Annotated in this window: 119 protein-coding genes, 2 tRNA genes, 1 pseudogene and 1 riboswitch (2 of these 123 only partly in view); of the genes and pseudogenes, 51 read left to right on the top strand and 71 right to left on the bottom strand. The window is 60.2% G+C overall.

The window, feature by feature from the left end:
• The 9 genes from PR017_RS07005 to PR017_RS07045 all read right to left on the bottom strand — a co-directional run.
• Positions 1 to 115, bottom strand: partial view of an ISNCY family transposase gene (locus PR017_RS07005; protein ID WP_111218748.1) — the 5' portion only. It extends 1,307 nt beyond the left edge of the window; the window shows 115 of its 1,422 coding nt (coding positions 1–115); it begins with the start codon at positions 113 to 115; its stop codon lies off the left edge, out of view.
• Positions 116 to 334: 219 nt separating this feature from the next.
• Positions 335 to 1,162, bottom strand: coding sequence for an MBL fold metallo-hydrolase (locus PR017_RS07010; RefSeq protein WP_111221972.1), 828 nt, complete (start codon positions 1,160 to 1,162; stop codon positions 335 to 337).
• Between the two features lie 4 nt (positions 1,163 to 1,166).
• Positions 1,167 to 1,946 (bottom strand): TatD family hydrolase, encoded by a 780-nt coding sequence (locus tag PR017_RS07015; RefSeq protein WP_111221971.1) that lies wholly within the window; start codon positions 1,944 to 1,946, stop codon positions 1,167 to 1,169.
• A 6-nt stretch (positions 1,947 to 1,952) separates the two neighbouring features.
• Positions 1,953 to 3,506 (bottom strand): methionine--tRNA ligase, encoded by a 1,554-nt coding sequence (gene metG / locus PR017_RS07020; protein WP_111222005.1) that lies wholly within the window; start codon positions 3,504 to 3,506, stop codon positions 1,953 to 1,955.
• 118 nt (positions 3,507 to 3,624) lie between these two features.
• Positions 3,625 to 4,644, bottom strand: coding sequence for a DNA polymerase III subunit delta' (locus PR017_RS07025; protein ID WP_111221970.1), 1,020 nt, complete (start codon positions 4,642 to 4,644; stop codon positions 3,625 to 3,627).
• On the bottom strand, positions 4,641 to 5,327 hold the full coding sequence (tmk, locus tag PR017_RS07030; protein WP_111222004.1) for a dTMP kinase: 687 nt from the start codon (positions 5,325 to 5,327) through the stop codon (positions 4,641 to 4,643). The genes PR017_RS07025 and tmk overlap by 4 nt, the downstream gene beginning before the upstream one ends.
• A gap of 149 nt (positions 5,328 to 5,476) precedes the next feature.
• Positions 5,477 to 6,658 (bottom strand): D-alanyl-D-alanine carboxypeptidase family protein, encoded by a 1,182-nt coding sequence (locus PR017_RS07035; protein WP_111221969.1) that lies wholly within the window; start codon positions 6,656 to 6,658, stop codon positions 5,477 to 5,479.
• A gap of 68 nt (positions 6,659 to 6,726) precedes the next feature.
• A complete protein-coding gene (locus tag PR017_RS07040; RefSeq protein WP_111221968.1) occupies positions 6,727 to 7,845 on the bottom strand; it encodes a septal ring lytic transglycosylase RlpA family protein in 1,119 nt (372 codons plus the stop codon).
• A gap of 339 nt (positions 7,846 to 8,184) precedes the next feature.
• Positions 8,185 to 8,505, bottom strand: coding sequence for a hypothetical protein (locus PR017_RS07045; RefSeq protein WP_154677479.1), 321 nt, complete (start codon positions 8,503 to 8,505; stop codon positions 8,185 to 8,187).
• 217 nt (positions 8,506 to 8,722) lie between these two features.
• On the opposite strand from PR017_RS07045, the gene PR017_RS07050 reads away from it, so the two are divergent.
• A tRNA-Ser gene (locus PR017_RS07050) sits at positions 8,723 to 8,812 on the top strand.
• 120 nt (positions 8,813 to 8,932) lie between these two features.
• Here PR017_RS07050 and PR017_RS28300 read toward each other — a convergent pair.
• Positions 8,933 to 9,319, bottom strand: coding sequence for a helix-turn-helix domain-containing protein (locus PR017_RS28300; protein ID WP_341798949.1), 387 nt, complete (start codon positions 9,317 to 9,319; stop codon positions 8,933 to 8,935).
• Positions 9,316 to 9,540 (bottom strand): hypothetical protein, encoded by a 225-nt coding sequence (locus PR017_RS07060; protein ID WP_111221966.1) that lies wholly within the window; start codon positions 9,538 to 9,540, stop codon positions 9,316 to 9,318. The genes PR017_RS28300 and PR017_RS07060 overlap by 4 nt, the downstream gene beginning before the upstream one ends.
• Before the next feature lie 102 nt (positions 9,541 to 9,642).
• Here PR017_RS07060 and PR017_RS07065 point away from each other — a divergent pair, with 102 nt between their 5' ends.
• A complete protein-coding gene (locus PR017_RS07065; RefSeq protein WP_279619516.1) occupies positions 9,643 to 9,801 on the top strand; it encodes a hypothetical protein in 159 nt (52 codons plus the stop codon).
• Between the two features lie 82 nt (positions 9,802 to 9,883).
• On the top strand, positions 9,884 to 10,705 hold the full coding sequence (locus PR017_RS07070; RefSeq protein ID WP_111221965.1) for a hypothetical protein: 822 nt from the start codon (positions 9,884 to 9,886) through the stop codon (positions 10,703 to 10,705).
• 6 nt (positions 10,706 to 10,711) lie between these two features.
• Here PR017_RS07070 and PR017_RS07075 read toward each other — a convergent pair whose 3' ends face one another.
• The 15 genes and pseudogenes from PR017_RS07075 to PR017_RS07145 all read right to left on the bottom strand — a co-directional run.
• A complete protein-coding gene (locus tag PR017_RS07075; protein WP_111221964.1) occupies positions 10,712 to 11,068 on the bottom strand; it encodes a hypothetical protein in 357 nt (118 codons plus the stop codon).
• Positions 11,058 to 13,142 (bottom strand): phage tail tape measure protein, encoded by a 2,085-nt coding sequence (locus tag PR017_RS07080; RefSeq protein ID WP_111221963.1) that lies wholly within the window; start codon positions 13,140 to 13,142, stop codon positions 11,058 to 11,060. Before PR017_RS07080 ends, PR017_RS07075 begins: the two co-directional genes overlap by 11 nt.
• Positions 13,143 to 14,240: 1,098 nt before the next feature.
• A complete protein-coding gene (locus PR017_RS07085; protein ID WP_133255651.1) occupies positions 14,241 to 14,912 on the bottom strand; it encodes a hypothetical protein in 672 nt (223 codons plus the stop codon).
• Between the two features lie 478 nt (positions 14,913 to 15,390).
• Positions 15,391 to 15,714 (bottom strand): hypothetical protein, encoded by a 324-nt coding sequence (locus tag PR017_RS07090; RefSeq protein ID WP_111221960.1) that lies wholly within the window; start codon positions 15,712 to 15,714, stop codon positions 15,391 to 15,393.
• A gap of 90 nt (positions 15,715 to 15,804) precedes the next feature.
• Positions 15,805 to 16,089 (bottom strand): hypothetical protein, encoded by a 285-nt coding sequence (locus PR017_RS07095; protein ID WP_111221959.1) that lies wholly within the window; start codon positions 16,087 to 16,089, stop codon positions 15,805 to 15,807.
• A 249-nt stretch (positions 16,090 to 16,338) separates the two neighbouring features.
• The gene (locus PR017_RS07100; RefSeq protein WP_111221957.1) at positions 16,339 to 16,635 is read right to left on the bottom strand and encodes a hypothetical protein; all 297 of its coding nucleotides are present in this window, start codon (positions 16,633 to 16,635) and stop codon (positions 16,339 to 16,341) included.
• 1 nt (position 16,636) lies between these two features.
• Positions 16,637 to 17,203, bottom strand: coding sequence for a hypothetical protein (locus PR017_RS07105; protein ID WP_111221956.1), 567 nt, complete (start codon positions 17,201 to 17,203; stop codon positions 16,637 to 16,639).
• Positions 17,204 to 17,205: 2 nt separating this feature from the next.
• On the bottom strand, positions 17,206 to 17,673 hold the full coding sequence (locus PR017_RS07110; RefSeq protein ID WP_133255650.1) for a hypothetical protein: 468 nt from the start codon (positions 17,671 to 17,673) through the stop codon (positions 17,206 to 17,208).
• Between the two features lie 79 nt (positions 17,674 to 17,752).
• A complete protein-coding gene (locus PR017_RS07115; protein WP_111221954.1) occupies positions 17,753 to 18,118 on the bottom strand; it encodes a hypothetical protein in 366 nt (121 codons plus the stop codon).
• Positions 18,119 to 18,344: 226 nt separating this feature from the next.
• Positions 18,345 to 19,910, bottom strand: coding sequence for a DNA primase family protein (locus PR017_RS07120; protein ID WP_111221953.1), 1,566 nt, complete (start codon positions 19,908 to 19,910; stop codon positions 18,345 to 18,347).
• Positions 19,907 to 20,434: a hypothetical protein gene (locus PR017_RS07125; protein WP_111221952.1), complete on the bottom strand. Its 528-nt coding sequence runs from the start codon at positions 20,432 to 20,434 to the stop codon at positions 19,907 to 19,909. Before PR017_RS07125 ends, PR017_RS07120 begins: the two co-directional genes overlap by 4 nt.
• Positions 20,435 to 20,533: 99 nt before the next feature.
• Positions 20,534 to 20,800 carry a helix-turn-helix transcriptional regulator gene (locus tag PR017_RS07130; protein WP_111221951.1) on the bottom strand — a complete coding sequence of 89 codons (267 nt, stop codon included), beginning with the start codon at positions 20,798 to 20,800 and terminating at the stop codon, positions 20,534 to 20,536.
• A gap of 131 nt (positions 20,801 to 20,931) precedes the next feature.
• On the bottom strand, positions 20,932 to 22,218 hold the full coding sequence (locus tag PR017_RS07135) for a tyrosine-type recombinase/integrase (protein WP_111221950.1): 1,287 nt from the start codon (positions 22,216 to 22,218) through the stop codon (positions 20,932 to 20,934).
• A 423-nt stretch (positions 22,219 to 22,641) separates the two neighbouring features.
• Positions 22,642 to 23,082: a tetratricopeptide repeat protein gene (locus tag PR017_RS07140; protein WP_111221949.1), complete on the bottom strand. Its 441-nt coding sequence runs from the start codon at positions 23,080 to 23,082 to the stop codon at positions 22,642 to 22,644.
• 135 nt (positions 23,083 to 23,217) lie between these two features.
• Positions 23,218 to 23,508: pseudogene (locus PR017_RS07145) on the bottom strand (adenylyl-sulfate kinase); the annotation flags it as partial.
• A 436-nt stretch (positions 23,509 to 23,944) separates the two neighbouring features.
• On the opposite strand from PR017_RS07145, the gene PR017_RS07150 reads away from it, so the two are divergent.
• The 4 genes from PR017_RS07150 (at position 23,945) to PR017_RS07165 (ending at position 27,515) form a co-directional block, all read left to right on the top strand.
• On the top strand, positions 23,945 to 24,505 hold the full coding sequence (locus tag PR017_RS07150; protein WP_374108282.1) for a transglutaminase-like cysteine peptidase: 561 nt from the start codon (positions 23,945 to 23,947) through the stop codon (positions 24,503 to 24,505).
• A gap of 248 nt (positions 24,506 to 24,753) precedes the next feature.
• Positions 24,754 to 25,515 (top strand): hypothetical protein, encoded by a 762-nt coding sequence (locus PR017_RS07155; RefSeq protein ID WP_111221946.1) that lies wholly within the window; start codon positions 24,754 to 24,756, stop codon positions 25,513 to 25,515.
• Between the two features lie 126 nt (positions 25,516 to 25,641).
• Positions 25,642 to 27,141 carry a D-alanyl-D-alanine carboxypeptidase gene (locus tag PR017_RS07160; protein WP_111221945.1) on the top strand — a complete coding sequence of 500 codons (1,500 nt, stop codon included), beginning with the start codon at positions 25,642 to 25,644 and terminating at the stop codon, positions 27,139 to 27,141.
• A gap of 107 nt (positions 27,142 to 27,248) precedes the next feature.
• On the top strand, positions 27,249 to 27,515 hold the full coding sequence (locus PR017_RS07165; RefSeq protein WP_111221944.1) for a hypothetical protein: 267 nt from the start codon (positions 27,249 to 27,251) through the stop codon (positions 27,513 to 27,515).
• A 4-nt stretch (positions 27,516 to 27,519) separates the two neighbouring features.
• On the opposite strand, the gene PR017_RS07170 is transcribed toward PR017_RS07165, so the two are convergent.
• Both PR017_RS07170 and PR017_RS07175 read right to left on the bottom strand, forming a co-directional pair.
• Complete coding sequence (locus tag PR017_RS07170; RefSeq protein ID WP_111221943.1) at positions 27,520 to 27,957, bottom strand: DUF1489 family protein; 438 nt, start codon at positions 27,955 to 27,957, stop codon at positions 27,520 to 27,522.
• 61 nt (positions 27,958 to 28,018) lie between these two features.
• A complete protein-coding gene (locus tag PR017_RS07175) occupies positions 28,019 to 29,425 on the bottom strand; it encodes an L-serine ammonia-lyase (protein WP_111221942.1) in 1,407 nt (468 codons plus the stop codon).
• Between the two features lie 211 nt (positions 29,426 to 29,636).
• Between PR017_RS07175 and PR017_RS07180 the strand changes: the two genes are divergently transcribed.
• From PR017_RS07180 to PR017_RS07190, 3 genes are all read left to right on the top strand, one after another.
• Positions 29,637 to 30,329 carry a DUF599 domain-containing protein gene (locus tag PR017_RS07180; RefSeq protein WP_111221941.1) on the top strand — a complete coding sequence of 231 codons (693 nt, stop codon included), beginning with the start codon at positions 29,637 to 29,639 and terminating at the stop codon, positions 30,327 to 30,329.
• Between the two features lie 77 nt (positions 30,330 to 30,406).
• Positions 30,407 to 31,396 (top strand): heparan-alpha-glucosaminide N-acetyltransferase, encoded by a 990-nt coding sequence (locus PR017_RS07185; protein WP_111221940.1) that lies wholly within the window; start codon positions 30,407 to 30,409, stop codon positions 31,394 to 31,396.
• 12 nt (positions 31,397 to 31,408) lie between these two features.
• Positions 31,409 to 31,882 (top strand): methyltransferase family protein, encoded by a 474-nt coding sequence (locus tag PR017_RS07190; RefSeq protein ID WP_111221939.1) that lies wholly within the window; start codon positions 31,409 to 31,411, stop codon positions 31,880 to 31,882.
• A gap of 18 nt (positions 31,883 to 31,900) precedes the next feature.
• On the opposite strand, the gene PR017_RS07195 is transcribed toward PR017_RS07190, so the two are convergent.
• Both PR017_RS07195 and mgtE read right to left on the bottom strand, forming a co-directional pair.
• On the bottom strand, positions 31,901 to 32,293 hold the full coding sequence (locus tag PR017_RS07195) for a MerR family transcriptional regulator (RefSeq protein ID WP_111221938.1): 393 nt from the start codon (positions 32,291 to 32,293) through the stop codon (positions 31,901 to 31,903).
• 93 nt (positions 32,294 to 32,386) lie between these two features.
• Positions 32,387 to 33,805, bottom strand: coding sequence for a magnesium transporter (gene mgtE, locus PR017_RS07200; protein WP_111221937.1), 1,419 nt, complete (start codon positions 33,803 to 33,805; stop codon positions 32,387 to 32,389).
• Between the two features lie 163 nt (positions 33,806 to 33,968).
• Here mgtE and PR017_RS07205 point away from each other — a divergent pair, with 163 nt between their 5' ends.
• Both PR017_RS07205 and PR017_RS07210 read left to right on the top strand, forming a co-directional pair.
• Positions 33,969 to 34,475 carry a peptide deformylase gene (locus PR017_RS07205; RefSeq protein ID WP_111221936.1) on the top strand — a complete coding sequence of 169 codons (507 nt, stop codon included), beginning with the start codon at positions 33,969 to 33,971 and terminating at the stop codon, positions 34,473 to 34,475.
• A gap of 54 nt (positions 34,476 to 34,529) precedes the next feature.
• Complete coding sequence (locus PR017_RS07210) at positions 34,530 to 35,021, top strand: BON domain-containing protein (RefSeq protein ID WP_111221935.1); 492 nt, start codon at positions 34,530 to 34,532, stop codon at positions 35,019 to 35,021.
• Between the two features lie 69 nt (positions 35,022 to 35,090).
• Here PR017_RS07210 and PR017_RS07215 read toward each other — a convergent pair whose 3' ends face one another.
• Together PR017_RS07215 and lipB are read right to left on the bottom strand one after the other, a co-directional pair.
• Positions 35,091 to 35,624: a hypothetical protein gene (locus PR017_RS07215; RefSeq protein WP_111221934.1), complete on the bottom strand. Its 534-nt coding sequence runs from the start codon at positions 35,622 to 35,624 to the stop codon at positions 35,091 to 35,093.
• A gap of 376 nt (positions 35,625 to 36,000) precedes the next feature.
• Entirely contained in the window at positions 36,001 to 36,720 is a 720-nt protein-coding gene (gene lipB / locus PR017_RS07220) for a lipoyl(octanoyl) transferase LipB (RefSeq protein WP_111221933.1), read from the bottom strand.
• Between the two features lie 201 nt (positions 36,721 to 36,921).
• On the opposite strand from lipB, the gene PR017_RS07225 reads away from it, so the two are divergent.
• From PR017_RS07225 to fghA, 8 genes are all read left to right on the top strand, one after another.
• A tRNA-Leu gene (locus tag PR017_RS07225) sits at positions 36,922 to 37,006 on the top strand.
• A 182-nt stretch (positions 37,007 to 37,188) separates the two neighbouring features.
• Positions 37,189 to 38,124, top strand: a complete 936-nt coding sequence (locus PR017_RS07230; RefSeq protein ID WP_111221932.1) for a DMT family transporter — start codon at positions 37,189 to 37,191, stop codon at positions 38,122 to 38,124.
• A gap of 84 nt (positions 38,125 to 38,208) precedes the next feature.
• Positions 38,209 to 38,919: a hypothetical protein gene (locus PR017_RS07235; protein ID WP_111221931.1), complete on the top strand. Its 711-nt coding sequence runs from the start codon at positions 38,209 to 38,211 to the stop codon at positions 38,917 to 38,919.
• Between the two features lie 109 nt (positions 38,920 to 39,028).
• Entirely contained in the window at positions 39,029 to 41,038 is a 2,010-nt protein-coding gene (locus PR017_RS07240; protein WP_111221930.1) for an acetyl-CoA carboxylase biotin carboxylase subunit, read from the top strand.
• Between the two features lie 101 nt (positions 41,039 to 41,139).
• Positions 41,140 to 42,405, top strand: coding sequence for a zinc metalloprotease (locus tag PR017_RS07245; protein WP_111221929.1), 1,266 nt, complete (start codon positions 41,140 to 41,142; stop codon positions 42,403 to 42,405).
• A gap of 149 nt (positions 42,406 to 42,554) precedes the next feature.
• Entirely contained in the window at positions 42,555 to 43,682 is a 1,128-nt protein-coding gene (locus PR017_RS07250) for an S-(hydroxymethyl)glutathione dehydrogenase/class III alcohol dehydrogenase (protein WP_111221928.1), read from the top strand.
• Positions 43,683 to 43,736: 54 nt separating this feature from the next.
• Positions 43,737 to 44,204: a YaiI/YqxD family protein gene (locus PR017_RS07255; RefSeq protein ID WP_111221927.1), complete on the top strand. Its 468-nt coding sequence runs from the start codon at positions 43,737 to 43,739 to the stop codon at positions 44,202 to 44,204.
• The gene (fghA, locus tag PR017_RS07260) at positions 44,201 to 45,034 is read left to right on the top strand and encodes an S-formylglutathione hydrolase (protein ID WP_111221926.1); all 834 of its coding nucleotides are present in this window, start codon (positions 44,201 to 44,203) and stop codon (positions 45,032 to 45,034) included. The genes PR017_RS07255 and fghA overlap by 4 nt, the downstream gene beginning before the upstream one ends.
• Positions 45,035 to 45,109: 75 nt before the next feature.
• On the opposite strand, the gene PR017_RS07265 is transcribed toward fghA, so the two are convergent.
• From PR017_RS07265 to crcB, 7 genes are all read right to left on the bottom strand, one after another.
• Positions 45,110 to 45,499, bottom strand: a complete 390-nt coding sequence (locus PR017_RS07265) for a DoxX family protein (protein WP_111221925.1) — start codon at positions 45,497 to 45,499, stop codon at positions 45,110 to 45,112.
• A gap of 112 nt (positions 45,500 to 45,611) precedes the next feature.
• Complete coding sequence (locus PR017_RS07270; protein WP_111221924.1) at positions 45,612 to 47,144, bottom strand: acyl-CoA carboxylase subunit beta; 1,533 nt, start codon at positions 47,142 to 47,144, stop codon at positions 45,612 to 45,614.
• 65 nt (positions 47,145 to 47,209) lie between these two features.
• Positions 47,210 to 47,695, bottom strand: a complete 486-nt coding sequence (locus PR017_RS07275; protein ID WP_111221923.1) for a hypothetical protein — start codon at positions 47,693 to 47,695, stop codon at positions 47,210 to 47,212.
• Between the two features lie 53 nt (positions 47,696 to 47,748).
• A complete protein-coding gene (locus PR017_RS07280) occupies positions 47,749 to 48,537 on the bottom strand; it encodes an ATP12 family chaperone protein (protein WP_111221922.1) in 789 nt (262 codons plus the stop codon).
• Between the two features lie 9 nt (positions 48,538 to 48,546).
• The gene (locus PR017_RS07285) at positions 48,547 to 49,203 is read right to left on the bottom strand and encodes an HAD-IA family hydrolase (RefSeq protein WP_111221921.1); all 657 of its coding nucleotides are present in this window, start codon (positions 49,201 to 49,203) and stop codon (positions 48,547 to 48,549) included.
• Positions 49,200 to 50,195 (bottom strand): RluA family pseudouridine synthase, encoded by a 996-nt coding sequence (locus PR017_RS07290; RefSeq protein WP_111221920.1) that lies wholly within the window; start codon positions 50,193 to 50,195, stop codon positions 49,200 to 49,202. Before PR017_RS07290 ends, PR017_RS07285 begins: the two co-directional genes overlap by 4 nt.
• 135 nt (positions 50,196 to 50,330) lie before the next feature.
• A complete protein-coding gene (gene crcB / locus PR017_RS07295; protein WP_111221919.1) occupies positions 50,331 to 50,708 on the bottom strand; it encodes a fluoride efflux transporter CrcB in 378 nt (125 codons plus the stop codon).
• A 155-nt stretch (positions 50,709 to 50,863) separates the two neighbouring features.
• Between crcB and PR017_RS07300 the strand changes: the two genes are divergently transcribed.
• Positions 50,864 to 51,136 carry a hypothetical protein gene (locus PR017_RS07300; RefSeq protein ID WP_111221918.1) on the top strand — a complete coding sequence of 91 codons (273 nt, stop codon included), beginning with the start codon at positions 50,864 to 50,866 and terminating at the stop codon, positions 51,134 to 51,136.
• Between the two features lie 13 nt (positions 51,137 to 51,149).
• Here PR017_RS07300 and PR017_RS07305 read toward each other — a convergent pair whose 3' ends face one another.
• Positions 51,150 to 51,680 carry a copper chaperone PCu(A)C gene (locus tag PR017_RS07305; protein WP_111221917.1) on the bottom strand — a complete coding sequence of 177 codons (531 nt, stop codon included), beginning with the start codon at positions 51,678 to 51,680 and terminating at the stop codon, positions 51,150 to 51,152.
• Between the two features lie 180 nt (positions 51,681 to 51,860).
• Positions 51,861 to 51,947, top strand: a riboswitch (glycine riboswitch).
• Positions 51,948 to 52,101: 154 nt separating this feature from the next.
• Here PR017_RS07305 and gcvT point away from each other — a divergent pair.
• From gcvT to gcvP, 3 genes are read left to right on the top strand one after another with little or no spacing between them, the layout of a single operon-like run.
• Positions 52,102 to 53,238, top strand: coding sequence for a glycine cleavage system aminomethyltransferase GcvT (gene gcvT / locus PR017_RS07310; protein ID WP_111221916.1), 1,137 nt, complete (start codon positions 52,102 to 52,104; stop codon positions 53,236 to 53,238).
• 27 nt (positions 53,239 to 53,265) lie between these two features.
• Positions 53,266 to 53,628, top strand: coding sequence for a glycine cleavage system protein GcvH (gene gcvH, locus PR017_RS07315; RefSeq protein ID WP_111221915.1), 363 nt, complete (start codon positions 53,266 to 53,268; stop codon positions 53,626 to 53,628).
• Positions 53,628 to 56,492, top strand: coding sequence for an aminomethyl-transferring glycine dehydrogenase (gene gcvP / locus PR017_RS07320; protein ID WP_111221914.1), 2,865 nt, complete (start codon positions 53,628 to 53,630; stop codon positions 56,490 to 56,492). Before gcvH ends, gcvP begins: the two co-directional genes overlap by 1 nt.
• A 35-nt stretch (positions 56,493 to 56,527) precedes the next feature.
• Here gcvP and PR017_RS07325 read toward each other — a convergent pair whose 3' ends face one another.
• Both PR017_RS07325 and sufA read right to left on the bottom strand, forming a co-directional pair.
• A complete protein-coding gene (locus tag PR017_RS07325; protein WP_111221913.1) occupies positions 56,528 to 57,151 on the bottom strand; it encodes a LysE family translocator in 624 nt (207 codons plus the stop codon).
• Between the two features lie 95 nt (positions 57,152 to 57,246).
• The gene (sufA, locus tag PR017_RS07330; protein ID WP_111221912.1) at positions 57,247 to 57,639 is read right to left on the bottom strand and encodes a Fe-S cluster assembly scaffold SufA; all 393 of its coding nucleotides are present in this window, start codon (positions 57,637 to 57,639) and stop codon (positions 57,247 to 57,249) included.
• Positions 57,640 to 57,829: 190 nt separating this feature from the next.
• On the opposite strand from sufA, the gene PR017_RS07335 reads away from it, so the two are divergent.
• On the top strand, positions 57,830 to 58,135 hold the full coding sequence (locus PR017_RS07335) for a type II toxin-antitoxin system RelE/ParE family toxin (protein WP_111221911.1): 306 nt from the start codon (positions 57,830 to 57,832) through the stop codon (positions 58,133 to 58,135).
• Entirely contained in the window at positions 58,132 to 58,434 is a 303-nt protein-coding gene (locus PR017_RS07340; RefSeq protein WP_111221910.1) for an addiction module antidote protein, read from the top strand. The genes PR017_RS07335 and PR017_RS07340 overlap by 4 nt, the downstream gene beginning before the upstream one ends.
• On the opposite strand, the gene PR017_RS07345 is transcribed toward PR017_RS07340, so the two are convergent.
• The 6 genes from PR017_RS07345 to PR017_RS07370 all read right to left on the bottom strand — a co-directional run bounded on the left by PR017_RS07345 (position 58,435) and on the right by PR017_RS07370 (position 65,302).
• Positions 58,435 to 58,815: an SUF system Fe-S cluster assembly protein gene (locus tag PR017_RS07345; protein WP_111221909.1), complete on the bottom strand. Its 381-nt coding sequence runs from the start codon at positions 58,813 to 58,815 to the stop codon at positions 58,435 to 58,437. It abuts the gene before it with no gap.
• Positions 58,816 to 58,929: 114 nt separating this feature from the next.
• Positions 58,930 to 60,171, bottom strand: coding sequence for a cysteine desulfurase (locus PR017_RS07350; RefSeq protein ID WP_111222002.1), 1,242 nt, complete (start codon positions 60,169 to 60,171; stop codon positions 58,930 to 58,932).
• Positions 60,172 to 60,183: 12 nt separating this feature from the next.
• Positions 60,184 to 61,458: a Fe-S cluster assembly protein SufD gene (gene sufD, locus PR017_RS07355; RefSeq protein ID WP_111221908.1), complete on the bottom strand. Its 1,275-nt coding sequence runs from the start codon at positions 61,456 to 61,458 to the stop codon at positions 60,184 to 60,186.
• Between the two features lie 22 nt (positions 61,459 to 61,480).
• On the bottom strand, positions 61,481 to 62,236 hold the full coding sequence (sufC, locus tag PR017_RS07360) for a Fe-S cluster assembly ATPase SufC (protein ID WP_111221907.1): 756 nt from the start codon (positions 62,234 to 62,236) through the stop codon (positions 61,481 to 61,483).
• 281 nt (positions 62,237 to 62,517) lie between these two features.
• Positions 62,518 to 63,987 carry a Fe-S cluster assembly protein SufB gene (sufB, locus tag PR017_RS07365; protein WP_111221905.1) on the bottom strand — a complete coding sequence of 490 codons (1,470 nt, stop codon included), beginning with the start codon at positions 63,985 to 63,987 and terminating at the stop codon, positions 62,518 to 62,520.
• A 148-nt stretch (positions 63,988 to 64,135) separates the two neighbouring features.
• Positions 64,136 to 65,302, bottom strand: a complete 1,167-nt coding sequence (locus PR017_RS07370; protein WP_111221904.1) for a cysteine desulfurase family protein — start codon at positions 65,300 to 65,302, stop codon at positions 64,136 to 64,138.
• A gap of 220 nt (positions 65,303 to 65,522) precedes the next feature.
• Here PR017_RS07370 and PR017_RS07375 point away from each other — a divergent pair, with 220 nt between their 5' ends.
• Positions 65,523 to 66,200, top strand: coding sequence for an alpha/beta hydrolase (locus PR017_RS07375; RefSeq protein ID WP_111221903.1), 678 nt, complete (start codon positions 65,523 to 65,525; stop codon positions 66,198 to 66,200).
• Between the two features lie 86 nt (positions 66,201 to 66,286).
• Here the strand turns inward: PR017_RS07375 and PR017_RS07380 are convergent, their stop codons facing one another.
• Positions 66,287 to 66,964 (bottom strand): hypothetical protein, encoded by a 678-nt coding sequence (locus PR017_RS07380; RefSeq protein WP_111221902.1) that lies wholly within the window; start codon positions 66,962 to 66,964, stop codon positions 66,287 to 66,289.
• A gap of 171 nt (positions 66,965 to 67,135) precedes the next feature.
• A complete protein-coding gene (locus PR017_RS07385) occupies positions 67,136 to 68,260 on the bottom strand; it encodes an anhydro-N-acetylmuramic acid kinase (protein WP_111221901.1) in 1,125 nt (374 codons plus the stop codon).
• Positions 68,261 to 68,391: 131 nt separating this feature from the next.
• On the opposite strand from PR017_RS07385, the gene tyrS reads away from it, so the two are divergent.
• Positions 68,392 to 69,648 carry a tyrosine--tRNA ligase gene (gene tyrS / locus PR017_RS07390; protein ID WP_111221900.1) on the top strand — a complete coding sequence of 419 codons (1,257 nt, stop codon included), beginning with the start codon at positions 68,392 to 68,394 and terminating at the stop codon, positions 69,646 to 69,648.
• A gap of 52 nt (positions 69,649 to 69,700) precedes the next feature.
• Here the strand turns inward: tyrS and PR017_RS07395 are convergent, their stop codons facing one another.
• Positions 69,701 to 73,132, bottom strand: a complete 3,432-nt coding sequence (locus PR017_RS07395) for an AsmA-like C-terminal region-containing protein (protein WP_164498258.1) — start codon at positions 73,130 to 73,132, stop codon at positions 69,701 to 69,703.
• A 104-nt stretch (positions 73,133 to 73,236) separates the two neighbouring features.
• Here PR017_RS07395 and PR017_RS07400 point away from each other — a divergent pair, with 104 nt between their 5' ends.
• The 5 genes from PR017_RS07400 (at position 73,237) to PR017_RS07420 (ending at position 78,117) form a co-directional block, all read left to right on the top strand.
• Positions 73,237 to 73,704 carry a peroxiredoxin gene (locus PR017_RS07400; RefSeq protein ID WP_111221898.1) on the top strand — a complete coding sequence of 156 codons (468 nt, stop codon included), beginning with the start codon at positions 73,237 to 73,239 and terminating at the stop codon, positions 73,702 to 73,704.
• Positions 73,694 to 74,554 carry a ferritin-like domain-containing protein gene (locus PR017_RS07405; protein WP_425070019.1) on the top strand — a complete coding sequence of 287 codons (861 nt, stop codon included), beginning with the start codon at positions 73,694 to 73,696 and terminating at the stop codon, positions 74,552 to 74,554. Before PR017_RS07400 ends, PR017_RS07405 begins: the two co-directional genes overlap by 11 nt.
• A gap of 105 nt (positions 74,555 to 74,659) precedes the next feature.
• Positions 74,660 to 75,934 carry a M23 family metallopeptidase gene (locus PR017_RS07410; RefSeq protein WP_164498257.1) on the top strand — a complete coding sequence of 425 codons (1,275 nt, stop codon included), beginning with the start codon at positions 74,660 to 74,662 and terminating at the stop codon, positions 75,932 to 75,934.
• Positions 75,935 to 76,168: 234 nt separating this feature from the next.
• Positions 76,169 to 77,695, top strand: a complete 1,527-nt coding sequence (locus PR017_RS07415) for a DEAD/DEAH box helicase (protein ID WP_111221999.1) — start codon at positions 76,169 to 76,171, stop codon at positions 77,693 to 77,695.
• Positions 77,695 to 78,117 (top strand): NUDIX domain-containing protein, encoded by a 423-nt coding sequence (locus PR017_RS07420; RefSeq protein ID WP_111221897.1) that lies wholly within the window; start codon positions 77,695 to 77,697, stop codon positions 78,115 to 78,117. Before PR017_RS07415 ends, PR017_RS07420 begins: the two co-directional genes overlap by 1 nt.
• A gap of 9 nt (positions 78,118 to 78,126) precedes the next feature.
• On the opposite strand, the gene PR017_RS07425 is transcribed toward PR017_RS07420, so the two are convergent.
• The 5 genes from PR017_RS07425 to PR017_RS07445 all read right to left on the bottom strand — a co-directional run bounded on the left by PR017_RS07425 (position 78,127) and on the right by PR017_RS07445 (position 80,646).
• Positions 78,127 to 78,447 carry a TfoX/Sxy family protein gene (locus PR017_RS07425; protein ID WP_111221896.1) on the bottom strand — a complete coding sequence of 107 codons (321 nt, stop codon included), beginning with the start codon at positions 78,445 to 78,447 and terminating at the stop codon, positions 78,127 to 78,129.
• Between the two features lie 4 nt (positions 78,448 to 78,451).
• A complete protein-coding gene (locus PR017_RS07430) occupies positions 78,452 to 79,069 on the bottom strand; it encodes a nucleotidyltransferase family protein (protein WP_111221895.1) in 618 nt (205 codons plus the stop codon).
• Positions 79,069 to 79,764 (bottom strand): XdhC family protein, encoded by a 696-nt coding sequence (locus PR017_RS07435; protein WP_111221894.1) that lies wholly within the window; start codon positions 79,762 to 79,764, stop codon positions 79,069 to 79,071. Before PR017_RS07435 ends, PR017_RS07430 begins: the two co-directional genes overlap by 1 nt.
• Complete coding sequence (locus PR017_RS07440) at positions 79,764 to 80,090, bottom strand: XdhC family protein (RefSeq protein WP_164498256.1); 327 nt, start codon at positions 80,088 to 80,090, stop codon at positions 79,764 to 79,766. The genes PR017_RS07435 and PR017_RS07440 overlap by 1 nt, the downstream gene beginning before the upstream one ends.
• Before the next feature lie 100 nt (positions 80,091 to 80,190).
• Positions 80,191 to 80,646, bottom strand: a complete 456-nt coding sequence (locus PR017_RS07445; RefSeq protein ID WP_240539110.1) for a flavin reductase — start codon at positions 80,644 to 80,646, stop codon at positions 80,191 to 80,193.
• A 198-nt stretch (positions 80,647 to 80,844) separates the two neighbouring features.
• Here PR017_RS07445 and PR017_RS07450 point away from each other — a divergent pair, with 198 nt between their 5' ends.
• The 11 genes from PR017_RS07450 (at position 80,845) to PR017_RS07500 (ending at position 90,617) form a co-directional block, all read left to right on the top strand.
• Positions 80,845 to 81,927: a branched-chain amino acid ABC transporter substrate-binding protein gene (locus PR017_RS07450; protein WP_111221892.1), complete on the top strand. Its 1,083-nt coding sequence runs from the start codon at positions 80,845 to 80,847 to the stop codon at positions 81,925 to 81,927.
• Positions 81,928 to 82,028: 101 nt separating this feature from the next.
• Entirely contained in the window at positions 82,029 to 82,715 is a 687-nt protein-coding gene (rpe, locus tag PR017_RS07455; protein ID WP_111221891.1) for a ribulose-phosphate 3-epimerase, read from the top strand.
• Between the two features lie 7 nt (positions 82,716 to 82,722).
• The gene (locus tag PR017_RS07460; RefSeq protein ID WP_111221997.1) at positions 82,723 to 83,208 is read left to right on the top strand and encodes a hypothetical protein; all 486 of its coding nucleotides are present in this window, start codon (positions 82,723 to 82,725) and stop codon (positions 83,206 to 83,208) included.
• An 89-nt stretch (positions 83,209 to 83,297) separates the two neighbouring features.
• Complete coding sequence (purB, locus tag PR017_RS07465) at positions 83,298 to 84,599, top strand: adenylosuccinate lyase (protein WP_111221890.1); 1,302 nt, start codon at positions 83,298 to 83,300, stop codon at positions 84,597 to 84,599.
• A gap of 74 nt (positions 84,600 to 84,673) precedes the next feature.
• Positions 84,674 to 85,228 (top strand): RBBP9/YdeN family alpha/beta hydrolase, encoded by a 555-nt coding sequence (locus PR017_RS07470; protein ID WP_111221889.1) that lies wholly within the window; start codon positions 84,674 to 84,676, stop codon positions 85,226 to 85,228.
• Between the two features lie 110 nt (positions 85,229 to 85,338).
• Positions 85,339 to 87,888, top strand: a complete 2,550-nt coding sequence (locus PR017_RS07475) for a sensor domain-containing protein (RefSeq protein WP_240539106.1) — start codon at positions 85,339 to 85,341, stop codon at positions 87,886 to 87,888.
• A 236-nt stretch (positions 87,889 to 88,124) separates the two neighbouring features.
• Entirely contained in the window at positions 88,125 to 88,889 is a 765-nt protein-coding gene (gene purC / locus PR017_RS07480) for a phosphoribosylaminoimidazolesuccinocarboxamide synthase (RefSeq protein ID WP_111221888.1), read from the top strand.
• A gap of 17 nt (positions 88,890 to 88,906) precedes the next feature.
• Positions 88,907 to 89,149 carry a phosphoribosylformylglycinamidine synthase subunit PurS gene (gene purS / locus PR017_RS07485; RefSeq protein WP_111221887.1) on the top strand — a complete coding sequence of 81 codons (243 nt, stop codon included), beginning with the start codon at positions 88,907 to 88,909 and terminating at the stop codon, positions 89,147 to 89,149.
• Between the two features lie 18 nt (positions 89,150 to 89,167).
• Positions 89,168 to 89,422, top strand: coding sequence for a hypothetical protein (locus PR017_RS07490; protein WP_111221995.1), 255 nt, complete (start codon positions 89,168 to 89,170; stop codon positions 89,420 to 89,422).
• Positions 89,419 to 90,090 carry a phosphoribosylformylglycinamidine synthase subunit PurQ gene (gene purQ / locus PR017_RS07495; protein ID WP_111221886.1) on the top strand — a complete coding sequence of 224 codons (672 nt, stop codon included), beginning with the start codon at positions 89,419 to 89,421 and terminating at the stop codon, positions 90,088 to 90,090. Before PR017_RS07490 ends, purQ begins: the two co-directional genes overlap by 4 nt.
• A 119-nt stretch (positions 90,091 to 90,209) precedes the next feature.
• Complete coding sequence (locus tag PR017_RS07500) at positions 90,210 to 90,617, top strand: hypothetical protein (RefSeq protein WP_111221885.1); 408 nt, start codon at positions 90,210 to 90,212, stop codon at positions 90,615 to 90,617.
• A gap of 16 nt (positions 90,618 to 90,633) precedes the next feature.
• Here the strand turns inward: PR017_RS07500 and PR017_RS07505 are convergent, their stop codons facing one another.
• Positions 90,634 to 90,870, bottom strand: a complete 237-nt coding sequence (locus PR017_RS07505) for a DUF1127 domain-containing protein (protein WP_111221884.1) — start codon at positions 90,868 to 90,870, stop codon at positions 90,634 to 90,636.
• A gap of 101 nt (positions 90,871 to 90,971) precedes the next feature.
• Here PR017_RS07505 and PR017_RS07510 point away from each other — a divergent pair, with 101 nt between their 5' ends.
• Positions 90,972 to 92,390, top strand: coding sequence for an aminotransferase-like domain-containing protein (locus PR017_RS07510; protein WP_111221994.1), 1,419 nt, complete (start codon positions 90,972 to 90,974; stop codon positions 92,388 to 92,390).
• Here PR017_RS07510 and PR017_RS07515 read toward each other — a convergent pair.
• Complete coding sequence (locus PR017_RS07515) at positions 92,387 to 92,614, bottom strand: hypothetical protein (RefSeq protein WP_162604200.1); 228 nt, start codon at positions 92,612 to 92,614, stop codon at positions 92,387 to 92,389. The two genes, PR017_RS07510 and PR017_RS07515, sit on opposite strands and share 4 nt — an antisense overlap.
• On the opposite strand from PR017_RS07515, the gene PR017_RS07520 reads away from it, so the two are divergent.
• The 3 genes from PR017_RS07520 to PR017_RS07530 all read left to right on the top strand — a co-directional run bounded on the left by PR017_RS07520 (position 92,523) and on the right by PR017_RS07530 (position 95,719).
• Positions 92,523 to 93,116, top strand: coding sequence for an acyloxyacyl hydrolase (locus PR017_RS07520; protein WP_111221993.1), 594 nt, complete (start codon positions 92,523 to 92,525; stop codon positions 93,114 to 93,116). The genes PR017_RS07515 and PR017_RS07520 overlap by 92 nt on opposite strands.
• 122 nt (positions 93,117 to 93,238) lie before the next feature.
• On the top strand, positions 93,239 to 95,470 hold the full coding sequence (gene purL, locus PR017_RS07525) for a phosphoribosylformylglycinamidine synthase subunit PurL (protein ID WP_111221883.1): 2,232 nt from the start codon (positions 93,239 to 93,241) through the stop codon (positions 95,468 to 95,470).
• Positions 95,471 to 95,485: 15 nt separating this feature from the next.
• The gene (locus tag PR017_RS07530; RefSeq protein WP_111221882.1) at positions 95,486 to 95,719 is read left to right on the top strand and encodes a BolA/IbaG family iron-sulfur metabolism protein; all 234 of its coding nucleotides are present in this window, start codon (positions 95,486 to 95,488) and stop codon (positions 95,717 to 95,719) included.
• Between the two features lie 15 nt (positions 95,720 to 95,734).
• Here the strand turns inward: PR017_RS07530 and PR017_RS07535 are convergent, their stop codons facing one another.
• Positions 95,735 to 96,886 (bottom strand): hypothetical protein, encoded by a 1,152-nt coding sequence (locus PR017_RS07535; protein WP_111221881.1) that lies wholly within the window; start codon positions 96,884 to 96,886, stop codon positions 95,735 to 95,737.
• Positions 96,887 to 97,172: 286 nt separating this feature from the next.
• On the opposite strand from PR017_RS07535, the gene grxD reads away from it, so the two are divergent.
• From grxD to PR017_RS07550, 3 genes are all read left to right on the top strand, one after another.
• Complete coding sequence (gene grxD / locus PR017_RS07540; protein ID WP_111221880.1) at positions 97,173 to 97,505, top strand: Grx4 family monothiol glutaredoxin; 333 nt, start codon at positions 97,173 to 97,175, stop codon at positions 97,503 to 97,505.
• 138 nt (positions 97,506 to 97,643) lie between these two features.
• Positions 97,644 to 98,873: a multidrug effflux MFS transporter gene (locus PR017_RS07545; protein ID WP_111221992.1), complete on the top strand. Its 1,230-nt coding sequence runs from the start codon at positions 97,644 to 97,646 to the stop codon at positions 98,871 to 98,873.
• An 11-nt stretch (positions 98,874 to 98,884) separates the two neighbouring features.
• Positions 98,885 to 100,168, top strand: coding sequence for a multidrug effflux MFS transporter (locus PR017_RS07550; RefSeq protein WP_111221879.1), 1,284 nt, complete (start codon positions 98,885 to 98,887; stop codon positions 100,166 to 100,168).
• A 10-nt stretch (positions 100,169 to 100,178) separates the two neighbouring features.
• Here the strand turns inward: PR017_RS07550 and PR017_RS07555 are convergent, their stop codons facing one another.
• The 12 genes from PR017_RS07555 to PR017_RS07610 all read right to left on the bottom strand — a co-directional run.
• Entirely contained in the window at positions 100,179 to 101,003 is an 825-nt protein-coding gene (locus PR017_RS07555) for an inositol monophosphatase family protein (RefSeq protein WP_111221878.1), read from the bottom strand.
• A 21-nt stretch (positions 101,004 to 101,024) separates the two neighbouring features.
• Positions 101,025 to 101,852, bottom strand: a complete 828-nt coding sequence (locus PR017_RS07560; protein ID WP_111221877.1) for an inositol monophosphatase family protein — start codon at positions 101,850 to 101,852, stop codon at positions 101,025 to 101,027.
• Positions 101,853 to 101,899: 47 nt separating this feature from the next.
• A complete protein-coding gene (ttcA, locus tag PR017_RS07565; protein WP_425070037.1) occupies positions 101,900 to 102,760 on the bottom strand; it encodes a tRNA 2-thiocytidine(32) synthetase TtcA in 861 nt (286 codons plus the stop codon).
• Positions 102,761 to 102,844: 84 nt separating this feature from the next.
• Positions 102,845 to 103,774 (bottom strand): glutaminase, encoded by a 930-nt coding sequence (locus PR017_RS07570; protein WP_111221991.1) that lies wholly within the window; start codon positions 103,772 to 103,774, stop codon positions 102,845 to 102,847.
• Positions 103,775 to 103,841: 67 nt separating this feature from the next.
• Positions 103,842 to 104,459, bottom strand: a complete 618-nt coding sequence (gene rpsD, locus PR017_RS07575; RefSeq protein WP_111221875.1) for a 30S ribosomal protein S4 — start codon at positions 104,457 to 104,459, stop codon at positions 103,842 to 103,844.
• Between the two features lie 269 nt (positions 104,460 to 104,728).
• Positions 104,729 to 106,243: a helicase HerA domain-containing protein gene (locus tag PR017_RS07580; RefSeq protein ID WP_111221874.1), complete on the bottom strand. Its 1,515-nt coding sequence runs from the start codon at positions 106,241 to 106,243 to the stop codon at positions 104,729 to 104,731.
• Between the two features lie 180 nt (positions 106,244 to 106,423).
• Positions 106,424 to 106,711 (bottom strand): HigA family addiction module antitoxin, encoded by a 288-nt coding sequence (locus PR017_RS07585; protein WP_111221873.1) that lies wholly within the window; start codon positions 106,709 to 106,711, stop codon positions 106,424 to 106,426.
• A gap of 12 nt (positions 106,712 to 106,723) precedes the next feature.
• Positions 106,724 to 106,912, bottom strand: coding sequence for a type II toxin-antitoxin system RelE/ParE family toxin (locus tag PR017_RS07590; RefSeq protein ID WP_240539105.1), 189 nt, complete (start codon positions 106,910 to 106,912; stop codon positions 106,724 to 106,726).
• 129 nt (positions 106,913 to 107,041) lie between these two features.
• Entirely contained in the window at positions 107,042 to 107,842 is an 801-nt protein-coding gene (murI, locus tag PR017_RS07595; protein ID WP_111221872.1) for a glutamate racemase, read from the bottom strand.
• Positions 107,823 to 108,650 (bottom strand): RNA methyltransferase, encoded by an 828-nt coding sequence (locus tag PR017_RS07600; protein WP_111221871.1) that lies wholly within the window; start codon positions 108,648 to 108,650, stop codon positions 107,823 to 107,825. The genes murI and PR017_RS07600 overlap by 20 nt, the downstream gene beginning before the upstream one ends.
• 76 nt (positions 108,651 to 108,726) lie before the next feature.
• Positions 108,727 to 110,739 carry an FUSC family protein gene (locus PR017_RS07605; protein ID WP_111221870.1) on the bottom strand — a complete coding sequence of 671 codons (2,013 nt, stop codon included), beginning with the start codon at positions 110,737 to 110,739 and terminating at the stop codon, positions 108,727 to 108,729.
• A 45-nt stretch (positions 110,740 to 110,784) separates the two neighbouring features.
• Positions 110,785 to 111,163 carry the 3' portion of a hypothetical protein gene (locus PR017_RS07610; protein ID WP_111221869.1) on the bottom strand. The gene runs 164 nt beyond the window's last position, so 379 of the gene's 543 nt are visible here — the last part of the coding sequence; the start codon falls outside the window, past its right edge; it ends in the stop codon at positions 110,785 to 110,787.

A 111,163-nucleotide genomic window follows, 5' to 3' on the forward strand; every position in this document is an offset into this window, starting at 1 on the left:
GACAGAGATCAAGCAGTTCGGCCGCCTGAACGACACTCAAGCGATGATCCCGGATCTTCTGGATGACTTCGAGGCGATGCAATTCTTTCTGTGACATGGTGATCAAACAGGACATGACGACTCCGTTCGCTCCTGGTCTCCACCAGGCTGGACGTCGTCATCCTTGCTCCCAACGTTGATGTTGACCAGTGCATCGAAAGGCGAGACTGTCGCATCTCTAACTGGCCCAACTGTCGCATTACTAAATAGCCGCTACAAACAAAAGTTGGATAAGATAGATTATGGAACTAACTTGGATGCCAGGCACTACCCGAACTACCGCACCCTCGCAGCTCTACGGCTGTTCCGGCGTGTCGATCTGGAACTCGAAGCTCATCTGGTCGTAGGCCGGTTCTACGTTCGCCGGCGTTTCTCTGAGAACTGTGGCGTAGTCTAGCGGTGTGTGCATGTGGGTCAGGATGGCGCGCTGCGGTTTCAGGCGGCTGATCCAGTCGAGCGATTGCTCCAGCGACAGATGGCTTGGGTGGAAGCGGTATTGGAGCGCGTCGATGATCAGGACGTCGAGGTTGCCAAGAGCCTGGACGGACGCTGGCGGGAAATCGCTGACATCGCTGCAATATGCGACGTCGCCGATGCGAAAGCCGAGCGACTGGATGTCTCCATGTTGCTGGACATGCGGCTGGACATGGATGGGACCGCCGGCGCCGTCGATTGCGAACGTCTGCATGTCCTCTATGATGACGGGCTCGACGATCGGCGGGTAATTGCTGCCCACAGGTGTTTCCAGGCAATAACCGAAACCTTGCCGTATGCGGTCCATGGTGACCCTGTCGGCGTGGATAGGAATGCGCTGGTTGTCGATGTGGAAATAGCCACGCAGGTCGTCGATGCCGTGGATATGGTCGGCGTGTGCATGGGTATAGAGAACCGCGTCGATTGCCTCGACCCTGGCGCGGACCATCTGCTCGCGAAAGTCGGGACCGGTGTCGACGACGACGGTGGTAACACCGCCATCCGTCCCAAATTGTTCGATCAGCAATGCGGCGCGGCTGCGCCTGTTCTTCGGATCAGTCGGATCGCAGGCGCCCCAGTCGCCGGTGATGCGCGGAACGCCCGGAGACGATGAGCAGCCGAGAATGGTGAACCGCCGCCTGTAGGTCACGCCGTCAGATCCTCGGCATCTTCGAAAAAATCCTGAATGCATTCTCGGTCGTCAGCGCCGCAACTTCCGCATTGCTGACGCCGATGGTCTCGGCCAGCACTTCGGCCGTGTTGACGACGTAGGACGGCTCGTTGCGCTTGCCGCGCCAGCGTTTTGGCGCAAGGTATGGCGCATCGGTCTCGACCAGAAGCCGGTCATGCGGGACGGTCCTGGCCACCGCGCGCAGTTCCTCGGATTTGGGGAAAGTCAGGATGCCGGAGAACGAGATATAGCCGCCGAGTGCGACGCCCGTGGCCGCAAGGTCGGCACCGGCGGAAAAACAGTGCAGGATGAAGGGGAAGGCGCCCTTCCCTGTCTCCTCGGTCAGGATTTCAGCCATGTCGTCGTCGGCGCTGCGGCTATGGATGACAAGCGGCAGGCCGGTTTCGCGCGCCGCAGCAATATGTCGAAGAAAGCCGGTGCGCTGGTCTTCAGGCTTCACGGTGTCGTAGAAATAGTCGAGCCCGGCCTCGCCGATGGCCACCACCTTCGGATGGCGCGACAGCCGAACGAGATCCTCGACCTCGATGTCGAGCTCCTCGTCGGCATTGTTCGGGTGCGTGCCAACGGAGCAGAACACCGACGGATAGGCGTCGGTGATCGCCAGCAGACCGTCCAGTTTGGCGACACGCGTCGAGATCGTCACCATCTGGCCGACGCCGGCTGCGTGGGCGCGCGCCACGATGGCATCGCGCTCATCGGCGAAATCGGCAAAATCGAGGTGGCAGTGGGTATCGACCAGCATGTCGTTCTAAGCCTCCGGCGCCACGTAGCGCGGGAATACCGGCTTCGGTGCCTCCAGCGGGGTGCCCGGCACGAGACGACCCGCCTCGCCCAGCGCCGCAAAATCGCGTTTGTCCGCAGGCGCTGCCACGAGGTCCAGCAGCTTGACTGCCGAATCCGGCACGAACGGCTGCAGCAGGATGGCAATCTGGCGAACCACCTCGGCGGTGACGTAAAGGACCGTTCCCATACGGACGAAATCGGTCTTCTTCAGCGCCCACGGCTCCTGGCCGGCAAAATACCGGTCGGTTTCAGAGACGACGGCGATGATGGCCGCCAGCGCCCGGTGGATCATCTGCTTGCCCATCTCGTCGCGGGTGATATCGGCCAGGGCATCGACTTGCGCCAACATCGCCTTGTCGTCATCTGACAGAGGCCCGCATTCCGGAATTTTTCCATCGCAATTCTTGACGATCATCGACAGCGAACGGCTGGCGAGGTTACCGATGCCGTTGGCAAGATCGGCGTTGATGCGTGTGCCGATGGCGTCTTCGCTGCAATTGCCGTCCTGGCCGAAAGAGATTTCGCGCATCAGGAAATATCGGATCGGGTCGAGGCCGAAATGGGCAATCAGCTCGAACGGATCGAGCACGTTGCCGAGCGACTTCGACATCTTCTCTCCGCCCTTGGCAAGTACGAAGCCATGGGCAAAGATTCGCTTCGGCAACGGCAACCCGGCCGACATCAGGAACGCCGGCCAGTAGACGGCGTGGAAGCGGATGATGTCCTTGCCGATCACATGGACGTCGGCCGGCCAGAATTTTGCGCGCGGGCCGTTAGGGTCTTCCAGATAGCCTGTCGCGGTCAGGTAGTTGGTGAGCGCATCGACCCAGACATACATGACATGCGATGGATCGTTCGGCACCTTGATGCCCCAGTCGAAGGTCGTGCGTGAGATCGACAGGTCACGCAAGCCCGACTTGACGAAGGACATCACCTCGTTGCGGCGCTCGGAGGGGCCTATGAAATCGGGATCGCTCTCGTAGAGCGCCAGCAGCTTGTCCTGGTACTGAGAGAGCCGGAAGAAGTAGCTCTCCTCCTGCACCCATTCGACAACCGTGTCCTGCGGCCCGTAGCGCAGACCGTCGGCGCGTTTCTCGGTTTCGTTTTCCTGGTAATAGGCCTCGTCGCGCACGGAATACCAGCCGGCGTAGGAACCCTTGTAGATGTCGCCATTCTCGGCCATCCGGTTCCAGATGTCGCGCGAGGTCTGGTGGTGGCGCTCTTCCGTCGTGCGGATGAAGTCGTCGTTCGATGAATTCAGCAGCTTGCTCATCGCACGGAACTCGTCCGAGTTGCGCAATGCCAGCGCTTCCGGGGTAATCCCCTCGAGCTTTGCCGTCTGCTGCATCTTCTGGCCGTGCTCGTCGGTGCCGGTGAGAAAAAACACCTCGCGCCCGTCCAGCCGCTGGTAGCGGGCCAGCGCATCCGTGGCGATCAGCTCATAGGCATGGCCGATGTGCGGTCGGCCATTGGGATAGGCGATCGCGGTTGTGATGTAGAATGGGGAAGTGTCTTTCATCGGCGGCATCGAGCCCGTCTTGTTATGTTTGAAGAAGCTGCGTCGCTATTATCGCAAGTCGCACCGCAGCGAAACCTTGAAGTTTGGCGCCAGCGTCGATCGACACGTCGGCCAGCGACTACAGCTGCTGTTTTAGATCGCCCAGCACGGTCAATATGGTCTGCTTGCGATCGAGATTGTAGGCCTGCGACACCGTGAGCCGTTCGGTGACGTCAGAATGAAGCCGCGACATCCGCTCGGCGTCCACCACCCGGCCTTCGAGTGCCGCCTGGCGCGCCCGCGCCATGATGTCGTCCTCGATCTGGGAGACGAAGAAATCGAAGATCGTTTCGCTCTCCCTGCCCGACAGCACGTCCGCGAGCTTGTGCATCGCCTTGCGCGCTGCAGGGCCTTCGGAAGCCACGACCTGACGGTAGGCCGCGACAATGTCCGCGCCACCGTAGTTGATGAGCTTCAGTGCCTCGCTGACACTGCCCTTGGCATCACGCAGAAGGTCGGCATCGGAGCCGATGTCGAGATTGGACAACGCTGCCGCCAGCGCTTCGTCACTGAGCGGTAACAGGCGCAATGGCAGGCAGCGCGAGCGTATCGTCGGCAGAAGCTTGCCGGGCGCGTGCGACAGCACCAGGAACAGCGCCCGCTTCGGAGGCTCCTCGAGTATCTTGAGGATGGCGTTCGCAGCGCTGCGGTTCATGTCGTCGGCGGGGTCGATGATGACGATGCGCCAGTTGCCGGTGCCCGACGTCTGCGAGAAGAATTTGCCGGCCCGCCTGACCTCGTCGACGGTGATCGCCGATTTCACCTTGCCGGTCTTTTCGTCGACCGGCCGCGCCAGATAGAGCAGGTTGTGAGACGCGCCTGAAACGATGGCATGGCTGACGACGGAGGCCGGATCGGGATCGGCGATCTCGGCCGGCGCCATCAGCGGATCCGGATGCGACAGCACATGATTGGCAAAGCGGAAGGCCAGCGTTGCCTTGCCGATGCCCTCCGGCCCCTCGATGAGGATGGCATGATGGCCCTTGCCGGAACGATAGGACTGGGCCAGGAACGCCTCAGCCTCTGCATGGCCGAAAAGCCTGGTATTTTCCATCGGAGCAATGGCGCCGTCCAGCACGCCGGGCCGTTCGTCGCTCATTGTGCCGTCTCCGGCCCGGCGCCCGCCTTCCCGTCATGCGATACCAGCCGCTGGCTGACAATGGCAAGAATGCGGGCCGCGATGTCTTCTGGCGTATGAAGAGCGTCGATGACATGGCAGCGTTGCGGATCGCCGGCAGCAATATCGAGAAACGCCTCGCGGCGCTTTTCATGGGTTTCCATCTCTTCCTTTTCGAAGCGATCCGGCTCGGCCGTCGTCGCGGCTCCGCGCCTGTGTGCACGCTCGAGGCCGACGCTGGCGGGCAGGTCGAGGATCAGGGTACAGTCCGGCACGACGCCGTCTACGGCGATCCGTTGCAGCGCCTCGATAAAATCAGGCTCCAGATTGCCCGTCACGCCCTGGTAGACGCGCGATGAATCCATGAACCGGTCGCAGAGAACGACTTTCCCTTGCGCCAGAGCCGGGCGGATGACCTCTTCGACATGATCATTGCGGGCCGCAGCAAACAGAATGGCTTCCATGCGCGTCCCGAAAGCCTCCGCAGCCCCGGACAGCAGCACGTGGCGCACCGCCTCCGCACCGGGCGAACCGCCGGGCTCGCGCGTGACAATCACATCGCGACCGCTTGCCGTCAGGGCTTCGGCGAGCAGACGGATTTGCGTCGATTTACCGGCACCCTCCCCACCTTCAAAGCTTATGAACAAACCGGTTCCGTTCGACAATTGCTCGCATCCTGCGATCTCGCATTCCATTCAGCAGGCAGATAGGCACTGCCATCGGCCGTTGGCGACTGTTTAACGCAAGACGACGCCGGACGAAACCGTCTGGCCGAGAGTTTGCGATGTTGTACGGTGATTTGCCCGAAGCTTTGTCAAGCCGGGGTCGGCGTTTCCCAGAGCCAGGAAAACAAAAGCGTTTCCGATAGCTCGACCAAAGCATCGAGCGCCCGGCGCCCGAGACCGCCCTGCGCGACCTCGCCATCGGTGAACAGCGGAACCTCGCGCACGACGCGGGTGCCGGAAAACACTTTCAAAATCCCAGCCGGCTGGCCGCTCGCGACAGGCGCCGCCAGCGGCCAGCGGTAGATGACGCGGGCGGTCAGCCGATCGGGATTGTTGACGGGCACGTAGACATCCACGCCTGTCTTGGCCACAAGCCCGACCGATGCCCTGGCGCCGCCATAAACGCTGGCCGTGCCAATCACTTCTCCTTCATCGAAAACACGCTGGCTCCTGAAATTGCTCAGTCCCCATTCCAGCACGCGCTTGGCTTCCTCGGTGCGCTCCTTGTCGGAGCCAAGCCCGCCCATCGCCAAGAACAGACGCCGGCCGTCACGCGTCACGGAGGAGACGATCGAAAACCCCTCACCCTCCGCAAAGCCTGTCCCCAGCCCGTCCACACCCATGGTCAGCGGCAGCAGCGGATTGCGGTTTCGCTGAAAAATCTTGTTCCAGGTAAAGTCGGGCTGCGAGAATGACTTGTAGAGGTCCGGATATTTTGACTGCAGGTCGCGCGCCAGTGTCACCAGTTCGCGTGCGGAAACCTTGCTGTCGGCATCGGGAAGTCCCGTCGCATTGCCGAACTTCGCCTTCGGCATGCCGATCTCGCGCGCATGCTGGGTCATCCTGCGGGCAAACTCCGCCTCGCTGACGGACATGCCTTCGGCAAGCACGATGCAGGCGTCATTGGCCTGCTGAATCGCCGCGCCCTGGACGAGATCGCCGATCCGCACGCGGGATTTCAGCGCTGCAAACATGGTCGACGCCCGCGATGGTGCGCCGCCCCGGCGCCAGGCATTTTCGGAGACCGGATAGGTGGTGTCGAGGCTGACCTCGTTGCGCGTCAGCGCATCGAACACGACGTCCAGCGTCATCAGCTTTGCCAGCGACGCCGGCGAGAATGGCTTGTCCTCGTTCTTGGCCAAGAGAACGGTGCCCGTCGACGCCTCGATCATAAAGGCCTGCCCGGCCTTGGTATCGAAGACCGATGGTGGCGTTTGTGCGAACGCATTTGTGGAAAACAACAAGACAGCAGCGAAAAGGCATTTCAGCATCGATAGTCCCCTTCCCGCTAGCCAGCATCCAAGTTACGCGCGGCCCGGGGCGAAGGCAATTGCCGCCTTCATTCAGCCCGCGCGGCAACCATCTGCCGATGATACGATGCCAGTATCGATTTCTGCGTCAGGCCATCGTTGCGGACCATGACGGCGTCGAAAGCCAGCTCCCGTGGAGCAGCCCTGTCAGGCTCCCCATAGGCAACGACAAGCGACGACGCGTGTGTCAGCGCGGCAAAACCCTGGCGGGAATTCGGCCGCTCGTAAGGAACGGGTCCGATTTGCGGCAGCGACACGAGGATACCCTGGGCCGCCGGCTCCGGTGCACCCCAGTTCATCGGTGGCTGCTGCTGCTTGAAGGCCGGCGACGTCGGTGTCGATCCGGCATAGGCAGTCGACGCCATGGGAGCTGCCGCGGGTGCCCCCGATGTCGGACGGCGGGTCGGCTGGCGAAGCGGCGTCTGGACATAGTCCGGCAACTGGTCGGCCGTCATCTTGCCATTCGATGCGACCATCAGGCCGCTGCCGAACTGGCCACCCGGATTGATGCCCGGCAAGCGGCTGCCCTTCGGTACATAGGAGGCCATCAGGTAGGGCATGTCGTGACCCTCGAGCGGCGCACGACCGACATATTGCACCCGGACATTGCCGGTACCGCTGTCGCGAAGATCGAGGAGGTCGGCGCTCTTGTTCGAAAGGTCGATGATGCGGCCGGGATGATACGGACCGCGATCGTTGACACGCACGATCACCGATGAACCGTTCTCGACGTTGGTGACGCGCGCATAGCTCGGCAGCGGAAATGTCGGATGGGCCGCAGACAGGGTCAACTGGTCGTAGACCTCGCCATTGGCCGTCAGGCGGCCGTGAAATGCGGAGCCGTACCAGGACGCGATGCCGACCTTGTTGTACTTGTAGTCTTCCTTCGGATAATACCAGGCACCCTTCACCTGATAGGGATTTCCGACCATGAAGCGTCCGCCGCCGCTGGGGATCTTGCCACTGGTGACGACGCGCGGACTGGCCTTGACGCCATATTCGGCTTCAGAAAAATATTCCTTGCCATGCTTGGTCTTCAGAGGCGGAGCATGCGTCGTGCCGCAGGCGGAAACGGCTGCACACATGGCCGAGAGTGCCGCCCAGCGCAGGCCTCTCCTGTATGATACCGAAACATTTTCGAACGTCATGTCTGCCAAACCGATACGCAATACTGAACAAGGTGGAACAGAAGAGGGTGGATGAGACGATGGGTCTTCAACTCCAATTCCGACCTACGCCCCAATCACCTAACGGGACTTTAATCATGTTTGCATGATGTCAAATTAGCCGGTCCCAGTGGCCGAAAAGGAACAATTGTAACGATCATGGTTAACCGGTGGTAAACGGAAACGGGGCAACGGCGCGCCTACCCTGACGGCCGGTAACAGCGCAAACCCGTCGCGCAACCGCGCTGTGCCCCCGGATCGGATCTCAACCCTCAGGTCAGGTTCATCCCATAGCCGTACCGTTTGTTATCCCCGGGGAAACTATATGCGCCTGTCTTCTATCATCCTGGCCGGCTCACTGGCGGTTTCCACCACTGCGTTCGCCAATTCTCCCTGCAGCGGCAAAAAAGGCGGCATCGACCATTGCGAGGGCAGCACATTCATCTGCAATGACGGATCGGTGAGCGCCAGCAAGAAGTCATGCTCAGGCACAATGAGTTCGGGCACGGGAGCACTCGGCATAATCGGCTCGCAACCGGAAGAAATGTCGCCGACATCTTCGAGCGAATGCTCCTGCCGATCGGCTACGTATTGCACCGGCCCAAAAGGCGGCCACTTCTGCACCACCGATACCGGTGGCAAAAGCTATCTCCGTAAAGACTGACGAACGTGCCTCTAAGGGCCAACGATATTGGCTTCGATCCATGTGGCAAACGGGCTGACGCCGCCGAAAAGGTTGACGCCGGGTCGCAAGAAGCTATAAGCGCAAGTCGAAAACCGAAATAGTTGCGAACTGCGCCGCAACTAGACATTCCGGTCGACGGTATTGAAGAAGAAACCGCTTCGATATCATATACTTGGAAGAGTGTCCGAGTGGTTTAAGGAACCGGTCTTGAAAACCGGCGTGCGGGAGACCGTACCGTGGGTTCGAATCCCACCTCTTCCGCCATCTGGCTTTGTATTTGCTGTGTAATTTGCAATTGTCGGCTTCGTGCCCTACTCCGTGCCCTACCGCAATCGCTGTAACCCCGCGCAATTATCTGCAAAATTCCGCAAGTTCGATGCTGTCTTATCGCTCGGCGTCGCGTGTCTTTGTCCGCCCATGCGATGATTCGTAGGCGATTAGATCCTCCTCTCGATACAAAACACGGCCACGCCGCTTCACGTAGGCCGGTCCCTCGCCTTCTCCCCGCCAACGCGCAAGGGTAGGAAGCGAAGCCCGAAGCCTGGCGGCCACCTCGTCGGTGGTCAGCATAGCACTCGGATCGGCAGTTTTCTGAGGCGATGGAGACACCGGATGCAATGCGGGCTTATTCCCGAATGAGCCGACAGCTCTCATAGCCTTCCCGGCGCCGATTACGCGTACGTCATCACCCTCGACAACAAAGCTTCCGGCGACCAACGCCATGACAATGCGCCCGATTGTCTCGGCGTCCAACTGGCTCGGCGCCTTCATCGATCGCCAGCCTCCAACTCTCGCGTCAGAGCGTCCCGCAAGCGAGTCACTTCGGCGCGGGACAGGGTCGCATAGCCAGCGAGTTCACGCGCTGTGTTGACGACGCTGAACATGAAGACATCGGGATCGGTAACGATGACACCAACATCCATAGCCATGCCAGTGGTATCGATCACCTCGGTAGGTGTCTGAAAAATGTCGCGGACTTTTGCAGTGCTCATCGTCTTTTCCTCTTAACCATAATTGGCTGTGGGGGTAGACATATAAGCGGTGGCACTTATAGTCAAGTAAGTGCCACCGCTTTTAATTTAATGGAGATGATGATGGGCCGTCCGCCGATGGGCTTCAAGGAATTGACGATCCGGCTTACCGCCGAGATGTCTGAGCGAATAGACCAACTTGCCGGCAAAAACCGTCGCGCCGAATGGATCCGACAAGTCCTGCAAGAAGCTCTTGATCGGCAGGACATTAAATCCGAATAGTCTTATGATGCCTATTGGGTAGGTTTGCGCTTACGAGCAAACCGTGGCCGCAACTTCAATGGCTCTTAACCGAAGATCAGACATGGCAAATAAGGAAGTCAGCCTTTCGGTACTTGAAAAAGGCTCCGGATACAGAAAAATACTACGAGTGGTTGACCGAGGAAAAGATGAGGTCGTCTTAATCATACCGGCCCTTGCGATGAACTACGAAGGACCTAACCCTTACGCGACAAGAGACGAGTTACAAAGCACCACCATCGCTGAAAACCGCTGGTCGATACATCCGAGCAAAAAATCATTAAAACAGATAAATCTTATAAAAAAAACGACACGGACGGTGAGCACGGAAATCGAAGATGGATTTTTGGTAACGAGCACGATCAAAAGCAAGTCTGGGTTTCAGCCGGTTTTCTCCCGAAGAGTGCCACGAATGAAGGAGCCTGTCTTTGATGTAAGTGGCGCAGGCTCTACAAACATCGGGACCTATAACCCGAAAAAACTCCAACTTTTGACGGCGCTTTTGGTCGGGCACAAAGATGTCGCCTTTTTACCAACAATCCCCGACAAATCGATTTCGATTTGGGTAATTGAAGTCGGTATGTATGCCGTGGTTTTAATGGCAAGCTTCCTAAAGTTCCCAGCTTATCAAGGCAATTCGCGTGAGGTTTATACGAATGACCCCGGTCCGGAATTTGATGGACCGTTTGGTACGAGCATGAGTCCCGATCAATGTATAAATTACTTCACCAAAGAAAGAATATTGTTGGCCGGCGACGCTTTTAAAAACCATCCTGACGTTGTCAACAGTAAATATTATCATGGACTACTAACAAATCCGAAATTTTTAGCAATTCATCCACGCGATGGACGGTTAGTCGATGGCCAGATGATTAACCTATCGTGACGCCCCTTAGTTCACCGCGCATTTTTCGGCCATGACCGATATCCCGGTCGGCGTGGCCAGCTCGATACTACCTTCTATAAAAAAAGGAGATTCCGGCTCATCGTCTATTCGGAATGACTGCTGTCGCCCGGATACGATGATTTGCCAACCCTTCGCATACGCCGCATCGAGAATGGTCGTCACTTCCGCCAGGCTTTGCTGCAGGACAACATGCCCGACGAAGATTTTTTCTTCAATTTCGACATCGATCAACACATAGCACCGATCAACGCCGGGCATGGTCCCTTCGCTGATACCTGATGCGATGTCGTCTAACAGGACGACTCCCCCATCTTTAAACAAAAAGCTGGCATCACTCGTCATTGAGGCTGCTCCCCCGGTCGGCGGCCTGCTCGCTGGCTATGGCTCGGAGCCGAGACTCTACAGCCTTGGCGATGGCGCCGCCGTCCACGCCGGCGGCAGTTGTTGCGGTCACATAGACGTTGGCCGTGAAAGGCGAATTGATTTGTTGAGGCTCATGGACGACAAGCGGCTGCAGGATGTCATCCTTCGTCTTCCCTGGCATCGTCTCCGTGGATCCACCGAACCCGGCTTTCCTCGCGTTCTCCGCATCGGAGGTTCGGAAAACGGAGTCCACCTCGGCGCGCTGACGATCACTACCAGCTCTCAGCGGTTCCGCTTCGCCTGTATCCCGCGTCCGGTCCGCCTTATCTGCCTGTGCCGCCGCCTTCGTGCCGGGAAGCGGCGGCATATAGTTTTGCTTTGTTTCAGCGGGAGGGGTAGGCGCAACATTGTCATCCTTCGCCTTGCCGGGGAAGAACTCGGGGGTCTTGATGAGACCAGGGGTCCCGCTACGCCCGGTCTGCGCCTTACTGGCTCGAGTCGCCGCAGTCTCCGGCGGGGCCTTCGCATCGGTGCCTAGTCCGAAAACACCCTTAAGGGTATCGACAAGCCGCTTCGCCGGTGAAGTCTCGTAGCCATCCTTGTCCCTGAGAAACTCGAAGCCCAATGCTTTGTTGACGGTTTTCCCGCCATTATCCATGATCGCTTTGTTGCGCTCATCATCGGACTTTTTGTTTTCGGCGAGACGCTGTTGCCACTCCTCCTTAGTGGTTGGAACATCCTTGGAGATCTCATATGCGGCATAGGCGCCTAAGCCGACAAGGCCAAGCCGAACCGCGCCACGCATGCTTTTCGCAAACGCGGATCCATATGATGCCCCGGCGGCGGCGCCGGTCTCCGCTGCGGTTCCCGCCATCCCTGAGAACAGTTTCGAGAAGCCGGAGAAGGCGAGCCCAATCGCCGAAGCCGCGACGCCAATTACCGACACCCCCAACGTGGTGAACGCTGCCGCCAGAGAAAGAACAGCGGCGATCGTTGGCGCCAGGACCCAGAACCCGATAAGCGCCAGAGCGGCGTTAAGAGGCCCGCCTAGGAAATCGACGAACGGCTTCATTTTATCTACGACCGCTGAGATCCGGGCGCCCAGTTCGTCAAACTGTTCCCTGATCCGAGAAGTGGGGTCGAAGAGGTCGCGGATTACGGAGACAAGCCGACCCGACCACTCAAGTATTTTGCTCCGGATCAAACCGGTATTTGCGTCGAACCATGCATTGATGCCTTCGACAGCCTCTGAGAACACCGGCATGAGCTGTGCGCCTACGAAGGTCCCGAAGGCTTTCAGCCGCTTCCCCAGGGCCGTGCTGGCGTCGCCAAGCCGGTCCGCAGCGTTTGCGCCGTCTTGGGACCAAACGACACCGAGCCTCCTCGCCTCTTCACGTGTAGCTTTAATAGAAGGCGCGCCGTCAGCGAGGATCTTGCCAAGCTCGGCGCCGGCCTTCCCGAAGATTTTGAAGGCTGCAGAATTGCGCGACAAGGGGTCCTTGATCTTTGTGAGGGCTACAACGGTGTCATCAAGGATTTCGTCCGTCGATCGCATCTTGCCGTGGGCGTCCTTGACGTGGACGCCGAGGGATCGAAATGCCTGGCCGAGCTGCTTGTTGCCTTTCCCGGCCAAGGCCGCATTAATCCCCATCTTTGCTATGGCGTTGTCAAAGGTCTCGATTTGAACGCCTGCTTGATCCGCTACGTGGTGCCACTCGGACAAAGCCTCAGTGGACGTCCCGAGCTTTGCCGCCATGTCGTGAATTTCGGAACCGGCATCCGAAGCGGACTTCGCCAAACCCCACGCTCCCGCAACAGCACCAGCGCTACCAGCGCCGAGGACGCCAAATAGAGTAGCAAGACGCCCAGAGGTGCGCGCGATACCGTCGCCAAGACCTTGGAAGCTCCGGCCTAAATTATTGACCGACTTTCCGATGCGATCAAAGCTGATGCGCTTGCCAAAGGTTGATATCCTGGCGCTGATCCTCTGTATCGGTCCGGAGAGGCGATCTACTAGGCTGAGTCGCACTGTTGCGTCGGCGGTGATGCTCATTGGAACTGGACCTCGCTAACAGCCTGTCGGTCGGCACGAGCGTGCCAGCCGTCAAATATTTCGCCTGACTTAGAGGGGCGCCGCTTCGACACGTGCCTCTTTCGAAGAAAGACGCGGAAACCAAGGTGCGACGCCATACTGGAAAGCGATTTCAAGGTCGGCGACCGCTCACCACGAGTCCACGAGTAGAAGCTCGAAGTTGAAACGCCGGCTTCAGTATTGAACCGAGATGTCGGCAATCCGGCGTCCGAGATTAGGCTCTCGATATGAGGCCAAAGGTCGGGACTATCGGCAGTACAGAGGAAGGGAGCCCCCCCGCTTCGGCCGGAAGCCATGACGTCGAAGCCGAGCGTTTGTGACAGGGCAACCAGATTGGCAAGTTGTGGAGACCGCGCACCACTCTTCCAAACGTAGAATGAGGTTATGGAAATCCCGCTTTTGTCTTCCATGTCGCCGAGCGACATCCCGAGATCGACGCGGATCTGGTGAAGGAAGGTTAGGGCGGCGACCTGATCGGAAAGGTCGAGTTCTGTGGCTGTTTGCAAAGCGGAATCCTCATCGAGTACCGCTTCACCATGCCAAAATTTCGACCCGCCTAGTTATCGGATCCGGCAATATCCGGCCTCTAGGCCTTCCCACTTTCTGCGAAGTCAGTTGCAAGGGCGATGTACGTACCGGCTCCCTACAGGCGGCAGGGAAAGTGGCTCAGCAATACCGCTTGACGCGACCTAGCAGTATGACATTCTCCACTCTCGATTGGAGATACGCCGGCTTTCGCGAAGAGGAAATTTGATGACTGACAAAGTTAAATCGATCCAGAGCAGTAGACCTGTGACGGTGATACAAACCGAACCTGGTAGTCACAAAGTAGGCACTGCGCAGCCACTCACCACCGGCGAAGGCGCGGCTGCAAAACCACCGAAACGATGACCGCTGATTGCGAATTAGGCAGTAGATAAACGGAGTTTTTAATGGCAGACAAACCTAGAGGCATTACCGGTGATAGTGCGCGGCCCATAGCAGTTCGGCCTGGGTCGGGCAATGAAGGGGCATCAGCGCAACCGGCAACTACTGGATCAGGTGCTCCGTCGAAGCCACCTAAGCGATAGGCTCAGCAAGCTCAAATTCGCTATCCGGTAGCCGCCACGAAACATCAACGCGTTTGATTGACGTTCTCGGAATGTACGTCATGGTGACATCTGCAGAGTTGCCAGTAATTTCAAACGACTGCAGCTTGTTTTTTTCATTCCATCGACCGGTGACGTATATGCCTATACCGTCCTCGTTCATTAGTACCGGTGTCTTTGGCCGAGGCTTCATTATTGCGAAGTTTGCTTCCAGCACAATACCTGACTCCAGGAAAACTTGAACAACAGTCCACGGCGCCGGATTTTGCATTATCGACTGCCACACGGATGACTCATGGTCGTCTCGGTAGATGCCAGCCGAGTTCATTGCAGTGCTTGTCGTACGCTCGCCTAGTGATCGCCATAGAATTCCAAGCGCAACAGAAACTACGCATGTAAGAAAAACGGCTTCCGCAACCTGGACGGCTTCGTAAATCTCGATCTGCAATGGTGAGCGGTAAGAAAATAACCACGCCAGCGCTGATGAGATCGACCTGGCGACGACACCGAACGTGAGCACCTGAAGGAGGAAGTCTTCTGTCCGGTGAAGCCTACCCTTGCCAATTGTGGTGATTTTGTAAGCGAGGTAGCCTGCAACCAGAACGATCTGCAGTTCGTAAGGTAGCTTAAGCAATCCGTCCAAGTTTCACCCTCAGTTGCTATCCCACGGTATAAACCATGAGTGACAGTTTAGCCTAGCGTTTCAGGCCTTAGCCTCAAACCGACTTCCATCAGTGCTGGTCAAACGAGCTCGAACGTTCGCCCAATTGGTTTGGTGAAATAATCACATAGGCGGCGGCGCCCTGCTCTATCGGTTTCGGCAATTCAGAGTGCAAATCTTATATCTTTGCTTGAGGCGGCGTAAGATCAATGTGGCGGCTTAAGACGGTTGATCCTCCGGAGCAAAAATAAGAACCGGACGCAAGATATCGCCATGCAAACTGCATGTCGGATTGATCTCCGGTGCCATGGTGCACCGGATGACTTTAGCTTTCCCCCTGCTGTAACATTATGCATGGTGCATATAGGATATGCGCTACGGCTATTTCTGTCGCTAGCGAGAGCTTGCGCGGCCGCGCTCCCCGCACCCGGCTGGGGTGGCCGGAGTACCTTTGCTTTTCCTAAAGTAGCGACTGCGCCGCCTCGGCGGTGTGCTCCGCATAGTAAGCCATGCATCGCTTTTCGTAGGCGACGTCAGCGATGCCGCACTCTTCGGCCTGGCCTGCGGCCTTCAACGCTTCGAAGGTATCGCGGTCCATCTCGCGAGCATCGTGCCATCTGGGCACCGGCAGGAAGGGGAGAGCGCCAAGGTGATAGTACGTGTAGGCCATCGCCATGTCCTGATCCGTCAATTCGATATCATCCAGATCGTCGGCGGCGGCCTTAAAGGCTTCTCGCCAAAGCTGGCTGGCGCTCTTATGAATTGGCGTTTCAATCTCGGACATAGGTCTCTCCATGATGGGTGTGCCGACGCAGCCAGTAAGGGCTTAGCAGCAGCGTCGACACGCCGGGGGTTGACGGCCCCGGCATTCGTATTAGTCGGCCTCGAAGTTGAGCGGGCGCCCTGATGCCGCAGCTTTTATCGAGCGCTTCCACAAATCGCTGATGTAGGCCTTGCGATCTGCATCGTTCCTTGCGCCTGAGGTTGCTGGCTCTTTTACAGCGGGCGCGGTGCCAGAGGCGGGAGCGGCCTGGTCGCGCCGATGCTCCGGCAAAACGAATGTACGACCCGCGAGACGCTCGCTTTTTCGCTCCTGAGCGATGGCGGCATGAAGAGCGATGCGGCGCTTATTCTTTTCTTCCCAGTTGTCATCGCTCATGATCAAGCCCCCTTGTTGTTGCGAATTAGTTCTTCAACGCCAGGAAAGGTGTCCCACCCGAGACGTTCAGCTTTCGCTGCGATACGTCCCCGCTCCATAACTGTGGCGCGCGATGGTCCTCGGTCCAAGTGAGCAGGAGTTTGACGGCGACCACGTTTGGGCCGCCTGCTCTGTTCCTCTCGGAGAGTGCGGGCGATGATCATTGCCGCGACCAACGCGACGAATGCGCCGAATATAAAGTAAAGGATTTCAGACATTCTGGGCTCCAAGTGCCGACCTAGCGAACTCCAAGTCAATACGGGCTTCCCGAAGTCTCGTAAGCGCGACCGAGTGAATGGCATGGGCCGCAACGCATTTCTTCTGAACTCTGGTCGCCACCTTGACATCATCTGAGAAGTCTCGCCGGCGGAGATCGAGCGTTGCTATCCGAACATCGGCTTCGGCCCGTCGCAACGCGGCGATAGCCAAGTTGAATTCACGCCAACTCGCGGTTTTGAGGCGGACACTATCGGCGCGGTCCGCGATGAGAGAGGTCGCGGTCTGCATGTCAAAGCTCCGAATCCACTGCCAGCAGTGCTCTGGGATCCGCGAATTCACTCCGATTTACAATGATCCCGCTACCCTCGGCCTGCCGGGCGATCTTCTCGCGCGTCAGCTCCAAGGTGGCAATTTCATCTGTTAGACGCTTGGTCTCAAGCTCGCGCTCGGAGGAGGATAGCGGTTTGCCTACACCGGCTGCCTCGGCTACAGCATCGGCAACCATAGCGGCACGAATAACACTCCGAAAGCCGATCGCACACAACGCTCCGAGATTGCTTTCTCGCCGATGGAGCGCAGCACCGAGCCCGCAGCCGTCAAGATGCATACCAGGTGTCGCGAGGTTGCCAGGCGAGTAAAAGTTGCGAGCAGCGGCCTCCTCATTCGCAAGGAGGGAATCAACGCGCTGTTCGATTTCATCAACCGACAATGGCGCACGTTCGACGGCGGCACGCTTGTTTTGAGCTGCAACAATTTCGATATGGATTTGCTCAAGATCAGCACGGATCTCGGCATCGATATTGGCCTTGGTGGAGAAAAGGCCGGAGAGCTTATCGGCGAGGCTCGGTTTCTTCATTATCAAATCTCCATATCGTCAGATGATATGCCGTGGGCGAGTGCGAAGTTGCGAACAAGATCGCGAAGACGCGCGGCATGCTCCCATCGATCGTTGAGAATTTCGTATTCAGCTTCGAGGCGCCGCATCTGTCGCTCAACGCGGTCAATTTCCTCTTTGACAACTTTAATTTCATTGTGCGCGGCTGCGATGATCGTTCGCTCATGCTCATCTTCTAGCGCGGAGATTTCTGGATCCGTGGACCGAAGATACCCGGACCTTTGCTCGTTTCGAGATTCAGCGGTTTCTACTGGCGGGCGACCGATGGAATCTCGCCGCGCAATATCCTGCCTGATCCGCAACTGGCCAAGAACCTCCCCCAAGGCTCTGCGCTCTGTAGAATTGCGCATAAGGAGGGAGTGGGCGTTGTTGGCATCCGAAATGTATCGCCGGAGGCGAACAATATCGATATGGAAGATGGGTTGGGGCATGCCAGTCCTCTTTGGTGTGGACTTAGCAGTACAGCCATTTTTTGGGTCATGCGCGCATTCGAGTGACCCACTGTAAAGATCAACTTCGGAGATCGCGCCGGATAGTCTTGTCGCTTGGCATCTTCCCACCGTTCTCAACGATGATCTTTTTTAGTGTATGCTTCGGCTCTGAAAAATATTCGTTATCTACGTTGATCTTTATCGATATAGCCATCATCTCCGCTGCGATGCGCCGGTCTGACATTCCCGGTCGATAAAGCCGGTTTGCGAGATAGCGGATAAGCTCCCCTCGCTGGACGGCTCGTACAGAGACAACGGTAGGGTCGCGTTCGAGAAGGTGTTTTGCGCGGAGCAACAAAGCGCCAACACCAGGCGGGCATTCTGCCTCCACCAAGTTAAGAAGCCTGAGAGCTTGAATAACGTCCGCGTAAGCCGGGCTAGTCATTCGTTGATCCCGTGTCAGGGCTGAGCCATAAAAACTTTTCCATGTAAACGCCTCGTTATCTACTGTGTTGTTTTCATTGCGGATTCAATCTTATTTTACTTTTTGCTTTTTCTGTAAGGTTTTGCCCTGACACTCCGACACCGGAAGCTAAGAGCCTGAAAATAAGGAATGATCCGTGTCAGGGCTGAAATCCGTGTCAGAGCTGATATCCTGACACCAAACCGTGTCAGGACACGGTGTCAGGGCTGGAACTATCGTTTCTGACCTCAATCCCGATGTAACAGGACGCGCGTTTTTCTGATCGCGGTCCCGGCATGCGACCTGTGCTGATCTCTGAAAATGCGTTTTGCAGCGCCTCACCAAACCGGTTTTTTGCCGATGGCTTTAATCCAGCATCCGCGCACCACTCAATGTAGACGCGATACAAAGCATCCACCGGAGTACGTCGCTCCGAAACGATTTTACAGCAATCATTGACGAACTCTCGAACCGGGCTCGCCGAATTTTGTGACCTTCGAATCAACCGCGCACTCGAATCCGGAAACGCGAAGCGGCCGCGTGACATCAAGCGCTGCAATCCGACCATGGCCCATTTTGCGATCCCCTCAGCTTCGGCCCGGAGGTCATCATCTAACCGAGTGTCTTCCCGCCCCAGAAAACGAATGTTGAAGGCGAGCGGCGCGTAACGGTTGGCAAGTGCTCCGGAATCGTCGGGAAGCTTTGGTATCTCATTCACTGAGATCAAGACGCGCGCCGTCGCCGCCCCCCGCCAATCACCTATGTATTTGCGCCCTACCCTGATGGTATCTCCGCCCGAGACCTGTAGGAGGCGCTCAGTCATCGCCCCGGCATCGACCTTGTGATCGATGCGGAGATCGCCTGCGATAGCTAGGCGCTTGTCTACGGTGCCCGCAAACCCGAATTCCGAGCTGAAGGCGGCCGCGTTTACCGGCGTGTAACGCTGCTCGCCAAGCAAATGCTGTATCAGCCGGATCAACGTACCCTTGCCGGCGCGCGTCGGACCATGGAGCAGCACAATTTTTTGAAGGGAGCGGTCGCCGGATAGCATCCAGCCCAACAACTCCTGCAGATAGTTTCTCTCCCCCTGGTCGACGGGCCATAGACTTCGAGTGAAGCCGCCGAAGCGCTCCGGCGCGTAAGCCTTGCCTGTCCAATCCCAATCCGCGACGCCGATCGCCATGAAATCCGGGGTATGAGGGAGCAGCTCCGAGGTGAGCAGATTTAGGATGCCGTTTCGCACCGGAAGCAAGAAATCGGGATTTGGACCGGTGCCGCGCCAGGTGAAAGGCTCGATGTCATCTTCCACGGCGCATAGTCCACAAAGGACATCGATCGTCTGATTGACCATGGAGGAGTCGGGCTTCACCCTCGTAATCTTAACATCCTTGGTCTCCGCGTCGTAATTCGAGAATTTCTTCTCGTCGAAAAACTCGTAGACCCGCCGGCGGATCAAATGGATAGGAGTTTCCTGCCAATATGTGTCCCAGACCCACCATTGGCCTCGCCAGAACGCGATCATAGCCACCCCGTCGCGGCAGTTCTCCAAGAGCATCGCCCGAGCCCAATCGGTCGGGTCCTTCTTCGAGAGTTCGTCCACGCCAAAACCACGGCGCTTCTGTTTCAATCCCTCAAGATCAAACGCACGAATCCCGCGTCTGGTGACGTGGCCACCGGACAACGCGGCGAGGTAGTTTAACGATGGCGCCTCCTCTGCGGGAACCGAACGATCAAAAAGCGCCTCCGTATCGAGGGCATCGAGTTCGCGATTCATCGCGCGCCCTCCATCGCGCTTTTCTTCGCGATCCAATCCGCCAATCCGGCAACGGTCGAGGCGAGGTCTCGACCGCTTAAATGCGCGTGAAGACTGGTAAGACCTATGCCTGACACCTCCATGTCCGGCATGCCTGTGGAAGAGGTCCAGACGTCGCTAGGGTGGACGGTTATCGTGGTTGCATCGTCGGCCACCAAGAAGGTTTCGCCGGACCACTGCGCCAACCAACCCGCCCTTTTGGCGTGAGAGGCTAAAAAGCTGCGGCGACGCTGGTGTAAGGCTGCGTCGATCTCGTAGACCGGTGGCATTTCTGCGAGGCCGGCGGCTTGAGCATTGTCGTCTCGACCACCGTTTTCAATACAGTCAATGGCATCCTCAACGGCGTGTTTCCCGGCGATGACCTCGCCGTTAGCCAGGTACTCCAAAGCCTCAAGTAGACGCTCGCGCGCCCCTGCGGCGAACAGCCGAGAAGCGATGATACGCCCCAATGGCTGTTGACAATTCGGCGTTTTTGCCGTATGCATTTCGATATATCTCCAAAGAAACCCTCGCTGTGACTTGCCGGTCTTGCTAGCGGGGGTTTTTTGTTGTCTTGATCCTGCGATTGCTCAGAGTATTCAAACTCAAAGCCTCGGAGATGCCGCTGGACGCGCAACTGCACGCTTCCGGCGGCCGGTGATACCCGGTTGCGGTTCCGCCTGGCAGATCGGAAGGTCGGCAACATAAGCGTCGAAGTCGCCCTTCAACACCACAGTGCGGCCTCCGAATTTTCGAAATATGAGGTCTCCCGTAGAGCGGAGCTTGTAGAGTGTCGAAAGGGAAACCCCCGTTATTTCGATGATCTCGGGAAGGGTGTAAAACCGCTTCTGGTCGCTAATACCTACCTGCATTCTCTTCACTCCGGTTTCGATAAGTGAAGATGTGCACGCATTCGGAAAATTTGACAATTATCGGATATTGCAAACAAGCATTTGATATTTAAGACAAAACATCAGCGGATATCAGGTCTTATCGAGCACCCTCAACCCTTATCGACCGCTAATGAAAGATCAGCCGAAGAAGGAAACTGCAAAACGTTTTTCGCGGCCGGCGTCGTCAAGAAATTTTCCCAGTCACCCATCATTCCGCGCCGCTTCTCCAAGGCTGTTGAACGACGATACGCGTTTTCGATGGCGTCACCGACCTTGTGCGCCAGTGACTGCTCCGCAAGTTCACGGGGATATGTGGTGGCATCGCCGGCCCAATCTCGGAACGCGGACCGGAAGCCATGTACGGTGAGGTGTCCAACTTCAAGCGACCTCATTCTCATCGCCAAGGCCATGACTGAAAGCGGGCGACCCACCTTCGCGCCAGGGAAGATGTACGCGGACTGACGCCGCGCCGCGTCCTCGGGCGCGATCTCCGCCATTCGCTTGAGAATGGCCAGCGCTGTGTTGGATAGCGGCACCACGTGCGTCTTGCCCGCTTTCATGCGGACTCCGGGGATCGTCCATAGGCTGGTCTCAAAATCGATCTCAGACCAAATCGCTCCGAGGACCTCACCGGACCGACTCGCATTTAATATCAAGAACGCCAAGGCTTGCTGCGAGACACTATCGAGTTTTTGCACTCTCTGGAAAAACGTCGGCAATTCTTGCCACTTCATCGCGGCGTGATGTCCTCGCTGCAACTTTAGCCGCTTACCTAAGAGTGGCTCCAAATTCCCTTTCCACGTCGCCGGATTGAAAGGCCAGCGCTTCTTGTTCGCATCTACCGCGCGGGTCGCGTCTATGACACGCTCAATCCGCCCGCGAAGGCGAGCCGCTGTTTCAGCCTTTTCCCGCCAGATTGGTGACAAGATCTTAAGCACGTCCTCGGTCGTGACCTCATTCGTTGGAATATCGCGTATTGGTTCGCAGTAGACCTCAAGGGTTGATCGCCACTGCGCGGCGTGTTTGCGGTTGCGAAACTCGCCATCGATCGCCTTCAATAGACGGTCCGCTGCATCGCCGAAATTTGGCACACTCCGGACCTTTTCCTCTTCCTCGGCGATGCGGGCGGCGTCTTGTTTCTGCGCCAAAGGGTCAATGCCCTCAGCGAGCAGCTTGCGCGCACCGGCGGCAAGATCGCGGGCCTTCGAAAGGGTGACATCGCGCGCGGAGCCCAACCCCATCTCACGGGGCTTCCCTCGCCATTTGAATAGAAACACCCATCGGCGGCCACCATTGGCTGAGATGTTGAGATAGAGGCCGCCGCCGTCAGATAGGCGCCCGACCTCGACGGTATTCTTTACACCTTGCGCGGTGAGCTTGTGGATCTGTCTCGCCATTAAAAATCGTCCGCCATACTGTTTCTGCCCTACCTTCTGCCCTACCACAGATCGTGGAAGTGTGCGTAAGGAAAAAACAGACGAAACATAGCGGCGCAAAAATAAGCAATGATTACATATAATTAAAACATGAATTCACAAAATTTAGAAAACCCTCGGAAGCCGGTGTGGCGGACACCTCTTCCGCCACTTCGCCGATTGCAGGCTAAAGTGCGATATCGTGAGCCATTCACACCAGAAGAGTAGACATAGTGCTCATCATCGGCGGGCCCGCGCCGCGATTTCATCGATGTCAACTCAGAGGCGTTATCGAGATGGCTTGCCCCCTACCTTACACCCAATCGAGTAGTCCCGAGCGCGATCTGGCCAGTGCCGCCATTCGTTTTGCCCGTCCGATATCGCGTCGGCGACATCACCAAGCCGTCAATCAATGAGCTTCCGCATGCGCAGGGAGTTCAGATACTTCGGATCGGATTCCTCGAAGATCTCCTCACCCTCGGCCATGTAGGCGCGCAAGAGAGGGTCGGTGCTTTCCTCCTGGTGATCGAGATCGTAAAGGCAGGTGCCTATGCCCAGTTGGACAAAGCCGTTGGCATGGCCATCGCTGCTCGCTGCCGCCTGCTGGAAAGAGGAGAGCGCTGCCTCCATATCGCCTTGCTGCCTTTGGGCGTCCCCGATCGAAGCATAGAGCCAAAGCGCCGCATCCCATTTGTGGTGCGGCTCCGGCAGAAGACGGATAGCCGACTGCCAGCAAGCGATGGCACCTGTCTCATTGCCGCTATCCAGCAGGTCGTTGCCCTGCTCGGACAATTCCGTGACGCGCTCATGAATGTCGTCCGGCAGTTCTTCCTGTTCAACACTCATTCTGCAAAGCCTTGTCTATCGAGTTATCGGAGATCTCTGTGGCGGGCGACGAGAGGCAACCTGCCTCGTTATTGATACATACTCGACCAACGTCTCCGCTGCCATCGTCTTCACACTGTTGAGTGCGATCGCGCGTCAAACCAGAAATCCAAGCCCACGAAGCCTCCTCTCCAGCACGGCCATCGTCTCCTCCGGAGACTTTCCGAGGGTTTCAAGGCGGACCTCGGGGTTTTCCGGGGCTTCGTAAGGGGAATCGATGCCCGTGAAATTCTTGAGCATTCCATTCAGCGCCTTGGCATAAAGACCCTTGGGATCGCGGCGAGCACACTCTTCGAATGGCGTATCAACGAAAACCTCGACAAATTCGTCTGGCTGCAGCATCTCCCGCGCCATCTGTCGCTCTGCGTTAAGCGGAGAAAAAAACGCATTTCCGAAAAATAATTTTTGCACAGTTGTTGGGCTGACGGCGGAGATAGGTGGATATTGCGGTGGCAAAACGTGCCTGGATGTTCTGAAACGGGACAAGGTGTGCTTGATCGGCACAATTTCTTTCACAGTTCGGTCTGGCAGTCGCATTTTGGTACAATGGCGTAAAACCTATGGATATCAGTGGGATGCCGGCGTTGGGGGCTGCTTTCGGCTGTCACTTCGTCTTTTTCCATGTATTTCGATTTTCGTTCAAATTTGCTTCGATTTTTATTCGAGTTTTATTACTGTTTGTCTTTTGTTTTATTCTATTAAGTCCTTAATTTGACTACGTAATTTTGCGTGGGGTAAAAACGTCTGTGGCAATGTCGTCTCCATAACGGGGACGAAAAAAATGATAACATCCTTGCTGCGCAGAGCCGCCACGGCCGCCGTCATGACACTCAGCCTGATTGGCTTTGCAGAGGCGACACCGGCGACCATGGGGATTACCGGAAATGCTGCTCCGCCAATCGGCCACTACGAATTCTGCCGCGACAATCCGAGCGAGTGCGCCTATGCTGGCGGCGACGCCGGTCCTGCAATTCTCAGCGAAGACCGCTGGAAGACGATCCTCAAGATCAACTACACCGTCAACACGACGATCAAGCCGATGACCGACATGGAACTCTACGGCGTCGAGGAAAAATGGGCGATCCCCACCTGGGCCGGCGATTGCGAGGACTACGCGCTGCTGAAGCGCAAGGAGCTCATCGCTGCCGGGTTCTCGCCGTCGGACACGCTGATGACAGTGGTTCTGCAGCCTAACGGCGAAGGCCATGCCGTGCTGACAGTGCGCACCGACCATGGCGATTTCATCCTCGACAACATGCGCAACAAGGTCATGCTCTGGTCGGATACGGAATACACATATCTGAAGCGCGTTTCGGTCGAAAATCCATCACGCTGGGTGAAGATCCAGGATGGCCGTGCCGTTGCAGTCGGCAGCGTGAAATAAAGCCTTCGCATAAACCGGCCGCCAGCGCGTCGCTGTCGTCCGTCCAGCCCGGTCTGTCCCCGTACTCGTCATTGACCGGCGCTTCGAGCCGTTCCCGCTGTCCCGGGAACGGCTCTTCTTTGTTTCCAGCCAATGCAGCTGGTGATTAACTCGACGTTAACCATGATGGCGCCAACTGGGTCGTATCAAGACTCATTCGTATTGTTGCCGGGGCATACAGCGGCCGGCGGAGAAACGAAGGCAAGATCATGGCCGCCTCCCCGCCTACCAGTACGGTTGATAACCACCTACCGCTTGTGAGCGGCGTCGTCGCATTGCGATTTTTTTTGCTGCTGGCGTTGCTGGTCTTGCTGACGATCGCCATAGCCGTGGGTGGACGCTGGATCGGCCGAAGGATTTCGCTCGCAGGCCACACCACCAGCACGCAGACCTTTGCGATCACCATCGGCGAAGACAGCTTGCGGCTGGCTGCAAACACCATCCGCTTCCCGAGCGAACGCGTCGATGGCGTCACCGAGCGTGTCGATCTCTACCTGACCTTTCCTGAAATACAGGGGTATAGCGATGCCAACAGTCAGAATTTCAACGATATTTCCCGCTCGTCCTCGCTGGTCTTCCTGCAGCTGACGCAAGGGACGATGTCACGCGACATGTCCGGACGGCTAGAGCCGATCTATGCGCATCTGATTGAGGGCGCCCCATTTCCGGGCCCGAACGGACTGACGGCTCATCGGCTTCGGTCCGATGCCGGATATGCCGGCGAGACCCTGCTGACAGCACCGCGGCTCGGCAAGCCGGACTATGTCGTCCGCTGTCTGCTGCCGTCTTCGCCTGATAAAGCCACCAGCGCAGATTGCCAGAGGGACGTCAAAATCGGTAACGATCTCAGTCTTCTCTACCGTTTCTCCAGCCGCCTTTTGGGCGACTGGGATCATATTGATGCCGCACTTCAGCAGTTTGTGGAAATGCGTTTGACCCAATCCGCAACACCAACGGCTGCGCTTCCCTGAGACGTCGCAAAAGCAGCCAAATCCCGCAACGAACTGTTCATCATAAACCGATTGGTAACGCTAAGCCCCTATTATTGCCCGTAACGGGCGCTCTGGGGAGGTTGCGGCCGGATCGTTGGAATTAAAATGCAAGTGAAGAGTGAAATAGTGCCCAGGTCAATTTTCAGAGCATCGTCGTCACGTACCCGTCGGTCTGTCACCAAGATTTGCCTCGGTTTCGCCATGATGGTCTCCGTCATTGCCGTCGCATCTCCGTCGAACGCCGCAAAATACGCTGGAATCGTCGTCGATGCGAAGACGGGCAATGTGCTCTACAGCGAAGACGCCGATTCGCTGCGCTATCCGGCGTCGCTGACCAAGATGATGACCCTCTATCTCACCTTCGAGGCGCTTGAATCGGGCCGCATCAAGCTTGACACCCAGATACCTTTCTCTGCCCTCGCCTCGGCACAGGCACCCACGAAACTCGGCGTTCGTCCCGGCGGCACGATCACGGTGGAGCAGGGTATCCTCTCACTGGTGACGCTGTCGGCCAACGACGCTGCAATGGCGCTTGGCGAATATATCGGTGGCTCCGAGGAGAAATTCGCCTCGCTGATGAACAACAAAGCGCGGGCTCTCGGTATGACGCGCACGACCTACCGCAATCCGAACGGCCTGCCCAACACCGCGCAGATGACCACGGCGCGTGACCAGGCCCGTCTTGGCATCGCCCTCCGCGAGCATTTTCCCCAGTATTACGGCTATTTTTCCACCCGCTCCTTCACATTCGGCAGGCGTGTGATCGCCAATCACAACCGCCTCGTCGGTTCGGTTCGCGGCGTTGACGGCATCAAGACAGGTTACACACGCGCTGCCGGGTTCAATCTCGTGACGTCTGCAGAGCTCGAAGGTCGCTCCATTGTCGGCGTCGTGCTCGGTGGCGCCTCCACCCCTGCCCGCGACAACCAGATGCGCAAGCTCGTCGCAGCCTATCTGCCAAAGGCATCCCTGCACGCCGACGCCGGGAAGGCCGTGGCACAGGTTGCCCAGGTAGCGCCGGAGCGTCCGGCTTTCCAGGCCCAGGCGCCTTTGAAGCCGAATGTTGCTGCCGCCGCAGCCCGCATGGCCGCTATTGGCGATGTTCGCCCGCCGGCAAGCGTGCCGACACCATCCGGTCGTGACCCGTCGTCCAGCGTCGCGGCATTCGCTGCCGTCACGCCGACATCGTCCAATCCGCTCGTTGCCACCAAGCCACATAACAAGAACGTACCGCCAAATGACGTCGCTTCGATCGCACCGGCCTATGCGCAGTCGTCCAGCGACAGCGATGACGTCGACAACGTCGTGACCGCCTCAACTCGTCCGGCCAAGGCCAATCCGCTGGATGACAAGGGACCTCGCGGCTGGGTAATCCAGGTCGGCGTTTCTCCGAGTAAGGAAATGGCGAGCGATCTCCTCGACAGCGCCAAGAGCAAGGGCGGCAAGTCGCTGCGCTCCGCCAAAGCCTACACGGTGGCTTTCGGAAGCGGCAGTTCCCTCGTCTATCGCGCCCGCTTCGGCGGCTTCGAAGACCAGCGTGAAGCCACCAGCGCCTGCAGCGTCCTTAAGCGCTCTGGAATCAAGTGCTGGGCGAGCCTGCAGTAGGCCGCCTTGCAATAGACTGGCCGATGCCGCGTTCCAGCATCGGTTTTTCGAATAGACGCTTAATGTCCGTTCGACCCTGAATTTGTAATGTGTACGGGGAATTGAAAATGGCAGTGAACGAGAACAGTCCGGATATCTCGGTCGGGGGCGCCAAGGGCAGGCAGAAAGCCTACGCGCTGCACCCTCTTCACGAGGCGGCAATGCGGATCGCCGAAATCGGGCGCGGCCGCTCCCGGTCTAAAACCAAAGACCTGATCGGTGTGCTGCTGTGCCATGGCGCGCGCGCCTGGCGCTATTCGCAGCCTGAGGCACGCATCCATCTGCATGTCTCGACCATCAACAGACAGGCGCCAGTGCTGATGCGACTCCGCTGATCGTCTAAAGAAGACCGAGTTCGATGAGTTCGCGGCGTAGCTCCGCGGGCATCTCGGCAACATCCGCACCGAGGCTGTGCAGGTCGCGGGGTACGTCTTCCTCGGTCAGGTAGCGCCAGCCCTGGAAGGGGCGGCGCGGCTGGCCGGTGGTCTCGATCACTTCCGGACCGAGGATGAGCCTGCAGCGCGAGATCCCCTCACCGTCTGTAAAGCTTACGACATCCAGGAACTTTTGGCGGGCCTGGACCTGGCCCTTGATCACCCAGTAAAGAGAACCACCATCCACAAGCTCCGTGATGCGTTTCGGCACCATCCGGGTCGTGTGCACGCTGTGTGGTTCGAGGCCGGCGGCAAGCGCGGTCAGGGAGCGCTCGGCAACCCATTCGCGCAAGTCGTCGATGGAGTCGGAGCCGACGCAGAGTTTGATCATATGCAAAGCCATGCGGCCGTTTCAAATCCTTTTGACCGGCAGCGTCAAGCCTTTCCGGACGGCATCCACAAGCTCAGCACTCGACCACGTTGACGGCCAGTCCGCCTGTCGAGGTTTCCTTGTATTTCTCGCTCATGTCGTAGCCTGTCTGGCGCATTGTCTCGATACAGGCGTCAAGCGGGACGAAGTGCTGCCCGTCGCCCTTCAGCGCCAGCGAAGCGGCTGTCACCGCCTTCACAGCACCCAGCGCATTGCGCTCGATACAGGGGACCTGCACGAGGCCGGCGATCGGGTCGCAAGTCATGCCGAGGTGATGCTCAAGGGCAATCTCGGCGGCGTTCTCTATCTGCTCCGGCGAGCCTCCCATGACGGCAGCAAGGCCCGCTGCAGCCATCGCCGCGGCAGACCCCACCTCGCCCTGACAGCCCACCTCGGCGCCGGAAATCGACGCATTGTGCTTGATGATGCCGCCGATGGCAGCAGCTGTCAGCAGATAGTCGCGAATGCCGCGCTCGTCGGCATCGTCGTGGAAATGGGTATAGTAGCGGATCGTTGCAGGGATGACGCCGGCAGCACCATTTGTGGGCGCTGTGACGACGCGGCCACCGGACGCATTCTCCTCGTTGACTGCCATCGCGTAGACGCTGAGCCAGTCGTTGGCGAGCAGCGGGTTGATGCGGTTGCTGCGCCATTCCTCTTCGAGCTTTGAGTGGATGATGCGTGCCCGGCGGCGGACGTTGAGCCCACCGGGCATGATGCCCTCGCCCTTGAGGCCGCGATCGATGCAACTGCTCATGGCCGCCCAGAGCTTGTCGAGCCCGGCATCGAGCTCTGCCGTGGTCATCTTGGTTTCCTCGTTGGCGCGCTTCATCTGGGCAATCGACAGACCGGAGCGCTGCGCCATCTCGAGCATCTGCTTGGCACTGGCGAAGGGAAACGGGATCTTTTCGCCGGCAACGGGCTTCGCTTTATTGGCCCGCATCTGCGCCAGTTCAGTATCGGTCACGACGAAGCCGCCGCCGACGGAATAATAGATGCGCCTGACGAGCAGCCGGTCGTCCTTGTCGAATGCCGAGAAGCTCATGCCGTTGGCGTGGCCTGGCAGCGGTGTCTTCCTATCAAACACCAGGTCGGTCTTGGGCTGGAAGCCGTAGGTCGGGTGGCCGGGGGGGGATATCCGGCCACTGCGCTCCACCTCGTCAATGATGCCGTCCATACGATCCGGATCCACCGTGTCCGGCTGTTCGCCGGTAAGGCCGAGGACGACCGCGCGGCCGGTGCCGTGGCCGATGCCGGTAAAAGCCAGCGAGCCGTGCAGGCTGACCTTGATCTGCGCCACGTGGACATTCGAGGACGGGCGCGGCCATTCGCTCGACAGCAGGAGGTCGAGAAACAGGTTGGCTGCCGACATGGGCCCCATCGTGTGCGAACTCGATGGACCGACACCGATCTTGAAGACGTCGAAGACGGAGAGAAACATGAAAACCTGCGGATAGGAGGAACGGCTGCAACGAAGCTATGTCAACGACATCACGGGCCACGGCGACCCACCGACATCGGATGGGATGACTGCGACATTACGACACTGCGGCCACGGTTCAAAGATAAGATGCGTTCGGCTCGCCTTCAACATTGCACTTGCGGTCGTCATGGCTAGTGTCGGGGCTCGAACAGCCCTGGGGACCCGCTCGATGTCGACCGCCGATTTTGCCGCCTTGGCACTTTTCATCTTTCTCTGGATAGCCCTCAACTGGATCACCAGCAGTTCGAGGTTCTTCAACCGCATCAGCCTGACGCAGGCGATGATCGAGCGCCGGCGCGAATGGATCTACAATTCGCTACGCCGCGACCTGAAGATGATCGATACCCAGATACTTGCAGGCCTGCAGAACGGAACCGGATTTTTCGCCTCGACCTCGATCTTCGCGATCGGCGGCTGTTTTGCGCTGCTCGGCGCCACCGACAAGGTCAATGCCTTCTTTGCCGACCTGCCCTATGTCTTCAACGGCAGTCGGACCACCTTCGAATTGAAAGTCGCTGGCCTCGCTGGCCTGTTCGGCTACGCCTTCTTCAAGTTCGGCTGGGCATACCGCCTGTTCAACTATTGCACGATCCTCTACGGCGCCATCCCGATGATGGGCGATGTCGACAAGGACCCGGCCTTGACGCGCCGTGCCGCCGAGCGCGTCATCCACATGAACATAATCGCAGCCCGCAATTTCAACGCCGGCCTGCGGGCGATCTTTCTCTCCATTGGCTATCTCGGCTGGTTCGTCAGTCCCTATGTGTTCATGGTCACCACCCTGTTCATCATCGTCGTGCTTATTCGGCGCCAGTTCTTCTCCGACGCGCGCCTTGCCATCATGGATATCGATGTGCCTTGAAATCGCCGTGCTTGTCCTATTTCCGGAACATCTTCGGCTGCGGCCGATGAGCACTGTTTCCCGGAAAGGATGAGTTGATGGCTGCTGTCGCCGAGAGCATCGACGAGCCGCGCAAGCCCCCGCGTATCGGCCTGCTCGACACGTTGCGCGGCATCGCCCTGCTGGCCATGGCGAGCTATCACGGCACCTGGGACTTCGAGTTCTTCGGATACCTCGATCCGGGCACGGCCGAAACCGGCTGGCTGAAAATCTACGCCCGCGTCATCGCCAGCACGTTTCTTTTCATGGCCGGCGTCAGCCTTGTCCTTGCAAACCGGCCGGCTATCCGTTGGCAGCCCTTCTGGAAAAGGCTGGCAATGATCGCGGTGGCGGCGATCGCCATCTCGGTCGTGACGCGGTTCGCGATGCCGGACGAGTGGATCTATTTCGGCATCCTCCACAGCATCGCAGCACTCAGCCTCATCGGCATCGGGTTTCTGTGCCTGCCAACAGCCTGTATCTGGGTGGCAACAGCAGTGCTTGCTGTCGGTTGGGTTCTCAATGTCTTCGTGATGCCGGGTGCGCTTGGCTCGGATCTGTTCAACCCGCGCTACCTTGCGTGGCTCGGCTTTGCGTCGATGCCGGTGCGCTCAAACGACTTCGTGCCGCTTTTCCCATGGGCGCTGGCTTTCTTTGCCGGCTTGAGCGCAGCCACACTAGCCCTGCGCACCAGCCTGCCGCAGCGGCTGGCATCATTGGGTACCGGCAACAGCCTGCTAACAAGAGGCGGGCGCCACAGCCTGCTCTTCTATCTGCTGCACCAGCCTATCCTGTTCGGTCTCGTCTATCTGCTGTCGCTGGTCGCACCGGCGCCAAAGCCGGATCCTGCTGTCGGCTACCTCCGCCAATGCCAGGCCACCTGCACCCAGTCGGCAGGCGAAGCACTGTGCCGCAGCTTTTGCCAATGCACGCTCACCCGGATGAAAGCACAAAGCCTGTTCGAGCCACTCCAGTCTGGCGCAATCCAGGCAGATCAGAATGATCAAATACAGAGAATCGCAGTACAGTGTACGGAACAAGCGCAGTGACGGGAGTATTCTATGAATGCCTATCGTGCCAAGCCGCTCAGCTTTCCCTGGCCTCCGTTCATCTATGGGCTTGCCATTATCACGGCGCTCGTTGCTGACGCAGTCATCCAGATACCCATACCAGGACTTCGATCTCCCTATTTCTGGACGCTCGGGGCAGCTCTTACACTCCTGGCCGTCTGGCTGGATCTTTGGGCGATGAAAACGTTGCTTGACCGAAGAGCGACGGTCATGCCCCATCGTCGCTCGGTTCACCTGATGACGACAGGACCGTTTCGCTACACCCGCAACCCGATATACCTCGGTTATACGCTGGTCACGGTCGGGTCGGCGTTGCTGACCGGCAACCCATGGCTGCTGGTCGCAGCCCTCGCCGCGACAGTCGCCACCGACTACGGTGCGATCAGACATGAGGAACTGCACCTGCTGTCCCGATTCGGCTGCGAGTTCGAATTCTACTGCCGCCACACGCGGCGCTGGCTATAGCCAGAAGGTTGCCCCGCTTCAGGTCCCGACGCCGATTTCAGCCAGCCTGCCTATGCAGGCCTCCTCGACATGGTCGAGTTCGGTCAGCGTATCCTCGATGTCCTTGCGCTTCTGCCGCAATTCGTCCCGCTTTTCCGCAATCCGCTTCATCAGCAGCTTGAGCTGGCCGATCTCGCCGGGCGGTTCGCGATAGACCATGATGATCTCGCGAATCTCGGCTATCGTGAATCCGATCCGTCGGCCCCGTAGGATCTCGGCAATAAGCCGACGGTCAGCTTGGCGAAACAGCCTCGTGCGGCCGCGCCGCTCCGGGTGGATCAGCCCTTCGTCCTCGTAGAAACGTAGCGTCCGGGTAGAAACGCCGAACTCACGCGTCAATTCGGTGATGCTGTAAAATTTGTCGACCGGCAATGGATGGCGCCTCCGGGGCTGAAGCAATGGCTTTTACGTAAAAGTCAATTCTAGCCAATCTCGCCAAGCCCGGCAATCGATCAATGCGGCCGCTTAGTGAATGACAAACCACCATGTGGCGATGCCGAGAAATGCGAAGTAGCCGGTGCAGTCGGTGACCGTGGTAACGAAGGCCGACGAAGCGATGGCGGGATCGGCGCCCATTCGGTTCAGTAGCAGCGGCAGCAGGATGCCGCCGAGCGCTGCCGCCACCAAGTTGATGACCATCACGGCACCGACGACCACGCCAAGCTGGAGATCGTGAAACCAGAAGGTGGCGATAGCTCCCATGAGGATGGCGAACACGATGCCGTTGAGCAACCCGACGGTCGCTTCCCTGCGGATGATTCGTGCCGCATTGTAGATATCGAGATCGCCGGTCGCCAATGCGCGTACGGTCACCGTCATCGTCTGCGTACCGGCATTGCCACCCATCGAGGCGATGATCGGCATCAGCACGGCGAGCGCGATCATCTTCTCGATCGAAGCGTCGAAGACACTGATGATGCTGGACGAGAGGATCGCCGTCAGCAGGTTGACGGCAAGCCAGAGAAAGCGCGACCGCACCGTCGAGGCGACGCTATCCGACAGTTCTTCGTCGCCGACGCCGCCGAGCCGCTTGATATCCTCGTCCGCTTCCTCGTTGATGACGTCGACGACGTCGTCGATGGTCAGCACGCCGACTAGACGGCCGTTATCATCGACGACAGCGGCAGAAAGCAGGTCGTACTGCTCGAAAAGACGGGCAGCCTCTTCCTGATCCATCTCTGCAGAAATCGGATGCGTGGTCTCGCGCATGATGTCTTCGATCTTCGTCTGGCGCTTGCTGCGCAGGATGCGATCGAGCGCAAGCCCTCCGAGCAGCTTGAAGGTCGGATCGATGACGAAGATTTGCGAGAAGTCTTCCGGCAACCCCTCTTCCTCGCGCAGATAGTCGAGCGTCTGGCCGACCGTCCAGAAAGGCGGCACGGCCACGAACTCCGTCTGCATGCGGCGACCCGCCGAGCTTTCCGGATAATCCAGCGCCCGCCGCAGACGAACACGTTCGGTGAAAGGCATCTGCGCCAGGATTTCGTCGCGGTCCTGCTTGTCGAGGTCCTCCAGGATATAGACAGCATCGTCCGAATCGAGCCCGCCGATACCGGCAGCAATCCGCTCGTTAGGCAGGTGATCGACGATCTCGCGGCGGATCGCCTCGTCGACCTGCGTCAGCGCCGTCATGTCGAAATCGTCACCGAGCAACCCGACAAGCGCCAGCCGCAGGTCGGAGTTGAGCGCCTCGAGAAGATCGCCAAGCTCGGATTCGTGCAGACGAACGACGTTGCGGTGCAGGAAGCCCGTATCGCCTGCGTCGATGGCATGGCTTACCTGCGTCAGGAAATCGGCACGCACGTTGCCGTCTTCGTCATAGATGTCGAAGTGCCCGCTGTGGCTCCCGGCGCGAACGCGTTCGTCTGTGTCGGTCGTCGTCATCCGCGCCTCGCATTTTGCCGCATTCAGCACACAGAGTGAGAATGGCTGGATAAAATCCAATGTCAACAAGCGGATAGGCGCGAATTCCGGTGGTGTGGGCAGCTTGACACAGCCCTCCGTTCGACAGTCTAACCGCTATGCTCCTGCTTTGAAAAAGTGACGCATGACACCTCTCTCCATTCTGCGCTATCCCGATGCCCGCCTGAAGGTCGCCTGTGCCCCGGTGGTTGCCTTCGATGACGAACTCAGACGGCTGTCATCGGATCTGCTGCAGGCGATGCGGGCAGCACCCGGGGTCGGAATGACGGCAGCCCATGTCGGCATACTGAAGCGCGTCGTGGTGATCGAACTGCAGCCTGGAGACACCATCCGGACCCTGATCAATCCCGAGATCGTCTGGTCATCCGCGGAAACGGAGCGCCATATGGAAGGCAGCGTCTGCATGCCGGGTGCGACAGAGGAAGTCGTTCGGCCCTCCAGCATCCGCTACACCTACAGAGACATCGCCGATGCGCAGCACGAGGACGCCGCCGAAGGCTTCCTTGCCGCCTGTATCCAGCATGAGATTGATCAGCTCGACGGCATCTTCTGGCTTCAGCGTCTGTCGAAGCTGAAAAGGGACCGGCTTGTCAAAAAATGGGAAAAAGGTGAAAGCGCCCGACGCGATTGAACCAAGCACGCTTCAAGCCGTTGTGGGAGTGAAACGACGCAAGGGAGATCGATCATGGGTGGTATCAAGAAAGACACGACACGCGAAGAAGACTACCGCGACTACGAAGAGCGCGACCTGAAGGAAGGCTGGCCCTATGACGACGACGCGGGCGCCTCCTCCGAACCGTCCGAGAATCGCCCTTACGGCGAGACGGACGCCAATTTCGATGAAGGCAGCAACAAGAGCTTCACTGTCGCGCGCACCGACGCCGACGGCCAACAGGAGCGCCAGTCCAATTCCCTGACATCGACTACCCGAGATCTTGTCGAATCGGACGATATCGAGGAGCGGGTGATGGATGCGCTCAGCGACGTCGAGGGTGCCAGCCCCGAAATGATCGATGTCCGTGCGGAAGGTACCGTCATCATCCTCGAGGGTGAAGTCGACGATGCAGCCACGGCCCGTCAGCTTGGGCGCATCGCACGTTCGATCTCTGGCGTCACGGCCGTTCGTAACCTCGTCCAAATCATTGGCGTCGATGCGAACATTCCTGACGACGACTGATACCAAGAGAATAAACGCAAGAACGGGCGCCCTGACGGCGCCCGTTCTCGTTTGTGCCAGAGGGTGAAATCAGCCCTTGAGCTTTGAATTGCAGAGGCTGTAGAAGCCGCCGCCCTTCTGGATCCACTTGACGCCGGCCAGTGCGTTTTTGGCCTTGGCATCGTGGTAGGCATCGACGCACGTGTGGAAGCGGGCCTTGCCTGCAGTTTCAGTAGCATATTTCGGCGAAACGGCGGTTGGCAAGCTCAGGCCGGCAGGCGCTGCCATGGTCGGCTTGGCTGGCTCCTTGGCTGGAGGCGCCGTGGCGTCAGGCTCGTCAGCTGCCTTTGTCGCTGTCGGCTTGGCGGCCATTGTGTTCGCCTTGGTCGGCGCAGCAGCGGTGGTTGCGGCTGGCTCTGCTGCGGTCGGCGCGGCAGCGGCGCCGCACTGGGCCGTGCGGTAATCGTTCCACTTCATGCCGTTCAGCGTCCCTGCGGCCTGCGCAGCCTTGTACTTGACGCTGCACTCTTTCATTGTCAGGGCCGACGCGGGCGTGATCATGGTCAGCGAGCCAAGCAGGGCGAAAGAGGCGAAGGATGTGAGTAAGAGTGTACGGCTGGTCATTCCAAGTCCTCACTTTGATGGTTGGGTCAGTATCGATCCCGCGATTCCCCATCTTGCGTTCAGCAGGGAGCCGCTGAAAGAAGAGACTATTTCAGCGAAGGTGAACGCAGGATGACGAAAGGCGATGCCTGATTTCAAGGGACGAGAAGTGAGGCTGTCGGCAGAACTGCATGAAACAGCTGGAACACCAGTCCGCACAGAACGATGAACGCCAGGCCGATCGGCATCAGTAAATTATTGTTCAGCATGCTTGGCTCCCCCCAATACTTGGCCGGAGCATAAGCTACTATCGCGGACTGGCAAGCCGGATATTAATATTTGGTTAAGCGCGATAAGGCGCCCAGTAATAGAAGAATATCGAGATATTCGAAGCCCATCAGGACTTGTCTTCGACAGTCAGGCCAAACACCGCCTCGAATGCCTGGCGGAGGCTAACATCGACGTCGGCCATGGTGACGGGCAGTCCGAGGTCGACCAGGCTTGTGACGCCATAGCCTGCGATGCCGCAGGGCACTATACCCGTGAAATGCTCCAGATCCGGCTCTACGTTCAGCGACAGGCCATGGAACGTCACCCATTTGCGCAGACGTATACCGAGCGCAGCGACCTTGTCCTCCGCCATCGCGCCATCGGGCAACGGTGGCCTTTCCGGACGCCGTACCCAGACACCGACGCGGTCCTCGCGCCGCTCGCCACGCACGTTCATTGTCGCGAGCGTGCCGATGATCACCTCCTCCAGCGCGGCCACGAATGCACGGACATCCTGACGACGGCGCTTGAGATCCAGCATGACATAGACGACGCGCTGGCCGGGACCATGATAGGTGTATTCGCCGCCTCGCCCGGTCGCAAAAACGGGAAAGCGGTCGGGCTGGATCAGGTCGGTGGAGTGGGCGCTCGTGCCGCCGGTATAGAGAGGCGGATGTTCGACCAGCCATACGAGCTCATCGCTGCGCCCCTCGGCAATGTCAGCCACTTCTCGTTCCATGGTCGCCACGGCATCGGCGTAGTCCACCAGTCCGGCGGCGATGCGCCAGCGCACCGGGGGCGAACCAGGGGCCGGAATCATCGAAATCTCAAGATCCTTGCGCAACATCGCCGTCTGACTTCCCTGCAACAATTTATGTGAGGCCGCTGGCAATAGCTGCAGCCGTTATTATGGCGTTATATGGATGGTTTAGGGGGTAAATTCAAACGCTTGTCACAGCATGTGAAAAAATCGGTGATAACGCTCTTGTGCCCCTCAAAGCCTTTTGCTACATGCAGCGCGCCGGAGCAATTCGGCACCTACCACGATGCGGTCGTGGCGGAATTGGTAGACGCGCAGCGTTGAGGTCGCTGTGGGGCAACCCGTGGAAGTTCGAGTCTTCTCGACCGCACCATCTCTTCTCGCAGGCTTTATGCGGCGGAACGAAGAGTTCATATTGAAGTCGAAAACGACTTTCGCTTCGGCGAGCCGCCGGGGTAGCCGGAACCTCCCATTGTTATCGTTGCTTCTCATAGTTGCTCTTGCCTGTGCATTTCGCCTGTGATTGATGTCACGACGACAACCGCAGAGCACACAATGTCCCCAGCTGATTCGTCCTTTCAAAATCCGTTGCGCGGAATGCTGATCATGGCAGGCGCGATGGTTGTGCTTCCGGTCATGGATGCCATTGCCAAATATATGGCGACGTTCGAGGGGATGTCGCCGGGACAAGTGACTTTTTACCGCTTCTTTTTCCAGCTCGTCTGTACCCTGCCCCTGCTTCTGGCCGGCGGGTCTGCCTTTTCCACCAGGCGCCCATGGATGAACCTTTTGCGCGGCGTCCTGCATGGAGCGGCAAGCCTGCTGTTCTTCGTGGCTGTCAAATACATGCCGCTTGCCGATGTCTTCGCCATCTATTTCGTGGAGCCCTTCATCCTGGTCTGCCTGTCGGCACTCTTCCTCGGCGACAGGGTCGGCTGGCGGCGGTGGCTGGCGATCGTCGTCGGTTTCGGCGGCGCGATGATCGTCATCCAGCCAAGCTTCGAGATCTTCGGCCTGAAAGCGCTGTTGCCCGTCGCCTGCGCGTTTCTCTACGCCATCTACCTGTTCATGAACCGCGCCATCGGTGAAGCCGACTCGCCTTTGGCGATGCAGACCATGGCCGGTATCGGCGGCACCGTCTTCATGGCCGGTGCCCTGTTCGTCGGCAATGCAGCAGGCGCGGCAGACTTCTCCCTGTCGTTGCCCGGCTCCACCCTAGGCCTCCTGCTCCTCCTTATCCTCGGCTCGATTTCCGGCTATGCCCATATTCTGGTGGTCAGGGCATTTCGCCTGGCGCCACTCTCGCTGCTGGCGCCGTTCCAGTATTTTGAAATCATTTCGGCAACCGTGCTCGGCTATGCGCTTTTCGGTGACTTTCCGAACCTCTCCAAATGGATCGGTATTGCCATCATCGTCGGCTCCGGACTGTTCATCATCTGGCGCGAACGGGTTAACTCGCGATTGCTAAAAACGGCGGTATTTGCTGACTAGGCCGTTAACCGCGATCCTTGAGGCTTTCTCAACTGGAGGGCGGTAAAGAATTTCCCAGTTTCATGATGAAACGGGAGATAAAAGATGAGCGAGTTCCGTCTCTCTTTTCCGGCTTGGCTTCTTGCTGGAAAGAGTCGGCTTTCGGCCGAAGATGTACTGACATTGCGCAGGATTAGCTTTCCGGATGGCATCCGGGCGTCGGAAGACGCGGCTCTCCTAATGTCGATCCACAATTCCATCCCCGAAAAGTGCGACGAATGGCATGGCTTCTTCATAGGAGGGCTGGCCGATTTCGTCGTCAATCACAGCTATCCCCAAGGTTCGCTGGATGATGCGAACGCGGCCTGGCTGATCCAGGCGCTGTCCAGCGATGGCGTTGTCCAAGCACAGAGCGAATTCGAGGTGCTGATGCAGGTCATCGATATCTCGGCAAACGTGCCGCCTGCGCTCGGCGCCTTCGCCATCGACCAGCTGAGATACGCCCTGGCTGCCGGCACCAGCGCCTATCGCGAGGTTCGCAGCATCGACAGCAGGGGCATTACCCGCCACGACGTCGAGTTTGTCAGGCACGTGCTCAGACACGCGATAGACCCGTCTGGCATCGTCCTTTCGGCTGTCGAGATCGAGGCTCTCGACCGTGCTGCCTTGGCGTCGGATCCCCTCGCAAACCATCCCGACTGGGCCAGGTTGAGAAAGGCAGTCCGGACGAAGCGCAGTGAAAATACGCCGCGTATCCGCTGGCTCCGCGTGTCGGACGATATGCTCGCAGAGGGCAACACCGAGGCTGCCGCATGAGCTTGGTAGACTCCGGCTGGGCAATTTGCCCGCCGGATGTTTTACAGCATTGAACCGCCTGCGGATTTGCGATTAGAACAGTCGATACTCAAGCCGTTGCGGAGCATCGATGTTCACGAAAATCCTGATCGCCAATCGCGGCGAGATCGCCTGCCGGATCATCAAGACGGCGCGGCGGATGGGCATCGCCACGGTTGCCGTCTATTCGGATGCAGACCGGGATGCGCTGCATGTCGAAATGGCAGACGAGTCCGTGCACATCGGCCCGCCGCCCGCCGCAGAGAGCTACCTCGACGCAGACAGGATCATCGCTGCCTGCCGCCAGACAGGCGCCGAGGCTGTCCATCCCGGCTACGGCTTCCTCTCGGAGCGGGCATCCTTCTGCGAGGCGCTGGAAGCCGAGGGGATCGTTTTCATCGGGCCGAAGCCCAAGGCCATCAAGGCCATGGGCGACAAGATCGAATCAAAGAAGTTCGCCCGCGCCGCCGGTGTCTCCACGGTTCCGGGCTATCTGGGAGTGATCGCCGACGCCGACCATGCGGAGACTATTGCCGCAGAGATCGGTTACCCCGTGATGATCAAGGCCTCCGCCGGCGGCGGTGGCAAGGGCATGCGTATCGCCTGGAGCAGTGCCGATGTCCGCGACGGATTCGACCGTGCCAGTTCGGAAGCCAGAAGCTCGTTCGGCGACGACCGGCTGTTCATTGAGAAATACATCGTCGATCCCCGGCATATCGAGATCCAGGTGCTCGGCGATGCTTTCGGCACCGTGCTCTATCTCGGCGAACGAGAATGCTCGATCCAGCGTCGGAACCAGAAGGTCGTCGAGGAAGCACCATCACCCTTTCTCGATGCCGCCACACGGAAGGCCATGGGCGAGCAGTCGGTGGCGCTTGCAAAAGCCGTCGACTACCAGAGCGCCGGCACCGTCGAATTCATCGTCGACAGCCAGCGCAATTTCTACTTTCTCGAGATGAACACGCGCCTTCAGGTCGAGCACCCCGTCACGGAGCTTGTCACGGGCATCGATCTCGTCGAGCAGATGATCCGGATCGCAGCGGGCGAACGACTGTCCCTAGCGCAGCACGACGTGGCGCTGAACGGCTGGGCGATCGAAAGCCGCGTCTATGCCGAAGACCCCTACCGCAACTTCCTGCCATCCATCGGCCGATTGACCCGCTATCGCCCGCCGGCAGAGCGCCGGACGACAGACACAGCTCTCCGCAACGATACCGGCGTCTTCGAAGGTGCCGAGGTATCGATGTTCTATGACCCGATGATCGCCAAGCTCTGCACATGGGCGCCAGATCGCCTGCAAGCCATCGAGGCCATGGGCGAGGCGCTGGATGGCTTCATCGTTGACGGGATCGCCCACAACATTCCCTTCCTGTCCGCATTGATGAAGCATCCGCGCTGGCGGGAGGGCCGGCTCTCCACCGGTTTCATTGCGGAAGAGTTTCCCGATGGCTTCGCGCCGATGGCGCCGGACACGGAACAGACCGAAACGCTGGTAGCGGTTGCCATGGCCTGCGGCACGATCGACGCTGACCGCCGCCAGCACTATGCCGACCGCCTGCGTCCGCCCTCTGGAGACGAGACGAGAGACCGCGTCGTCAAGCTCGGGACGGATTACTTCCCCGTGCGGATGGCGAAGCGCGATCACACAATCCCGTTTGCGTCTCTCATCGAGATCGCGGGCAAGGAGATCGCGGTTGTCACCGGCTGGAGACCCGGCGACGCGGTGTGGTCAGGCACGGTGAACGGGCAAAGCGTGACCGTCCAGACGCGCCAGCAGCCCAACGGCCTGCGTCTGGATTGGCAGGGCCTGTCGGTCGTAACCCGGTTCCTGACACCGCGGCAGCATGAACTTGACCGCCTGATGCCCATCAAGACGCCGCCAGATACCTCGAACCTGCTTCTATGCCCGATGCCGGGCCTGCTGGTCTCGATCACGGTGACGGAAGGGCAAATGGTCAAGGCTGGCGAAACGCTGGCGGTCGTCGAGGCGATGAAGATGGAAAACGTGTTGCGTGCGGAGCGTGACCTGACCGTCGGCGCGATTGCAGTCAAGCCGGGGGAGAGCCTGTCGGTAGACGCTGTCATCATGACATTCGCGTGAGCCGGCCGGATGGTTAAATTGGTCGATATGATCCTCGCGCTTTCTTAAAGAATCCGGCGCGATAACTGCCTTCAGGAGCAATTGCGCCCTGAGGAAAAACTGTGTCGTCGCTCTATTCCGCCATCCTGTTGCTGGCGATCAATCTCGGCGTGTTGTGGCTGCTGATGGCTGCTCCGGTCGGGACGCGCACGATCCGCATGCGTCGCTCCTTCCGCCAGCCCGCCGATGCTCTATGGCAGGCGGTCAATCCGGCCGGAGCCAGCGCCGACTGGCACCATGCCGTCATCTCCAGCCGCGCCATCGCGGATAGACCGGGCATCGTCGAGCAGACGTATCGCCATCTCGACCGAGAGGGACAACCGATCCGCCGGCTTTTCGACGTCAAGATGACCGAGCCGACACCCGGCATGCTTGGCTACACGGCAACGGTCGTTGACGACAGCACGCTCGACAATCGCTTCTGGCGCCATTTCCACGAACGGCGTCAGGTCTTGACCGACCCATCCGGCACGACGTTGATCGTCGAGCAGACCGATACCTATCGCGGTTTTGCTTTTCTCATCTTTCGCTATTTCACGCTCCGCCGCGAGTTGCGCGCTCTCGAGGGCTGGATGAAAACAGGCCAGTCGACGCCCAACGGCATTTTTGAACATCCGCTCGTCCAGACCTTCCTGGCAGTCCTGTCGACCCTGATCCTCTGGCCGTTTTTCGGCCTGGATGCGGCAGGCCTGATGATATCCACCTTTCTGACCGTGGTCATCGTCCTGCACGAACTCGGCCATATGGCCGCCTACCGGACATTCGGTCATAGCAAGGTGCGGATGATCTTCGTGCCCCTCCTTGGCGGCATCGCGATTGGCGGACGGCCATACAACAGCCTGTTCGAGGTCGCCACCTGCGCGCTCATGGGATCCGGCATGTCCGCCTTCCTGGTGCCGATCCTGATTGCAGGCATACGCGCCAACGAGGCCGGCTGGCTGCCGGCCGAATGGCATGGACCGATGCTCGTTTTCCTGCTCATTCTCGGCGCCTTCAATCTCCTCAATCTCTTGCCGATGTATCGCTTCGACGGCGGCCAGGTTCTGCGGCAGATCTTCACCGGAAAATTCAGCCTCGTCTTTGCCAGTTTCGCAATAACGCTGGCGATACTGGCCGTCGGCTGGTCAATCGGCCTGACCGCGTCGACCCTGCTTGCCGCCCTTGCGGTCTTCACGCTGCTCAGCCTGATCGGCTTCGGCTCGGTCAAGCCAAAGCACGAACTGGAGAAAATGTCCGGTGGCGAGAGACTGCTCGTCTCGTTCGGGCTCTATGCCGCCGTGGCGATGCATGCCTATGCCATCCGTTTTGCCGCAGACATCCTGTTCTGATCGCGACCTCTTGTTTGGAAACTACGGCTGGCGCAGCGCCTTCGACTGCGAACCCGGCTAAGTATCTGATTTTTCGCTTGAGCCGTGGCCGCGCGGCGTGCAATGTCGCCGCACTCGACAATCCAGTGCAAATCAGCAGGAGACAGACGATGGACGTACGCGCCGCCGTTGCCGTTCAGGCAGGAAAACCGCTCGAAATCATGACCGTCCAGCTCGAAGGTCCCCGCGCCGGCGAAGTGCTGATCGAGGTCAAGGCGACCGGCATCTGCCACACCGATGATTTCACGCTCTCCGGCGCCGATCCCGAAGGTCTGTTCCCGGCCATTCTCGGCCATGAAGGCGCCGGCATCGTCGTTGACGTGGGCCCCGGCGTGACCTCCCTCAAGAAGGGCGATCACGTCATCCCGCTGTACACGCCGGAATGCCGCGAATGCTATTCCTGCCTGTCGCGCAAGACCAACCTGTGTACCTCGATCCGCGCGACCCAGGGCCAGGGCGTCATGCCGGACGGTACGTCGCGCTTTTCCATCGGCAAGGACAAGATCCATCACTACATGGGCTGCTCGACGTTCGCCAATTATACGGTCCTTCCCGAGATCGCGCTCGCCAAGGTCAATCCCGACGCGCCGTTCGACAAGATCTGCTACATCGGCTGCGGCGTGACGACCGGCATCGGCGCCGTCATCAACACGGCAAAGGTCGAGATCGGCTCGACGGCCATCGTCTTCGGCCTCGGCGGCATCGGGCTCAACGTGCTGCAGGGCCTGAGGCTCGCCGGCGCCGACATGATCATCGGCGTCGATCTCAACAACGACCGCAAGGCCTGGGGCGAGAAATTCGGAATGACGCATTTCGTCAATCCGAAGGATGTCAGCGACGACATCGTTCCCTATCTCGTCAACATGACCAAGCGCAACGGCGACACCATCGGCGGCGCCGACTACACATTCGATTGCACCGGCAACACCAAGGTCATGCGCCAGGCGCTGGAATGCTCTCATCGTGGCTGGGGCAAGTCCGTCGTCATCGGCGTTGCCGGCGCCGGCCAGGAAATCTCCACCCGCCCGTTCCAGCTGGTTACCGGCCGCTCCTGGATGGGCACGGCCTTCGGTGGCGCGCGCGGCCGCACGGATGTGCCGAAGATCGTCGACTGGTATATGGACGGCAAGATCCTGATCGATCCGATGATCACCCACACGATGCCGCTCGACGACATCAACAAGGGTTTCGAGTTGATGCACAAGGGTGAAAGCATCCGCAGCGTCGTCTTGTACTGATCTGCTCGAGGGCGGCCTTCCGGCTGCCCTCCCGTCTCGAAAATGGACCGTCTTATGATTTACGTCGATGCCGACGCATGCCCGGTGAAGCCTGAAGTCCTGAAGGTTGCCGAACGACACAATCTCGAAGTGACTTTCGTCGCCAACTCAGGCCTGCGCCCGTCACGAGATCCGATGATCAAAAATGTCATCGTTTCCAACGGCTTCGATGCTGCTGACGACTGGATTGCAGAGCATTGTGGCGTTGGAGACGTGGTGGTCACTGCCGACGTGCCGCTAGCCGGACGCTGTGTTGCGACCGGTGCCCTCGTAACGGGTCCGACGGGACGCGTCTTCGACACGGGCAACATCGGCATGGCAACGGCAATGCGCGATCTTGGCGCCCATCTGCGCGAGACCGGCGAAAGCAAGGGCTACAACGCGGCCTTCTCGCCGCGCGACCGGTCCAGCTTCCTCGAAACATTCGACCGGCTCTGCCGGCGGGCGAAAGCCCAAGTCCCCCCGACTGGAGATCCCACATGAAGGTCCATTCCCAGGTTACCGCCTTCGGCGGAATGCAGGGCGTCTACTCCCACGAGTCCGAGGCCTGCCAGTGCGAGATGACGTTTGCCGTCTTCGTGCCGCCGCAGGCCATAGAACGGCCCTGCCCGGTCGTCTGGTTCCTCTCGGGCCTCACCTGCAGCCATGCCAACGTCATGGAAAAGGGTGAATATCGGCGGATGGCGGCGGAGCTCGGCCTGATCATTGTATGCCCGGATACAAGCCCGCGTGGCAACGATGTGCCCGACGAACTCACCAACTGGCAGATGGGCAAGGGTGCGGGCTTCTACCTCGATGCTACCGAAATGCCATGGGCTGCAAACTTCCAGATGTATACCTACATCACCGAGGAGTTGCCGGCCTTCATCGCCCAGCATTTCCGCGTCGACATGACACGCCAGTGCATCTTCGGACATTCCATGGGTGGCCACGGCGCCCTGACGATCGCCCTGAAGAACCCCGACCGTTTTCGCAGTTGCAGTGCTTTAGCGCCCATCGTCGCGCCGATGACTGCCGACTGGTCGACCGGTGCTTTCAAAAAGTATCTCGGTGAAGATCAGGCGACGTGGCGGGCCTACGACGCCTGCGCGCTCGTCGAGGACGGCGCCCGTTTTCCGGAAATCCTGATCGACCAAGGTAAAGCCGACGGCTATCTGGACACCGGCCTGCGCCCATGGCTTTTCGAGACAGCGACCGAAAATACCGGCATCGCACTTACGCTGCGCATGCACGAGCGCTACGATCATTCCTACTATTTCATCTCGACCTTCATGGACGATCATCTGAAATGGCACGCCGAGCGGCTGGCCTAGGAAACTCGGTCTAGACGCGAAAACCTACGTTAGTATCGAAGCGGGGACGACGAGCGCTTCCCCGCTTCGAGCCGTTTACTTCTTGCGATTGTCGACGGCTAGCAGGCCCGGGCCAGCGAACACGAAAAACAGAAAGACGAAGCAGAACAGAATGGCAGCGTCGCCACCGTTGTTGACCGGAAAGAAATCCTTCGGTGCGTGCGCCATGAAGTAGGCGACGGCCATGTTGCCGCAGAGAATGAAGGCAACCGGGCGGGTGAAGAGGCCGAAGAGGAATAGCAGGCCGCCGAATGCTTCGAGAATACCTTGGGTCAGAGACAGCGCCGTCAGCGGCCCGGCGTGCTCGCCGTTCGGAAAGGCAAAAAGTTTCTGCGTGCCGTGCTCGATGAACTGCAGCGCAGTCATGATGCGCAGGACCGTAAGAGCGTAGGGTTGGTATTGGTTTAATCGATCAAAAAATGCCATGAAAATCTCCGGTTGAAAGCTCCCGCGCAACCGTTAACCTGAGGCGTCGATTCCACGAAGACACAGCTTCTGACACCACATCAATTTTTCGTGTAAAATCCGCGACTTGTCGTCACAGGGGAATGTTGTCGTGCTTCTTCCAGGGGTTCGACAGGTCCTTGTTCCGCAGCATCTTCAGTGCCCTTGCCAGGCGCCTGCGGGTTGAGTGCGGCATGATGACCTCGTCGACATAGCCTCGCTCGGCGGCGACGAAGGGTGACAGGAAACGATCCTCGTACATCTTGGTATGCGCCGCGATCTTGTCCGGGTCGGCGATATCCTTGCGGAAAATGATCTCGACCGCGCCCTTGGCCCCCATCACCGCGATCTGCGCAGTTGGCCAGGCATAATTGATATCGCCGCGCAGATGCTTGGACGCCATCACGTCATAGGCACCGCCGAACGCCTTGCGGGTGATGACTGTCAGCTTCGGCACCGTCGCCTCCGCATAGGCAAACAGCAGCTTGGCACCATGCTTTATCAGCCCGCCATATTCCTGCGCCATGCCGGGGAGAAATCCGGGCACGTCGACGAAGGTGACGACGGGAATGTTGAAGCAATCGCAAAAGCGCACGAAACGGGCAGCCTTGCGGGACGCATCGCTGTCGAGCACGCCGGCGAGAACCATCGGCTGGTTGGCGACGAAACCGACAGTCGATCCCTCGATCCGGCCGAAACCACAGACGATGTTCTTCGCAAAGCTTGCCTGGATCTCGAAGAAGTCCCCCTCGTCCGCCACCTTGAGGATAAGTTCCTTGATGTCGTACGGCTTGTTGGCACTGGCAGGGATGAGCGTATCCAGAGACATATCCATGTCAGTCACCGACTGGTGACTGGAAATCGATGGCACCGGCGCGGTGTTGGAGAGCGGCAGCAGATCGATCAGCCGGCGCACCTGCAGCAGTGTATCGATGTCATTGTCATAGGCGCCGTCGGCAATCGACGATTTCGTTGTGTGGATGGACGCTCCGCCGAGTTGCTCTGCCGTCACGGTCTCGTTGGTCACCGTCTTGACCACGTCAGGCCCGGTGACGAACATGTAGGACGTGTCGCGCACCATGAAAATGAAGTCGGTCATGGCCGGCGAATAGACGTCGCCACCGGCACATGGGCCCATGATGACCGAGATCTGCGGAATGACGCCGGAGGCGAGGACGTTGCGCTGGAAGACCTCGGCGTAGCCGCCAAGCGCTGCAACGCCCTCCTGGATACGAGCACCGCCGGCATCGTAGAGACCGATGATCGGCGCCCGGTTCTTCAGCGCCATATCCTGCAGCTTGATGATCTTTTCCGCATGCGCTTCCGAAAGCGAGCCGCCAAAGACGGTAAAATCCTTGGCAAAGACGAACACTGTACGACCGCTGATCGTCCCCCAGCCTGTCACGACGCCGTCGCCGGCAACACGGTTATCCTGCATGCCGAAGTCGCTGGAGCGATGCTGGACGAACATGCCGAACTCTTCGAACGATCCGTCGTCGAGAAGCACGTCGATCCGCTCGCGTGCCGTCAGCTTCCCCCGCGCATGCTGTGCGTCGATGCGAACCTGTCCCCCGCCGAGCCTGGCGGCCTCGCGGCGTTCTGCCAGTTCCTCCAGAATGTTTTTCATGCCAGCCTCGGGTCCAACCGTATCACAGGGTCTGTCGTCTCATGCCTCGTTCGCTTCCGGACCCGTCAGTTGTCAGGTCGCGGCGCCGTCAGCCCATAGGCAGCACGAATACGCGCAGCAATGTCCTCGGCCATGAGGTCGTCGATTGCATCGCTATCGGCCGAAAACGTTGTCGACTCGAAGGAGTTCACGGCAACCACGGAGCCCGTATCGATCGCACTGGCGTCGATATCGACCTTCGCGGAATTGCGGTTCTTCTCGTAGCCCTGAGCCCGCTCGGATTGTGTGATGTGGATAGTGAGTGCCACGGCACCCTCCGTCACAGCATGCCTGGTAGCAGCAATCGCGGCGTTCACCCGTGTGCTGACCTCGGACAGCAGCCTCGGAGACGCGCCGTTCGCGGAAACCACAGTGACACTGCGGACATCGTAGACAGGTCCGGGCGGCGGGTTCAGAGGCGGCATGTGATAGCACGCGGACAGCATCACGCAGGCTGCGAGCGCCGGCAACAGCCGAACCTTGGTGGAGAAAGAAATTTTGCTGCCGATCATCACGCTACGCCCGTTAGGCCTCAACCTTCGCTATAACGGATTGCAAATCAACACTATTCCGCCAAAGAGTGACGAAAAACCTCGGCAGCAGTGAGAAATTCGGCAAACCGCAGCGACCGTCGGTGCTCCGCTTCTGCATCGCTGCCCCACTGTTCGCTCGTCCAGTCCTCATCGAGATGTGCCAGCGACCAGCTTTCTTCTGCCGGAAGATATCCCTCGGCAAACGCCAGTGTGAGGATCGCCGATCCCGTCAGCGTCGTCAGGGTATGAAGGCCTGCCAGCTGCAGCGGGTTTCCGTATTTCGAGAGCGCTGATTCGAATTTGTCGATGGCGTCTTTCGGCTGCTCCCGATGCATCACGCCTTCGGCCAGCAGAAACCGGGCCCCGAATGTCGCAGCCGCCCAGTCGAGCACGGGGTCCCAGCGCTCTGCCTGGCGCCGGACCAGTTCGGTTGGCGTATGCGCCCGGTAGCAGATGAGATCGATGCCGCTGTATCGGACGATATCGTCGGAAACGGCCTTCGGATCCTTGGCAATCCCATCCAGCGCCGTGTTGACAAGCCGCGTGACCGGCATCGTCATCGGGTCGATGAAATCAGTCTGGGCGCGCCATTCGTCGGCGATCCGATCTGCCAGCAAGGCGTTTGCGACGTTCAGCGCGTTGCGGGCCGGCGTCTTCACGGGACGACCGTCGAGTTCCACTGCAAAGCCACCCTCGTCCCGACGAACACCGACCTCCTTGTAGAAGCGCTTCGGCAGCGGCTTCTTCATGGCAATCTGTGCACGGCGAACCGGGTCGGGATCGCTCAGCTGCTGGGTGAAATCTGTCAGATCTTCGCGCATCGGATAGCCTCAGACAATATGGCTCAGCAGGTCGTTCGGATGGTGGGCGATGGCGTCTGCACCGCTTGCAAGCAAGTCTTCTATTGCGGCATAGCCCCAGGCGACGCCTATCGCCGTTGCGCCGGCGGCCTTGGCCATCTGCATGTCGTAGATCGCGTCGCCGATGACAACCGTATCATGTGCAGAGATGCCGGTCTCCTCGCAGCATTCCGTCACCATGGCTGGATGCGGCTTCGACGGGCAATCGTCGGCAGTGCGCGAGACAACGAAATGCGGCGCAAGGCCGTGCATGTGCAGGATCTCCGTCAGCCCGCGACGTGATTTGCCGGTGACTGCGCCGATCGTCAGCGCGTCGCCGCGCGCAACCAGCGTATCGATCAACGGCCGGATACCGTCGAACAACGGTGTATCCATGCCGGGCTCATCGCGCACATCGGTGTAGATGGTCTTGTAGTGAGCCATCATGGCCACCGCCTCGTCGTCGACATGCTGACGGCCCAGCATGCGGGCAATGGCGATATCGAGCGTCAGGCCGATGATCGACTTGGTCGAGGCGATGTCCGGCCGCTTGTGCTTGAAATCGACGAAGGTCCGGGCCATCACCTCATGGATCAGGCGCGCGCTGTCGACGAGCGTACCGTCGCAGTCAAAGAGAACGAGCTTCATTCTTCGTTGTTTTCATAGGGCGAGAGATCGAAGCCGAGCAGGTTCCAGCTCTGCACCATGTGTGGCGGCAATGGTGCCGTCACGCGCAGCCGTCCGCCGTTCGGGTGCGGTATATCGATGTGGCGGGCATGCAGATGCAGCCGCTTCTGGATACCGCCCGGGAAAGGCCAGTTGTGGTCTTCCTCGAAATATTTCGGGTCGCCAATGATCGGATGGCCCATTCCCAGCGCATGAACGCGCAACTGGTGGGTACGGCCGGTGTATGGCTCCATCTCGAGCCATGCCATCGTCTGCGCCGCTGTTTCCAGCACACGATAGTAGCTGATCGCGTGATCGGCGCCGTCTTCGCCGTGCTTGGCGATCCGCATCCGGTCGCCGTCCGGTGTCGCTTCCTTCACCAGCCAGCTGGAGATCTTGTCCTCGTGCTTGCGCGGTACGCCCTTGACCAGCGCCCAGTACGTCTTCTTCGTATCGCGCTCGCGAAACGCCGCTGTCAGCTTCTGTGCTGCACCGCGGGTGCGGGCGACAACGATCACACCGGTCGTGTCGCGGTCGAGGCGGTGCACCAGGCGCGGCTTTTCGCCCTTCTTGCTGGTCCAGGCTTCGAGCATCTTGTCGAGATGACGGTGAAGGCCGGAGCCGCCCTGCACGGCAAGGCCGGCCGGCTTGTTGAGTACGAAGACTTTCTCGTCCTCGTGCAGCAGCATGCGGGCCAGGAGGTCGCCATCATCGTCGTTCTTCAGGTCACCGCCGCTGATCGGGCCGCCCTTGATGATCTTCTCGTCGATATCCATCGGCGGAATGCGGACGGTCTGGCCGTACTGGACGCGCGCGTCAGTCTTGACGCGTCCGCCATCGACCCGCACCTGGCCGGAGCGAAGCAGTTTCTGCAGTTGCCCGAATCCGAGTCCCGGAAAATGCACCTTGAACCAGCGGTCAAGGCGCATGCCCGACTCTTCCGGCTCCACTAGTCTATGCTCAATCCCGGCCATGCTTCTTCTTTCAAACGATGAGGTCTCGGCCTAAGCCGGCCTTTTGCCGTCGCTTTAGAGCATTTTCCGGCAAAGTGGAAACCGGAATCGTCGTCATTGGTCGTTTGTTACGCTTTGCGACCGGGTTTTGCCAGATCAGGTCAGGGCGCGGGCCACCGAGAGACCTGCAAAGACCGTGCAAAGCGAAACGCCGACGCTCACGAAAACATATAATAAGGCAAGGCCGACATCGCCACGCTCGGCCAAGGCGATGGTGTCGAGTGAAAAGGCAGAGAATGTGGTGAAACCGCCGACCAGCCCGGTCATCAGCAAGAGGCGCAGATTGTCCGATCCGCCATATTTGCGAGCGATGACCTCGGCGAATATGCCGATGATGAAAGAGCCGACGACGTTGACCGTCAGCGTGCCCCAGGGGAAAGCCGGCCCCCCGATCCTGAAATTCCAGATGCCGACATAATATCTGAGGACGGACCCGATTGCGCCGCCGAAGGCGACCAGAAGAACTTGAAACATGAGGTGTTGCTACCGGACGATTGCGATGCTGCCAAGGTGGAAATCGGCAAAGCCTCATTCGTTTGGCGATCCATAAAATACCACCGGTTTTCTTCAGCGCGCAAGAAGATCGTCGCGATAAGGTGCCATATGGTTCTCCGTCTGGACATCTCGTAATGGTCGAAGTCGTCAACGTTTCCGCCTACATGGCATCCTGGGCCGCTGACATGACCAAACAGCCGACGCTGGTTCCGCCTGCCATCGCCGAGCGGACTGCCCGCAAGGAAGCGCTGCGCCGATTGCGGGATGGTGTCGACGACAGCGATGTCGAAAGCATTTCGCCAATCATTCAGGCAACGACCATCGGCCTCGACCTGATGAACGAAGGCAGCCGCCAGCCTCGCTCCACGCTCCAGCACGCGCTGGATTCCTACGCCGAGAACGACTGACTTGCCGTTCCGCCTATTTGCCGCTCGCTGACCCGACCGGCACCGACATCGAAACCGCTCCGGCTTTTTCAAACGTCAGCGTAACCGGCACGATACCGCCCTGCCTGAAGGGCATACTCACTTGCTTGAACATCATGTGAAGCGTGTTCGGCGACAGCACAACCGTCGCGCCCGGGGCAATCACGATGCCATCCTTCAGTTCGCGCATCCGCATGATGTTGTCCTTCATCGTCATTTCGTGAAGCTCGACTTTCGCTGCCGCCGGAGACGAGACGGAGACCAGCCGCTCTTGGCTGCTGCCACCATTGTGGATCGTCACGTATCCGCCGCCGACCGGCTGCCCCGGCAACATCGCCCTGACATAGCCACCGGTGATGTCGAGATCGCCTGCCTTGACCGCCGCAGTGCCGGCAGGTTCCGGGCTGGACATCGCCATGCCAGGCATATTTTTCATGTCACTGCTCTGCGCCAGCACTATCGAGCATCCCGACGCAAGCAGCACCACGGCGAGCGCTAAAACTCTGAGGGAGCGGTGTTTCTGCATGGCGTTCTCCAGGCTGTCGATGCACGTTTCACATCGTATGCGATCTTCTGATGATGGGATGTTTGACCCGAACTTGCAACGCTGCCGCGCAGGCATTGCGAATGCCGGACGCCGCGACAAAAAACTGCCGGTTCGCGACATTTCCGCTTGCCAACGCCAGCGCCCGCCCGATAATGGCTGACAACCCGATTGGGAGAATCCGGCTATGCCGGTGCCGAAGGAGCAACCGCCCCGGAAACTCTCAGGCCCAAGGACCAGTCGGGGGCAGACGAAACTCTGGAGAGAGGCGCCGCGTTGACGGTGCTCGCCGAAGGGATAACAATCTCAGGCGAACGGACAGAGGGGGCTCATCACCAAGGCGCCATTGCGCCGGATCCATGAGCCCGCGCTTCGAGAGAAGTGCAAACGCCGGAGGCGTCGTTTGACCGAGACAGTTGCCCTGAAAAAGACAGCACTGCACCAGCTGCACATTGCGCTGGGTGCCCGCATGGTGCCTTTCGCCGGATACGACATGCCGGTGCAATATCCGGCCGGTGTCCTCAAGGAGCATCTGCAGACGCGCTCAGCCGCAGGTCTCTTCGATGTGTCGCACATGGGCCAGATTATCATCCGTGCCCGTTCAGGAACTTACGAGGATGCGGCCTTGGCGCTCGAGACCTTGGTGCCCGTCGACATCCTCGGCCTCAAGGCGGGACGTCAACGCTACGGCTTCTTTACCGATGACAGCGGCGCAATTCTCGACGACCTGATGATTGCCAATCGTGGCGACCACCTGTTCGTCATCGTCAACGCCGGCTGCAAGGACGCCGATCTCGCCCATCTGCAGAAACATCTCGGTGATCGCTGCGAGATCACGTTGCTGGACCGCGCCCTCGTTGCGCTGCAGGGTCCACGTGCGCAGGCAGCGCTGTCGGAGCTCTGGCCGGGTCTCTCGGAAATGAAGTTCATGGATATCCGCGATGTCGGCCTGCACGACGTACCCTGCCTGGTGTCGCGTTCCGGCTATAGCGGCGAGGACGGTTTCGAGATTTCCATTCCGGCAGACAAGGCCGAAACGGTGGCGAAATGGATGCTCGACCATCCCGACGTGCAGCCGATCGGCCTCGGCGCCCGCGATTCCCTCCGGCTCGAGGCCGGCCTCTGCCTCTATGGCAACGACATCGACACCACCACATCGCCCGTCGAGGCAGGGCTGGAATGGGCGATCCAGAAAGTCCGTCGCAACGGCGGAGCCCGTGCCGGTGGCTTTCCGGGTGCGGAACGTATCCTCGCCGAACTCGACCACGGGGCGTCGCGCCGCCGCGTGGGACTGAAGCCGGAGGGCAAGGCGCCGGTTCGCGGCCATGCCAAACTTTACAGCGATGCCGAAGGCTCGACGGAGATCGGCGAGGTCACTTCCGGCGGCTTCGGCCCCAGCGTCGATGGCCCCGTGGCCATGGGCTATGTGCCGACAGATCTCGCTACGCCCGGAACACCGATTTTCGCCGAAGTGCGTGGGAAATTCCTGCCCCTCGTCGTCACCGCCCTTCCCTTCATCACCCCGACTTACAAACGCTAAAACCGGTTCCCCAGAGAGGATATTTCCATGTTGAAGTTCACCGAAGAGCACGAATGGCTGAGCATCGAAGGCGGCATCGCCACGGTCGGCATTACCACCTACGCCGTCGACCAGCTTGGTGACCTCGTTTTCGTCGAACTGCCGGAGATCGGCGCCACTCTTACGAAGGCCGGAAATGCTGCGACGGTCGAGAGCGTCAAGGCCGCCTCCGACGTCTACTCCCCGCTCGACGGTGAAATCACCGAAGTCAACGAAGCGATTGTCGCAGATCCGTCGCTGGTCAACTCCGACCCGATGGGCAAGGGCTGGTTCTTCAAGCTGAAGCTCGCCAATACCTCCGATGTCGACACGCTACTGGACGAAGCCGCGTACAAGGAGCTCACCGCCTGATGAATACGCCGACTGAGTTTACCTTTACGGACTACCAGCCGTATGATTTCGCCAACCGCCGTCACATCGGTCCTTCGCCCGAGGAAATGTCGGCGATGCTGAAGGTCCTCGGCTACAAGAGCCTCGATGCGCTGATCGACGCCACCGTGCCGCCAGCCATCCGCCAGGCGGCGCCGCTCGCCTGGGGACCGGCGATGACCGAACGCGAGGCGCTCGACAAGCTGCGCGAGACAGCCAACAAGAACAAGCTGCTCGTTTCTCTGATCGGCCAGGGCTACTACGGCACGATCACGCCGCCGGTGATCCAGCGGACCATTTTGGAGAACCCCGCCTGGTACACGGCCTACACGCCGTATCAGCCGGAAATCAGCCAAGGCCGGTTAGAGGCGCTGCTGAACTACCAGACCATGATCACCGACCTGACCGGCCTCGACGTCGCCAACGCCTCGCTTCTGGATGAGGCCACAGCGGCCGCCGAAGCCATGGCGATGGCCAAGCGCGTGTCGAAATCGAAGGCCAAGGCATTCTTCATCGATGCCGCATGCCATCCGCAGACAATCGCATTGATCGAGACCCGCGCCGAGCCTCTGGGTTGGCAGGTCATAACAGGCAACCCATTCACCGATCTCGACCCCGTCGATGTCTTCGGCGCCATCTTCCAGTATCCCGGCACCCATGGCCACATCCACGATTTCACCGGCCTGATCTCGAGATTACACCAGACCGGCGCGATCGCCGTTGTTGCCGCCGACATTCTGGCCCTGACGCTGCTGAAGTCCCCCGGCGAAATGGGTGCCGATATCGCCATCGGCTCGTCGCAGCGCTTCGGCGTACCCGTCGGATACGGCGGCCCACATGCCGCCTACATGGCCGTCAAGGATGTACACAAGCGCTCGATGCCCGGCCGCCTGGTCGGCGTCTCGCTCGACGCCCGCGGCAACCGCGCCTATCGCCTCTCGCTGCAAACGCGCGAACAGCATATCCGCCGCGAAAAGGCGACGTCCAACATCTGCACCGCCCAGGTGCTCCTCGCCGTCATGGCGTCGATGTACGCGGTCTTCCACGGTCCCCAGGGCATCAAGGCTATCGCCCAGCAGGTGCATCAGAAAGCCGTGTTGATGGCCAAGGGCCTTGAAAAGCTGGGCTACACCATCGAGCCCGAGACCTTCTTCGACACCATCACCGTCGATGTCGGCCATATGCAGGCGCTCATCCTGCGCGCCGCCGTCGCCGAGGGCGTCAACCTGCGCAAGATCGGCGAAACCCGGATCGGCATGAGCCTCGACGAGCGGACCCGCCCGGCGACGCTGGAAGCCGTCTGGCGTGCCTTCGGCGGCACGTTCGAGCTCGCCGACTTCGCCCCGGAATATCGCCTGCCCAAGGACCTGCTGCGCACCAGCCCCTACCTGACGCATCCGATCTTCCACATGAACCGCGCCGAAAGCGAAATGACCCGCTACATCCGGCGGCTGTCGGACCGCGACCTCGCGCTCGACCGGTCGATGATCCCGCTCGGCTCCTGCACGATGAAACTGAACGCCACCGCCGAGATGCTGCCCATCAGCTGGCCGGAATTTGCCGATATCCACCCGTTCGTGCCGGACGACCAGGCGCTCGGCTACCGCGCCATGCTCGACGACCTCACCGAAAAGCTCTGCGCCGTCACCGGCTACGATGCCTTCTCGATGCAGCCGAACTCAGGGGCGCAGGGCGAATATGCCGGCCTGCTGACCATCCGCAACTACCACCGCGCCAACGGCGACGATCATCGCGACGTCTGCCTGATCCCTACCTCTGCGCACGGCACCAATCCCGCCTCGGCACAGATGGCCGGCATGAAGGTGGTGATCGTCAAGGTCGGCGACGACGGCGATATCGACATGGCCGATTTCCGCGCCAAGGCAGAGCAGCATGCGGCAAACCTTTCCTGCTGCATGATCACCTACCCCTCGACCCACGGCGTGTTCGAGGAGACGGTGAAGGAGATCTGCGACCTGGTCCACCAGCACGGTGGCCAGGTCTATCTCGACGGCGCCAACATGAACGCTATGGTCGGCCTGTCACGCCCCGGCGATATCGGTTCCGACGTTAGTCATCTGAACCTGCACAAGACCTTCTGCATCCCGCATGGCGGCGGGGGTCCCGGTATGGGCCCGATCGGCGTCAAGGCGCATCTCGCAGCCTACCTGCCGGGCCACCCGCAGACGGACGGTCGCCCCGGCGCCGTCTCTGCTGCAGCCTTCGGCTCTGCATCGATACTGCCGATATCCTGGAGCTATTGCCTGATGATGGGCGGCGAAGGCCTGACGCAGGCAACGAAAGTGGCGATCCTAAACGCCAACTACATCGCGGCCCGATTGAAGGACGCCTATCCGGTGCTCTACACATCGAAGGCAGGTCGTGTGGCGCACGAGTGCATCATCGACACGCGGCCGCTGGTCGACAGCGCCGGCGTGACCGTCGACGACGTTGCCAAGCGGCTGATCGATTGCGGCTTCCATGCGCCGACAATGAGCTGGCCGGTGGCCGGCACGCTGATGATCGAGCCGACCGAGTCGGAAACCAAGGCCGAACTGGACCGCTTCTGTGCAGCCATGCTCGCCATCCGCGACGAGGCCCGCGCCATCGAGGACGGCCGGATGGACAGGACGAACAACCCGTTGAAAAATGCGCCGCACACGGTCGAAGACCTCGTCGGCGAATGGAATCGTCCCTACTCCCGCGACCAGGCCTGCTATCCGCCCGGCGCCTTCCGCGTGGACAAATACTGGTCACCGGTCAACCGCGTCGACAACGTCTACGGCGACCGCAACCTCATCTGCACATGCCCGCCCGTCGAGGATTACGCCGAAGCGGCAGAATAGAGACAGATGGCCCCGGATCGAACCGGGGCCATTTTTCAAGCGAAGAACTTGTAGGTCGCAACGCAAAGCGCCAGTGCACCGAAGCCGATCAGCAGGTAGGCCGAGACCCGCCCGACCTTGGCGGCAAACAGATCCGACAGCCGGTCTCGCGCCAGTCGAACCGCACCGCTGAGGAATAGCCACCAGGCAACCGAGCCCGTAAACGCTCCCCCGACGATGAAAGCCGCATTCTCAGCGCTGCTCTCATGGGCGAGGCCGAAGGCTGCAAAAAGTGCACCGAAGGAAATGATCGTCGCCGGATTGGAAATGGTCAGGAAGAACGTCGCGACAGTCGTTCGAAAAAGATCGGCGGCACCAATATCCGCAGCCGCAATCGGGTCGCGGCCGAGGCTCTTGTAGCCAAGCCAGATCAATAGCACTCCGCCACAGAATGCCAGCGGCAGAGCAATCTTGGCGAGCACATCTGCAAAAATCGCCAGCCCGCCAACGGCAACCAGCGCGTAGCTCGCATCGCCGAGCGCCGTCCCGAGACCCAGTGCGGCGCCGGCCCAGAAACCGCGTTCCAGCGTACGGTTGATGCACAAGGTACCGATCGGCCCCGGCGGTGCAGTGATGATGACCCCGAGCAGCGCGCCCTTCAGAAACAGTATCAGCCACATGCTACATCACCGGTCCTGTCGGCAGCAGTGAATGGAGCACGAAATGCAAAGGCCGCCCGAAACGGCGGCCTTTGTCCAACGGCGGCACTAAAAGATCAGATGGCTGCAACAGACGCCTCGCGCTGGGAGGCAAGAGCTGCGAGATCCGCGGGCTTCAGTTCAACCGATTCGCCACAGCCACAGGCAGAAGTCTGGTTGGGATTGGTAAAGGTGAAGCCGGAGCGCAGCGTCGTCATCTCAAAGCCCATCTCGGTTCCGAGCAGATAGAGTACAGCGGACGGCTCGATCCAGACCTTGGCCCCATCGCGCTCGATCAGGTCGTCCTTGGGATTGGCTTCGGTCACCATGTCGATGGTATATTCCATCCCGGCGCAGCCACCCTTCTTGATGCCGACGCGGACGCCCTTGGCATCCGGCCCGGAATTTCCGACGATCGCCTTCACGCGATCCGCCGCGCTTTCGGTAATGGTCATAACTGCAAAGCCCATCGGCATAGTCTCCTGTGGCAACCGGGTTCAAGGCCCGGTGCTTCGTCGCATCAATTTAAGCCGAGCGGCTTAAGGCTTCAATAGCAATCTCGATACAATCGGCAGCCGCACACAAGGCGGCCAGTAATTCGTTGCGCCGAGCCCTGAACTCTGTAACTGTACAATATGCACTCTATGGAGTACATTTCCTGTGTTCGTTATCCAGCGCACCGAAATCTTCCAGCAGTGGATTATGCGACTGAAGGATCGTCGCGCCGCCGCTCGCATTGCATCGCGCATTTTGCGCGCGGAAGACGGTAACCTGGGTGACGTCAAAGCTGTCGGAGATGGCGTCGAGGAAATGCGTATCGACTACGGGCCGGGCTACAGGATCTATTTCCTCAGACGGCGATCGGTGCTTGTCGTTCTTCTCGTCGGCGGCGACAAGAGTACACAGCGAAGAGACATCATCGAAGCAAAGCGCCTTTGTGCAGAATGGAAGGAGCGCAACAAATGATATTAGACACCAAACTTTTCGACGCGTCCGAGGTTCTCGACAGCGAGAGTGCGGTCGACGAATTTCTCGCCGCGGCGTTCGAAACCGAGGACCCGGCCTTCATCGCCAAAAGTCTTGGGGTGATTGCCAAAACCCGAAACATGAGCGCTCTCGCCCGCGATGTCGGAATGAGCCGGGCTGCCCTCTACAAATCGCTGAGCGGCGAAGGCAATCCGGAATTTGCGACCATTATCAAGGTCATGAAGGCACTTGGCCTCGGCCTTGCTCCAGTCTCGCGGTCCAACCAGGGCGCTGCCTGATCAATACCAGCCGACGGAAACCTGGGCTTCTTCCGACATCCGGGCCGGCGTCCATGGCGGGTCGAAGGTCATGCCGACCTCGACGCCGGAAATGCCTTCCACGGCACCGACGGCGTTCTCGACCCAGCCGGGCATCTCGCCGGCAACCGGGCAGCCGGGAGCGGTCAGCGTCATCATGATCTTCACCATACGGTCGTCCTCAATGTCGATCTTGTAGATAAGACCAAGTTCGAAGATATCAGCCGGGATTTCCGGATCGTAGACCGTCTTCAGGGCCGCAATGACATCATCGCTCAGGCGCGCCAGCTCGTCGGCCGGAATGCTGGATTGGACGATGCCTTCGCGCACGTCGGTCGTCTGTTCGCTGTTGTCCAGGCTCATCTCGGGCACTCCTTGGAGCAGTTCCGGCAAATGTACGTAGCGGCTTTACATCCGGAAATTCGTAAAAACAGAGAGATAGGGCACTTCTATGTGTAGATGAACGGCAGAAATGCTCTAGGCAAAGAATTTTCGTGCATGATCGAGCGCATCAGCCAAGGCGTCGACTTCTGCGCGGGTATTGTACATGCCGAACGATGCACGGCATGTGGAGGTGACGCCAAAGCGTTTCAAGAGCGGCTGGGCACAATGGGTCCCTGCCCTGACGGCGACGCCCTGCCGGTCGATCACCATCGATACGTCGTGAGCATGGATGCCGGCCAGTTCGAACGAGAAGATCGCTCCCTTGCCGGGCGCATTGCCGAAGATGCGCAGCGAGTTGATGGCGCGCAGGCGTTCGGACGCATAGGCAGTCAGATCGGCCTCATGGCGGGCAATTGCCTCGCGTCCGATGCTTTCCATGTAATCGAGAGCGTAGGCGAGCCCGATGGCCTGGACGATCGGTGGGGTTCCTGCCTCGAACCGGTGGGGCGGGTCGTTGTAGGTCACCGCCTCCTCGCCGACGTCGATGATCATTTCGCCGCCACCCTGGAATGGCCGCATCTCGCGCAAGCGCGACTGCTTGCCGTAGAGAACGCCGATACCGGAGGGGCCGTAGAGCTTGTGTCCGGTCACCACGTACCAGTCGCAATCCATGTCCTGCACGTCCACCGGCAGATGCACCGCGCCCTGGCTACCGTCGACCAGCACGGGGATGCCGCGCGCATGCGCAATCCGGCAAATTTCCTTGACCGGCAAGACAGTACCGAGTGCGTTCGACATATGTGTGATGGCAACGAGCTTGGTGCGCTCGGTCAGGCTTTTCTCGAAATCCTCGATATGAAACGCACCCTCGTCGTCGACCGGCACCCAGACCAGCTTGGCGCCCTGCCGTTCGCGGATGAAGTGCCACGGCACGATATTCGAGTGATGCTCCAGGATCGTCAGCACGATCTCGTCGCCTTCACCAATATGCGGCATTCCCCAGCCATAGGCGACGGTGTTGATCGCCTCGGTGGCATTTTTTGTAAACACGATATCGTCGATACCGGGGGCATTTAGAAACCGTCGCACTTTTTCACGCGACGCCTCGTAGGCTTCCGTAGCGGCATTCGAGAGATAGTGGAGTCCGCGATGGACGTTGGCATATTCGTTGGAATAGGCATTCGAAATCGCATCGATCACCACCTGCGGTTTTTGCGCCGAGGCACCGTTGTCGAGATAGACGAGCGGCTTACCGTAGACCTCTTTCGACAGGATCGGAAAATCCCGTCTGATGGCCTCGACGTCATAAGCGGTGGCAGTGGTGATCTTGTCCATCATGGGATCCAATCAGGCGTGCTTTTCGAGCCAGGTCGAGATAATGCCCTTCAGCGCCCCGACCAGGGCTTCGTTTTCAAGTTCCTCGACCACCTCGATGACGAAGGCGCTGACGAGCATCGCCCGTGCCTTGCTGGCGGGAATACCGCGGGCCATCAGGTAGTAGAGATGGGTGTCGTTGATATCGATGACGGTCGCGCCGTGGCCGCACTGAACGTCGTCGGCAAAGATCTCCAGCTCCGGTTTTGCCGAGAAATCACCATCGTCCGACAGCAGAAGCGTGTTGCACGACATCTTGGCATCGGTCTTCTGGGCATCGAGAGCGACACGGATCATGCCCTGGAAGACGCCGCGAGCCCTGTCGAATACAACGTTGCGGATGATTTCCTTAGACGTCGTATTCGGCACGTTATGGCCGAGCGTCATGGTGACGTCCGTATGGGTCTCTCCGCCGAGGAGGTTGACGCCGCGCAACTGCAGGTCCGCACCTTCGCCTGTGACAGCGATGTGCAGCTCCTGGCGCACAAGCTTGCCGCCGGCATTGACGACGAACAGCGTGAGCTTTGCATCCTTGCCGAGATCAATACGGATCTGGCCAAGATGGGTATCTTCCGTGCCCTGCTCCTGCAGGATGACCCAGGTAACCTCGGCGCCTTCGCCGATGCGAACTTCGCTGACGGCCGAGACAAGCGCGGCATCTGCGGTCACCGCACGGTGACGCTCGATCAATGTGACACTGGAGCGGGCACCGAATGTCACTGGCAAGCGGCTGTGCATCTGTCCTCCGGCATGGATAAACTGGATTTCAAGCGGCGCCTCCAGCTTCGTCTCCGCAGCGATGTCAACGACATAGCCGTCGCGCACAAAACTGCCGTTGATACGCCCGATGGCATCATCCCTGTCGAGCGCATCGAGCCCAGCGGTCGCGCTGCCGTCGATCAGGCTATCGGCGTATGGCTGCACGGTCACGCCGGCAGGCGCCGACAGGGAACCGCTCAGACCTTGCGATACGGTCAGCACCGCCGACCCAGGCACAAGCGGCTCAAGCTCCTCGACGCGGCCGGACGTTGCTGCTTCCGGCACCGAGCGCAACAGGTTTTTGAGGTCGGTATAGTGCCACGCCTCGACGCGGCGCGTCGGCAGGCCGGCCGTCTTCAGCTCGTCCAGCAACCGGTCGCGCAGCGCGAAAACGTCGCCATTGCCCGGCAGTTCGCCGAGTTGCGTGTTGTAGGCCTCGATCAGCGCCAATTCGGCTGCCGTCAGGCGGGTCGTCGTCTGCATGTTCATGGACGTCGTCCTTTCCGCCCGATCAGGCTGCAGCGCCAATGATATCGGCGTAGCCGTTGGCTTCGAGATCGTGGGCCAGCGTCTTGTCGCCGGTCTTGATGATCTGGCCCTTGTAGAGAACATGGACCGTGTCAGGTACGATGTAATCCAGCAAGCGCTGGTAGTGGGTGATGACGATGGTGGCGCGATCCGGAGACCGCAGCGCGTTGACGCCATCGGCAACGATCTTCAGGGCGTCGATGTCGAGGCCCGAATCCGTCTCGTCTAGGATGCAGAGTTTGGGCTGCAGCAGCGCCATCTGCAGGATCTCGGCGCGCTTCTTCTCGCCGCCGGAAAAGCCGACGTTCAGCGGCCGCTTCAGCATAGCGGTATCGATCTGCAGCTTCGCCGCCGCCTCCTTCACCATCCGCATGAAATCAGGCGTCTTCAGCTCTTCCTCGCCGCGCGCCTTGCGCTGTTCGTTCATCGCCACCTTGAGAAACTGCATGGTGGCCACGCCCGGGATTTCGACCGGATACTGGAAGGCGAGAAAGATGCCCTTGGAAGCACGTTCGGCAGCGTCGAGCTCCAGAATGCTCTCGCCGTTGTAAAGGATCTCGCCCTCGGTGACTTCATAGTCGCTGCGACCGGAGAGGATGTAGGACAAGGTCGACTTGCCGGAGCCGTTCGGCCCCATGATGGCAGCGACTTCGCCAGCCTTCACCGTAAGGTTCAGACCACGAATGATCTCCGTGCCGTCTTCGGCGATGCGGGCGTGGAGGTTTCTGATTTCAAGCATGTCTGTAATCCATCTTCAAAGTTTGCGTTGCGCGCTTTGCAGCGCTGCAGTCAGAATTTACGCACGCTCAGGGTGCCAGGACCTTAAGCAGCAGAACAATCAGCCGGAAGAAAAGGCTGGCCAAAAAAAGCCAAATATCCGCTCCGAGCAATGCGTCGACGACGACCGAGAACCGTCCCATCCGATCCGCAAGGTAACGATACTTGCGGGGTGGGGCCTTGGCTGCAGAGCGGTGGTCGGTGAACGACTGCCCTGGGTTTCCCGGCCGCGTCGCTTTCATATCAACCCACACTGCCCTCAAGCGAAATCGAGATCAGCTTCTGCGCTTCGATCGCAAATTCCATCGGCAGTTCCTGCAGGACTTCCTTGACGAAGCCGTTGACGATCAGGGCGATCGCTTCTTCAGTCGGGATGCCGCGCTGCAGGCAATAGAACAGCTGGTCCTCGGAGATCTTCGACGTGGTCGCCTCATGCTCGAATTGCGCAGAGGAGTTCTTCGCCTCGATGTAGGGCACGGTATGCGCGCCGCAGCGATCGCCGATCAGAAGCGAGTCGCACTGGGTGAAGTTGCGGGCGTTGGTCGCCTTGCGGTGTGCCGAGACCTGGCCGCGATAGGTGTTCTGCGAGACACCGGCAGCAATGCCCTTGGAGACGATGCGACTCGACGTGTTCTTGCCGAGATGGATCATCTTGGTGCCGCTGTCGATCTGCTGATGACCGTTGGAAACGGCGATCGAGTAGAACTCGCCACGGCTGTCATCGCCGCGCAGGATGCAGGACGGATACTTCCAGGTGATGGCGGAACCCGTCTCGACCTGCGTCCAGGAGATCTTGGAGCGTGCGCCGCGGCAATCGCCGCGCTTGGTGACGAAGTTGTAGATGCCGCCCTTGCCGTCCTTGTCGCCCGGATACCAGTTCTGCACGGTCGAATACTTGATCTGCGCATCGTCCAGCGCCACCAGCTCGACCACAGCCGCATGAAGCTGGTTTTCGTCGCGCTGGGGTGCGGTGCAGCCCTCGAGATAGGATACATAGGCGCCTTCTTCGGCGATGATCAGCGTCCGCTCGAACTGGCCGGTGCCCTTCTCGTTGATGCGGAAATAGGTCGACAGCTCCATCGGGCAGCGAACGCCCTTCGGAATGAACACGAAGGACCCATCCGTGAACACGGCGGCGTTCAGCGTAGCATAATAGTTGTCGGTGGTCGGCACGACGGTGCCGAGATACTGCTTGATGAGATCGGGATGCTCGCGGATGGCCTCCGAGATCGACATGAAAATCACGCCGGCCTTCTTCAGTTCCTCCTTGAACGTGGTAACGACCGAGACGCTGTCAAACACGGCATCGACGGCGATCCGCGACGTCTGGACGCCGGCGAGAATCTCCTGCTCACGCAGCGGGATGCCCAGCTTCTCGTAGACCTTCAGCAATTCCGGATCGACATCGTCGATAGACTTCGGCCCCGGCGTGCTTTTTGGCGCGGCATAATAGTAGATGTCGTTGAAATCGATCTTTGGATAGTCGACGCGGGCCCAGTCGGGCTCCTCCATCGTCAGCCAGCGCTTGTAGGCATCGAGACGCCATGCGAGCATCCATTCCGGCTCCTGCTTCTTGGCAGAAATGAAATGGATGATCTCTTCCGAAAGGCCCTTGGGAGCCTTGTCCATTTCGATAATCGTCTCGAAACCATACTTATATTGGTCCACATCGATCAGGCGAACCTGATCGATCGTTTCCTGGACGGCAGCCATGTCGTTCTCCAATCTCGCCGGATACAAGGTCCGGCAGCTTGTCAACGGTTTAGCAAATTTGCATTTGCCACTATGTAGGTGGCCAATGGGATTTTTTCACCCCGATTGGCAAGCGTAAACTTGCGTTTCCGCAAAATTCAAAATGTGGTCAAGCAGCAACCCCGGAAAGCCTTCGCCTTCCGGCAATTTTCGCGAACGCTGCGAGCACCCGGTCGATGTCGTCATTCTTCGTGTCGAAGCCAAGCGATATACGCAATGCGCCGAGACGTGGATCGCGACCCATCGCCACCAGCACGTGGCTCTCGCCCAGTTTGCCCGCCGAGCAGGCAGAGCCCGCCGAGAGCGCTACGCCCTCGAGATCGAAGGCAATCTGGCCGGTTTCAGCCTTCAGCCCGGGCAGCGTGAAGAATGTCGTGTTCGGCACACGCGGCTGGTCCTCGCCGTGAATTATCACGTCAGGTGCCGCATCTCGCATGCCGGCTTCCATACGGTCGCGCAATGCCAGAACGGCCGCATTTCGCAACTGGAACTCAGCAGTGGCCGCAGCGGCAGCGGCACCGAAGCCGATCACTGCCAGCGAATTTTCCGTACCAGACCTGTGACCCTTCTCCTGGCCACCGCCATGGATCAGCGGCTTTGGCATCATGATCTCGCCGCGCGACACGAGCGCCCCGGCGCCCTTGGGACCGCCAATCTTGTGCGACGAGACGATCATAAAATCCGCGCCGATCTCGTTGATGTCGGTCTTCACCCGACCGGCACCCTGGACAGCGTCGACGACGAAGATACCGCCGTGGCGATGGACGATTTCTGCCGCCGCCCGGACCGGCTGAAGGATCCCCGTCTCGTTATTGGCCAGCATGATTGCGACCATCGGCAGGCCCAGTGACTTGTCATGGGCGGAAAGCAAGGCCTCAAGCGCGACAAGATCGACAACGCCATCGAACGTCACGGGAATTTCGCTGACCCGTTCCTTTGCAAACCGCCCGCCTTCGCGCAATGCCGGATGCTCGATGGCCGAGACGTAGAGGTGGCCAACGGCAAGCGGCGTGCGGCCCATGCGAAACTCGGGCGTCAGCACCGTGTTGGCAGCCTCGGTGGCGCCGCTGGTGAAAACCACATGCGCCGGGTCAGCGCCCGTCAGCACAGCCACGTCGCGTCGGGCGGCCTCGACGGCGGCGCGCGTGGCGCGCCCTTCGCCATGAACGGAGTTCGGGTTGCCGAAAAGATCGAGGCCACGCAGCATCGCCTCCCGCGCCGCTGGATGGAGCGGGGCGGTTGCATTCCAGTCAAGATAGAGGCGTGATGCCGCCATGACCTGCTTTTCCTGCCTCAGCGATGCGGATTACCGGCGCCGGCTCATTTTTCTTGTAATTGCCGGCGGGCTTGCCTTATGACACCTCCACAACGCGTGGAAGATCATGCAGAGTTTCGAATTGTTCTAAACTGCGTTCTAGAAAAGATGAGCGCGTTCGTCAAGTCAACTTGCTGCCTAATGCATCTTGTCAACGCCGAAAATCAGGTACGGAGTATCGATGCCCGAAGTCATTTTCAACGGCCCAGCAGGCCGCCTTGAGGGCCGCTATCAGCCATCCAAGGAAAAAAGCGCACCGATCGCCCTCGTCCTTCATCCACATCCGCAGTTTGGCGGCACGATGAACAACCAGATCGTCTACCAGCTGTTCTACATGTTCCAGAAGCGCGGTTTCACCACGTTGCGCTTCAATTTCCGCAGCATTGGCCGCAGCCAGGGCGAATTCGACCACGGCGGCGGCGAACTGTCGGATGCAGCCTCGGCGCTCGACTGGGTGCAGAGCCTGCACCCCGATTCGAAAAGCTGCTGGATCGCCGGCTATTCCTTCGGTTCGTGGATCGGCATGCAGCTTTTGATGCGCCGCCCGGAAATCGAAGGCTTCATGTCGATCGCACCGCAGCCGAACACCTACGACTTCTCCTTCCTGGCTCCCTGCCCGTCCTCCGGTCTGATCATCAACGGCGATGCTGACAAGGTAGCGCCGGAGAAGGATGTCAACGTGCTGGTCGACAAGCTGAAGTCGCAGAAGGGCATCCTGATCACCCACAAGGTCGTGCCGGGCGCCAACCACTTCTTCAGCGGCCAGGTCGATACGCTGATGGGTGAATGCGAAGACTATCTCGACCGCCGCCTCAACGGCGAGCTGGTGCCGGAACCCGCTGCCAAGCGTATCCGCTAGTTTCCAAAGCCGAAATTATCAAAGCCGCCGAAGCAATTCGGCGGCTTTGTTCGTTTGTTGATGGCGCCAGATTGCCCTTTTCGAACCTACCGACCGATCGTCGGCCAAGGGAACGCAAGCACTTCGCGCGTGTAGCTTTCCACCACGACACTGAACGGAACGCCGTCCCCACGGGTCAGAAACGCGCGGTGCTGGAGGACGAACTCCGGTATGGCGAGGTCGCCGCTGGTCGAAGGCGGGAGCGCGCCTCCCATGTCCCAATCGGCTGGAAGCGGTTGCCAGAGCAGCTCGGCTGAAACCGTGTGCCGTTGAAAATGCAATTCCTGCACCGCGCGTCCAAACGCCGTATCCGTCGTTTCCAGAACGTGATTCATGCTCTCCGTCAAACGCGACGGAACGTACCAGTTGTCGGCTTCGGACAGGATATGGTCGCCGCACATCAGCTTGACGCGGCGATATTTCACCGGCTCGGCATCGGTCACGCCAAGGAGTTTGCGGACACCGGCATCGGCCGGCTTTTCGGCCGCGGGATCGAGATGCGCGACGACCTTCGGTGTTGGCGACAGCTTGTGGGTGGCGCACCAGCGGTCGAGCGTCAGCGTGGCGCTATCGTGGCTGAGCAGGTCCGCATTCAGCGCGTTTATAATGGCCAGCGCCGTGAGGCGACCGACGGCGGTATCGGGCGGACCGGGCTGTTCGGCAGATGCCGTGCCAGTCAGCAAAAGGCCAAGGGCCAGGGTGGGTAGAGAGAACCGGGTTTTCATATTTACGCCTCGCATATACGCCTTGCCGCGGTGTCATCGCTAAAATCCGCGTCGCAACCTTACTACCGCTTGCGATATGGCAATCCGATGACACACCGATTTCCTGTGCGATTTCCATGTGCTTAGACGGTCAGAAAATGGTGGAGAACTGTCATGCCGCACGCCATGCGATCACCCGTGGCGTGCCAGTACACCCCCGGTCACCGGGACGTTGACACCCGTGGTTCCCGGATACGTCAGCGGCAACCCCTCCAGTGAGCGGACCGCGAGATAGGCCCAGGCTTCCGCCTCCATGCTGCCACCATCGAAGCCGGCCGCTTCAGCAGCAACGACGCGGGCGCCTTGCTCTTCCGCCAGTTCGGAAAACTCGGACATGATTACCGGGTTCAACCGACCGCCCCCGCAGACGACATAGGTTTTCGGCGGCTGCGGCAGGTAGCCCGCGAGCTTCAGGATGGACGCAGCAGTGACATGCGCCAGCGTGCGTGCACCATCGGCAAGCGAGACTTCGCCCTTGACCGGCGGCAGGAAGTCGCTGCGGTCGAGAGACCGGCGTATGTTGGCGGAAAAGAACGGGCTGTCGAGATAGCGGCGGACCAGCGGCGGAGATACCGTGCCCTTAGCTGCGGTCTCGCCATTGCGATCGTAGGCCTTGCCGGTATGGGCCTCGATCCACTGGTCGATCAGCATGTTGCCGGGACCGCTGTCGAAGGCGGAAAGCGCGCCGTCCTCGGCAACATAGGTGAGGTTGGAAATACCGCCGATATTGACGAACACCACCGGTGCTGCGAATTCCGGCGGCAGGTTGGCCGACAGCGCCGCATGGTAGATCGGGATCAGCGGCGCGCCCTGTCCGCCCGCAACCATGTCGTTGGCGCGCATGTCGTAGACGACATCGATGCCAGTCTCCGCAGCCAGCAGCGGCCCATCTCCGATCTGCACCGTCAGCCCCTCGTCCGGGCGATGAAGCACGGTCTGGCCGTGAAAGCCGATGACATCGATGTCGGAGGGCGACAGGCCGTTGCGCATCAGGAAGGATTTGACGGCCGACGCATGGCACAGGGTCAGCGCCTGTTCGGCAGCACCGAGATTGCCCGGCCGTTCCCGTCGATCCCTGATGACCTTGGCCGTCTCCAGCGCCTGTTTCCAGCGGCCGCGCAGTTCGTCGTCATAGGGAATACAGAGGCTCGCCCCGCGCTCTACGACGTCCCGCCCGTCGGTGCGCAGCAAGGCGATGTCGATCCCGTCCATCGACGTGCCGCTCATCAGCCCGATTGCCGTTCTTGTCTTCGTCATGACGCCTCGCAAAACATTGCCGCCGCAATAGTGCACTTTCGCGAAAACAGTGCTAAACGCGCCGCGACGGTTCAACAACAGCGATTTTGCCCATTTGCACGCCCAGGGCGGCGCATCCGAGAGACCCTATCATGGCCGAATTCAAATCCGATTTCCTGCACACTCTTCAAGAGCGCGGCTTCATCCACCAGGTCTCGGACGAGACCGGCCTGGATGCGCTGTTCGCCAAGGAAACCGTCACGGCCTATATCGGCTTCGATCCGACAGCGCCCAGCCTGCACGCAGGATCGCTGATCCAGATCATGATGCTGCATTGGCTGCAGGCCACCGGCCATCGCGCCATCTCGCTGATGGGCGGCGGCACCGGCATGGTTGGCGACCCCTCCTTCAAGGAAGAATCGCGCCAGCTGATGACGGTCGACACGATCGAAGGCAACATCGCCTCGATCAAGCAGGTTTTCTCCAACTACCTAAACTACGGCAACGGCAACAACGATGCCCTGATGATCAACAATGCCGAATGGCTGAGGTCGCTGAACTACCTCGAGTTCCTGCGCGATGTCGGCCGGCATTTCTCGGTCAATCGCATGCTCGCCTTCGACAGCGTCAAGACGCGACTGGAGCGCGAGCAGTCGCTCTCCTTCCTCGAATTCAACTACATGATCCTGCAGGCCTACGACTTCGTCGAGCTGGCCAAGCGCTACGACTGCCGGCTGCAGATGGGCGGCTCCGATCAATGGGGCAATATCGTCAACGGCATCGATCTCGGTCACCGCATGGGGACACCGCAGCTCTACGCATTGACCTCGCCCCTGCTGACGACCTCGTCCGGCGCCAAGATGGGCAAGTCGGCGAATGGTGCGATTTGGCTCAATGCCGACCTGCTGTCGGCCTACGATTTTTGGCAGTACTGGCGCAACACCGAGGATGCCGACGTCGCACGCTTCCTGAAACTCTACACAACCCTGCCGATGGACGAAATCGCCCGCCTCGCCACACTCGGCGGCGCTGAGCTCAACGACGTCAAGAAGATCCTTGCCACCGAGGTGACCGCCCTGCTGCACGGCCGTACCGCTGCCGAACAGGCGGCCGAAACGGCGCGCAAGACCTTCGAGGAAGGCGGCATCGCCGAGAACCTGCCATCGATCGACGTGCCCTCGGCAGATCTGGAGGCTGGCATCGGCCTGTTGTCACTGATCGTGCAGGCGGGCCTCGCGACATCCAACGGCGAAGCACGACGGCATGTCCAGGGCGGCGCGGTGCGCATCAACGACCAGCAGGTCACCGACGAGCGTCAGGCGATCGGAACTGGCAACGTCACCGCCGACGGGATCATCAAGCTGTCGCTCGGCAAGAAGAAGCACATGCTGATCCGCCCTCAGGGCTGATCGTGCCATATTGTTGCGAGAAGGCCGGTCGATAGACCCGCCTTCGTCACATTTAGAACTCGAAAATCTGCCGGAAGATGCCGGGGGCGATGACCGATAGCGGGTTGATCACCAGGTTGGGCGAATCGAAGGGGCCCGTCAGCTTGAAGGTAATGCCGATCAGGCCGCGGTCGGTGCCGTTGCCAAGCAGGAAGCCGACGATCGGCACCTCCGCGAACAGCCGGTTCAAGCCGTAGGCGGGCATGAACGTGCCGGTCATGTCGGTGTTGCCCTTGGCATCCTTGATCGTTCCCTGGAACGTCGCCCCCACCTGCTCGCCGCGCACGACGCCATTCTCGACAGACACCACGCCCTTGCGGATTGACAGATGCGCAAAGCCGCGTTGGAAATTCTGGGCGCTGGTGTCGATGTCGTGTTTGACGGCGGAGTTCAGGCTTTCACCGTCGCGCCCTGCCGGGGTCGTGACGATGGATTGCAGCTTCTTCTCGTTGACGATCGAGAAGCGCCTGATATCGATGGACCCGTCCCAACTGTCGTCGCCATCGGCGCGAAGGTTGAGATTGAGCAAACCTCCTCTCAGGTGGCCGTAAACATCGACGAACCGTGCCACCGAGCCGGCGTCGCTGCTGGTGACATGGAGCGTGCCGCCCTGCCCGCCCTTTGTCATCTCCGTGACGACAGCCTGTCCTGTCCGGGTAACCCCGGAGAAGTCGGCCTGCGTCGCCTTGCCGTTGTTCAGCGCATAGACAAGGCTGACATTCCTGATCGTCTCGTCGTTGAAGCCAATGATCTTGTCGAGCTTGGCACGGATCGTCGCATCCGTCTTGTCGCTGGCGCCGGCGTCGCCCTTGCTCGGCGCCTTCAATCGCGCCAGGATCGGCCTGATATCGGCCGCATTGCCATCCACCCGGACGTCGTACGCGCCCTTTGTGCGCTTGATCGACAAGGCGAAGTCGTCGACTGACGAAAGCTTGATGCTCGAGAAGTCGGCGGATGACAATCCGGATTTGCCGACCTGGATTGAGCCGGTAGCCCCGAACCCGTCACCCTTCAGGGTGAAGTTTTTCAACGATGGCTGGTCGGCCGGCCCCGATGCCTCGAACTCGGCATTGGCAGCGATTCCGCTCCCCTTCGACCAGCCGATCCAGGGCACAGTGAGTGCTGCCTTGGTCAGGTCGATCTTGATGTCCTGCCGGTTCTCATCGATCCGGGTGACCTTGACCTTCAGCGGCCCGTCGACGAAATCGGAGAGCCCCGGGAGGATGGTCTCCCGCTGCTGATTGGAAAGCGTTACATCGACGACACGCTCACGCTTGATCGACGACCCTTTTTCCGTCGGCTCGACCATGTCGATTTGTGCCGGAATGCCGTCGATGAGCGCGTCTGCGGCAAGATGCACCGCCTGCGGATCGGCATCTATGGTCCCATCGACATTGGTAATCTTGCGACCATCGAAAGCCTTGAGGACATCGACCTTGTGGAGTTGCAGGCTGGCCTTCCAGATCGGCGGCGGCGGGTTCTGATCGTTGATCAGGCCGATGGTCGCCTCGATATCCGCGTCGATCTTGCCGCTGAAATCCTCGGGCTTGAACTCGGTGCGCTGCAATACGCTCAACGGCTTGAAGCTCAGCAGCTCGCCGACCGCGTCGCCATTGCCGGAAAGCGCCAGCTTCATCTTCGCCGTCAGCGGCTTGTCGTAGACGGCAGGAATGGAGAAGGTGCTCGGACCGACGGCGACCTGTCGGCCTGACGGAAAATAGGACGTGCCTTTGACGATATCGACGGAAATGACCGGACCCTTGAGGTCAAAGTGACCCGTCATGTCGCGGATAGGGGGAATTTCACCAGGCACATTGAGGCGCGAGCCGTTGATATCGAAGGCCAGATGGATCTCGTTTTCGTCCAGCCGAAGATTGCCGGTCGCGGCGGCCTGAGCGAGCCGCCCGCCGGGAATGAAAAGTGAAATCGTGGCGTTGCTCATGGCCCCGCCGAACAGATTGCCTTGAACCCAGGTGCGTGCCTTCGGCGACATCCAGAACGGCCAGAGCTGTTTGACGGCAGCCGCCTGCAGCTGCTCCGCCTGGGCACCGAAGCTGATTTCCGGCGAACCCGGCGCAATGCGCAGCCGCAAGGAGCCGAACAGCGATCCCATCGGCGTGGTGATACCGATGGTGTCGAGTTTCAGTTCCTTGTCGGCCGTCATGTAACGGCCATTGGCATGACCATCGAAGCTGAGGGGAGCCTCCCCGGCTTCAGATGTCGACGCCGTCGCATTGGCGATACGGAAATCGACGCCGAAACCCTTGGCAGCAGTCGGATCAACACGGTCGAGGTCGATAACCGAGCCAAAAAACGGCACCACTGTCGATTGGAAAGTCGCCAGCGACTTGTTGATCTCGAGCGCCTGGCGATCCGAATTGTAGCTGAGATTGATGTCTGCGCCGGAAATCTCCTGCGCATCGCGGTCCATGTAGAGCGTGCCGGGCAGCACCTTGATCGCAGCCGTCAGCTTGGGATCGACACCAGATGCGCCACGGGTGGACGACAGAGAAACGTCGGCAAAACCGGTGATGCCCTGACGTGGCGTCCCGTTCGAATCATAGGCCATCGACAGCGGCACCAGATCGAGGTGGCGGATGACGGCCGTCATCGAAGATGGCCGGTCGGCCTCCTGCGTGGCATTCACATCCAGCGACGCGACTGAGCCGTCGATCGATAGCTGGCCTTTGAGGCGCAGCGTGTTGGGTGTCGGACGTGAAAACGCCAGCTGGTCGATCACCAGCGAAATCGGCGCGCCACCGTCCTGTCTTGCGAGCTTTACCGCAAGGCCGGATATCTCGACGGCATCCGTACCGCCACGCTCGACGAAATGCTGCAGGAAGTCGAGATTGGAGAAGGCCGATTCCAGCGCGGTCGGGATGCTGTCCACCCGGAGGTTGGCGACATCGATCGGCTCGCTCTGCGGCAGCAGCGCGGTGTCGAGGGCTATCCCCTTGGCCCGGACGGTTGCAATTGCGATCCGGCCCTGAACGAGCGCAAACGGATCGAGGACCATGCGCACGGCGCCCATGGTGGAAAGGTGCTTGCCGGTTTCCTGGTCGACGACATTGACGTCGCTCGCCTCCAGCGCGAGTTGCATGTCGGAGGTGAACCGCAGCACCGTGGAGCCGACCTCGGCCTTGTAGCGGGGCCCGATAGCGTTATCGAGCGCGGCCTGAGCCTTGACCGAGAGCGGTTCGTCGAAGATCCCGCTCTCGATGCTGGCGATGACGGCACCGGCGATCAGTACGATAAAGATCGCGAAAACGCCGGTTATACGGGTCGCATGCCAGACATGTCCACGCCGGCGCCGGCGGCGGCGCGGGCTGTTGACGATAATCGGATCGTCGACCTGCGACGACGGCATTTGATCGAGCGGAACCAGATCCTTCTTGCGGAATTTCAACTTTTCGCCCCGGATCAATCCACCGCGTCCTTCTCTCATGCGTTTTTACAGTTGACGGTCCACAAGAGCGGCGCCAAGCACATTTCACTATATCGGCATAGTCGGTATAGTCATCAAAATCCCGGCAAAAGAAAGGTTTTCCCATGACAGAAATCAGTGTCGGCGCAAATGCGCCCGCTTTCGATCTTCCACGTGACGGCGGCGGAAACGTCTCCCTTGCAGCGTTTCAGGGCAAGCTTGTCGTACTGTTCTTCTACCCTAAGGACGACACGTCGGGATGCACCACCGAATCAGTGGCCTTCACTGGTCTCGCATCGGAATTTGAGAAAGCCGGTGCAGTGGTAATTGGCATGTCGCCGGATTCCGTCAAGAGCCACGACAAGTTCGTGAAGAAACATTCGCTTGGCGTCATCCTCGCTGCCGACGAGGAAAAATCCACGCTGGAAGCCTATGGCGTCTGGAAGGAAAAGAGCATGTACGGCAAGAAATACATGGGCGTCGAGCGGACCACCGTGCTGATTGGTGCAGATGGCCGAATCGTCAGGATCTGGGAGAAGGTAAAGGTGCCCGGTCACGCCGAGGAGGTCCTCGAGGCAGTCCGTGCGCTCTGAGCGCGACGCTGTGACAGTCTCCGATGTGCAAGCCGCAGCCATCGTCTCGCTTCGCGGCGGGGCGATCGCGGCAATCGGTGCGTGCGATGTCGAGCGCAAAGCCGAGCTTGCGCAGGAGACCGCCAGACGCTGGTTCGCCCGCACGCTGTCGCTGCGCTCGCCGCTCGACCCTGTCCTGCCGGATCGCCCGGGACGCCCGGCAAAGCCGGAACTGATCCCGCCGAAGAATATGGAAAAGCGATCCCTTCACAGTGTGAAGGGCCGCATCGCCCTTCTCCACGCGATAGCCCATATCGAATTCAATGCCGTCGATCTTGCCCTCGACATCGTCGCCCGCTTTGCGACCGAGAAAGTCCCGAACTCGTTTTTCGATGGCTGGATGCAGGTTGCGTTCGAGGAGGCAAAGCATTTCCGACTGGTGCGTCAGAGATTGCACCAGCTTGGCGCCGATTATGGCGACCTGCCCGCCCATGACGGCCTGTGGCAGGCAGCCCACGCTACCCGCACCGACCTGACGGCGCGCCTGGCCGTTGTGCCGCTCATTCTTGAGGCACGCGGCCTCGACGTGACGCCGGCGCTGCAGACCAAGATGCGCGAAACCGGAGACTTCGAAAGCGCCGCCGTCCTCGATGTCATCTACGAAGATGAAAAAGGCCACGTTGCGGTTGGCGCCAAATGGTTCAGATTTCTCTGCGCCCGTGAGAAACGCGATCCTGTCGCAACGTTCCACGCGCTCGTTCGCAGCAATTTCCGGGGTCCGCTGAAGGCGCCCTTCAACGATATCGCCCGTGCCGAGGCAGGCTTGACACCGTCCTTCTACCGGTCGCTGACATCCACCAGTCGCAGTTGATTTTGCAAACGATTTTGCCACAGGCGGGCCGCAGAAAGGCTTTGTTAACCATGCTCGTGCCTAATCCTGCCTGCAGCGCAGAAACGCTGCGGTGGGAGAATCGCCGTGGGAAACGGACAGCAGAACAGGATTTTTGGCGGCGCCAGGCAGCAGCATGTCATCATCCTCGCCAGCGGCGACAAGGTCCGGCACATGACGCTGCGTCCATGGATGACGGCATCCGCCATCGGATGTGCTGCAATTCTCGTCATCGGTTATCTGCTGGCAACTTCCTACCTCGTCCTGCGCGACGATCTGATCGGCGCGACCATGGCCCGCCAGGCGCGCATGCAATATGATTACGAAGACCGAATTGCCGCTCTGAGGGCGCAGGTCGACCGCGTCACCTCGCGCCAGTTGCTCGACCAGCAGGTCGTCGAGCAGAAGGTCGCCAAGCTGATGCAGCAGCAGATGTCGCTCTCGTCGCGCCACGGCAAGCTCGATGCCTTGCTCGACCGTGCGGAGAGTTCGGGCGTCATCGACAAGCAGCCGCCAGCCCCCGGTGCAGATCATGCCGAATTGAGCGCCCGACAAAAGGCCCTCGAATTCGCAAAAACAGGAAGTCCGGCAGAAGCCACCCCCGACAACTCGACGCTCGCCTACCTGCCCGCCAAGGAAACCGTTGCCGACCACGCCGACCGAGTCTTTTCCAAGGTCACCCTTTCGCTGAAGAAGATCGAGCAGGACCAGCTGAAGCGCATCAAGCGGCTGACCGATGGCGCCGACGACGCGGCTGACAACATCCAGTCGATCATCAAGACCGTGGGCGTCACAGTTCCGCTGTCTCCCACCGCGATCGATGAAGACGGCGGCGTCGGGGGCCCTTACCTGCCGCCGCAGAATGTCGACCCGTTCGACCAGTCGCTGGCAAATCTGGATACGGCACTGACGCGGCTGGAAGCAGCGCGTGGAACGGTCGAACAGCTGCCCTTCCGCAACCCCGCACAGGGCAAGCTGATCACCAGCCCGTTCGGCAACCGCAAGGATCCCTTCTTCGGCAAGCTGGCGCTGCATCCCGGCGTCGATTTCCATTTCGATCCCGGCGAGGCCATCAAGGCGACGGCACCGGGCAAGGTCGTTTCGGCCGGCTGGGCCGGCGGCTATGGCAATATGGTGGAAATAGACCATGGCGATGGCATTTCGACACGCTACGGTCATATGGCAGCGATCACCGTCCAGGCCGGCGATACGGTCAAGGCCGGCGAGCAACTCGGCCTTGCCGGCAGCACGGGACGATCGACCGGCACCCATCTCCACTATGAAGTCCGCGAGGACGGGCGTCCTGTCGACCCGATGTACTTCGTCAATGCAGGCATCAAGCTCGCCAGCTATATCAATTAGCTAGCCTTGCAATTTACCGCTTTGCCGGGGGCACTTTTGTCCCTATGATCATGACAGCAATGCAACAGGCGACCGCGCGGCGGAATTTTTTAACCCCGCGCGCCGGGAACACTCGCTCGTTGCCTCATTTCCTTGACTTCAGGGCGTTTTGATACTATGTGGCGCTGCATTGCGGCATACAGCCTGTCGACTCATCGTGCGGTCGACCAAACCGAAACGGAAACAGTTTTTCCTTTGACCACATTTGCTGACCTTGGCCTGAGCCAAAAAGTCCTATCCGCTGTCACTGACGCGGGCTACACCATCCCTACTCCGATCCAGGCCGGCGCCATCCCGTTTGCGCTGCAGCGCCGCGATATCTGCGGCATTGCGCAGACAGGAACCGGCAAGACCGCCTCCTTTGTGCTACCGATGCTGACCATGCTCGAAAAGGGTCGGGCCCGGGCGCGCATGCCGCGCACGCTGATCCTCGAGCCGACGCGCGAACTGGCAGCCCAGGTGGCTGAGAACTTTGAAAAATACGGCAAGAACCACAAGCTGAACGTCGCACTGTTGATCGGCGGCGTATCGTTCGAAGAGCAGAACAAGAAGCTCGAGCGCGGTGCCGATGTGCTGATCTGCACGCCCGGACGCCTGCTCGACCATTGCGAACGCGGCAAGTTGCTGATGTCAGCCGTCGAAATCCTGGTCATCGACGAAGCCGACCGCATGCTCGACATGGGCTTCATCCCGGACATCGAGCGCATCGTCAAGATGATCCCCTTCACCCGCCAGACGCTGTTCTTCTCGGCCACCATGCCGCCGGAAATCCAGAAGCTGGCCGATCGGTTCCTGCAGAACCCGGAACGCATCGAAGTATCGCTGCCGTCTTCCACGGCAAAGACCGTGACGCAGCGTTTCGTTGCCTCGCACGGCAAGGATTACGAGAAGCGCGCGACTCTCCGTGACCTCATCAACGCCCAGACCGATCTCAAGAACGCAATCATCTTCTGCAATCGCAAGGTAGACGTCGCCGATCTCTTCCGCTCGCTCGAGCGCCACGGCTTTTCAGTCGGCGCGCTGCACGGCGATATGGACCAGCGCTCGCGCACGACGATGCTGCAAAATTTCCGCGATGGCCAGATCCAGCTGCTGGTCGCATCCGACGTTGCCGCACGCGGCCTCGACCTGCCTGATGTCGGCCATGTCTTCAATTTCGACGTTCCGATCCATTCGGAAGACTATGTCCACCGCATCGGCCGCACGGGACGTGCCGGACGCTCGGGCGCAGCATTCACGCTGGTGACCAAGCGTGATACGAAGTATATCGATGCCATCGAGAAGCTGATCGATCAGAAGATCGAATGGCTGAGCGGCGATTTGAACGCTCTCCCGCCGGCAGATGAAAGCCAGGAAACCGAACGTCCGCGTCGTGGCAGCAGCCGCGACAAGGACAAGGAACGCGGTCGCGGCAGAGGTCGTTCTGCACCGAGCCATCCCGTTCACAAAGCTGATATCGATGTGGTTGATACTGTCGTTCAACCCGTCGAAGTTGCACCCGTACCAAAGGCCGAAGTTGTGAAGAACGAGCGCAAGATCGAGACTAACAAGCCGCAGAACAATAATTCTCGCAACAATCCCGGCCGCCCTTACCCGGCAAACGATGACAATCGCGAACGTCGCGCCCGCTATCATCGCGACCAGGACGACGGCCCGACACCACTGGGTTTCGGCGACGACATTCCTGCATTTATGCTGATCGTTACTGCCGCCAAGGTCTGATGGCGGCGCCGGGCACCCATTTTCCGGGGCTAGGCACCGGGCTTGCCATCCTTCGTGACGGCAAGCTTCTGCTCTACAAGCGGATGAAGGCGCCCGAAGCCGGATTTTGGAACATCGTCGGCGGTAAGGTCGACCTGATGGAACCCGCCGCCTCTGCTGCCAAACGCGAGGCGAACGAGGAGTCCGGCCTCCAGATCGGAAAGATCGACCTGCTCTGCACGACGGAACAGATCATCGAAGCCGACCGCCAGCACTGGGTGTCCCGGATTTACGTCTGCACGGATTTTGCCGGCGAGCCATCGCTGATGGAGCCGGACAAGTTATCCGAATTCGGATGGTTTAGCCGCAACGCGTTGCCAAGCCCGCTTTCAGCCTTTGCGAGGGCTGCCATCGACCACCTCGGCACCAACCTTTTTCCCTGACTTCCGCCGTTACTTCTCCGTCCGCAACGCCGCCTCGTAGGCCAGACGCACCCATTTTGCCATGACATCGGGATCGTCGAACGCATCCTCCGGGATAGACCAGTACGGCATGAACACCGGCTTGCCCTTCTTCCCCTCGTACGACCAGCGCCTGGCGCCGGCCGATTCGAAAGCGGGCGAACTGACATCGTCCGCCTTCAGCAGCATCTCGTCGCGAAAATCCAGGGCGATGATCCGGCCCTGATGATAGACGCCCTTGCCGCCGAACATCCGCTTGATGGTCACCGGCCCGAGTGCCGCAAACATTTCCTCGATATCAAGATTATCCAAGACCTTACTCCTTCAGAATGCCGCCGGCTGCAAGAACGGCATCGGGCGTATCGACATCGAGATGGGCAGCAGGACCGATCTCGACATCGACAACCGGCAGGCCGCACCCGTCGATTATTCCGCGCGCACCCACATCGCCCCTCAGTGCCATCACGGCTGAGCGCAGCGAAATCGGCAGGATCACCGGGTTGCCTCGCTTTCCATCCGAGACCGCGCGAACGATAGCTTCGCCGCGGGCCGCTTGGAACGCCTGGATCAGCGCCATGAGATCGGAGGTTTCGACGGCGGGCATATCGGCCTGCATCACCAGCACGCCAACGCTCCCCGACGCCGACGCGGCGCCGAAACCAGCGACGATAGAGCTGGCCATACCGCTTTCGAACTCCGGGTTATAGACGTTTTGGATATCGAGCCCCGTCAGTGCGGCCGTTATTTCGAGATATCTGTGCCCGGTGACAACGAAGACCGGCGCGCCCGTTGCGCAAGCCCGTTGCGCCATGACCGTCACCAGCGGGATACCATCGAATGTTGCCAGCAGCTTGTGCGGACCACCCATCCGGCTGGCTTTACCGGCTGCCAGCACCACGATTGCAACGGAATAGCGCGCGATCTTTCCCGGCATCAGGCTGCCTCCCCGGCCGAGGATAGGGACCGGCGACGCCAAGACTGGATAATCTCCGCCAGAATGGCGACGGCAATTTCGGCGGGGGTGATGGCCCCTATGTCGAGCCCGATTGGAGCATGTATCCTTGAAAGGTCCTCATCGTCAAACCCATCCGCCTGCAAACGCAGCAGGCGCGCGGCATGGCTCCGTCGACTGCCCAGCGCACCGACATAGAAGCACCCGGCTCGCAGCCCCGCACCGATAGCGTAGTCGTCGATATCAGGTTCATGCGCCACCGCCACCACAGCGGTGTGGCGATCCACCACCAGCTTTTCCCTTGGCCAGCCGACGATAAGCTGCGCCGACTCGAAGCCATCCGCAGACGAAAAGCCGATCCGGGGATCGATGATCGTGAGATCGAATCCCACTACGTTCGCCATCGACGCCAGTGCCTGACTGATCCGCACCGCGCCGATGACGACGATCCTTGGTTCTGGCACGTGTACGGTGAGGAAAAGCTGGCTTCCGTCGATTTCAAGCTTCGACGATCTGCCGCTTCGGAATGCAGCCGTGACCGCATCGCCTAGAGCGCCGTCGATCCCTTCGCCTTCGACCACAAGCCGCTCCGTTCCTTCCACGAGATCGGTGACGACAACAGCAGCGTGCCGGTCGCGACGCAACGAACATAGCTGGCTAAGCGTTTCGAGCAGCATCAGCCTACCTTCTCGACAAAGACCTCGATCCTTCCACCGCAGGAGAGGCCGGCAGCGCGGGCCATCTCGTCGGTCACCCGGAAATCCATGAGCCTCCCGGCGCCGGCCGCGATGACGTCGAGCGCTGCAGCAACCACGTCGCTCTCGATGCAACCGTTCGAGAGCGTACCCTCTGTGGCACCGTCGGCGGAGATCACCATCTGGGTTCCCACCGGCAGCGGCGCCGAACTCCACGTCTCGGTCACCGTCGCCAGTGCCAATGCCTTGCCGGAAGCAGCCCATCTTTCGGCTGTATCGAGGACGTCGCTTCTTGCAAGTATCGACATCGGTCCTCCTGGACGCCACAAAAGATGGCAATCAAGCGCCGATTGCCAAAGTTAAAGTCAGGCCGGCGTGAGTCAACACGCGCGCCCACCGGACGAAGATCTATCGGCCAACGGCGTGGTAGTCGCGGTGCATATAGAGCAGCGCCGGGCGTCGCTCACTGAAACGGACGGCCACCACTTCCCCGAAGATGACGTTGTGAGTGGTGCCGCGCGTCACATCGACGACCTTGCAATCGAAGGCAGCGAGGGCATCCACCAGAACGGGCGCACCGGTCGCAAGCGTGTCGAAACCGCCCATCGCAAATCGCTCATTGCTGGACATCTGCGTCCTGCCGGAGAAGGCATCGGCCAGCGCCTGATGATGGACGCCGAGCGCATTCAGCGAAAAGATGCCGCTCTCGAGGAAGATGTCGTTCTTGGCATTGCCGCTATTGAGGCAGACGAGTACCGTCGCCGGATTGTCGGAGACCGAGCAGGCCGCCGTTATCGTCACCCCGCGACGGATACCCTCATGCTCGGTTGCAACCAGCTGCACGTGGCCGGCGTAGCGGCTCATAGCTTCTCTGAAATGGGCCGGATCCAACGACTGTTCCAAGCGATCTCTCCCATTCGGCTGCTGGCACCGGCAATATGGCGCCCATCCGCCAGCTTTTCCACCATGCGTAGGCGAAAGCATGTCTTGTACCCGGTTTTTCTTTGACGGCAGGGAGTGGTTCGATAAAAGAACAGGAGAAACAATCGGGATTTTCCTTTTATGAACAGGCTGCGTCGATCCCTGCTGACCCTGGCTCTGCTCTCTGCGGCGGGAAGCAGCCAAGCGGCCGGCATTTCCATAGGCGTGGTCGCGCCCCAGAACGGCACCTTCGCATCGCTCGGCGCCCAGATGATTGCCGGCGCCAAATTCCAGGCACAGGCCGCCAACGACGCCCTGACGACAGTTGACGAACCCTGCACCGAAAACAGCGGCCAGGTCATCGCTGATGCCCTGATCAAGGCCAAGGTGCAAATCGCCATCGGCTTCCTCTGCAGCGATTCGCTGGAAGGTGCCCTGCCGCGCCTGAAGGATGCCGGCATCCCGGCCATCACCGTGTCCGTGCGCTCACATATCCTGATGGAAGATGCGTTGAAGAACGGCTGGCAGTTTTTCCGTCTCGCCCCGGCAGACAGCGCCGAGGCAAAGCGGATCGTAGGCGTCATCCTGCAGAACTGGGCCTCGCAGCCGCTGGCGCTGGTCGATGACGGCACCATCCATGGCCGCGAACTCGTCGATGCCGTGCGCACCGGTCTTGACGAAAACGGCCTGAAACCGGTCTTCAACGACACGCTTCGTCCCGGTCAGGACCAGCAGATCAGCCTCGTCAGGCGCCTGAAAAAGGCGGGCGCCACAGCCCTGCTCGTTGGCGGAGACCGCAGTGACGTCGCAATCATCGCCCGCGATGCGGCAGCGGACAAGGACGCTATGCAAATCATGGGCGGCGATGCGATGCGGGCTGCCGACCAGCCCGTTCCGCTTGCCGATGGCGTGCTTGCCGTGAACATACCGGACTATGCCAGCCTTCCCCCAGCCGCACAGGCGGCGAAAACCTTGCGCGATGCCGGTGTCGAGCCGGAGGGCTACGTCCTGCCGACGGCGGCAGCTGCCCTGATCGCCGACCAGGCCGTCACTGCAGCGCTGGCGGACAAGACCCCAGTCGCCGCCAAGCTCATTGGAACGACATGGCAGACACCGATCGGCCCTGTCGCCTTCGGCAACGATCACGAGCTGACCGAGAACCCCTATCGCCTGCTGGAGTGGCGCGACCATCGCTTCCAGCCGCCGGTCGCGCCCGGCAACTAGCCGCCAAGCCCCTGCCCGGGTGGAGTGCTGGCGGCGGGTCGTTGCCGTTACTCGCATCCGGTGATAATCAAGCGTCAGATGACTTTGGAGTGTCCCCGACCATGCCGTTGCCGATCCGAATTGCCCCCTCCATCCTAGCCGCAGACTTCTCAAAGCTGGGTCAGGAAGTCCGCGACGTGACCGCTGCCGGCGCCGACTGGATCCACCTCGACATCATGGACGGACACTTCGTTCCCAACATTTCGTTCGGCGCCGATGTCATCAAGTCCCTGCGCAGTTTTACCGATGCCACCTTCGACTGCCATCTGATGATCGCGCCCGTCGACTTCTACCTGGAAGCCTTTGCCAAGGCCGGTTGCGACCGCATCACCGTCCATGCCGAGGCCGGCCCGCATCTGCATCGCTCGCTGCAGACCATCCGCAATCTCGGCAAGAAGGCCGGTGTCACCCTCAATCCGGCGACACCGTTGTCTGTGCTGGAAAACGTGCTCGACGATGTCGACCTGATCCTCATCATGTCGGTCAACCCCGGCTTTGGCGGCCAGAAGTTCATTCCCGCAATGGCCGACAAGATCCTGAAAGCCAGGCAGATGATCGGCGACCGGCCGATCGAGCTCGAGGTCGATGGCGGCGTGACCGTGGAAACCGCATCGATGATCACCGCAGCCGGTGCCAATGTGCTGGTCGCAGGTTCGGCAATCTTCAAGGGCGGCTCGGCCGAAGCCTATCGCAAGACGGTCGGCGATCTGCGTGCCGCTGCCGAGCAGGGCCGCGTTGGCGCGGCGTGAGCCGTCGCTGATCGACAAGGCAGCGCGGACAACGACCGTATCGCAGCACCTGACAGGCGCTGTTTCCTGGGGCGCCCTGATGACGCTTTCGGCGGCACTGGCGCTCTACAGGCACAACGGCCTGCAGACGGACCGGCTTGGCAGCCTGCTGATCGTTTATTTCCTCGGCGGCGCCCTCGCCTGGCCTCTTGCCGTGACGGCGGCTGGCTGGGTATCCGGCGGAAAACCGCTCGAGACACGCTTTGCGGCCTGCTTGCTTTGCCTGGCGATTGCCACCATGTCGATGACGGCCTTTCTCTTCGCGCTCGACTACCGCATCTTCTATTCTCGCTGGCATGCACCGTCCGGATCGCTCATCTGGATGTTCCAGTTCGCCTTCACCGGTGCCAGTGCGGTCTATCAGTTCGGTGTGCTCGGCAGCCGCCTTTTCTTGCCACTCGGGCTCGTCTGGCTGCCGACGGCCAGCTACTATCTGGCGCGACGCCTGCGATGAGCGGCCGCCAAGCGTTGAGATTGTCATCCGTCTTTGCTAAAGGGGCGGCAAGCCTTGAAATTCCTGCTGTTGAAGAAAGCTGAGAGCTTATGATCCCTCGCTACTCCCGCCCGGACATGGTCGCCATCTGGTCGCCCGAAACGAAGTTCCGCATCTGGTTCGAGATCGAAGCCCATGCCTGCGATGCGCTGGCCAAACTCGGGGTCATCCCGAAGTCGGCAGCCGAGACGATCTGGGAAAAAGGCGGCAAGGCGACCTTCGATGTCGATCGGATCGACGAGATCGAAGCCGTCACCAAGCACGACGTCATCGCCTTCCTGACGCACCTCTCGGAAATCGTCGGCCCGGATGCCCGCTTCGTCCACCAGGGCATGACATCCTCCGACGTCCTCGACACCACCTTCAACATCCAGCTGGTGCGCGCCAGCGACCTGCTACTGGCCGATCTCGACCGCCTGCTGACGGCGCTGAAGACCCGCGCCTTCGAACATAAGGACACGGTCCGTATCGGGCGCAGCCACGGCATCCATGCCGAGCCGACGACCATGGGCCTGACCTTCGCGCGCTTCTACGCCGAAATGATCCGCAACCGCGCCCGCCTCGTCGCCGCCCGTACAGAAATCGCCACCGGCGCGATCTCCGGTGCCGTCGGCACCTTTGCCAACATCGATCCTTCCGTCGAGGAATATGTCTGCGAAAAGCTCGGCCTTGCCGCCGAGCCTGTATCGACGCAGGTCATCCCGCGCGACCGGCATGCCATGTTCTTCGCCGTTCTCGGCGTGATCGCCTCCTCGATCGAAAACGTCGCCATCGAAATCCGCCACATGCAGCGCACAGAGGTCCTGGAGGCGGAGGAATTCTTCTCGCCCGGCCAGAAAGGCTCGTCGGCGATGCCGCACAAGCGCAACCCGGTGCTGACCGAAAACCTGACGGGCCTCGCCCGGCTGGTACGCATGGCGGTGGTCCCCGCCATGGAAAACGTTGCCCTCTGGCACGAGCGCGATATCAGCCATTCGAGCGTCGAGCGCGCGATTGGTCCGGACACCACCATCACGCTCGACTTTGCACTCAACCGGCTTGCCGGCGTCATCGAAAAGCTGGTCATCTATCCCGAGAACATGCTTCGAAACATGAACAAGTTCAAGGGCCTCGTCATGAGCCAGCGCGTGCTGCTGGCCCTCACCCAGGCCGGAGTTTCCCGCGAGGATTCCTATCGCCTCGTCCAGCGCAATGCCATGAAGGTCTGGGAACAGGGCAAGGACTTCCTCGAAGAACTGCTCGCCGACCCCGAAGTCCGCGCCGCACTTTCCGAAGAAGAATTGCGCGAGAAATTCGACCTCGGCTACCACACCAAGCATGTCGACACGATCTTCCGCCGCGTTTTCGGCTGACGATCCGAAGGCGGCAGCGTCTAGCTCCGCCTTCGCCCAGGCACCGGCGTGTTCAGCTCACAAATGGCAGAAACATGAAAGTATCCGAAGCAGATATCCTCATCGTCCCCGGTTATACCAATTCCGGGCCTGACCATTGGCAGACGCGCTGGGAGCAGAAGCTCAGCACGGCGCGGCGCGTCGAGCAGGCGGAGTGGTCGAAGCCGGTGCGAGACGACTGGGCAGCCCGTATCGCCGAAGAGGTGAACGCCTCGACGAAGCCCGTGGTTCTGATCGCCCATTCGCTGGGCGTGCCCTCGGTGCTGCATGCCATCCCGCATTTTAAGAAGCCTATTGCAGGCGCCTTCTTCGTGGCCCCACCAGACGTTACCAATCCGGAAATCCGACCGAAGCACCTGATGACCTTCGGCCCTTATCCGCGCGACACCCTGCCTTTTCCATCAATGACCATCGCCAGTCGCAACGATCCTTTCGGCACCTATGAGCACGCCGAGGCAATCGCCAAGAGCTGGGGCTCGACATTTATCGATGCCGGAGAAGCTGGCCACATCAACGCCGATTCCGGTCATGGCCCCTGGCCTGAAGGCACGATGGTCTTTGCGCAGTTTATCAGCAAACTGAAACCCTAAGACTTGCCTGGCGGTTTCATGGCAAGGTTACATTAGCTTTTCCTCTTATGTTGTTTATCTCAAATTAATCAAATGCACCCACAGTATTGGCAGTGTCTGTGGGTGCTCCTTTGACTTGGTATTCAAACGATGAGACGCGTTTCGACGGCGTGACGGCGGGCGCCTTCGATGTTCTCGACCGCGTTCCTGTAGCAACCCTTGCCGTATCGCTGGCCAACCATTGCATGGTCTATGCCAACGCAGCCTTCTGCGCGCAGTTCGGTACGCCCACCGGGCATACGACAGTGGATGAACTTACCCTATCCGCCGACCTGCCCCTGCTTCTCGGGCGGCTGCACGCGCTTTCCGCTGAAAGCAGCGCCGAAAGCGTTTCGCTCAGGATGCAGGGCAACTCGGATCGTGCCATCTGGGTTTCGGCCTCCTTCACGAAGCTTGCGGCACCGGAAAACTGCGTCCTTATCCAGCTGGCCGATATCGACCGAGAAAAGCGCACCATCGAGGCGCTGGCCGAAAAGGAGAGCCGCTGGAACTCGGCGCTGACGGGCTCGGGGCTCGGCGTCTGGGATCACGACTTTCAAACGGGACGCATGAGCTATTCCGAGACGTGGCGGAAAATGCGCGGCTACAGTTCTGAAGAGGAAGTCGACGCAGCACTCGAAAACTGGATTCTCTGCGTCCACCCGGACGATCGCGATCATGTGCTGAAGTCGATCGAGCTTCAAAATTCCGGCAGGGCCGAAAGCAGCACATTCCTTTATCGCGAGCGCCACAAGGACGGACACTGGATCTGGATCGAATGCCGCGGCGCCGGCGTCGAGTGGGACGAACACGGAACTCCTACCCGGATTATAGGCACCGATATCGACATCACCGCGCGCAAGGCTGCCGAGGAGTTGCTGATACACACCTCGAGACGGCTCGATCTGGCGCTCGATGTCTCCGGCATAGGTGTCTTCGAAGCCAATATCGATACCGGTGAGGTGGAATGGGATGATCGTTTGCTCGTCATCTACGGCCTGGAACATACGCCGAAGATGAAGCCATACGATACATGGCTCAATGCGATCCATCCCGATGACTTCGAACGGATGCAGGGTCATCTCCATGACCACATGGTATCGCCTGAGGCCTTCGAGCAGGAATATCGCATCGTGCGCCCCGATGGCACCATACGCGTGATCCGGGCGCGGTCCGCAACGTTTTCCGACAGCAGCGGCGCCAACAGGATGATCGGTGCAAATTGGGATGTGACGATCGAGGTCGGACTGCGGGACGAGTTGAACCGCGCCAAGGAACTCGCCGAAGCCCGCAACATCGAACTTGAGCTGGCCAAGGAGAAAATCGAGCACATCGCTCTCCACGACCACCTGACAGGACTTCCCAATCGCCGCTATCTAGATCGCATGCTCTCGGCACGGGCCGAAGAGTGCCGCGTGGACGGCACGGTCCTCGTGGTCCTCCATGTCGACCTAGACCGCTTCAAGCAGATCAACGACACGCTGGGTCACCGCGCCGGTGACATGATGCTCAAGCACGCCGCTTCCGTGTTGCGCGATGGCGTTGCCACGGGCGATTTTCTCGCGCGCATCGGCGGCGACGAATTTGTTATCGTCTGTACCCGAAAGGCATTTTCAAGGAAGATCTCCGGCCTTGCCGAGCAGGTTATCCGCGAACTGCACAAGCCTGTTCGCTACGAGGGCCACGACATCCGGTTTGGCGCCAGCATCGGTATCGCATTCGACAGCGGCGAAGAACTCGATGCGAAGCAACTGCTTCTGAATGCCGACATCGCGCTCTACCGCGCCAAGGGCAGCGGTCGAAACAGGTACGAATTCTTCTCGCTGGATGCCCGCCAGCATATCGTCACCACCAAGCGCCTGTCGGATGAAATCCTCCTCGGCATCGAACGTCATGAATTCATACCGTTCTACCAGCCGCAATTCTCTGCCACCACGCTGGACGTCATCGGCGTCGAGACGCTGGTTCGCTGGAACCATCCCGAGCATGGCATCCTGTCGCCCGATAGTTTCATGTCGACGGCCGAGGATCTCGACGTCGTCGCCGTGCTTGATCGCCTCGTGCTTGAAAAGGCCCTCGCCGACCAGCAGTCATGGCGCGACGCCGGGATCGACATCCCAAAAATCTCGGTCAACGTGTCCGCCCGCCGCCTGGCTGACCCCAATCTGGGCAAGGCCTTGCGCGCACTGAAGATCAAGCCCGGTACCGTGTCTTTCGAACTGCTCGAATCGATTTCCCTCGACCAGTATGGCGAGACATCCCTTGCGAACCTGAAGCGCCTGAGGCGATTCGGCATAGACATCGAAATCGACGATTTCGGCACCGGCCATGCCTCCATTGTCGGCCTCCTGCGCCTGAGCCCGAAAACCCTCAAGATCGACCGCGAGCTCATCAAGCCTCTCGTGGCATCGGCCGAGCAGCGGCGGCTCGTCGGCTCCATCATCGAGATCGGCCGCTCGCAGAAGATCGGCGTTACCGCGGAGGGCGTGGAGACCATGGAGCATGCGCGGATCCTTGCCGAACTCGGCTGTGACAGTCTGCAAGGCTACGCGCTGGCACGCCCCATGCCTGCTGCAGACATTCCCGCCTTCATCCGCAGTGAGTGCTGGCGAGCCGGCGACCACAACATCCAGGCTGCCTGAGGACGCCTTGGCCCCCGCAGCGACAGTCTGCCGGCCTTTCGCGCCGCCTGATTATTCGTCGTAAAGTTTGTCACCCCGGTGATACATTACGATTCCCGCGACTTTAACAGCCGAGGGCGGATTCGGAGGAAGGAGATGCAGGCGCATTGTGAATTTGCTTCTTTTCCTTTATGGGGACGCCCAGAGATTGATCCCTACGCGCCATCCCAAGGGCGCCAACGACAGAGAATTACAAGATGAACCGTCGCCGCCGTATCTACGAAGGCAAGGCAAAGATCCTTTATGAAGGACCCGAGCCTGGCACGCTGATCCAGTTCTTCAAGGATGACGCGACCGCTTTCAACAAGAAAAAGCATGAAGTCATCGACGGCAAGGGTGTGCTCAACAACCGCATCTGCGAATACATCTTCAACCATCTGAACAAGATCGGCATCCCGACCCATTTCATCCGCCGCCTCAACATGCGCGAGCAGCTGATCAAGGAAGTCGAGATGATCCCGCTCGAGATCGTCGTGCGCAACGTCGCCGCCGGCTCGCTGGCAACGCGTCTCGGCATCGAGGAAGGCGTGGTCCTGCCGCGCTCGATCATCGAGTTCTATTACAAGTCCGATGCCCTCAACGACCCCATGGTGTCGGAAGAGCACATCACGGCCTTTGGCTGGGCAAACCCCGCCGAACTCGACGACATCATGGCGCTGGCCATCCGCGTCAACGATTTCATGACAGGCCTGTTTCTCGGCGTCGGCATCCAGCTCGTCGACTTCAAGATCGAATGCGGCCGCCTTTTCGAGGGCGACATGATGCGCATCATCCTCGCCGACGAAATCTCGCCGGACTCCTGCCGTCTCTGGGATGTCGAAACCCACGAGAAGATGGACAAGGACCGGTTTCGTCGCGACATGGGCGGTTTGCTGGAAGCCTATTCCGAGGTAGCCCGTCGTCTCGGCATCATCAATGAAAATGAGCCCGTGCGCGGCACGGGACCGGTTCTCGTCAAGTAAAAGGCAGGAAGACACCAGTGATCAAGGCTCGCGTCACCGTCACGCTTAAGAACGGCGTTCTCGACCCCCAGGGCAAGGCAATCGAAGGCGCGCTCGGCGCACTCGGATTTGAGGGCGTTGGCCATATCCGCCAAGGCAAGGTTTTCGACGTCGTCCTCGACGGCACCGACAAGACCCGCGCCGAGGCTGACCTCAAGTCCATGTGTGAAAAACTGCTCGCAAACACGGTCATCGAGAACTATACTATAGCTCTCGACTGAGGGTTGTAGGTGCAGGAAATGACCGAAACGCAAGAATTGATGGTCGGAATCCTTAGAAAAATTCAAGGTGACATATCCTTCCTTAAGGACGGTCACCGGGAGTTGCGGCAGGATATAGGCAGCCTGCGCGGGCACATGCACGTGATGCAGGGCGACATCAACAACCTGCACTCTGTCAACACTCAAATACTTGACCGTCTCGAGCGCATCGAAAATCGCCTCGAACTTCGTGAACTTGCAGAAGCACAAGCTAGGTTTGAACCGCACCCATGAAATCAGCAGTCGTTCAGCTTCCAGGCCTAAACCGCGATCGTGATATGATCGCTGCCTTGACGAAAATCTCCGGCGTTGCGCCCATCACCGTCTGGCAGACGGAAACGGAAATTCCGGACGTCGACCTGATCGTCATTCCGGGCGGTTTTTCCTATGGCGATTACCTGCGTTGCGGCGCCATTGCGGCGCGCATGCCGGTCATGCGGGCGATCAAGGAAAAGGCCGAACAGGGTGTCAAGGTTCTCGGCGTCTGCAACGGTTTCCAGATCCTCGTCGAGGCCGGAATGCTACCCGGTGCGCTGATGCGCAACGCCTCGCTGAAGTTTGTCTGCAAGGAAATCAAGCTTGAGGTCGTCAATGCAGACACAGACTTCACGCGCGCCTATGAAAACGGCCAGGTGATCCGTTGCCCGATCGCCCATCATGACGGCAATTACTTCGCGGACGCCGAAACGCTGGCTTCCATCGAGGGCAACGGCCAAGTCGTTTTCCGCTATCTCGAAGACGGCAATCCCAACGGCTCGATGAACCATATCGCTGGCATCATCAACGCCAAGGGCAATGTGCTCGGCATGATGCCGCACCCGGAAAACCTGATCGAGGCCGCTCATGGCGGCTCGGACGGGCGTGGCCTGTTCGCCTCCGCACTCGACATTGTCGCAGCTTGAGACATTCCCGACATTCTGCCATTGACCGGCGCGTTCTCCCTGAATGCGCCGCAAAGGCAGCTTATTGGCTCGTGAATTGGCGAAGCGAGTTCGGCCCGACAGATTGAAAGACAGATTTGATGCGCATTTCTACCAACGGAATTCTGACCGCCGCCACCCTCTCCGCCTTGGCAGTCTTTGCCGCTTCATGCCAGTCCAAGCGTGCACCTGAGGTCACGCTGACCCAGCCCCGCACCGCGCTGTCGACGATGGAGCGCGTTGCGGTTGCCGCCCATGGCTGCTGGTTCAAGTCATCCGACCCCGCCTTCGCGCGCTACACGATGGCGCCGGAATTGAATTCCTTCACCGGCCGGCCGCGTTTCCTCGTCGTTGAGCGCAGCCAGCCGACAGGCCGCCCCTTGCTCGTCGTCCAGGCCGAAGGCGACCCTGCGAAGCTTGCTGCCTTCGGACCGCTGATGAACGGTCCTAACTCGGCCCGCATCACCTCAGACATCAACCGCTGGGCCGGCGGCACCAAGGGCTGCTGAGAATTCAGACACCCGACTATTCCCAGAAAAATGACTTCGCGACCTCGCGCCGCGCCTCCGCGCGGGTCAGACCTATGTCGCGCAACTGATCCACGGAGAGCGCACGAAGCGCCCGGCGGCTACTCCTCTTTTCCGACCACACCGCCATCCGTTCGATGATGCTGGCGGCGAACGCCTTTGGCCGACGATGCCGCTGCGGCGCGTCGCTATCGATTGCACCCCGCCATTCCGGAATTGTATCAATTGTACCCATTGCTCACACCTCGCTCTTGGGAATAACCGTTCGCTCAATTTTCTGCCCGAATAGGGGTCGTAATCTTGACATTGAACGGGTACAATGCCACGATTGTCACCATGACAAATTGGCTTCCAGACATTTCCAGCGGTACGGGTCCGGTTTACGTTCGGGTCGCGGACAGCATTGAAACCGCGATCGGCCACGGCATCCTGCCGCCCGGTGCAAAGCTACCGCCGCAACGCAATCTGGCCTTCGACATCGGCGTGACCATCGGCACGATCAGTCGCGCCTATGCCCTCGTCCACGAACGCGGGCTGGTTGCCGGCGAAGTCGGGCGCGGTACCTACGTGCTCGATCGCGAGCACAGCAAGCCGATCACCCAGATGGACCCGATCACGCAGGCCCTGTCCGGCACGCGTGGCATGGAAGCGCCATCGGCCACGGTTCGCATGGACACGACCGCAGCTCCCGATATTGGCCAGGGCGAGATCATCGGCCGCCTGTTTGCCGATATCAGCCGCGAAAAAAGCATGGAGATCTCGTCATACTCCCGTACTTTCCCCGCCAGCTGGTCCTTGGCCGGGCAAGCCTGGCTGTCTCGAAACGACTGGCGTCCTGCGGTCGAAAATGTCGTTCCGACCCTTGGCGCCCATGCCGCAGCTATCGCGGTTATTGCGGCAGTCACCTCGCCCGGCGACAAGATCGTGTTCGAGAACCTCACCTACACCCAGGTCAGCCGTGCAACTCGGCTGCTCGGACGGCGCGCGATCCTGGTGGAATCCGATGAACAGGGCATCATTCCTGATGATTTCGAGCGCCTCTGCCAGCAGCAGCATCCGCGCCTCGCCTTCCTGATGCCAACCGCCCATAACCCGACGCTGACGACCATGCCGGAAGCACGCCGCCGTGCCATTGCCGCCATTGCCCGACGGCACAGCGTCTGGCTGATCGAGGACGACATCTATGGCGGCATGACCGGGGACGAGACGCCTCTGATGGCAAGCATTGCACCGGAACGCACTTTCCTGGTCAGTGGACTGTCGAAATCCGTGACGGCGGGCGTGCGCGGCGGCTGGGTCGCCTGCCCGCCGCACTTTGCCCAGCGGGTGAAGGTGACGCACAAGATGTCGACCGGCGGACTACCGTTTATCCTTGCCGAGACTGGCGCACGCCTCGTCCACAGCGGTCACGCCCTGTCGCTTAGAGCCCGCACCGTGGCCGAAATCGCCACCCGAGAAGCGATGGCGCGCGAAGCATTTGCCGGCTTCGAGTTCTCCTCCCACCCGCACATTCCATTCCTGTGGTTGAAACTGCCAGAGCCGTGGTTGTCGGGCACTTTCAAGCAGGCCGCGCTGGCGGAAGGCGTACTGATCGATGACGAAGACGAGTTCAAGGCTGCCAGGACTGAGAAGGTCTATCACCGGGTCCGAATTGCCTTCTCCTCGCCGCAGGACAGAACGGATGTGCTCTCGGCATTCATGACCTTGCGCCGGCTGCTCGAAAACGGCTCTGCGGCCTACGATAGCGACAGCTAAAGCAACTGTGGCTTTTCGGTGTCAGCCGCCAGGAAAGCGCCGGCTCCGCGCACCGGCTTCTTTACCCGACATTTCCCAATGCTACGAATTGATGCCGCCAGCGATTCGTGCGGCGTGGTGATGGAGATCGAGATGCGCCTCAACGGTAGCTTACGTGCCTTTGCTTTTGTAAGTGCCACGTTGGCGTCTCTGGTATCCGGGTCATCCGCGATAGCAGCCGACATGAGCCAGGCCCCTGCCGATACCACCAGGATCTTCGACGAACTGCGCTTCGGCGCTAGCGCTTCGATCCAGACCGGACACGACCACGAAAACGGCGTCTTTCCGGACGTTCAGGTGCTCTTCAATCCGTTCGGCTACAATCCGGCCGGCGACTGGAAGGACCAGATCACCCATCCCCGCATCCATATCGGCACATCGATCGGCACCGGCGGGTCGGCTGACCAGCTGTACAGCGGCCTGACGTGGACGATGACCTATTCGAGCGGCATTTTCACGGAAGCGGGCTTCGGCGGTGTCATCCACAACGGCAATCTGACAGCGGAGAACGATGGCCCCAAGCTAGGCTGTCATCTGCTGTTTCATGAATATCTCGGCGCAGGCTATAATTTCGACAGCCATTGGAGCCTGATGGCGCAGGTTGCGCACTCCTCGCATGCCGATCTCTGCAATGGCCCCAACGCCGGCATGACCCGCGCCGGGCTACTGGTCGGCTACAAGTTCTGATAGCGACGTTGTGCTTTCCTGTGTGATGGCCGCGTTAAGCGGCCATTTTCCTGTCGCACGATCAGACCACATGCGCTAAAGAGACCCTTAAATCCCCTTCAGGTCAGGACTCTCCAGCGCTCATGACTCTCTCCAATACCATTCAGATTACCCCAGAACTCATCGCCGCCCACGGCCTCAAGCCGGACGAATATCAGCGCATTCTGGATCTGATCGGTCGGGAACCCAGCTATACCGAGCTCGGCATCTTCTCGGCCATGTGGAACGAGCATTGCTCCTACAAATCCTCGAAGAAATGGCTGCGTACCCTGCCGACGACAGGCGCCCGCGTTATCCAGGGCCCGGGCGAAAATGCCGGTGTCGTCGATATCGATGACGGCGACTGCGTCGTCTTCAAGATGGAGAGCCACAACCACCCGTCCTACATCGAGCCCTACCAGGGTGCAGCCACCGGCGTCGGCGGCATCCTGCGCGACGTCTTCACCATGGGTGCCCGGCCGATCGCGGCGATGAACGCGCTTCGCTTCGGCTCACCCGATCATGCCAAGACCCGTCACCTCGTCTCCGGCGTTGTTGCCGGCGTCGGCGGATACGGTAATGCCTTTGGCGTCCCCACAGTCGGCGGTGAGGTCGAGTTCGATTCCCGCTACAACGGCAACATCCTGGTCAACGCCTTTGCGGCAGGCCTGGCCAAGTCAAACGCCATCTTCCTGTCGGAAGCCAAGGGCGTCGGCCTTCCCGTCGTCTATCTCGGCGCCAAGACAGGCCGTGACGGCGTCGGCGGCGCAACGATGGCATCTGCCGAATTCGACGAGCAGATCGAGGAAAAGCGTCCGACCGTGCAGGTCGGCGACCCCTTCACCGAAAAATGCCTGCTGGAAGCCTGCCTCGAACTGATGCTGACCGGCGCGGTCATCGCCATCCAGGACATGGGCGCTGCCGGCCTGACATGCTCCGCGGTCGAGATGGGCGCCAAGGGCGACCTCGGCATCGAGCTCAATCTCGATCTGGTGCCGGTGCGCGAGGAGCGCATGACGGCCTATGAGATGATGCTGTCGGAAAGCCAGGAGCGCATGCTCATGGTGCTGCAGCCGGAAAAGGAAGACGAAGCCAAGGCGATCTTCGTCAAGTGGGGTCTCGACTTCGCCATCGTCGGCAATACCACGGACGACCTGCGCTTCCGCGTCCTTCATCAGGGCGACGAAGTCGCCAACCTGCCGATCAAGGATCTCGGCGACCAAGCGCCGGAATATGATCGCCCCTGGCGCGAATCCGACAAGCGCGCGCCCCTGCCCGCCAATCTCGTTGCAGCCCCTGAGGATTACGGCCAGGCGCTGCTATCGCTGGTCGGCTCCGCCAACCAGTCGAGCCGCCGCTGGGTCTACGAGCAGTACGATACGCTGATCCAGGGCAATTCGCTGCAGCTGCCCGGTGGCGACGCCGGTGTCGTGCGCGTCGATGGCCATCCAACCAAGGCGCTGGCCTTCTCCTCCGACGTCACGCCGCGCTATGTCGAGGCCGATCCGTTCGAAGGCGGCAAGCAGGCCGTTGCCGAATGCTGGCGCAATATCACGGCCACCGGTGCCGAGCCGCTTGCCTCCACTGATAACCTTAATTTCGGCAATCCGGAAAAGCCGGAGATCATGGGCCAGCTGGTCGGCGCCATCAGAGGCATCGGCGAAGCCTGCCGCGCGCTCGATTTCCCGATCGTCTCCGGCAATGTATCGCTCTACAACGAGACCAACGGCGTCGCCATCCTGCCGACCCCGACCATCGCCGGCGTTGGCTTGCTCCCCGACTGGAGCAAGATGGCCCGCATCGGCAGCGCTTCGGACGGCGATCACGTGCTGATGATCGGTGTCGACGGCAGCCATCTCGGCTCGACGATCTACATGCGCGACATTCTTGGCGACACCAGCGGCCCTGCGCCCGAGGTCGACCTGTTTGCCGAACGCCGCAACGGCGATTTCGTCCGCTCGGCCATCCGCAACGACCAGGTCACCGCCTGCCACGACATCTCCTCCGGCGGCCTCGTGCTGACACTTGCGGAAATGGCCATGGCCTCGGACAATGGCATGGAGATCACGCTCGGTGAATGCCGCGGCCAGCCGCATGCGCTGCTGTTCGGCGAGGACCAGGCCCGCTACGTCATCGCGGTAAAGCCTGAGATCGCCGATTTCGTCTGCATCAACGCCGAAAATGCCGGAGTGCCGTTCCGGCGTCTCGGCAAGGTCGCTGGCGAGGCCCTGGTGATCGACACGCTTCTGTCGGTGCCCGTCGAGCAGTTGCGTCATGCCCATGAATCGTGGTTTCCTGCCTTCATGGACGGCAGCGCCTTGGCCGCTGCCGAGTAAGGGGAGTAGACGACGATGGCCATGAAACCCGGCGATATCGAAGACATGATCAAGGCCGGCATTCCCGGCGCCACAGTGACGATCCGCGACCTCGCCGGCGACGGCGATCACTACGCGGCGGAGGTCGTCTCCGAGGCGTTCCGTGGCAAGACGCGCGTGCAGCAGCACAAGATGGTCTATGAAGCCCTTCAGGGAAACATGGGTGGCGTGCTGCACGCCCTGGCGCTGCAAACGTCCGTTCCGGAGTAACAAGAGTGCCGGTTCCTAGAGGACCGGCAGTTTCTTCTGCGTGAACTCGGTGAAATCGGAGGCCAGCAGCGGGCCGGCTGTCATCAGCGTAAAATCGAAGGGCGCCTTAATATCCGGCCCCAGCACGTATTGCCGGTGAACGCGCAGGAAATCGCGCTTGATCTTCCGGTAGTGGACATCGCTCAGCATCGTCTTGAAGCGCACAAAGATAATTTCCCCCTGCCTCTTCTCCGGATGACCGCAAAGCGCCACGACCTTCGTCTTGTAGAAATGGATGGCGTCGGTCAGGCAATGGACCTCGATCAAGGAGATCGCCGGACAATCCGCAATCAGCCCTACCCGCGCCCGCAAAACCTTTGCCGAGCGGAACAGCGCGCATTGCAGGATCGCGCTGCCAAGCGTCAGGAAGACTACACGCTTGCCTTCGAACAACGCCGGCTCCCGCTCGAGCAGGAGGCCTATCACATGCACTGCCACAGTCGAGCCCATGCTGTGCGACGAGATCACATATTCATCGGCAGGCTCGCGCAATGCCTCACGAACGCCTGCGGCGCAGCGCTCCAGCCAGGCTTCGGCATCGAGACCACGCAGCCCCGCCATCGCCACGGCCATCTCCCAGTCCGAAAACAGATGCAACGTATGCAGCCTGTCCCTGCGCGGTAGAAACACATACCGGAAAAGTATTGCAGCAAGGGGCACACTGAAAAGCAGGCTCCAGACACCCAACCCCAAATAATAGGGCGCCGCCGCTATCAGCAGGCCTGCGGCAAGTGCTGCAAGCACCAGCAGGAACGGAAAGACAAAAAACAATCCGAAACGCCAGGCATGACGAAAGTAGCCGCTCAATCCACCTCCGACGATGACGCGAAGCGCTGCGCGATAACCGAAGCCGAGGCGGGTGAGGAGGTTGCGGCCGTTGAGACGCGATACGAGGTCGTTGTGATCGAAAATGTGCACGCGGCTTTCGGTCTGCCAGGCACCGGCACTCGCACTGACATCGAAATAGGAGGTCGAACCAGTGCGCTTGAAATCGCCGATATCGGCAAGGTAACCCCAGACGTCCGCGCTTTGCTTTGCCGCGCGTGCGTAACGCGCCCTGTGGGCTGCAGCATCGAGCGGCTCGAAACCTGGAAAATGCAGGACGACCCGCTTCTGAACCTTTGTCATCGACGTCCATCAATGTCGCGGGAAGCGCGACGAATACAAGTTATCAGGGGACCCGGCAGGACTGGAAAACACGCCGCTTTGGCAAGGTGGTTTGCTAGCCGAAGTCGATCGATATTCATAGCCGCGATGTGTCGGCACGCATCATTTGGTCATATCCTGCCTTGTCCACCACACGCCAAAAAAAGCAATGCCGCACTATTGCGGCTGGAATTTGAGCGACCACATGCTATGTAAGACGAACAATCGACGATGCGGGCCTTGAACCCGCATGTGAAAGGATAATCTGATGAGCGGCATCAACGAATTGATCGACAATGAAGTGAAGAGCAGCGACGTCGTTCTGTTCATGAAAGGCACACCGCAGTTCCCGCAGTGTGGTTTCTCCGGAAAAGTGGTCCAGATACTGGATTACATCGGTGTCGACTACAAGGGCGTCAATGTCCTTGCCGACGCGGAAATCCGTCAGGGTATCAAGGACTATTCGAACTGGCCGACTATTCCCCAGCTCTACGTCAAGGGCGAATTCGTCGGCGGTTGCGACATCATCACAGAGATGTTCCAGGCCGGCGAACTGCAGCAGCATTTCCAGGAACAGGGCGTCCCCGTCCGCGTTGCCTGATCGGGTACCGGGCACCCGCCCGGTTTCCATTGTCCACTCCATCTGCTAGGCGCTGCCTCTTCGGCAGCGCCTTGGCACGTTTATGGGAATGAAATCGTGGCAAACACCTCCGAAGCCATGTCCACTGGCCGCGTGCCGATGGGCAAACGCGAGTTCATCGCTCTGGCTGCACTACTGATGGCTATGAACGCGCTGGCGATCGACATCATGCTGCCGGCCTTGCAGCAGATCGGCGCCAGCCTCGGCGTCGAGAATGAAAACCACCGGCAGTATATCGTTTCGGCCTACCTCATGGGCTTTGGTGGGGCGCAACTGGTGTACGGTCCGCTTTCGGACCGCTTCGGACGGCGCGTGCCATTGATTGCCGGCGTGGTCATCTACATCCTCTCGTCGCTCGGTATTGCCTTCATTCCCTCATTTTTCGGCCTGCTGGCACTGCGCTTCGTGCAGGGGCTTGGCGCTGCCGCCACGCGCGTCATCACCATTTCCATCGTCCGCGATATCTATGGCGGCAGGCAGATGGCCGAGGTCATGTCCCTGATCATGATGGTCTTCATGGTCGTGCCGGTCATTGCGCCAGGATCCGGCCAGATCATCATGCTGTTTGCCAGCTGGCACATGATCTTCGTGTTCATCGCCGCTATCGCATCCTGCGTGCTAGTCTGGGTCTATTTCCGCATGCCGGATACTCTGCATGCCGAAGACGTACGCCCGTTCACGTTGAAATCGATCCTTGCCGGCTTTGCCATCGTGCTCTCGAACCGTACTGCGCTCTGTTATACACTCGCCAGCACCTTCATCTTCGGCGCGCTGTTCGGCTTCATCAACTCCGCCCAGCAGATCTATGTCGGCATCTACAAGCTCGGCGTCTACGCGCCATTGGCCTTCGGGGGTGTCGCCCTGTTCATGGCGTCGGCATCCTTTGCAAACTCGCAACTGGTCGGGCGCTTCGGCATGCGACGCCTTTCGCACGGTTCGCTGATCAGCTTTTCCGTCATCACCTTCGTTTGGCTGATGGTGCAGCTGTCCTTTGGCGGGCCAATGCCCTTCCCGCTATTCATCGTCTTTTTCGCGCTGGTCATGTTCCAGTTCGGCCTGATCGGCTCGAACTTCAATGCGCTGGCCATGGAGCCGCTCGGTCACGTCGCCGGCACCGCATCGTCCGTCCTTGGCTTCATGAGCACGGTCGGCGGAGCATTGATCGGCGCGGCCATCGGCCAGTCCTTCGATGGTACGGCGACGCCGATGGTGGTTGGCTACTTCACCGTCTCGCTGGTGGCTCTCGGCTTCGTGCTCTATGCAGAACGCGGAAAGCTGTTCCGTCCACACAACGCACCAGTTGTGAACGATCCTTCCCTCGCCCACTGACAGGCTTCCCCATGACCCAGCCCATGCCATCCAACAACGTTGCCCCGGGAGGCTCTGAGCGCATCGGTCTTGGGCTGGTGGAATTCATCGTCACCATCGCCCTGATGACCGCCAGCGTTTCTCTGGCGATCGACAGCATGCTGCCGGCGCTGCCAAAGATCGGTGCAGCGCTCGGCGTGCCCACCGCCAATGACACGCAACTGGTGATCGGCGTCTTCTTTTTCGGCTTCGGTCTGGCGCAGCTTGTCTTCGGCAGCCTCTCCGACACCTATGGCCGTCGCAACATCCTCCTCGGTGGGCTGGTCTTCTACGTCATAACAATGTTCGCCGCAGCCTGGACCGACAGCTTCACGGTCCTCCTCGCGCTGCGTTTCGCGCAAGGCGTGGGTGCCGCCGCCGTCCGCATCACCACGATGGCCATGGTCCGCGATTGTTTCGGCGGCCGCGAGATGGCACGCGTCATGTCCTTCGTGATGATCGTGTTCATGATCGTCCCGATCGTCGCCCCGGCACTCGGCCAGCTGATCATCACCTATGCCACATGGCCCTGGATCTTCATCCTGCTCGGCAGTGCCGGCGCAGTGCTGCTCGTCTGGGCGTTTTTCCGGATGAACGAGTCCCTGCCCCTCACCGAGCGGCTGCCGCTGTCGACGCGCTCCGTGCTGTCAGGCTTCCACACCGTGCTCACCAACCGCATCACCTGCGGCTACATGCTCGGCATGACGCTGTTTACCGGTGTCATCTGCGCCTATGTCATGTCCGTGCAGCAGGTGTTCGGTGAAGTCTTCGGTCTCGGAGACTGGTTGCCACTGGCGTTTGCCGCAAGCGCTGGCGGCATTGCCATCGCCAATTTCGCCAATGGCTTTTTCGTCCGCCGTTTCGGGATGCGCCGCATTTCCCATGCAGCGATGATCCTATTCACGATCATTGCCGTTTGCGGTTTTGTATTCGCGCTGGCGATGCCACCGAGCTTCATCGTCACCTACCTGCTGATTTCGTCGCTGCTGGTGATGTTCGCCGTTATCGCCACCAATTTCACAGCAATTTGCCTGGAGCCCATGGGCCATCTCGCGGGCACTGCCACCTCGATCACCGGCTTCGTCTCGACGACCGGCGGCGCGCTGGTCGGCGGTGCGGTCGGCCAACTGTTCGACGGCACGACGCGGCCGCTGTTTGCAGGATTTGCAATCTTCGGCGCGCTGACGATCGCAGCCGTCCTCTGGGCGGAGAACGGCAAGCTGTTTTCCCATCCGGGCGACGATCCTGTCCTCGACCCCGGCGCCATGCACGGCTGAGACGCTCGCCTCAGAGCGTGAATACCTCGCGGCGCAGCGTCTCCCAGGATGCCTTGTCAGGCGTGATCAGCAGCCCGCCGTCTGAGTGGTGCGGCAGGTAGCGCGATCCATCGAAGCGCGCCGCATAGGCTCCGGCTTCCTCGCAGATCAGCACGCCGGCCAGATGGTCCCAAGGCAAGATCTTGTTGTACATCAGGTAATGTACGTGGCCGCCGGCAAAGGTGCGGTACTCGTGGGCAGCGCAACGGTAGTTGGCGGCGAACCGGACCTTGGCGAGATTGCCCATAACCTCGGCGCGCTTGCTCTTGTCGATAAAGCCCGTCGAGGCAAAGCCGGTCATCTGCTCCAGCGGCACTGGCGCTGCCACAGACAGGCGCTCTGCCTCGCCGCCCGGCCTTCGGAGCCAAGCGCCGCCACCTTTTTCCGCCATGACCCAGTCGTCGCCCATTGGGTCGAAGATAATACCGGCGATGGTTTCACCTCGCACCACCACCGACGCCATGACGCCGAAGGCGGGCACGCCTGCGGCAAAGTTGAAGGTACCGTCGACCGGATCGACGATGATGGCGAGATCCGCACCCTCGAGCTTGGCAAGAAGGTCCGGATCGGCTGCGACCGATTCCTCGCCGATGAAGACCGCCTCCGGCCAGAGCTTTTCAACCTCGGCCTTGATCATCCGCTCAGCCTGTTCGTCGGCCTCGGTGACCAAATCGATTGCCTCCGACTTGATGCGGATATCGCCAGCACCGAGACGGCGAAAGCGCGGCAGGATTTCAACCTGCGCCGCGTCCCGCAGCAGGTTGGCAAGAACGGTGATGTCGACGGTCGCGGTCATGGCAGTATTCCTCGATTGATATTAGAGACCGATGATATCCCGGCGAACGGCCTCCCAGCTCTCCCGGTCGGCAGCGGCAATGATGCCACCGGTCATTTCACCCGGTGGATGGGCAGACCCGTCAAAGCGGGCGCTGTAGCCGCCAGCCTCGCGATGGATCAGCAGCCCGGCCAGATGATCCCAGGGATTGAGCTTCTCATGGGCCACGAAATCGATCTTGCCTGACGACAGCATCCAGTACTCATGGGCCGAGCAGTTGTAGTAGAAGCTCATCCGTATCTTGGCCATGTTGCCGGCAATCCGCGAACGTTCCGGCTCGCCCATATGCGCCCAGGCGACGATACCGGTCATGGAGGAAACGGGCTTCCGCGCAGCGACCTGCAGGCGCTGGGAACTGCCGTCGCGGCGCGTCATAGTGGCGCCACCACCGGCGACCGCAGTGATCGTGTCCCCGAGAACGGGGTCGTGGATAATGCCCGCCACCGTCTCGCCATTGGCGACGACGGCAAGGATGGTGCCGAACATCGGCAGGCCGGCAGCAAAGTTGAAAGTGCCGTCGACGGGATCGATGACGAAGGCAAGTTCCGCGCGGTTCAGCGCAGGCACCACCGAGCGATCGGTATCGTATGCCTCTTCGCCGACGATGAGCGCTTGCGGGAAACGCTGGCGCAGGGCTTTCGTGATCCGCTCCTCGGACAGCAGATCCGCCTGCGTCACGAGGTCGATGGACGATGTCTTCTCGGCGATGTCGGCGATCTGAAGATTGCGGAAACGCGGCATGATTTCCGCTTCGCCAGCCTGCCTGACCTGTTCGACCAGGAAAGCGATGTCATTGTCGTTAATGGCCATAAAACCCGATCCTTCACAATCTGCTGCGCTGCGGCATAACCGCTATCTCACGACCGTTTTGTGACAACAAGACCGGAAAAATCGAACAGGGCGGGATCGAGCAGATGCGACGGGTTCACATGCGCCAGGGCGCGTAGCATCGTGTCCTTGCGGCCGGGCATGCGGCGTTCGATATCGGCGAGCATATCCTTCATGGCATTGCGCTGAAGGCCATCTTGCGAGCCGCAGAGATCGCAGGGAATGATCGGGAACTCCATGGCGGCTGCAAACTTCGCAAGATCGTCCTCGGCGGCATAGGCAAGCGGACGGAGCACCATCAGGTCGCCTTCGTCATTAAGCAGCTTTGCCGGCATCGATGCCAACCGACCGCCATGAAAGAAGTTCATGAAGAAGGTCTCGAGGATGTCTTCCCGGTGATGCCCGAGCACCAGCGCCTCGCAACCCTCCTCGCGAGCGATGCGATAGAGATTGCCGCGCCGCAGCCGCGAGCAGAGCGAACAGTATGTGCCGCCGGCCGGCACTTTTTCCTTCACGATGGAATAGGTATCGCGATACTCGATCCGGTGCGGCACGCCGACCTTCGTCAGGTACTCCGGCAGCACGTGCTTGGGAAAATTCGGCTGGCCCTGGTCGAGATTGCAGGCGATGAGGTCTACCGGCAGCAGCCCGCGCCATTTCAGGTCGAGCAACAGCGACAGCAGGCCATAGGAATCCTTGCCACCTGAGACACCAACCAGCCAGCGCTTCTGACCCTTCAGCATGTCGAAATCGTCGAATGCCTGGCGCACTTGGCGCAACAGGCGCTTGCGCAGCTTGTTGAAGGACACGGAGCGGGGAGCATCGGCGAATAGCGGATGCGCGCCGGCGGCATCCTCGATGTCGGCTTGGATTTCGTCGATCACGGGCATCGCTAGGTTCATATCACCATTCCATCCAGGGTCGGCTGCCCTTGCCTCAGGCCATAGCAGAACGGCCCGCCGAAGACACGCCCATCAATCGCCAAATACCGACCAACCGGTGCGCGCCGCCAGCATTTCGAGCGCCACCGCGCCCAACTGCGAGTTGCCGACCTTGTTCAGCCCCGGCGACCAGACGGCAATGGAGGCGACCCCGGGCGCAATTGCCAGGATACCGCCGCCGACGCCGCTCTTGCCGGGCAGGCCGACGTGATAGGCAAAGTCACCGGATCCATCGTAATGGCCGCACATCAGCATCAGCGCATTGATGCGCCGCGCCCGCTTCGGCGACACGACGGAATGGCCGGTGACCGGGTTGCTGCCGCGCGCGGCGAGATAGAGCCCCGCCTTCGACAGCTGGCTGCAGCTCATGGCCAGTGCGCACTGGTGAAAATAGACGCCCAGTACATGCTCGACCGGATTTGCGATGTTGTGGTAGGCCCGCATGAAATTGGTCAGAGCAAAGTTCCGAAAACCGGTCTGCGCCTCGGAGCGGGCGACGCGCTCGTCGATGAGAATCGATTCGTCATCGGCCAGGTACCGCATGAACCGCAGGAACTCGCCGATCACTTCCTTTGGTGCATGGCCGGACAGAACGACATCGGTAACCGCAATGGCGCCGGCATTGATAAAGGGGTTGCGCGGAATGCCGGCTTCCTGCTCGAGCTGGACGATGGAATTGAAGGCCGAACCCGATGGCTCGCGACCCACCCGCTTCCACAGCTGCTCGCCGATCTTGCCGAGTGCCAGCGTCAGCATGAAGACTTTCGAGATACTCTGGATAGAGAACGACATTTCGGCATCGCCGACGCGATAGACGTGGCCATCGACGGTGGTGATCGCCATGCCGAACTGGCGGACGTCGACCTTGGCAAGCTCGGGGATATAGTCAGCAACCTTGCCCTCGCCGAGCCGTGGCAGCAGGTCGGCATGAATGCTGTCGAGGATCGCCTGCACGTCGGTCATCGTCGCCTCCAAATAGAAAAAAGCCGCCCCGAGGAGCGGCTTTCCAATAGTATGATAATCGCGTCGATTAACGCGAGTAGAATTCGACGACCAGCTGCGGTTCCATGACGACTGCGTAAGGAACGTCGGTCAGGGTCGGCACGCGGACGAAAGTCGCAACCATCTTGTTGTGATCGACTTCGATGTAGTCAGGAACATCGCGCTCAGCGAGGCCAACGGCTTCGAGAACGATGACCAGCTGCTTCGACTTCTGACGCACTTCGATAACGTCGCCGGCCTTGCAACGGTAGGAACCGATGTTGACGCGGACGCCGTTGACCGTGACGTGGCCGTGGTTGACGAACTGACGGGCAGCAAAGACCGTCGGAACGAACTTGGCGCGATAGACGATCGCATCCAAACGCGATTCCAGCAGGCCGATCAGGTTTTCAGACGTATCGCCCTTGCGGCGGTCGGCTTCGGCGAAGATGGCGCGGAACTGCTTTTCGCGCAGGTCGCCGTAGTAGCCCTTGAGCTTCTGCTTGGCGCGCAGCTGAACGCCGAAATCCGAAAGCTTGCCCTTGCGGCGCTGACCGTGCTGGCCAGGACCGTATTCGCGACGGTTGACCGGCGACTTCGGGCGGCCCCAGATGTTCTCGCCCATACGGCGATCGATTTTATACTTGGATGATGCGCGCTTGCTCATCGTATTTCCCTATCAAGATGTTCGACCGGTTTGTTGCCAAACCAGATCAAGGAAACACGCCCTCCTCTGAACCCGGTTTTTAAGGGTTCCGACAGGTTCCTCACATTCGCGAACGGAGGAGCCACGGGACATGTCAAATGAAACACCGGACATTTCTGCCCGGCGTTGGGCGCTGTTTAGGCAGAAGTCATCGAATTGTCAACAACGGATGCCGCTGGGAAACGTCTGTACCGGCGAAACCGGCATTCAGCCACAAAGGTCGGCTGGAATCACTCGGCGGCCGTCTGTGTCACGCTGACATCATCGACGGCATTGGCGTCACCCGGCGCCGTCTGGCAATCGATATCGGGAAAAGCCACGACTCGCCTGCCGGAAAAATCGGTGTGCACGACGACGCTGCCCTGTTCCTCGAAATAGCTGAGCAGGCGTCGGGCGCGTCGGGCGGAGTGCGTGCCGTAGGCGCGGGCGATACGCGCATCCGACGGACACGGCTCGCCGCAGATGGCAGCCTTGGCGAGCATCAGGAACACGCCCTGAAGATCGTCGGTGACGCCCTTCGACAGCGTCATCGCCGTTGCCCAGTTTTCGGTCTCTGCAGTCACCGGATCGACGCCGGAGCGCGAGATCGCAACCCGATGGCGGAAATCCGGCATCGACAGCGGCGGCCCTGGAATGCGACGCATGCGCACCCGCACCAGGAACTCCTGGTAGAGCACGGAATCGGTCCGGAAGCCGGAGGCGGGATCGTCGAGGATTTCGGCCAGCACGGCGGCCAGCCGCGCCTGCCGCTCCTCGGGGCTCACATCCGCCTGCTTCGGCCGGGCATCCTCGATCGGCGCCATTGCTGGCGGCACGAATCGTGAAAGCTCAGCCAGGATATCCGTCGTCGGCCGGGGCGTCGGTGCTCGGCGCACGGCAGCGCGCTGGAATTCCTGCGGATCGGGCGTGAAGATCAGGTCTTCGACATCCATCGGCGCATCCGGCAGCGGCATCAGCTTCGGGCTCGACGAGCGCGCCGAGGTTTCCACGGTACCGATGGTGATCGGCAGCGGCCGGCGCGACAGGGCCGGACCAAGGGCTACGAAATGCCCGCGCTGCAGATCGCGGAACATCTCCGCCTGGCGCCGGTCCATGCCGAGCAGGTCGGCAGCACGCGCCATGTCGATATCGAGGAAGGTGCGGCCCATCAGGAAGTTCGAGGCTTCGGCGGCGACGTTCTTGGCAAGCTTTGCCAGCCGCTGCGTGGCAATGACGCCGGCGAGCCCGCGCTTGCGGCCGCGGCACATCAGGTTGGTCATCGCGCCGAGCGACATCTTGCGGGCATCGTCCGAGACTTCGCCGGCAACGGCCGGCGCGAACATCTGCGCCTCGTCGACGACCACGAGCACCGGATACCAGTATTCGCGGTCGGCATCGAACATGCCGTTCAAAAAGGCGGCGGCGGCGCGCATCTGCTGCTCGACATCGAGCCCCTCGAGCGTCAGCACGCAGGAGACACGGTGCTGCCGGATGCGCGTCGCAATGCCCGTCAGTTCCGCCTCGCTGCGCTCGCCATCGACGATCACATGGCCGAACTTGTCGGCGAGCGTAACGAAATCGCCCTCGGGATCGATGATGCATTGCTGCACCCATTGCGCCGATTGCTCCAGCAGGCGCCGGAGAAGATGGGATTTACCGGAGCCGGAATTGCCCTGCACCAGGAGGCGCGTCGCCAGCAGCTCCTCGATATCGAGCTGGGCGCTGGTCCCGCCGGACGCCGTCCCCATGTCGATGCCGACCTGCAATGCACTACCTCGTTCAGTCTAGACTCAGGAAATGTGAAGCTGCCATTGTTCAGCAACGGCGCGCCTCCGTCTATCAGAGAATTCCGCGGCATTCGCCGCCGCGTTTGGGAAACCCACAAGGGATTTTCAAAGCACATGCTGGCGCGTGACGACAGGCGGTTCAGTGCGGACCACAGCCTCTCAGTCGGTCTTGTCGTCCAATGGCCTCACCGCTGGATGATCGCGCTTCAGGGCTTGCGCGAGATCGTAATTGCATTGAAGCCCCAGCCAGAAGCGCGCCTTGCTGACGCCGGCCATTTCCAGCCGGACTGCGAGATCCGGGCTTATAGCTGCCCGGCCATTCAGAACGCGCGACAACGATACGCGTGAAATCTTCAGGCGCTCGGCGGCCTCGGTAACGGCAAGTCCCAATGGCAGCAGCACATCCTGCCGCAACAATTCTCCGGGATGAGGAGGAGATTTCATCATGTCAGGCACCTCTCAATGATGGTCGAGATAATGGACCAGTTCGACATCGGCATCGATGAAGCGAAATGTAATCCGCCAATTTCCGTTGACCCAGATGGACCAGAAACCGTTCAGCTTGCCCTTGAGAGGATGCAGCTTAAACGAAGGCAGGTAGAGTTCATCAGGCGTTGGAGCGATATCGAGGGCATCAAGAATGCCCACCAGCTTCACCGCATCCGATACTGTATGCCTCGGGTAGATCCCGTCAGATAGAAGACTTCAAGACCCTTGTGTCGAAAGCCTACGATCATGGCTGAGTGTATCGCGTATCGTTACGCTCCACACAGAATTTTACGCCCTCAGCCCGAACCCCTGCATCAGCCGCCGCGTCGCAAAATCCGGGTTGCCCGAGGTAAACACCGCAAAATCGTCCGCTTCCGGATGGACGGCATCGGCGAGGACAGGCACGAGGCTGCGGGCGCGGCGGGCGATGGCCTCAGCGGGGTCGAGCCAGTCGACCGGCCAGGGCGCCAATCGGCGGAAGAGGTTCGCCATGAACGGATAGTGAGTGCAGGCGAGCACGACGATGTCGGTCTTGCGACCCTCCTTTTCCACGAAACATTGGCCGATTTCCTGCAGCACGGCTTCGTCGGAGACCGGTTCGCCCCGGATATAGGCTTCCGCCATCCGCGCCAGGTTTTCCGAGCCGACGAGGCGGACATGGCATTGGGCGGCAAAGGACTGGATCAGGTCGCGGGTATAGGCGCGCTTGACGGTTCCGGGCGTCGCCAGCACCGAGACAAGACCGGAGCGGGTGCGCTCGGCCGCCGGCTTGATGGCTGGCACGGTGCCAACGAAGGTCATGCCAGGAAAGGCGGCGCGCAGATCGGCACCGGCAAGCGTGAAGGCGGTATTGCAGGCAATGATGCAGATCTCGGGATCGTATTCGGCAAGCAGCCGGGCAAACAGCGAGATGATCCGCTCTTTCAGCGGCTGCTCTTCCCAGCCGCCATAGGGAAAGCCGGAATCGTCGGCGACATAGACGAAGCCCCGCTCCGGCATCAGCACCCGCGCCTCGCGCAGCACGGTGAGGCCGCCAATGCCCGAATCGAAGACCAAAATCGGTTTTGGCTCAGTCGTTGGCGCTTTCATCGACGGGTTTTTCCTTGGCGGCATTGCGCGGCTCTGCGCGGGAGACGTTGCGCGGAAAGCGGTCCAGCGACGAAATCACGCCACGCATGACGCTGATCTCCTGCTCGGTAAAGCCCTGGCGCGAAAACACCGCCCGGAGATTGTCGATCATCTTCGGCTTTTTTTCGATGGGATGAAAATAATTCCGCGCGCTCAGCGCTTCCTCGACATGGTCGAACAGCCCCTGAAGCTGAGATTTCGTCGACGGTCGCTGCGGATTGGCGGCAAAGCTGGTGACGCTCAGATCCTCCATGCCGGATTTCATCCACTCATAGGACATCAGCAGCACCGCCTGGGCAATGTTCAGCGAGGCAAAGGCGGGATTGACCGGGAAGGTGACGATCTCGTCGGCGAGCGCCACTTCCTCGTTGCTGAGGCCCCAGCGCTCGCGCCCGAACAGGACACCGCAGCGCTCCCCGGCTACAAACCGCCCCCGCAGCGTCTCTGCCGCCACGACAGGCGAGCGGACAGGCTTGTAGCCGTAGCGCTCGCGGGCCGTCGTTGCATAGAGGAAATGGAGGTCGGCGATAGCTTCTTCCAAGGTCGGAAATACGCGCGTCGCCTCAATGACATGACTGGCATTTGAGGCAGCGGCGGTCGCCTTTTCGTTCGGCCACCCGTCGCGCGGGTTGACGAGACGCAGTTCGGCAAGGCCGAAATTCGCCATGGCGCGCGCCACCATGCCGATGTTCTCGCCCATCTGCGGCTCGACCAGAATAATGACCGGGCCCTCGGCCAGCAACGGCTTTTCGCTGTTTGTTCCTGACATGACTATCCTCGGTGCGACGCAGCGGCGAAATTGCTGCCGGAAATACCCGCGAAGGCCCGGAACGGCAAGCCCCGGCTCATGGATAAAGCCGATCGAGCATCGATCCGACCATCTCGATGCCGAGCCGCATGCCGCCGCGCGACAGCGGTAGATGGCGCCCGGTCGCCCGCGCCGACTTGCGGTCGACGAAGAAGCACTCCGAGCCCCTGCCTGAGATGGCATTCAGCCGCTGGAGGTTCTCAGACACATTCAGCGCGATCTCGCCATCCGGATCGTCGCGAGAGAAGGCGATGTTGCGGGCAAAGACCCGGGCCCAGTAGGTGCAGGCCATCAGGATCGCCAGCGTCTGGCGCACATTGCCCGGTTTGCGCACCAGGCTCCAGGACTGGCCGAGGGGCTTGGCCGCGGTGGTGACGTCGCGGTAGGCGGCATCGAGGTTTTGCGACAGGCGGATCAGCTCCAGGCCCGGACCGCTTCCGCCGGCGGCATCGAGCAAAGCCCGGAGCGCATCGAACCACTTGACCAGCGCCCCATCCAGCACGCCTCGCGTCTTCGCTGGAAAGACCAGGAAGGCAACCGCCGCACCGGCCGTCGCGCCGATGATCGTCTCGCCGATCCGCAGTTGCAGCACTTGTAGCGTCAGCGCGCCCGTCATGCCGTAGACCAAACATAGAACGATGGAGATGAAGAAGGTCATGGCCCCGTAGGACACCTGGATAAAGTAGAAGCCGAGAAAGATCGACACGACCGAAAGCGAGATGGCAATGGCGGTATGGCCCGCTACCACCAGCGCCAAGGCCATGCCGACAGCAATCCCCAGCACGGTGCCCATCGAGCGCTGAAACGCCTTCACAGCCGTATCGCCGCGCGAATTGGTGTTTGTGAACACCAGAAACGCCGTCAGCACCGCCCAGAACCAGCGCTCGCGGGACAACAGCAGACCGAAGACCATGGCGATGCCGGTGGCCAGAGTGATCTGCAGCGCCGATCGCATGGCGGCATCGTCGAGCGACAGTTTTGGCCACTTGATGACCGTGCGGGCGCCGTTCCCGCCGGCGATATCGCTGAAACCCGTCGTGCGGCCGAGAGACAGGGTTTCCGTCAGCGCATCGCGGGCGTCCCGGAGCCAGATCATCGCCCGCATCGTCTCGGAACTGCGCTTGTCCGCCATCGTCTCGAAGCCATCGGTCTCGCGCTCTAGCAGGGCGTCGTCATGGGCAATGACGGCTTGCACCAGCGCGAAGCTCGGCACGGCGCTCTGGCTCATCATGATGGCGCTTTCCGCCGCCAGATGGACGTCGAACAGCCGCATTGAGATATCGACGGCCGGTGTATCGCTGGCGAGCGTATCGCTCGCCGGCGTATCGACAGCGGGTGCATCGTCGGACGGTTTGGGAATGAAGCTCTCCGCCATCAGCACGACGTCCTTCAGCCGCTCCTCAGCCTGGAGCAGCGCACGATGCTCCGCTTCCGATATCCGCCCGTCGCGGACGCTGACCGCAAGTTCGATCAGCATCTGGTTGACCCGGCCGAGCACGCTCTCCAGCGCCCGCAGCAGGTCCTTGCGCCAGTCATCCGGCAGCAGGACGGAGCGCACGCCGTGGGCGACCAGCGAGGAGACCACCGAACCCATCGCCACCAGCGGCATCTCACCCAGCCTGGGCTGGAAATAGGCACCCATGAAATAGGACATGAAGGCGAACATGCCCACCGCATTCCAGCGCACGCCGAGGGCCCTCACCCAGCTTGCGGCAAAGATGATGGCGAGGAAGGCGACATCGCTGATGTAGCGATGGTCCGCGAGCAGCGCTGCCAGTATGACGGCCAGCACGCTGGCCAGGCAGCCAATCAGCCGTGTCACCAACTGTTCCGAAGGACGCTTGTCGCGCACCGTGAAGCCGCCCTGGATCGACAGGAGTATCCCGAGTGCATAGGCGACATCGGGCAGCGGCACGATCGTTGAATGAATGACGAAGAGAATGCTGAAGGATAGCACCACGGTCAGCGTCACCCGCGAGGCCTGTCGCAGCCGCGAAAATGCCGGGTCGTTGGCGGCCAGCCAATCACGAAACCGATGGGCGATGTGCATCAGGATCCTTCGTCGTTAAACGCATCGCCAGCCTGTGGCGTCAGGCTACGGCTGCTTGGCGATATCCTGCATGGCAGCCTTGAGGGAACTCGGCTTACCATTGTCGTCCGTCGTCAGGATGTCGTCGACCACGGGTTTTCCGCCTTCGGTCAGAACCTCGAAGCGAACTTCCGTGAAGGCGTCAGACGCTGCAGCATCGTCGGCGCCCATGCAGTGCGACTTCTGGAACCGCACCACCACCTCGGTCTTGCCGCCCGATACAGCGCCCGGAACGATCGTCACGTTCTCGAGCGGACAGGCATCCTGGCTGCCGACAATGACGTCGTAGTCGAACGGCGAGATGCCGTCTTCCGTCGCCGGATAATTCTGGGCGGCCTGGTAGCCACGAATGAAATCGGCGCTGAACAACTGCCGCAGGTGCGAC

The sequence above is a fragment of the Rhizobium tumorigenes genome, assembly GCF_003240565.2.
Classification (GTDB): domain Bacteria; phylum Pseudomonadota; class Alphaproteobacteria; order Rhizobiales; family Rhizobiaceae; genus Rhizobium; species Rhizobium tumorigenes.

What these genes read in the sequence shown, in the direction of transcription:
- PR017_RS07380 (WP_111221902.1), bottom strand. Translation starts at nt 66,964, where the DNA reads ATGAAAACCCGGTTCTCTCTACCCACCCTGGCCCTTGGCCTTTTGCTG.
- PR017_RS07325 (WP_111221913.1), bottom strand. Translation starts at nt 57,151, where the DNA reads ATGTGGCTGATACTGTTTCTGAAGGGCGCGCTGCTCGGGGTCATCATC.
- PR017_RS07505 (WP_111221884.1), bottom strand. Translation starts at nt 90,870, where the DNA reads ATGGGTACAATTGATACAATTCCGGAATGGCGGGGTGCAATCGATAGC.
- PR017_RS07130 (WP_111221951.1), bottom strand. Translation starts at nt 20,800, where the DNA reads ATGCAGGTAGGTATTAGCGACCAGAAGCGGTTTTACACCCTTCCCGAG.
- PR017_RS07140 (WP_111221949.1), bottom strand. Translation starts at nt 23,082, where the DNA reads ATGAGTGTTGAACAGGAAGAACTGCCGGACGACATTCATGAGCGCGTC.
- PR017_RS07395 (WP_164498258.1), bottom strand. Translation starts at nt 73,132, where the DNA reads ATGAGAGAAGGACGCGGTGGATTGATCCGGGGCGAAAAGTTGAAATTC.
- PR017_RS07400 (WP_111221898.1), top strand. Translation starts at nt 73,237, where the DNA reads ATGACAGAAATCAGTGTCGGCGCAAATGCGCCCGCTTTCGATCTTCCA.
- PR017_RS07515 (WP_162604200.1), bottom strand. Translation starts at nt 92,614, where the DNA reads ATGTCGGCTGCTATCGCGGATGACCCGGATACCAGAGACGCCAACGTG.
- tyrS (WP_111221900.1), top strand. Translation starts at nt 68,392, where the DNA reads ATGGCCGAATTCAAATCCGATTTCCTGCACACTCTTCAAGAGCGCGGC.
- PR017_RS07100 (WP_111221957.1), bottom strand. Translation starts at nt 16,635, where the DNA reads ATGCAGACCGCGACCTCTCTCATCGCGGACCGCGCCGATAGTGTCCGC.
- PR017_RS07520 (WP_111221993.1), top strand. Translation starts at nt 92,523, where the DNA reads ATGCGCCTCAACGGTAGCTTACGTGCCTTTGCTTTTGTAAGTGCCACG.
- PR017_RS07190 (WP_111221939.1), top strand. Translation starts at nt 31,409, where the DNA reads ATGAATGCCTATCGTGCCAAGCCGCTCAGCTTTCCCTGGCCTCCGTTC.
- PR017_RS07015 (WP_111221971.1), bottom strand. Translation starts at nt 1,946, where the DNA reads ATGCTGGTCGATACCCACTGCCACCTCGATTTTGCCGATTTCGCCGAT.
- PR017_RS07470 (WP_111221889.1), top strand. Translation starts at nt 84,674, where the DNA reads ATGAAAGTATCCGAAGCAGATATCCTCATCGTCCCCGGTTATACCAAT.
- PR017_RS07070 (WP_111221965.1), top strand. Translation starts at nt 9,884, where the DNA reads ATGGCAAATAAGGAAGTCAGCCTTTCGGTACTTGAAAAAGGCTCCGGA.
- PR017_RS07105 (WP_111221956.1), bottom strand. Translation starts at nt 17,203, where the DNA reads ATGAAGAAACCGAGCCTCGCCGATAAGCTCTCCGGCCTTTTCTCCACC.
- grxD (WP_111221880.1), top strand. Translation starts at nt 97,173, where the DNA reads ATGAGCGGCATCAACGAATTGATCGACAATGAAGTGAAGAGCAGCGAC.
- PR017_RS07185 (WP_111221940.1), top strand. Translation starts at nt 30,407, where the DNA reads ATGGCTGCTGTCGCCGAGAGCATCGACGAGCCGCGCAAGCCCCCGCGT.
- PR017_RS07275 (WP_111221923.1), bottom strand. Translation starts at nt 47,695, where the DNA reads ATGATCGGCAGCAAAATTTCTTTCTCCACCAAGGTTCGGCTGTTGCCG.
- PR017_RS07430 (WP_111221895.1), bottom strand. Translation starts at nt 79,069, where the DNA reads ATGCCGGGAAAGATCGCGCGCTATTCCGTTGCAATCGTGGTGCTGGCA.
- PR017_RS07095 (WP_111221959.1), bottom strand. Translation starts at nt 16,089, where the DNA reads ATGAGCGATGACAACTGGGAAGAAAAGAATAAGCGCCGCATCGCTCTT.
- PR017_RS07065 (WP_279619516.1), top strand. Translation starts at nt 9,643, where the DNA reads ATGGGCCGTCCGCCGATGGGCTTCAAGGAATTGACGATCCGGCTTACC.
- purL (WP_111221883.1), top strand. Translation starts at nt 93,239, where the DNA reads ATGACTCTCTCCAATACCATTCAGATTACCCCAGAACTCATCGCCGCC.
- PR017_RS07570 (WP_111221991.1), bottom strand. Translation starts at nt 103,774, where the DNA reads ATGACCGACGTGCAGGCGATCCTCGACAGCATTCATGCCGACCTGCTG.
- PR017_RS07340 (WP_111221910.1), top strand. Translation starts at nt 58,132, where the DNA reads ATGATATTAGACACCAAACTTTTCGACGCGTCCGAGGTTCTCGACAGC.
- sufB (WP_111221905.1), bottom strand. Translation starts at nt 63,987, where the DNA reads ATGGCTGCCGTCCAGGAAACGATCGATCAGGTTCGCCTGATCGATGTG.
- PR017_RS07075 (WP_111221964.1), bottom strand. Translation starts at nt 11,068, where the DNA reads ATGACGAGTGATGCCAGCTTTTTGTTTAAAGATGGGGGAGTCGTCCTG.
- PR017_RS07135 (WP_111221950.1), bottom strand. Translation starts at nt 22,218, where the DNA reads ATGGCGAGACAGATCCACAAGCTCACCGCGCAAGGTGTAAAGAATACC.
- PR017_RS07285 (WP_111221921.1), bottom strand. Translation starts at nt 49,203, where the DNA reads ATGAAGCTCGTTCTCTTTGACTGCGACGGTACGCTCGTCGACAGCGCG.
- PR017_RS07435 (WP_111221894.1), bottom strand. Translation starts at nt 79,764, where the DNA reads ATGCTGCTCGAAACGCTTAGCCAGCTATGTTCGTTGCGTCGCGACCGG.
- PR017_RS07535 (WP_111221881.1), bottom strand. Translation starts at nt 96,886, where the DNA reads ATGACAAAGGTTCAGAAGCGGGTCGTCCTGCATTTTCCAGGTTTCGAG.
- fghA (WP_111221926.1), top strand. Translation starts at nt 44,201, where the DNA reads ATGAAGGTCCATTCCCAGGTTACCGCCTTCGGCGGAATGCAGGGCGTC.
- PR017_RS07375 (WP_111221903.1), top strand. Translation starts at nt 65,523, where the DNA reads ATGCCCGAAGTCATTTTCAACGGCCCAGCAGGCCGCCTTGAGGGCCGC.
- PR017_RS07290 (WP_111221920.1), bottom strand. Translation starts at nt 50,195, where the DNA reads ATGGCCGGGATTGAGCATAGACTAGTGGAGCCGGAAGAGTCGGGCATG.
- PR017_RS07550 (WP_111221879.1), top strand. Translation starts at nt 98,885, where the DNA reads ATGACCCAGCCCATGCCATCCAACAACGTTGCCCCGGGAGGCTCTGAG.
- mgtE (WP_111221937.1), bottom strand. Translation starts at nt 33,805, where the DNA reads ATGACGACGACCGACACAGACGAACGCGTTCGCGCCGGGAGCCACAGC.
- sufC (WP_111221907.1), bottom strand. Translation starts at nt 62,236, where the DNA reads ATGCTTGAAATCAGAAACCTCCACGCCCGCATCGCCGAAGACGGCACG.
- PR017_RS07165 (WP_111221944.1), top strand. Translation starts at nt 27,249, where the DNA reads ATGGCAGTGAACGAGAACAGTCCGGATATCTCGGTCGGGGGCGCCAAG.
- PR017_RS07060 (WP_111221966.1), bottom strand. Translation starts at nt 9,540, where the DNA reads ATGAGCACTGCAAAAGTCCGCGACATTTTTCAGACACCTACCGAGGTG.
- PR017_RS07115 (WP_111221954.1), bottom strand. Translation starts at nt 18,118, where the DNA reads ATGACTAGCCCGGCTTACGCGGACGTTATTCAAGCTCTCAGGCTTCTT.
- rpe (WP_111221891.1), top strand. Translation starts at nt 82,029, where the DNA reads ATGCCGTTGCCGATCCGAATTGCCCCCTCCATCCTAGCCGCAGACTTC.
- PR017_RS07205 (WP_111221936.1), top strand. Translation starts at nt 33,969, where the DNA reads ATGACACCTCTCTCCATTCTGCGCTATCCCGATGCCCGCCTGAAGGTC.
- PR017_RS07555 (WP_111221878.1), bottom strand. Translation starts at nt 101,003, where the DNA reads ATGACCGCGACCGTCGACATCACCGTTCTTGCCAACCTGCTGCGGGAC.
- PR017_RS07305 (WP_111221917.1), bottom strand. Translation starts at nt 51,680, where the DNA reads ATGCAGAAACACCGCTCCCTCAGAGTTTTAGCGCTCGCCGTGGTGCTG.
- PR017_RS07175 (WP_111221942.1), bottom strand. Translation starts at nt 29,425, where the DNA reads ATGTTTCTCTCCGTCTTCGACGTCTTCAAGATCGGTGTCGGTCCATCG.
- PR017_RS07440 (WP_164498256.1), bottom strand. Translation starts at nt 80,090, where the DNA reads ATGTCGATACTTGCAAGAAGCGACGTCCTCGATACAGCCGAAAGATGG.
- PR017_RS07500 (WP_111221885.1), top strand. Translation starts at nt 90,210, where the DNA reads ATGCGCATTTCTACCAACGGAATTCTGACCGCCGCCACCCTCTCCGCC.
- PR017_RS07280 (WP_111221922.1), bottom strand. Translation starts at nt 48,537, where the DNA reads ATGCGCGAAGATCTGACAGATTTCACCCAGCAGCTGAGCGATCCCGAC.
- rpsD (WP_111221875.1), bottom strand. Translation starts at nt 104,459, where the DNA reads ATGAGCAAGCGCGCATCATCCAAGTATAAAATCGATCGCCGTATGGGC.
- murI (WP_111221872.1), bottom strand. Translation starts at nt 107,842, where the DNA reads ATGAAAGCGCCAACGACTGAGCCAAAACCGATTTTGGTCTTCGATTCG.
- PR017_RS07035 (WP_111221969.1), bottom strand. Translation starts at nt 6,658, where the DNA reads ATGCTGAAATGCCTTTTCGCTGCTGTCTTGTTGTTTTCCACAAATGCG.
- gcvP (WP_111221914.1), top strand. Translation starts at nt 53,628, where the DNA reads ATGAATACGCCGACTGAGTTTACCTTTACGGACTACCAGCCGTATGAT.
- PR017_RS07160 (WP_111221945.1), top strand. Translation starts at nt 25,642, where the DNA reads ATGCAAGTGAAGAGTGAAATAGTGCCCAGGTCAATTTTCAGAGCATCG.
- PR017_RS07490 (WP_111221995.1), top strand. Translation starts at nt 89,168, where the DNA reads ATGACCGAAACGCAAGAATTGATGGTCGGAATCCTTAGAAAAATTCAA.
- PR017_RS07560 (WP_111221877.1), bottom strand. Translation starts at nt 101,852, where the DNA reads ATGGCCATTAACGACAATGACATCGCTTTCCTGGTCGAACAGGTCAGG.
- ttcA (WP_425070037.1), bottom strand. Translation starts at nt 102,760, where the DNA reads ATGCCCGTGATCGACGAAATCCAAGCCGACATCGAGGATGCCGCCGGC.
- PR017_RS07210 (WP_111221935.1), top strand. Translation starts at nt 34,530, where the DNA reads ATGGGTGGTATCAAGAAAGACACGACACGCGAAGAAGACTACCGCGAC.
- PR017_RS07155 (WP_111221946.1), top strand. Translation starts at nt 24,754, where the DNA reads ATGGCCGCCTCCCCGCCTACCAGTACGGTTGATAACCACCTACCGCTT.
- PR017_RS07510 (WP_111221994.1), top strand. Translation starts at nt 90,972, where the DNA reads ATGACAAATTGGCTTCCAGACATTTCCAGCGGTACGGGTCCGGTTTAC.
- gcvH (WP_111221915.1), top strand. Translation starts at nt 53,266, where the DNA reads ATGTTGAAGTTCACCGAAGAGCACGAATGGCTGAGCATCGAAGGCGGC.
- PR017_RS07265 (WP_111221925.1), bottom strand. Translation starts at nt 45,499, where the DNA reads ATGGCATTTTTTGATCGATTAAACCAATACCAACCCTACGCTCTTACG.
- PR017_RS07600 (WP_111221871.1), bottom strand. Translation starts at nt 108,650, where the DNA reads ATGTCAGGAACAAACAGCGAAAAGCCGTTGCTGGCCGAGGGCCCGGTC.
- PR017_RS07420 (WP_111221897.1), top strand. Translation starts at nt 77,695, where the DNA reads ATGGCGGCGCCGGGCACCCATTTTCCGGGGCTAGGCACCGGGCTTGCC.
- PR017_RS07250 (WP_111221928.1), top strand. Translation starts at nt 42,555, where the DNA reads ATGGACGTACGCGCCGCCGTTGCCGTTCAGGCAGGAAAACCGCTCGAA.
- PR017_RS07270 (WP_111221924.1), bottom strand. Translation starts at nt 47,144, where the DNA reads ATGAAAAACATTCTGGAGGAACTGGCAGAACGCCGCGAGGCCGCCAGG.
- PR017_RS07080 (WP_111221963.1), bottom strand. Translation starts at nt 13,142, where the DNA reads ATGAGCATCACCGCCGACGCAACAGTGCGACTCAGCCTAGTAGATCGC.
- sufA (WP_111221912.1), bottom strand. Translation starts at nt 57,639, where the DNA reads ATGGGCTTTGCAGTTATGACCATTACCGAAAGCGCGGCGGATCGCGTG.
- metG (WP_111222005.1), bottom strand. Translation starts at nt 3,506, where the DNA reads ATGAAAGACACTTCCCCATTCTACATCACAACCGCGATCGCCTATCCC.
- PR017_RS07215 (WP_111221934.1), bottom strand. Translation starts at nt 35,624, where the DNA reads ATGACCAGCCGTACACTCTTACTCACATCCTTCGCCTCTTTCGCCCTG.
- PR017_RS07120 (WP_111221953.1), bottom strand. Translation starts at nt 19,910, where the DNA reads ATGAATCGCGAACTCGATGCCCTCGATACGGAGGCGCTTTTTGATCGT.
- PR017_RS07235 (WP_111221931.1), top strand. Translation starts at nt 38,209, where the DNA reads ATGAGCGAGTTCCGTCTCTCTTTTCCGGCTTGGCTTCTTGCTGGAAAG.
- PR017_RS07125 (WP_111221952.1), bottom strand. Translation starts at nt 20,434, where the DNA reads ATGCATACGGCAAAAACGCCGAATTGTCAACAGCCATTGGGGCGTATC.
- PR017_RS07605 (WP_111221870.1), bottom strand. Translation starts at nt 110,739, where the DNA reads ATGCACATCGCCCATCGGTTTCGTGATTGGCTGGCCGCCAACGACCCG.
- PR017_RS07230 (WP_111221932.1), top strand. Translation starts at nt 37,189, where the DNA reads ATGTCCCCAGCTGATTCGTCCTTTCAAAATCCGTTGCGCGGAATGCTG.
- purB (WP_111221890.1), top strand. Translation starts at nt 83,298, where the DNA reads ATGATCCCTCGCTACTCCCGCCCGGACATGGTCGCCATCTGGTCGCCC.
- purQ (WP_111221886.1), top strand. Translation starts at nt 89,419, where the DNA reads ATGAAATCAGCAGTCGTTCAGCTTCCAGGCCTAAACCGCGATCGTGAT.
- PR017_RS07240 (WP_111221930.1), top strand. Translation starts at nt 39,029, where the DNA reads ATGTTCACGAAAATCCTGATCGCCAATCGCGGCGAGATCGCCTGCCGG.
- PR017_RS07350 (WP_111222002.1), bottom strand. Translation starts at nt 60,171, where the DNA reads ATGGACAAGATCACCACTGCCACCGCTTATGACGTCGAGGCCATCAGA.
- PR017_RS07170 (WP_111221943.1), bottom strand. Translation starts at nt 27,957, where the DNA reads ATGGCTTTGCATATGATCAAACTCTGCGTCGGCTCCGACTCCATCGAC.
- PR017_RS07090 (WP_111221960.1), bottom strand. Translation starts at nt 15,714, where the DNA reads ATGTCCGAGATTGAAACGCCAATTCATAAGAGCGCCAGCCAGCTTTGG.
- PR017_RS28300 (WP_341798949.1), bottom strand. Translation starts at nt 9,319, where the DNA reads ATGAAGGCGCCGAGCCAGTTGGACGCCGAGACAATCGGGCGCATTGTC.
- PR017_RS07370 (WP_111221904.1), bottom strand. Translation starts at nt 65,302, where the DNA reads ATGGCGGCATCACGCCTCTATCTTGACTGGAATGCAACCGCCCCGCTC.
- PR017_RS07545 (WP_111221992.1), top strand. Translation starts at nt 97,644, where the DNA reads ATGGGCAAACGCGAGTTCATCGCTCTGGCTGCACTACTGATGGCTATG.
- PR017_RS07255 (WP_111221927.1), top strand. Translation starts at nt 43,737, where the DNA reads ATGATTTACGTCGATGCCGACGCATGCCCGGTGAAGCCTGAAGTCCTG.
- PR017_RS07180 (WP_111221941.1), top strand. Translation starts at nt 29,637, where the DNA reads ATGTCGACCGCCGATTTTGCCGCCTTGGCACTTTTCATCTTTCTCTGG.
- crcB (WP_111221919.1), bottom strand. Translation starts at nt 50,708, where the DNA reads ATGTTTCAAGTTCTTCTGGTCGCCTTCGGCGGCGCAATCGGGTCCGTC.
- PR017_RS07530 (WP_111221882.1), top strand. Translation starts at nt 95,486, where the DNA reads ATGGCCATGAAACCCGGCGATATCGAAGACATGATCAAGGCCGGCATT.
- PR017_RS07585 (WP_111221873.1), bottom strand. Translation starts at nt 106,711, where the DNA reads ATGATGAAATCTCCTCCTCATCCCGGAGAATTGTTGCGGCAGGATGTG.
- PR017_RS07040 (WP_111221968.1), bottom strand. Translation starts at nt 7,845, where the DNA reads ATGACGTTCGAAAATGTTTCGGTATCATACAGGAGAGGCCTGCGCTGG.
- lipB (WP_111221933.1), bottom strand. Translation starts at nt 36,720, where the DNA reads ATGTTGCGCAAGGATCTTGAGATTTCGATGATTCCGGCCCCTGGTTCG.
- PR017_RS07025 (WP_111221970.1), bottom strand. Translation starts at nt 4,644, where the DNA reads ATGAGCGACGAACGGCCCGGCGTGCTGGACGGCGCCATTGCTCCGATG.
- sufD (WP_111221908.1), bottom strand. Translation starts at nt 61,458, where the DNA reads ATGAACATGCAGACGACGACCCGCCTGACGGCAGCCGAATTGGCGCTG.
- PR017_RS07110 (WP_133255650.1), bottom strand. Translation starts at nt 17,673, where the DNA reads ATGCCCCAACCCATCTTCCATATCGATATTGTTCGCCTCCGGCGATAC.
- PR017_RS07345 (WP_111221909.1), bottom strand. Translation starts at nt 58,815, where the DNA reads ATGAGCCTGGACAACAGCGAACAGACGACCGACGTGCGCGAAGGCATC.
- PR017_RS07445 (WP_240539110.1), bottom strand. Translation starts at nt 80,646, where the DNA reads ATGAGCCGCTACGCCGGCCACGTGCAGCTGGTTGCAACCGAGCATGAG.
- PR017_RS07150 (WP_374108282.1), top strand. Translation starts at nt 23,945, where the DNA reads ATGACACTCAGCCTGATTGGCTTTGCAGAGGCGACACCGGCGACCATG.
- purC (WP_111221888.1), top strand. Translation starts at nt 88,125, where the DNA reads ATGAACCGTCGCCGCCGTATCTACGAAGGCAAGGCAAAGATCCTTTAT.
- PR017_RS07385 (WP_111221901.1), bottom strand. Translation starts at nt 68,260, where the DNA reads ATGACGAAGACAAGAACGGCAATCGGGCTGATGAGCGGCACGTCGATG.
- PR017_RS07300 (WP_111221918.1), top strand. Translation starts at nt 50,864, where the DNA reads ATGGTCGAAGTCGTCAACGTTTCCGCCTACATGGCATCCTGGGCCGCT.
- PR017_RS07450 (WP_111221892.1), top strand. Translation starts at nt 80,845, where the DNA reads ATGAACAGGCTGCGTCGATCCCTGCTGACCCTGGCTCTGCTCTCTGCG.